Genomic DNA, 115,343 nt, shown 5'->3' on the forward strand with positions numbered 1-115,343 from the left:
TCCGCCACTTATTAAGAAACTCTGTCGGTAACGACAGGGTTTTTTGCTATATACCGCTCCCAGAGAGCCCTTCGGTCTCTAGGTCGCGGCACAGGCTTTGCGCGTTGAGCCCCGTCCGCTCCGCCACTTATACTAAGCCTCAGTCGAAAGACTGGGGCTTTTTTACATCTATAGACTATGTTCGCCTTACAGGCGAATGAGTCCCGCTGGTGCGCCAGCCCGGACTAGGCGTCCCCGCCGCTCCGCCACTTCTTCGAAAGCCCTCACTGGGCGTGCCCGCAAGAAATAGCGGGGCTTTTTTATGTCTGTAATTTTTGATGAATGTTCAGCTTGGTTCTGGGGCATTCGTGGAGGGTGGCGGTGGGAGAGACGATAGAAAAAAGGGTAGCTGGAGCTACCCCTACCGCGAAGGCTTTTGCCTGCGAAATGTAACAGCTATGCTGCTTGTTACCATAGGATTCAACCTAGGGTTTTACTTCCGTCACGGCAGTGTGTGCCAGAAGTAAAGGGAGGATTAAATGTCTAAAAATCCTTTTACCTGTTGAACTACACGTTCTGCGGTATCTTTATCTGCCATTTCAGCAAAGATACGTAGCAAAGGTTCTGTACCAGAGAAGCGTGCAATAACCCAACCACCGTTCTTGAAGTAAACTTTGGCCCCATCTTCGTAGCTGACTTTTTCAATCTCAAAGTCGAACTCTGGTAGCTGTTTATCAACGTAGATCTTGTTGTAAAGTGCTTCTTTCGCGGCTGCTTTAAATTTGCAATCGCCTTCGGCGGTATAGGCATAGCCGTATTTACCGTAGATTTCATCCAATAGTTCAGACAGTTTTTTGCCTGTGACCGAAATCATTTCTACCAATAGGCTTGATGCGAAAACGCCGTCTTTTCCTTTGATGTGGCCACGGATGGTTAAGCCGCCAGAACTTTCGCCACCGATCAGCGAGTCATCAGCCTCCATTTGAGAACTGATATGCTTAAAGCCAACAGGAACCTCGAAACTTTTCTCGCCGTGATCGGCGGCGATCTTGTCAAGGATATGCGTGGTTGCAATATTGCGTACTACTGAGCCTTTCCATCCCTTGTACTCTAAGAGATAGTAATAAAGCAGAATGAGTACTTCGTTTGGATGGATGAAATTGCCCTTCTCATCAATAATGCCCAGACGGTCGGCATCGCCATCAGTACCGATACCGATGTCGTAGCCTTCGTGGGCGACTAAGTGCATTAGGCTGTACAGTGTTGCTGCACTCGGTGACGGCATCAAGCCACCAAAGTCCGGGTTTTTTCCATCGTTGATTACGTCGACTTCACAGCGGCCGTTGATCAATACGGTTTGTAGGGCATTTTTCGCTACGCCGAACATTGGATCGATCAGTACACGAAGATTGGCTTTTTTGATTGCCTCGATATCAATAAAGTTAATGATGGAGTCAACGAAATCATTCATAGGGTTGATAATTTCAATTAACTTGTCATCAATCGCCTGCTCAAAATCGACACTCTTCACCTGCGCCGCATTAAGTACCGAAATTTGCTGTTCGATCTTTTTCGTGATGATCTCATCTGCATCACGGCCGCCTTCAATAAAGATCTTGATACCGTTGTAGTCCGCAGGGTTGTGCGATGCAGTGATACATGCCGAGTAGGCACAGTTCATTTCTTTGGCTTTGAACATCACGATAGGGGTCGGGACGAACTTATCGATAAAGCTTACCCGCACTCCGTTAGCTGCCAACACTTCAGCGAACCAGCAACCCGCCTTATCAGACAAGAAGCGACGGTCATAACCGATAACAAAACCGCGCTCGGCGACTTGTTCATCGTTAATAATATTTGCTAATGCTTGGGCAACGAGACGTACATTGTCCTTGGTAAATTCTTCACCAATAAAGGCGCGCCAGCCTCCGGTTCCAAATTGAATCATTGTGGAACTCCTATTTCTCTCGTAGATAGAAGGGGCGCAAGGGGCGCCCCAAACTGTTTAACCCATTACTACTGTGATGGTGTTAGTTGTGCCTTCTGGTTGAACAGGGACGGTATCACCAATGATCTCACCGTTCAGAGTGATGGATTTGACCCCTTTGCTGACACCATTCGGATTTTCAACCTTGATTTGATAGGTTGCCCCAAGCCATTGGCGAGTTACTTCAAAGCCCGGCCAGTTGGTTGGGATGCATGGGTCGATGGTCAAACCGTCGAAGCCTGTGCGTACACCCAAAATGAAGTTGGTGACGGCGAAGTAGGCCCAGCCGGAAGTACCTGTTAGCCAAGGGTGGTTGGCACGGCCATGATCCTGATGGTCACGACCCATGATGAATTGAACGTATGAGTATGGTTCTGCAATACGTTTTTCTATCATGTCATTTTGGTTGTATGGGTTCAGTGCATCGTAGAACTTCATTGCACGGTCACCACGGCCCAGTTTTGCTTCGGCAACCCATGCCCATGGGTTAGGGTGTGAGAAGATCGCCCCGTTTTCTTTTACGCCTTGGTATACGCGAGTCACGAAGCCGATATCATCATTTGGTGTAGCAAATGATGGAGAGTTCAGGTGTAGGCCGAACTCGGAGAATAGGTTCTCGTCAACGGCATCCATTGCTTTCTCCCCACGCTCCTGAGAGACGGCACCGGAGAGAACAGCTAATGTATTTGACTCAAGGTGGACGCGGCCTTCTTTTTGTTGCGCAGTACCGATCTTGTCACCATTCTTGGTTAGGCCACGGATATACCAACCGCCTTCGTCATCCCATAGGTGTGTTTCGCACGCTTCGCGAACGTTGGCTGCCATGATGGTGTACTTCTCAACGTCTTCTTTCTTGCCGAGGAATTTGGCAAGGTCGATGAACTCCTGCAGAGCCCAGAAGTGGAGGAATGACACCATTGATGATTCGCCACCGCCCAGGTTCAGGCAGTCGTTCCAGTCAGCACGAAGACCTTTACAGATCCCTGTTTGACCGACATATTCCGCAGAGAAGTCCAGCGCTGCTTTCATGTGCTCATAAACGGTTGCGTTGCCGCCATCTGCGTACGGGAATACTTCATCAAAAAAGCCGTGTTCGCCGGTTTCCATGACGTACTTACAGATGGTAGGCACCAGCCATAGGTGATCATCTGAGCAGGTATCCTCGATACCGTGGATCTTGTCTTCATCAGATGGAGTAGGAACAACCGTTGGTGATTTCGATGGTTTAACGTCAGCTTTTTCTGGATCGAACCAATCTGGATCAAAGAGGTGCAGACCGTAACCCGCTTTCACCTGACCGCGTAGCAGGTCAACGATGCGCTTGCGGGTCATCGCTGGGTTAGCATGCGGTACAGAGATCGCGTCTTGCGCTGTGTCGCGATAGCCAAGGCCGGTACGGCCGCCAACTTCGATAAATGAAGCAAAGCGAGACCAAACCACACAGGTTTCTGCTTGGTACAGTGTCCAAGCATTGATCATGGTATCCAGGCCTTCGTTTGGCGATTTTACTTGGAATTTGCCACAACGCTCATCCCAGTGTGCTTTGATGCCAGCGAATGCGTTATCAACTTCAGCAAGATCTTGGTATTTAGCACGCAGACGCTCGCCATTGCCTTTGCCGATACCCAGAATGTAAGCGAAGCGAACTTCTTCACCAGGCTGGATTGTGAACTGCTTGTGCAGTGAACCACAGTGGTTGTAACACGTTTGTGCGGTGTTGAAGCACTTGCCTTGCTCAACTGCCTGAGGGTTTGACTCGTCACGGTATAGACCGAGGAAGCTGTCACGCTGGCCGTCGTATGAGTCAGGATCAAATGTCGATGCTAGGTAGTAGAAGCCTTCGAAATCATTCGTGTTGTAGTACAGATCGTACTCAATAACACCGTCGTTGTATGCCGTACCCGCTGAGTACAGTGACATCTGATGGTTCTGGTTATCTGACTGGATATGGCTGAACGAGAACTCAACGAACGAGAATGCGCTGATAGTACGTGGTTTGTCAGAAGTGTTCTTGATCACAACATCCCAGACTTCAGCATCTTCGCCTTTTGGCACGAACAGCGTTTTAGTTGCTTCGATCCCGTTGTAGTCACACTTGAACTTAGAGTAGGACAAGCCGTGACGAACTTCGTAGCTTGCTTCGTCTAGGCTTTTCGCCACTGGCTGCCATGAGATAGACCAGTAATCACCGGTTTCGTCATCACGCAGGTAGACATAGTGTCCTGGGCGGTCAAATGTCGCATTCGGACGGAATTTGGTGACGCGATTGTATTCTGGTGAGTTGTAGAAAGAATAACCGCCGGCATTGTGCGAAATCACCGTACAGAACTTTTCTGTGCCTAGGTAGTTTGTCCATGGCGCAGGAACATCCGGGCGAGTGATGACATACTCTCTGTTTGCGTTGTCAAAATAACCGTATTTCATTGTTTCAGTCCTTGTTACTAATCGTTGTCTTGCGCATCTTATTCGCAGCGACGGTAGTTGATGCCGACCTTGTCGAGGTACTGCAACTGGCCATTAAGGCGAGCCGAAAACTCCGGCCAGTCACGTTGGTGTGGTGCGGTCCAGCCTAGCTCGGCAACAGCCAGCAGGCGTGGGTAAATCATGTATTCAAAGCGACTTTGGTTGTTGACTAACTCACACCATAGTGCTCCTTGGACGCCTTTGACCTTTTGGTGGGCTGGGTCGTCTGCCGGAAGCTGGCTGAGTGGTTGGTAGTTGTAAACCTGTTCTAGCGGCAATTTACCTGCCCAATCTACGCCGACTTCTTCGGCGGAGTGGCCCTGGGCCATATCAAGGTAGGTAAACTGGGCGGGCTGCATAACAACGTCATAGCCAGCTTGGGCGCAGGTCAACCCTGCCTCTTCGCTTAGCCAAGAGAAGATGACCGTTTCCTTGCTGACCTTGTCACCGTGAGTGGCTTCTTCCCATCCCATCATCCGTTTGCCCTTGCTGGCGAGGTGATTTTCGACAAAGCGCAGCAGGTGCCCCTGTAGCTCTTTGGGATCGTTATAGCCATGCTCATCCATCAGTGACTGGCAGGCAGGGCTGTCAGTCCAGACCCCTTTTGGCACCTCGTCGGCGCCGATATGAACATACGGGGCAGGGAATAGCTCACAGATTTCATCGAGCACTTTGGTCAGGAAGATATAGGTGCCTTTCAGTGCCGGAGACAGGATATTGTCGTTATAGCCTTGGATACTGCGGTAGGCTGAGCGATCTTCTGGGTCGACCAGCAGATCGGGCAGTGACTTGATAGCTGCACGGCAGTGACCCGGAATATCCACCTCCGGGATCACTATCAGCCCTCGGTCTGCGGCATAGGAGATAACCTCACGGATATCTTGCTTGGTGTAGAAACCGCCGTAGCGCTGCCCGATGGTTGTAAATTGGGGCTGGATAGCCTCATTCGGACCACGCCAAGCACCAACCCGGGTCAGTTCAGGATAGGCATCGATCTCTACCCGCCAGCCCTCGTCATCGGTCAGGTGCCAATGGAAAACATTGAACTTGTAACGAGCCAATTGATCGATCAGGAATTTGATTCTCTTGAGTGGATGGAAATGCCGCCCACAGTCAAGCATCATGCCCCGGTGGCCAAAATGCGGCGCATCGGAGACTTCCGCCATCGGGATCCGGTATGCGGCATCGGGCTGATGGCTGGTTTTGGCTGGGATCATCTGAAGCAGTGTTGCTGTTGCATGGCAAAAGCCTGATTCAGAGCTGGCGATCAGCCAGATATCATCCGGTTCAACGAGCAGTTGATAGGCTCCCGGTGCGAGCTTCTCCCTAAATTGGTAGTGGATATTGCCATTTGAACGGGTCGCTATATCGTCATGCAGCAAGCATTCAAGTTCGTTGCTCAGCCAGCGGCTGGCACCGGCCGCCATGATATGGTCGACGGCAATGGCAGCATGCTGGGTGAGTTTGAACTCACCACCAAGTGGTTTGAGGTGTTTCGGCTTAGGAATAATGCAGATCCCCGTTACCTCTTCAAGCGGGGAATTATGACGCTCATGTTCGGGGTGTTGTAAACCAAATGCCGTGATCTCTACCGGAATGGGCTGGATCAATGGTGCATCATGGCTGGTGCTGACAAAGGCATCGATGATCCCGTCATCAAGCAGAGTAAAAGGTGCGGTACCAATATTGAATTCAGTATAAAAGTGGCCGTTAGGCTGCAGAACTTCATCGTTGGCTGATGTGAGAACACAGTAGCTGCCAATCTGCTCAAGCTGTCCCCGTGTCAGGGATTGAGCCTGTATCCAGCGGCCCATCGTAAAGTGCAATGACCAATGAGCCAGTGGTTTATCGGACAAGTTGTGCAGGGTCAGTGCCAAACGGGACTGATTCTGTTGCTGTTCAATAACGACGAAATCAAGACGAAAACTCATAGCCGATCTCACAAAGGGTAGAGGTTATGGTTGCCGCCGGCCATTGCCAGCGCACCATCCATGGCATCGCCTTGAGGGATGGCAATGCATTTCTGTAATGGCGGGATCAGCCATGGCTTGATCCGTTCCGCAATACTGCCCATCAAGCAGATTTGGTCTGCGCCGCGGGCGCGCAGAGCCTTCATCCACATTTCGATGTCCGCAGCCGTTTGGTTCAGTAGCTCGATGGCTAGCCCGTCCCCGAGGGAGGCGTACTCGAATATTTCCGGTGAGAACTTGCCGTAATCACAAGGTCTGGCTGACTTAGACCACTCGACAATCGAATCAATATCGTTGTTGAAGTGCGCAAGGATATAAGCCGCCAGCGGGGTGATAGTGCGGATCCCGTCATGGGCCAGCAATACCTGCTGGATAAGGCGAAGCCCCATAACAGCACCGCCGCCTTGATCGGAAATCGGGAACTCACGGCCGCCGACGATATGCTGTTCGCCCTGATGGAGGAAAATGCCGCATGAGCCGGTGCCGGCTATCAAGATTGCACCGTCTTTGCCGCCCCAGGCCCCGAGGCAAGCGCCATAGGCATCGGTATTGAGAGTGACTTTGGCATAAGGGTGCGGCTGGGCCATAAAGTCGTACCATGCGGACTTCTGCTCGGCACCCGCCAGAGCAAGGCCGACAGACATTGCGGCAAAGCTTGTTTGATCTAGGCCGGCATGGGTTGCGGCAGTGGCAATGGCCTCGTTGATCGATGCCATGGCGATATCGGCGCCAAGGAGAATGTTAGCGCTACCGGTTTTGGCCTCGCCGAGAAACGTGCCGTTGGTGTCAGTGATCCTTGCGCGGCAAGAGGTGCCCCCTCCGTCCACACCGACAAAATAGCGGATAGAGTTAGTCATTGTTTCGCTCCTTGAACTGTAGAGTCACGGCCAGTAGATACCAAGCCGCATGGGGGATCCATTGCTCGCCCCAACGCCAGTTTTGCAAGATATCCTGATGGTGAGGTGCCGGATTGAAGGCGATATCTTGTTCGTTGTCGAATCCCGAGGTGATGCCGTTGCATATCCCGCCGCGGGCATTGGTAAAACCGAGTTCTGGCAGGTAATCAGGGTTATTGCGGCCATGACCGTCAAGCATAGACATATCGAATGGGTTCAGGCCGATAATCCAGTCCAGCAGCTTTTGGCCGTAGGCTTTCAATTCGGGTTTCAGAGGCTTGCAGGCGGTGTTGCCTGCGGCCAGAAATGCCATGCTGGCCAATGATGCAAGGCGGGCGTTTTCCCCTTGCCACCAGTAACCCGTTTCGTTGTTGTGAGGAATGAAGAAAGCCAAGTGTTTTTGGCCATCGACCGCCTTAACGTACTGTCTTGGGTAGCCGAACGGATTACTGACTGCGTTGGTAATATCAAGCTCAAAGGCAACGGCATTGGCAATAACCTCACCGATAGCGTTTTGCTGGTCGTGATCAGGCTCAATGGCTTGGTATTGGATCAGGCTGATCACCGGCAGGCCGGCTTCTGCGGCGTGGAAATATGGCCGGCTGCCATCACTGTTGGCTGCCCAGTAGTGGCTCTGGTTACTGTCGCTCATTTGCCTGTTGCTCAGGCGGCTTGCCCAATGACGGGCCTGTGCAAGGTAATCATGGTTGCTGGTGGCGCGGTAGATCTCGACGGCGGCTAGCAACGCACAATACTCATCAATAATATTCTCGGCCTGATCATCGAGGTACTGGCTATTGTGCTCTACAAGGTGCCAGTAGCCTTTTTCGGCTGCGGCTAGATACGCAGCGGCTTGGTTAGCCGGATAGTCCAAACGCTTGGCTGTTGCGCCTGAAAGGGTTCGGCTGGCCGCAGCGAGGGCGGCAATAGCAATACCACCACCTTGCCGAAAACCGGCTTGGTACTGATTGGATTTGTCGCCGCTTTGGTGGGCGTAGGCACAAATTTCGCGCTGGCTGGTTTGTTTGCTCCACTTATCAAATACCGTCATGTAGAAGAAACCTTGCGGAGATTGCATTCGTAGCAGGAAGTCGGCTCCGAAAAGGGCTTCTTCTAGCAACCGGATACGGCTGAAATCGGCAAATGCCTCTTCATGTTCCAGTATTTCGAAAGACGCAAGCATGTTCCAAACCACCATCGGAATTTGCTGGGGGTTGAAGTAGTTGCTGAATGACAAATGGCTGAGGTACTTACTGACGTCACCGGATGCGTCATACCAGCCACCCCGTGCATCAATGGTAGCGTCTGAGCCGAAAAGCGGTGCTTGTTGGTCGGCTAGATCAAACTTGCCGCCGCAGCGCTGTGATTTGAAATAGTGCAGAACATCGCTGAAAGTGCGATCCATCAACAGTCCATCGGCAACCATAAACGGTGCGGATAAAACGTCACCAACACGGATTTGGTATTCCCCGCACTCGGTGAGTGCGGAGAAATCAACGGTATAAGTGAGACCTGTATGCCATTGGTCGACAGGACCACAGGCCTCAAGAGGCAGCTGCATCACTGGCTGTTGGCTGCGGGCACAGAGTAAATCGGCGTTGTGTGCATCGACAGGTAATGCCGATTGGACAACCGCGTGTTTGTGGCCGAAGCGCTCATAGCCTAGGTGGTTGGTTAACAGCTGCATTTTTCCTCCATTAGTTTTCGTATAGGTAGCAGCGGACAAAGTGATTGTCAGATAGCTGCGTTACGCCAGGTAGTTTCTCGCGGCACTTATCGGAAGCGTGCGTACAACGGCCGGCAAATGGACAGCCTAGGCTCTCTGGTGTCCAGAGAGGGATTTCCCCTTTGTTGCCCTTGAGTTTTTCGTGAATGGATTTTTTCGGATCCGGAACCGCAGAAACCAATAGTTGCGTATATGGGTGCTGAGGATCGTGGATGATCTCTTCAGTATCTCCCCACTCAACCATATGGCCGACGTACATCACCGCCAAGTCTTCGGCGATGTAGCGGGCTGTCGCGATATCGTGGGTGATATACAGCAGCGCCATTTCGCGTTCGAACTTCATCTCTTCCATTAGGTTGAGGACACCGGCACGAATAGACACATCAAGCATTGATGTCGGCTCGTCAGCCAGAACGACCTCTGCACCAACCGCGATGTTGCGAGCCAGGTTGACACGCTGACGCTGTCCACCGGAGAGCTGGTGCGGGTACTTGGCCGCGGTCTCTTTCGGCGGGATCAGGCCAACTTGCTCAAGCAGGCTGTACACACGGTCCTCAAGCTCTTTCTGGTTGCCCTTGCTGACCTTGTTGTGGATCAGCAGCGGGCGAGCGATATGGTGGAAAATGGTGTGGGTTGGGTTCAGCGAGCCGAACGGGTCCTGCCACACCATCTGGATGCCCTGACGGTACTCCATCAGATCCGCTTTCTTCTCGATGGTCGCAATATCACGCCCGCGGTATTCGATATGCCCCGCCGTCGGTGCGTACATCTTGGCGATCATCTTGGCTGTGGTTGACTTGCCTGAGCCTGATTCGCCTACCACGGACAGGCCGCGGCTTTTGTACATTTTGAACGACACGTCGTTGATCGCGCGCATCTTTGATTTTTTCAGCGAGTTGCTGTTTACAGAGAAATCCTTGACCAGGTTTTTCCCTTCGATAATTGGTTGTCCGATTGGCTTGCTCATAGTGCTTCCTATTTCTTATTCCGTCTTAACTGCTCTTGTTGAATAGGTGGCAGTTACTGAAACGTCCTGGCTCAAGTTGACGCAACTGTGTTGCTTGTCTGAAGCAGGCATCATGGGCTTTGCTACAACGGGCCTGGAAGCGACAGCCGGTAGGGACTTCCAGTAGGTTCAGCGGGTTACCAGGGATACCTGTCAAACGTGTTTTCGGGCCAGTTAGAGGCGGGAATGAGCTTCCCAGACCTTCGGTATATGGGTGGAACGGGGTTTCTAGGATCTGCTTGGATGGCGCGACCTCGACCAGTTCACCCGAGTACATGATGCCGATGCGGTCGGAGAACTCGACCATCAGTGACAAGTCATGGGTAATGAACAAGATAGAGAACCCGAATTCCTCTTTCAGGGCGTAGATCTTTTGCAGGATCTCGCGCTGTACCACCACGTCAAGGGCCGTTGTCGGCTCATCCATGATGATCATTTTAGGGTTGAGAGCCAAAGCGATGGCAATTACCAGACGCTGGCGCATACCGCCAGAGAACTGGTGCGGGTAGTCACGCAGGCGATCTGGGTGGATATCGACGATTTCCAGCAGCCCTTGCGCACGGCGGACAGCCTGTTCACGGCTCATGCTGGTGTGGCGCATGATCACGTCGCAGAACTGCTCTTCCATGGTCAGAACTGGGTTGAGGGCATTCATCGCACTCTGGAAGACCATGGAGATCTGGCTCCAGCGGAACGCCGTCATCTGATGCTCGTTGAACTTCAGGATGTCACCGTGACCGTCGAAGATAACCTCGCCACCGGTAATGAACGCTGGCGGCTTATGAAGGCGCATCAGCGAGAAGGCAACAGTTGACTTACCACAACCTGACTCGCCAGCCAGGCCGAAGACTTCCCCTTTACCGATGTCAAAACTTACGTTGTTTACCGCGCGGACATCGCCCGCGTCGGTAATATAGTCAACACACAGGTTGCGGATTGAAATTTGTGGGTTTGTCATTACTTCTCTCCCCCTTGAAGGGCTGGCTGAGGCTCAATCGTTGCCTGAGCTTGTTTCTGGTTTTCTTTGGCCATGTTCTGCCAGCGACGCATGCCTTTGTGCGAGCGAAGCTGTGGGTTGGCGATTTCATCGACGGCAAAGTTAAGCATTGCCAAGCCGATTGCAATGAAGGTTAGGGCCAAACATGGAGCAAGCAGTTCCCACCAAGCGCCGACCAGCATGGATGATGAGGTCTGGACGTTGTAGAGCATGACACCCCAGCTGATGGAGTTCGGGTCACCCAAGCCAAGGAACGACAGGGTGGCTTCGGTCATGATGGCAAGCATGACAGAACCGATGAAGCTTGCGCCGACAATGGAGATTAGGTTCGGCAGGATTTCGACGAAGATAATGCGGACCGAGGACTCGCCCAGTACTTCGGCAGCCTTGACGAACTCTTTTTCACGCAGAGACAGGGTTTGGGCGCGTACAACACGGGCACCCCATGCCCAAGAGGTCATCCCGATCACGATGGCGATGGTGAGCGGGCCCGCCTGGCCGATAAAGGCCGCGATAACGAACAGTAATGGCAGCTGCGGGATAACCAGCATGACGTTCATGGCCGCCGACAGAATGTCATCGACACGACCACCGAAGTAGCCAGCAGAGACTCCGATCACGGTGGCTAGGAAGCAGACCATAAAGCCGGCACCGAAGCCTACGGCAAGTGATGTGCGAGCGCCGTATACCACCTGAGACCATACGTCACGTCCCATGCGGGTTGTTCCCATGACGTGCTCTGCATCTTTTGACATCCGCAAAGTACGTTTGCTGTCAGCGAGGTTGGTGGCAACCCAGCCGTCAGGGTTGCTTTGTGCCGCTTTGACCACGAATGCTGGGTATTCGTGCGGGTTGCCTGTACGTTTGTCCGGTGCGAACTCGGTCAGTAGAGGTGCAAAGATTGCACTCAAAATGAAGATAGCGATGATACCTAGGCCAAACATAGCTTTGGCATTACCTGAGAGTAGCTTGATTAGTCCTTTCATGATTATTTGCCTCCCTTGCGTAGGCGAGGATCCAGAGCAACGATAAGAATGTCAGCCATGAAGTTGAAGAACAGCATGAACATAGTCATGATCAGCAGCTGGCCTTGAAGTACTTGGTAGTCACGGGTATTGATGGCATTGAGCAGCACAGTGCCAAGGCCCGGGTAGTTGAAGATCATTTCGATAATCAGCTGGCCACCGATGGCCATACCAATTGCCATCGACAGGGCGGTAACACTTGGCAGCATCGCGTTACGTGCGGCGTATTTGAAGACGACGCGGTTTTCACTCAGGCCCTTACCTTTGGCCATGGTGATATAGTCTTCGTTTAGCAGGTTGATCATGTTGTTACGCATGTTGATCAGGAAGCCGCCGATCTGGATGATAGTGGCACAGAACAGTGGCAGTACGGCGTGGTAACCAACATCAAGGTAGAAATCCAGACTGGTCCAGTCAGGGGTTGTACCAGGGGTATAGGCATAGGTAGACGGGAACCACTTGGTACCGATAGCAAAGGTATAGAGCACCAGCATAGCGACGACCACCGGTGGAACAGCCTGTACAACCATCATCCCCGGAGAAATGAATGCGTCATATTTGCTGCCGCGTTTCCACGCTGCGAAGACACCAAGGCTCGAGCCGATACAGAATGCTAGGATTACCGCCGTACCGGCAAGAAATAGCGACCAGCCGACCGCGTTGCCCAGTACATCGTTAACCGTTTGCGGGTAGGTCTGAATTGAGATACCAAGATCCCAAGACAAAATCCCTTTCAGGTAAATTAGATACTGTTGGTAAATCGGGCCATCAACAAAGCCCAGCAGCTCTTTCATTGCTGCGATACGTTCTGGGGTCACCTGTACCGATGCATTGGCAAACATCATGGTGACTGGATCCCCTGGCATTGCCCGGGGAATGATAAAGTTAATTGTTACTGCGAACAGCAGCGCAATCCCATAAAAACTAAGCCTGCGTATAAAAAATCCCATAACTCACACCTTAAATTATCCAGTTACTCCAACCAGATTTCAGACACACTCTTCCCTGACCACTGGCCATTGATTCTATCTAAGGGGGGAAGGTTGAAAGGGCGGTGCGCAAGGTGCGCACCGCAAATCGCGAATAATTACGCTTTAGGTTTTAGGTCAAGTACTTGCAGTAGACGCTCTTGGGTATTGGTGATTGGCATTGGACGTCCTTTCGGATTTTTCTCGTTCCACCAACCAGTGAAGCGTGCTGTGTTGTATTGAGATGTGTAAGCACCAGACATTACAGGGATAGTTACTTGGTTCTCTGCAATGATCTTCTGGATGCCGTGAGCGATCTCAAGCTGCTCATCACGGTCTGCTGTCTTGTAGAAGCCATCTAATAGCTTATCTAGCTGCTCGTTCTTCCAGTAGTGTAGGGCGAAACGAGGCATACCTTCGTTAGACATGAAGCGTGAGTGGTACGCGCTATCCCAGTAGGTGTATGGATCTGCACCGTGGAAGTAGTTGGTGTAAGCCACGTCATAAGTCGCGTCAAGCATTGCCTGGTTGTACACTGAGAAGTCAGGTGTGCTGGCTTTCGCCTTGATGCCGACTTCCTGAAGCATTTCAACACTTAGCTGTACTGTGTTGTTGAAGTCTGTCCAACCGTTTGGTGATTGGATAGAAAGCTCGATCTGCTTGCCAGTTGGCGTTTCAACAAAGCCATCGCCGTTGGTGTCTTTGTAGCCAGCTTTCTTCAGAAGCGCTTTGGCGTTTGCAACGTTGTAAGTCATGAATGGCTTGTACTTTTCGTACACGCTGTTGTCAGACCATGAAGCAAATGCCTGGCCTAGACCAGATGCGTAGTCGTTCACTACACCGCCGCCGTAGAATGCGATGTCGATGATAGTTTCACGGTCGATAGCCATAGAGAAGGCGCGACGGAAATCAATATCGTTGATCGCTTCGTGGTTACCCTTGTTAGGCGTGTTGTAGTTCAACATGAATGCCTGAGTACCGCCAGCTGGGTACCAGTACTTGTTGTTAGGGTTCGCTGCTGCGTATGTGCTGTCCACATCAGGAATGAAAGCGTAAGACCAGTCGAACTGTCCGCTTAGTACCTGACCTAGGAATTGGTCGTTACCGCCAACCTGAGGCAGGCGTAGACAGTCAACGTCTAGGTTAGCGTTATCCCAGTAGTTAGGGTTACGGCACTGGGTGTATAGCTGAGGAGTGAACGTGTCGATTTCTGTGAACGGACCAGTACCAACAGGGTTTTCGTTGGTGAAGCGCGTTGGATCTTTCACTTTGCTCCATACGTGTGCAGGAACAACAGCCACTTTAGAAATCAGGTAAGGAACGTTAGAGTTCGCTTCAGTTAGGCTGAAGGTTACTTTGTCGCCCTGTGCCTTCACGCCTTTCAGACGGGCATTGATACCGGTACGGTCAAGCTCTGGGTGTTTCTTAAGAAGGTCGAATGTGAACGCAACGTCTTTCGCAGTGAAAGGCTTACCGTCAGACCACTTCACGCCATCACGAATTTCGAAGGTGACGTTCATTAGGTCATCAGTCATGAAGTAGTTCTTTGCAAGACGCATGACTGGCTCATTGCCTTTCAGCTCGTTGAACACAACCAATGGCTCGAAAATGAAGTCATAGGTAGTGTCTAGCTGAGTTTGTAGGTACGGGTTGAAGTTACGTACAAAGGTTGGGTAGAACTTAGGTACCATTGTCAGCTCAGTGCGATCCGCAGCTGAAGCCACTGGGGCTGTTAACATTGTTGAAGCTGCTGCTACAACGGCTAGCGCTAACTGGGTTTTCTTTATATTGGCAAGCATAGCTGTTCCTTACTCTTTGCTTTTAGTTTCACTTGTTTGGAAAAAGCCCGTCTCAGTATCGACATCAACGGGGTTGCAGACCCTACTTTGTTCAAGCGGTGGAACATTCCCGAACAAATGGCCTTGTAGGCTCTGTGTGCCCTAAGGAGACTCCTGATTGTCAAAACGGTCAATCAGGTTTCTCGTTAAAAACGTTAAATTCTTAGCCGGTACCGTCAAAAACGTAAATTTCGGACTGTGATCTGACTCGAAACTGGCGATCTCCTGTGCTGGATATCACGTTTATAGGTTTGACATTAAAGTCTGTTTCATTTCTTTTTGTAAAATATTTAATTATAAAACAATAACTTAAAATCTTGGTTTGTGGCGAGAATGCAACAAGTGAGTTTTCTATGGTTATTTGCCTGCGGAAAATTTTTGCCTTGGATTTGTTGTGATTGGCTTCTCATAACCTGAAACATTTCAGCGTTATGGCCGTTATCTACGGGGTTTGTCGACAAATCGGTGTGTTTTTGAACACTGTCTAGAGGGGGTAGGAAAGCGATTTTTTCCGTTTTTGGGGTATTAATTTGGGTCGAAAAAAAGCCCGTCAGAGACGGGCTTGAAAGAGAGGGGACATGGGCGCAGAAGTGGGCTTAGCGGCTATTGACTGATGAGCTGCTGAAGCCGCTCTTTGGCCTGATTGAGCTGCTGTTGCGCCGGAGAGGATGCCGGGCAGCGGTCCAAAACAAAATCTACGGTGCTAAGTACGTTACGCCAGCGCGGGGTCTTGGGTAGACTCTCTAAGTGGAGGTACTTATCAAGGGTCCGAGTTTGTAGGGTGCTTCGATCAAGGTACACCCGCCACAGCCCGCTTTCTTCGGCTAGGTCAAACTTTGTTTTTCCGGTGCAGGTTTCCCAGTGCTTGAGGGTTTGCTTCATGACATCAACAACCAGATCGCGCATGGTGTCTTGCTTGCTTTTGCCCCCGTCTCCCAGCTTGTTGGCAATATTTTGAAATTCGTCGCCTAAGTGGCGGAGTTTCTCTAGGTTGCCCTTGTCGCCATTGAAGGCATAGTCGGAAAGGACATCAACGGCATTCTCTAGCACTTCAATCCGGTGGCTGTCAGTTTGGCCTTGGTTGTCGAAGATGAACATCCGTTGTAGGCCAGAGGCTTCCGGCAAGTTGATGACGTCAGTATTGAGCGTTGTGAGCGAGTCGCCAATCCGGAACATCAGTTCGCCGTGGAAATGGTGCAGAGTGTGGATATCCTCCGGCAGGTGGGTAGCCAGAATATCTTCGATATGGTGGCGTTCGATATGTTCGGGTGAGCGATTAAACAGTTTGCCGGCAGCACTGTTCGCATAGCGAATCCTTCCTCCACTCTGGATGCAGATAATAGCTTCGTTGGTGGACTCCAACAGCCCGAGCAGGCGGCTTTGGGTCTCTAGCAGGCCAGCCTCGACAGCCTCGCGGCGGGCAATTTCCTCGGCTAGGCGTTGGTTCTCCCTGCGCTGGATCTCGGTTTGTCCCGCCTTGAGATGGGCGCCGATACGGGCAGTGAGCTCCTCTTTGTTGAATGGCTTGGTGAGATAGTCATTGGCCCCGGATTCGAATCCGCGGATCCGGTCCTGCACCTGGCCAAGGGCCGACAGCATGATGACCGGCAGCTCAGTCATGCTGTAGCGTTGGCGAAGCTGCTCGCAGACTTCATAGCCGGACATATCCGGCATCATGATATCGAGCAGCAACAGGGCTGGTGGGTTTTCCTCGATCATTTTGAGCGCCTGCGGGCCGCTTTCTGCCGTTGCAACGCGGTATCCTTCGAGCCGGAGGAAGTTCTTCAATACCTGCAGGTTCACCGGCTCATCATCGACAACCAGCAATAAATCACCGTCTGGGTTTTCCGGGATATCATCAATATCATTGATTGCAGTTTCGCAGTTTGGAGCCTGAAAATGCTGGTTGCGGCTGTTGAGCTGGCTCTCGGCGATTTCTTGCTTTGAAGCAAGGTTGAGAGTGAAACTGAACGTGGTTCCAATCATTGGTTGACTGCTGACATAAAGCCTTCCCCCCATTAATTCAATGAGTTGTCTGCTTATTGAAAGTCCAAGGCCAGATCCCTGACGGTACTGGGCCGAGTGGGTATTGGCTTGGGTCAGCGGCTCGAAAATATGTTCGAGCTGATCGGGCGGGATCCCCTGTCCGGTATCGACGACCTGAATCCGTAGCTGGTTTTCCAGCATGGTGGCAGACAAAATAATTTTGCCTTCAGAAGTGTATTTGATGGCATTGCCCACCAGATTATAAAGGACTTGTTCCAGGCGCTGTTCATCGCCGGCAATCGGTGGCAGGTCATCAGGGATCTGATTGATAATTCTGACCGGTTTGCTGCCAAGCAGGTGCCCGGACAACTCAAGCACCAGACGGACGGCCGAGGCCACGTCGACGGCTTGTTTTTGTATATCCATGTCGCCGTAGCGCATTTTGTGGTAATCGAGCAGATCGTCCACCAAGTTGGTGAGACGCTGGCCGCTGTTGATCATGATTTCCAGCTGGCGTCGCTGGGAGCGCTGGACGGGGCCATTGGCACCAGCGAGCAGCGACTCTGCGATACCGACCATGCCATGCAAAGGGGTACGGAGTTCATGGGAGGTCGTCGCGAGGAACTCATCTTTGAGCTTGTCAGCAGTTTGCAGCTCATTGTTCTTTTGCTGAATAAGCTGGAGGTTGTGTTCAAGCTTGGTGTTCTGCTCACGGATCAGGATCATTTTTTCCCTGATTGATGATTGCATCCGGGCAAAGCTGATTGCCAGTCGGCCGATTTCATCGCTGCGGTCGGTACTCTCTATTTTCTGATCCATATCTCCGGCCGATACGCGTTCGGCGGCCCAGGTCAGACGCAGCAGAGGGGCTGTGATCGAGTTAGAGAGCCAGTGCGAGGCGATAATCACCAGAATAATTGCCGTTACCATCGCGACGAGGAATATGATTTCCAGCTGGTGGATCCGAGCAAAGGCTTCTTTTTCCGGCAATTCCACAACCAGCGCCCATTCGCTCCCCATGATTTTGACCGGGGAAAAGGCACTCAGTACCGAGATACCGCTGAAGTTGGTAAAACTGCCGACACCGTGGTTGCCCGACAGCGCCTGATCAATACTTTGGCTTGAATAGGTTTTGGGCTCGTTGGCAGTGGCTGGCAGCCGAGAGTGGTGATCTTGGCCGACTAACAGGGTCTGGACTGAGTGGGCCCCATTGCTGGTGGTCCCAAGCAACTCGCTGATGACATGGTTGTCGAGCCGGAAGAAGACATAGCTATGCAGGTACCCCTGCTGAATAATGGGGGCGGCAAACCAAGCGGCAAGATCTTGCTGCCCAGGCTCCGTGCTGAAGTCAGTAAAGACAACTGGGACCTGATCCGGCTCGTTGCTGCTACTTTCGGTTTTGGCCTTGATAGCGGCAAAGGTCTTGCTCAGGGCCGGATAGGGCTGCGTTGCTTGCCCCAGGTTGATACTGAACATCTCGGGGGTGTAAGCGGAATAGACAATATTCCCTTTTAGATCAACTAATAGGATATCACTGAAGTTCGAGCGTTTGAGGTACTCGTCGTAAGCCCAGTTGTAGCGCTTATACATCAGTCGGTAGCGTTCATGACCGACATAGTTGCTGGCGGTCTGGGTCAAGTTGCTCTTGGTCGTCAGTGTTTCGCTGAAATAGCGCGCCCGACCTGTTTTGCTGAGCTGGGCATTGATGTCGCCGAGCTGGTGATATGCCCCTACGAGCCCGTAGAAACGCCCGCCGCTGGCATTGGCGAGTTCCGAGCGGGCAAAGCTTTGTACTTCTGATTCCCGTGCCGTAAAGAAGTCACTGAGCTGTTTTTTCTGATTGTCCAGCAAGGAGGCCAAGTGATTGGTGCTTTGTTGGACCAAGTCGGTGCTGTGCGATCGGAGGAAGAAAAGCGCAGAGAGGATAAGGGGGGTGATACTGAGAACCAGAAAGGCCAACATCAGCGTATGCTGAAGACGTTTGAAGCGAGTAGTATTCTGCATTCCTGTGCCTGAATTACCAGTGAATTTATGGTATTAACTTTTTGATTAATATTGATATCTAGGTGATAGCTTCCAACGCCAAGATTGACGGAATTAACGGAAGGCGCCGGGCCGGAGGAAGCAATATACCCTTATACGGAGTTTTTTTTTGCAGGCAAGGAAGTGATGATTGAAGCGTGTGCCGCCACACAAAATTGACGGATTTAACGGTAGTTTGAGGGTTATTTAACCCAGATGGCCAGGTCGGTCGTAAAACGCCGGTATGAATACCGGCGTCTTGGTTTATTTTTTTGCGGCGTAAATACAGAACTTATTGTTTTTGGCCACAGTGTTGCACTCACCCAGGCTTGCCTCGATCAGCGGCGGGTACTGCAGGAAGCTGTTGGCGACGATAAGCAGTTGGCCTGCATCAGTCAGGTACGCCGGTGACTGGGCGATGAAGTCTTCCGTTGCCGCATAGAAGGTTTTCAGCCCGGCATGGAAAGGCGGGTTGCTGATCAGATAGTCGAACGCTCCGTCAATATTGGCAAAAACGTCGGTCGGACGGAAGTTTGCCTCAAGCTGGTTGGCTCGGAAAGTTTCTTCTGCCGATGCAATCGCCAGAGCACTGATATCGCACAACGTCAGCTCGATATCAGGGTTGTTGGCTTTCATTACCGCACCGATAACGCCGGCACCGCAGCCAAAGTCGAGGACGCGGCCGGATAGAGAAGGTAGGGTCTCGAGTAGCAGCTTGGAGCCTAAATCCAGCTCGCCATGGCTGAATACCCCCGGCAGGGAGCGGATAGTCAGTTCAGTATTCGCGACTTTGATCGGGTAGCTGCGGAACCAGTCTGAGATGGTAAATTCCGCAGGGGCATTGTCACAGCGACCCCAGTAGAAACTGCAGCGGCGGGCTGAGTCATATTTGGTCAAGCTGCCGTAGTCGGCAAACAGTTTTTCTGCACTACGCACACCACTACGGTTTTCCCCGACGATACAGATTTCTGTCCCCGGGCCGAATTTTGCCATCAGCATGGCAAGCAGGTACTCGGCCTCAGCCTTGGCCTTCGGCCAGTACAGCAACACCATGTCGATGTCGGCCTCTTGCTCGAAGCTGGCCCCGAATACGGCGGTTAGTGCCGGGTGCTTGGCAAGATTGAGGTATGAACCGTAATTGGTCGTAAACACAGTTACCGACTGTGCGACCCGAGTCAGCTCGATCGGGAAGGTATCAGACAGCTCTCCGGCAACCAGTACTTTACGGTTGTCAAAGAACTCGATTTGGCGGGCAGCCACTTGGCTTGCAGCGCTGTAGGTCATAACGGCCTCGGGTAGAATCATCGGTCATTTGGGGCGCGAATTGTTCCACAAATCACGCCCTAAGGAAAGCCGGGGGAGTCCCCGGCCAGTGGTAGCCAATCAGTTCTCGTCTTGATGGCGGAGAAAGTCTTGGAATTCCACCTCGTAGAGTTTGAATAGTACCAGTGTCACGGCAAAAATAATTGGGCCGTAGATCAGGCCGATCAGGCCGAAGACATTGAGGCCGCCGATGATCGAGAAGAATATCAGCAGGGTGCTCATGCCCGAGCTGCCCTGCATCAGTAATGGCCGCAGGAAGTTGTCGATAGAACCGACGACTATCGCGCCCCAACCGGCAAGGAACAGCGCCCATTCCCACTGCCCGATAAGCAGTAAGTAAAGGCTCGCAGGTAGCCAGATCAAGGCGGTGCCGACAACCGGGATCAGCGAGGCGAAAGCCATCATCGAGCCCCAGAAAAGCCCCGGGAAGCCTGCCATCCACATGGCGAAACCACCGGCAAAACCTTGGGCAAGTGCGGTCAGAAACGATCCCAGCACCGCTGATTTAGCCACTTTTTCCACTTCGTTGAGGACGGCATCTTCCTGGCTGCGCGATAGCGGCAGGACATGGCGGATTGCCGAGACAATGCTGTCATGATCGCGGAGCAGGAAGAACAGCACAAACAGCATCAGCATGAAGTTGACAACGAAACCTGTGGCATCGCCGAGGAACTTGGCACTGACATTGAGCAACTGGGCGCCGAATTTGGAGGCCATCCCGGCGATCTTCTGCACCATCGCTTGGGTGTCCAGCGGTTCGAAAGGCAGATACTTATCAAGGAATGCCAGCAGCTTGACCACATAAGGGTGGGACAGTACATCGTGTACCCCGCCGTTGGTCAGCCAATCATAGCTGGTGCGCGAGAAGGTCGTGCCCTGATGGAGGATGGAGCTGAATACCACAAGCATCGGGATGACGATGATCACCGTCAGCATGAAGCACGATAGCACCGCAGACATATTCGGGGAGCGGGGCATCAGGCGGTCGATCCGGCAGTGGAGCGGGTGGAACAACAACGAGATGATAAATGCCATCACAATCGGCCCGAGGTAGGGAGCGATAAGTTGGTAACTGGCGTAAGCGGCGAGGCCAAGTGCAAGCATCAGCACCCAATGGCGCGATTCCACTTTAAATGGCTTGGGCACAGCGGTATCCTTCTGAGCGGTTAAAGTTTTTTGTGGTTAAGATTACAACACCCCGGCAAGAAACAGGTAATCAATTCGCTGTATTCCCGGGGATTATTTCTACGGAGGGTGGATGATGGGTTGCTGTGACTGCGGTTGTGATGACAAGAAAAAGCGGCGGATCCCCTTGGCCGTCTGGGTTTTGGTTGCCCTTGCCGCGATGGCCCTGGTCTTCTGGCAAGGTTGATAACAAAAAAAGCCGCTCATTGTGAGCGGCTTTGTCGATTCATGGCCGTGGGCCTTATTTTGCTTCCGCTGCCAGTGCGGCAAAGGCAAACTCGGCAGCCTCAAGGGTTGCTTCGATTTCCTTGTCGCCGTGAGCCAGCGAGGTAAAGCTAGCCTCGTAAGCCGATGGTGCAAGGTAAACGCCCTTTTCAAGCATCAGGTGGAAGAAGCGCTTGAAGCGTTCCACATCACACTTGGCTACGTCGCCGTAGCAGGTCACGCTTTCTTGATCAGTGAAGAAGAAGCCGAACATGCCGCCGACCTGGTGCGTGATCATCGGGATACCGTATTTGTCAGCCAATGACTGGAAGCCTTCGGCAAGACGCTGGGTAATATTGGCCAGACGGGCCTCGTTGCCTTCTTCGGTCAGTACGCTCAGGCAGGCATAACCTGCCGCCATCGCAACTGGGTTGCCCGATAGGGTACCAGCTTGGTAAACCGGGCCGGTCGGTGCGATGTATTCCATCACGTCGCGGCGTCCGCCGAAGGCACCAACAGGCATACCGCCGCCGATGACCTTGCCCAGCGTTGTTAGATCAGGCTTAACGTTGTAGTAAGCCTGCGCACCGCCTTGGGCCACGCGGAAACCGGTCATTACCTCATCGATGATCAGCAGCGCGCCGAACTCGTCACAGATAGTACGCAGACCTTCAAGGAAGCCCGGTACCGGTGGAATGCAGTTCATGTTGCCGGCAACTGGCTCGACGATGATACAGGCAACCTGATCAGGGTTCTCAACGAATGCTTCGCGTACCGAGTCAAGGTCGTTGAATGTGCATGTCAGGGTGTGCTTGGCGAAATCTGCAGGGACACCCGGAGAGCTTGGCTGGCCAAGAGTCAGTGCGCCAGAGCCGGCTTTTACAAGCAGGCAGTCGGCGTGGCCGTGGTAGCAGCCCTCGAACTTGATGATCTTGTCGCGGCCGGTGAAGCCACGGGCCAGACGGATTGCACTCATGGTCGCCTCGGTACCCGAGCTCACCATACGGACCATTTCCATTGACGGAACCAGCTTGGAAACTAGCTCGGCCATGGTGATTTCCATTTCGGTCGGTGCGCCGAAGCTCAGGCCCTGCTGGGCGGCTTTGATAACAGCGTCGCGGATTGCCACGTGGTTGTGACCCAGGATCATCGGGCCCCATGAGCCAACGTAGTCGATGTAGGCTTTGCCGTCAGCATCGAAGATATAGGCGCCGTCAGCACGATCGATAAACAGCGGGCTGCCGCCGACACCGGCGAATGCACGTACAGGCGAGTTAACGCCACCAGGGATCGTTTGTTGCGCTTTGGCAAATAAATCAGCGGATTTGCTCATCGGGGTATCCTGTTATTGACAATGTCCAATGTGAACTTCGGGCATTGTACTAGGGTCTGGCAATGTTTCAAAGTTGCTACGTCCTAGGTGTGACCGTACACGGGGCGCACAAGGATGCAATGCTAGTTTCCAACAATGGTTATATTCATTTTTCTTCACAGGGACTATCCTTTTATCAGATTGCCCTTGTCCAATGATGCCAGCCCAGCAGCTAGCCAGCGGCAGGAGGCAGACTCCATCTAGTCCCGGCTCCGGGAAAACTCTCAAAAATGTGCGGCTAACTCATGACTGATATAAATCAAGGCACTCCTGCGTCTGAACGTTTGCAGCCTAGCGGGCTGGTCAGGCGGTTCCTTTCTCGGGATAAGACCCCTGTTTCGGTACTTTTCCTCTCTGCATTGGTAGGGGTGGGGGCCGGGCTGTTGTCGACCCTGTTCGAGATTTGTGTGCATTGGATTTCCGAACAGCGTACCGAGTGGCTCCGGGCCGAGTTCAGCAGTATGTTGCCGCTGTGGTTGTCCGCTTTTTTGATCAGCGCCTTACTTGCCCTGTTGGGGTATTACCTCGTACACCGTTTTGCGCCAGAAGCTGGTGGTTCAGGGATCCCCGAGATTGAAGGGGCGATGGATGATCTGCGCCCGGTTCGCTGGTGGCGGGTGCTGCCGGTGAAATTTATCGGCGGCCTCGGGGCGCTGGGATCGGGGATGGTACTAGGCCGCGAGGGCCCATCGGTTCAGATGGGCGGCAATATTGGCCGAATGGTGTCAGATATGTTCCGCTTGCGTGACAAGGAAGGCCGCCATGCCCTGCTTGCCTCAGGGGCGGCAGGTGGTCTGGCCGCGGCCTTCAATGCGCCGTTGGCCGGGATTATGTTCGTGGTCGAAGAGATGAGGCCGCAGTTTCGCTATAGCCTGATTTCCATCAAGTGCGTGATGATTTCGGCGGTGACTGCCAATCTTGTATTCCGGAGCCTATCCGGCCAGGAGGCAGTGATCACCATGCCACAGTACGATACGCCAGTGCTGCGCTCGCTGTGGTTGTTCCTGCTGCTCGGTATGGCCTTCGGGGTCTTCGGGGTGGTGTTCAACAAATTGGTCACCCTGACTCAGGATATGTTCGTCAAGATCCACCGCAACAACCGTCGTCGCTATCTGATCACCGGTAGTGTGCTTGGCGGGGTATTTGGCCTGCTGCTCTTGTATTTGCCAGAGCTCACCGGTGGCGGTATCGCCTTGATCCCAAGTGCCACGAATGGCGAGTATGGGGTGGGTCTGTTGTTCTTGCTGTTCGTTGCCCGTGTCGCAACGACCTTGATTTGTTTCGGGTCGGGAGCGCCGGGGGGGATTTTTGCCCCGATGCTGGCCTTGGGAACCCTGTTCGGTACTTTCTTCGGTGCCGTTGCCCAGCATTATTTCCCTGATTTGGGGCTTCAGCCAGGTATGTTTGCCATTGCCGGTATGGGCGCGTTGTTTGCCGCGACGGTAAGGGCGCCGATCACCGGTATCTTGCTGGTGATCGAAATGACCAATAACTACCATTTGATCCTGCCGCTGATTATTACCACTTTGGGGGCAACCATGCTGGCCCAGGTGCTCGGCGGGCAGCCTATTTACTCTCAGTTGTTGCATCGGACGATAGAAAAGGAAAAAATGGCCCACCGAGAGCAGTCGGAGGCGGTCAATACTTGAACGTATTACTCAGGTATTAGATAATCACCGCAATGACCCAACGTATATGAGAGGTTTTTAATGAGCGATGCCAACTTGCCGCTGAATTTTTCCGATGTTGCAGCGAACAAGGTCAAAACGCTGATCGCCGAGGAAGAAAACCCGGATCTGAAACTACGCGTCTATATCACTGGCGGTGGTTGTAGCGGTTTTCAGTACGGTTTTACTTTTGATGAGAAAGTGAATGACGGTGATACCACCATCGAGAAATGCGGTGTGACATTGGTTGTTGACCCAATGAGCCTGCAGTACCTGATCGGCGGTACCGTCGATTACACCGAAGGTCTGGAAGGTTCGCGTTTCTTCGTGAACAACCCTAACGCCACGACTACCTGTGGCTGTGGTGCATCGTTCAGCGTGTAAGTCGTCCCTACCGGCTTGACGATAATACAAAAAAACCGCCCTCGGGCGGTTTTTTTATTGTTGTACGCAAGTCAAATGCCCAACGCTAGCTGCGGTTGTTGATGAGCGGGCTGTTGTCGGCAATCAGCTGGCTGAATTGGTTGAGTTGGGCCAGTCGCTCGTTGGCATACTCAATGAATTTGCGTTTCTCCTGCCCTTTAAGCGAGCGAGCCTGCGGCAGTTTTACTGTACGCGGGTTCTTGTGGACGCCATTAACCAAAAATTCGTAGTGCAGGTGAGGGCCTGTTACCCGTCCGGTTCCACCTAGCGTGCCGATCACCTGTCCCTGTTTCACCCGCTGGCCAGTTTTGACTTTGCGTTTGGTCATATGGAGGTACTTGGTAATGTAGGTCGAGCTGTGGCGGATGAAGACATAGTTGCCGTTGAATTTGTTGTAGGCAGATTTCATTACCACGCCATCACCGGCGGCCCAGATCGGCGTGCCTACCGGGGCGACGTAGTCGGTGCCGCGGTGGGCGCGGACTTTGCCCGTCACAGGGTGGAGGCGGCGAGGGTTGAAGTTCGAGCTGACGTAGCGGAAGTTGATCGGCGAGCGAAGGAAGGCCTTGCGCATTGCACTGCCGAATTGGTCGTAGTACTTGCCATCTTCACTGCGGATGGCAGTGAACGTCTGGCCGAGGTTGGTAAAGGTCGCGGCAATGATATCACCTCGGCCGATGGCCTCGCCTTCAACGAATTGCTCTTCGAAAAGTACAGAGAAACTGTCCCCTTGGCGGATATCAAGGGCGAAGTCGATATCCCAGCCGAAGAGCCCGGCGATCTCCATGATTTGGTTGGCCGTCAGCCCGGCTTTGTCGGCAGCACTCCAGAAGCTACTGGTGATCACCGCTTGGGCGAAATTGAGCTGGGTATCGACCTTCTTCGACTCAACCTTTGAGAAATAGCTGTCAGCAGTCCGGGTGACGACAAGGGTTTCAGTGACGCTCTTGGGTTGGATAAGCTGGATCAGTTCGTTGTTCTCGTCAAAGCCGAAGCGTAGCTTATCGCCCGGGCGCAGGTCGGTGAGCCCCTTGGTTCCCTGATCGGCATTAACCAGACGGTAGAGTGTGCTCGGACTCAAGCCGACTTTGTCAAAAACCACGGCCAGACTTTCGCCTGATTTTATCTTGTGCTCTTTCCAGGTCAGGGACGGGACGAGTGGCGTTTCATTGTTCTCCATTGGCCGCATTGCCAAGGCAGAATGGTCGATATCGAGCGGATAAAGCTTGCCTATTTCAAATTTTCGCTCGGGTTGACTTCGGCTTTCGTTGTTTGGCCAGAGCATCAGCAAAACGATAACCGTACTGAGCGAGGCAATAAGAAGTTGGTGCATCCGTGGCAACCGGCGGAATATCGATATCGGCATGAGTGGTTTTTTTACGATTTCGGAAAAAATAGGACCCCTGTAGTCTAACTGGTTTCAAAAAACATCGCTATTCAAGTAAGATTGAGGATTATGACTTTTTTGCCAATTCTGTGGGAGCAAACAAGAATGGCCAGCATTGAACAAGCATTAGCTGAAATTAAGCGCGGTGTTGATGAGCTGATTCCGGAAGAAGAGCTAATTGCCAAGCTAAAAGAAGACCGTCCACTTCGAATCAAACTGGGCGCGGATCCAACGGCCCCGGATATCCACCTTGGCCACACTGTTATTCTGAACAAGCTACGTACGTTCCAGGAGCTGGGCCACGAAGTCACTTTCCTGATTGGCGATTTTACTGCCATGGTGGGTGATCCAACCGGTAAAAACACAACCCGCCCGCCACTGACGCGTGAGCAGGTTATCGAGAACGCCAAGTCGTACACTGATCAGGTATTCAAGATCCTTGATCCTGAAAAGACCAAGATCGCGTTCAACTCAAGCTGGTTGTCTGAGCTAGGTGCAGAAGGGATGATCCGCTTGGCGGCCAACCAGACTGTTGCCCGTATGCTTGAGCGTGACGATTTCAAAAAGCGTTACAACGAAGGTCGCCCGATTGCGATTCACGAGTTTATGTACCCGCTGCTGCAGGGCTATGACTCAGTGGCAATGCATACAGACGTTGAGCTTGGTGGTACAGACCAGAAGTTCAACCTGCTGATGGGCCGTGAGCTGCAAAAAGCCAATGGCCAGAAGCCTCAGGTTGTTCTGACTATGCCATTGCTTGTTGGTTTGGACGGCGAGAAGAAGATGTCCAAGTCAGCGAACAACTACATTGGTATCTCCGATAGCCCGACTGAAATGTTCGGTAAGATCATGTCGATTTCCGACGATCTGATGTGGAACTACTACGAACTACTGTCTTTCCGCCCATTGGAAGAGATCGAGCAGTTCAAGGCAGATATTGCTGCTGGCAAGAACCCACGTGACGTTAAGATCCTGCTGGCGAAAGAAATCATCGCTCGTTTCCATAGCGAAGCGGATGCCGAAGCTGCTGAGCAAGAGTTCATCAACCGCTTCCAGAAAGGCGCGATGCCTGAAGAGATGCCGGAATTCGAATTCGAAGCCGGTATTGCGATCAGCAACCTGCTAAAAGATGCGGGTCTGGTTAATTCGACGTCTGATGCGCTGCGTATGATCCGCCAAGGTGCTGCAAAGCAAGACGGCGAGAAGATCGAAGACACTAAACTTGTTCCAGCCGCTGGTACCGCAGTGTACCAAGTAGGTAAGCGCAAGTTTGCCCGTGTAACCATCAAGTAATTGATTGGCTACCGCTGAATAAAAAAACCGCCTTACGGCGGTTTTTTTATAGTTGTAGATTAGAGTCAAGAGCGAAGGGCAAAGGTCGGTAGCGACAGGTGCCAACGGATTGCGGCCAGACGGATCACCAAGGTGGTGATGATACCGGCCAGTGTTGCGACTGAGGCTTGCACCCCGACAGTCAGTGCCGTGGTATGGACAATACCGCCGACAATACAGGCCGTGGCATATACCTCGGTTCTTAGCACCATGGGTATTTCACGCGCCAGAACGTCGCGGATCACCCCGCCGCCACAGCCAGTCATTACCCCCATGATCACCGCCACCATCGGCGTTGCCCCGAAACGCAATGCCTTTTCGACACCGATGGCGACGAAGACGGCAAGGCCAATAGCATCGGCAACTGGCAGGATCCACCAAGGCATATGCCGTGGCCGGCGAATCGCCGCCATGCTGATCAGGCAGGTAACGAATATTACCCACAGGTAATTGGTATCGTTGACCCAGAAGACCGGCGTAGCACCCAGAGCCATATCGCGGATGGTACCGCCACCGATAGCCGTCACACTGGCAAGCACGACAACACCGAAAGGATCCATCCGTAAACGCCCAGCTAGAAGGACGCCCGATGCGGCAAAAACGGCTGTGCCGAACATATCAAGAATATAGATTAGCATCACGTTACCTGTTGAAAGCTGATAGGGAAGAAGGCAAACGCGCTGATTGTACGTTTAATGGGCCTTCGCACAACTCGTTGCGATGGCTTTGTGAAGATTCTCACAATGAATTTTTATGGCCTGTCACTGTGTGGCCTCGCGCACCGAGTCGAGGTACTGGCAGACCTCCCTGACGGCATTGATTGTCCTCGGGGTCGGCCGGTTTAGCCAGTCGGAAGTCAGGGTATAGAGGTGTCCGTTAGCCACGGATGGGAGTTCATCCTGCCACTGGTTCCAGCGGTGCGGATCGGCTGTGGCATGGGCGGTGCCGAAGATCACCTCTGGCTGGCGAAGTATCACTTGTTCAACGGAGACCTGCGGGTAGGCGGCTGGGCTTTCCGCGAAGATATTACGGCCGCCACAAAGGGTAAATACCTGGCTCGGCCAGCTGTTGTCGGCCACGGTGATGATTGGGCTGTCGCTCAACTGGTAGAAATAGCCAACCGGGCGCTGGTGGTGGTACTTGGCCCGCATCTCGTTCAGCTGCTGGCGAAATTGGTTGGCGGCACGTTCGGCAATGCTCGGGTCGGCAGCATACTGGCTCAAGTTCTCCAGCGAGGTGGCGATATCGTCAAGGGTCTTAGGGTTGGAGTAATACACCTTGTAGCCTAGTTGTTCCAGCCTCGCCATTTCGCGGCTAGGGTTTCCGCCTTGCCAGGCTAGGATTAAATCCGGCTTGAGGGCGATGATCCGCTCTAGTTTGATCCCTCGGTAGTTGGCTACCCGTTCTAGCTGCTTGGCGGCTTCCGGATAGTCGCTGTAGTCGCTTGCGGCAACCAGTTTGTCGCCGAGGCCAGCGGCATAGGCGAGCTCAGTGGTATGGGGCGAAAGGCTGATGATCCGCTCGGCTGCCGCGAATGATAACGGGCTGGCAAGGAGCAGGAAGAAGCTAAATAGCGTGGTGCGCATTTATACAGTCCCTTGAAATAGTATCAAAAGCAGTGATTGCAGCAGTACCCAGATCAGCAAACGGGTATTGGCGATGCGGTCAATTTGGGCAAGGTGCAGTGCTGCCGGGGCAATTTTTCCACCGATACGTGGCCGTTCGCGTTTGGTTTGGTGATAGATAGCTGGCCCGCCAAGAGAGAGGGATAACTTGTGACCGGTAGCGGCCAGTAACCACCCCGGGCCCGGTAGTAGCCAATTTTCACCTTGGCTGGCAAGCCCGGATAGCGCTGCCTTGCTGTTACGGCCAAGGCAAATCAACACCGCAAAAATGCGGAGCGGGATCAGCTCGAAGACGGCCAGCAGGCGTACCGCGGGCAGTCCGAAATATTGGTAGCCGGGATGTCTTGGTGACCAGGTACGCGCCAAGGTCACGGCAAGGCGGTACATAAGAGCGCCGATACCACCGCTAAGGGCGTACCAGAACAAGACACCGGCAACATGGCGGCCATAGCCAAGCAGCAAGGTTTCAGCGGCGGCTTTGCCCAGCCCAAGCAGGGACAGGCTATCGGTTTGGCGGTTAATGCGCAGTCCGAGTAGCAGGCGGCAAACGGTTTTGTCCTCGCGGTTGAAAGCCTGGATAAACTGTTTGCTGAACGTAGAGGTTTCACGCCAGCCGAGGGCAAGCCAGAGGAGCGTGATGTGAAAGGCCGCTTCGAACCAGACTAGTTGGTAGGCGCAAATTAGCAAAATCAGCGGTGTGAGCCAAACCAGACACCAGGCAAGCAGGCCGGACAGTTGCTGCTGGCGAGGGGAATCATCGGATTTGATGACTTTGGCGGCAATGGCACTGGCTAATTGTTGCCCCACCTGCAAGGGATGCAGATGGGGCGGGATAGGCAACAGCCATTGCAATGCCAGTGCGCCCCACAGCGCGAGCAGGGTCGGGTAGGCTGTTACTAATGCAATGGCGTCACTCATTATGCGTTCAGTAGCTCAACCATTTTGGCAACCATGACAGATGAGCTCTGTGCGGCTAGCGGCAGGAATTCGTCGAAGCTCATTGGTGATTCTTTGTCGGCCACATCAGAAATTGCACGTACAACCACGAAAGGCACGTTGAACTGGTGACAAGCCTGGGCAATCGCCGCCGCTTCCATTTCTACCGCAACTACGCTTGGGAAGTTGTCACGGATGAAGGCTTGCTTTTCTGCTGAGCAGACAAACGCATCACCGGTACAGATCAGGCCGCGAACGGCGTGCATGTCACTGCCAGCAAGAGCTTGCTCGGCAACTGCCATCAATTTGCTGTCAGAAGCAAAAGCCGCTGGCTGCTGGGCCATTTGGCCGATTTCGTAGCCGAATGCGGTTACGTCAGCATCGTGGTAGCGTACTTCGGTTGATACAACAACATCACCGACATTCAGGCTGCTGTCGAAACCGCCGGCAGAGCCTGTGTTCAGTACGACGTCAGGCTGGAAAATTTCAAGCAGAATCGCTGTACCCACCGCCGCGGCGACCTTGCCGATCCCAGATTGCAGCAGTACGACGTCTGCGCCGTTAAGGGTACCGGTATAGAATGTACAACCTGCTTTCTGGTGGGTTTCGCAGTTGGTCAGTTGATCTTTCAGGATGGCAACTTCTTGCTCCATCGCACCGATAATGCCGATTTTCATCAATTGAGTCTCTTGTTAGGTGGATAAAGCCCCCCGAGGAGCGGGGGGCTTGATATGGCGCTAATTGTACCACGGCTAACTGGCCAATTGCCAAGCAGTCGCAAGGTGGCGATGAGGTTCAGAGCCCGAGATAGTCGAGGATCCCGCCTGCGGCGCGACGTCCCTCGTCGATGGCGGTTACCACCAGATCCGAGCCTCTTACGGCATCGCCCCCGGCAAAAATTCTCGGGTTGCTGGTCTGGAAGGCCATGTTGTTTTGACTGTGGGTCATGATCCTCCCTTGTTGATCGAGGTCGACATCGAAGTCGGCCAGCCACGGCATCGCATGGGGCTGGAAGCCAAAGGCCATGATCACCGCATCGGCAGGCAAAACATGCTCGCTGTCCGGCACGGTTTCGGGTCGTCGTCGTCCGGCCGCATCCGGCTCGCCTAGTGCCGTTTTGACCATCCTTACCCCGCAAATATGGCCTTGGGAATTGATCTCAAGGCCAATGGGCTGGAGGTTGAACTTGAAGCTGACGCCTTCCTCTCGGGCATTTTTCACCTCGCGCCTCGAGCCGGGCATATTGGCTTCGTCTCGGCGGTAGGCACAAATCACTTTGCTGGCCCCTTGGCGTATTGAGGTTCGCACGCAGTCCATAGCCGTATCACCACCCCCGAGTACCACCACCTGCTTGCCTTGCATGTCGATGTAGTGGCTGTCTCCCTCCAGCTCCATGACCCGATAGGTATTGGCGACCAAAAACGGCAGGGCATCATAGACGCCGGGCGCGTCTTCGTTGACTAGGCCCGCCCGCATGTTCTTGTAGGTCCCGACACCGAGGAAGACCGCATCGTAGTCGGCGATCAGATCGGCCATCATGATATCCTTGCCGATTTCGGTGTTGAGCCTGAATTCCACCCCCATCTCGGTGAAGACTTTGCGGCGATTGACCATGACCTTCTTTTCAAGTTTGAAGGAGGGGATCCCGAAGGTGAGCAGGCCGCCGATCTCGGGGTAGCGGTCAAAGACCACGGGCTTGACCCCGTTGCGCACCAGTACGTCGGCACAGGCGAGGCCGGCAGGGCCCGCGCCGACGATGGCGACCTTGCGCTCGGTCCATTCCACCTGCGACATGTCAGGCTTCCAGCCCATCTCGAATGCCTTGTCGGTGATGTACTTTTCGATATTGCCGATCGTCACCGCCCCGAAGTCCTCGTTGAGGGTGCAAGAGCCCTCGCAGAGCCGGTCTTGCGGGCAGACCCGGCCGCAGACCTCGGGCAGGGTATTGGTCTGGTGGGACAGTTCGGCGGCTTCGATGATCCGTCCCTCGTTGGCCAGTTTAAGCCATTGGGGAATGTAGTTGTGCACCGGGCATTTCCATTCGCAATAGGGGTTGCCGCAGTCTAGGCAGCGATCGGCTTGGGCCCCGGCCTGCTGCTGGGTAAAGGGTTCGTAGATTTCGACGAACTCGATCTTGCGTACTTTCAGTGGCTTCTTGTGCGGGTCGATCCGGGCCACATCAATAAACTGGTATACGTTCTGGCTCATCGGTCTCCCTCCTATTGTGCTTGAACGCGGAGCTCGGCTGCCGACCGGCTCTGGTGCCCGAGCAAGGTGTTGACGTCGGCGGATTTCGGCTTGGCAAGGTAGAACCGGGGGATCCACTGGTCAAATTCGGCAAGGATTGCCTGGGCGCGGTCGGAGCCGGTCAGTTCCAGATGGCGTTCAAGCAGCCCGCGCAGGTGTTCCTGGTGGATTTTGAGCTTGGACAGCGGCAGGGCCTCGACCAGCTCACTGTTGACCCTGCCGGCAAAGTCTCCGTCCTCGTCGAGGATATAGGCGAATCCCCCTGTCATCCCGGCACCGAAGTTGACCCCGGTTTTGCCAAGAATTGCCACTATGCCCCCGGTCATGTATTCACAGGCGTTGTCCCCCGCGCCTTCGATCACCGCGATGGTGCCTGAGTTACGTACCGCAAAGCGCTCCCCGGCCTTGCCGGCGGCAAACAGTTTGCCGCCGGTAGCGCCGTAGAGGCAGGTATTGCCGATAATCGTCGACTGGTGTGACTTGAAGGCAGAGCCCAGCGGTGGCCGGATGATGATTTGGCCGCCGGTCATCCCCTTGCCGACGTAGTCATTGGCATCGCCGGTCAGGATCAAATTGAGGCCGCCAGCATTCCATACCCCGAATGACTGGCCAGCGGTGCCCGTCAGGTTGAGGGTGATCGGTGCTGAAGCCATTCCCTGATTGCCCCAGCGCTTGGCGATCTCGCCAGATAGGCGGGCACCCACTGAGCGATCAGTGTTGCGAATGGTCTGGTGGATCTCAGCGCCGCAGCGCGAATCAATGGCAGGCAGTGCCAATTCGAGCAAGGAGGCGTTGAGCTCGGCGTTGTCGAATGGGGTGTTGGGCTCGCTGCAATAGAGCGTCTTGCCCGCCAACGGGGTTGGGCTGGCGAGTACTGGTGATAGATCAAGTTTGCTCTGCTTGGCGGTAAAGCCCTCGATGACCTCCAGCAGTTCGGTTCGGCCGATAAGGTCGGTGAGCTGTTCAACCCCGAGCATGGCGAGCAACTCCCTGACTTCTTGGCCGAGGCCGACGAAGTAATTCATGACCTGTTCTGGCAGGCCTTTGAAGAAGTCGCGGCGTAGGGTCTCATCTTGGGTCGCAACGCCGGTCGCACAGTTGTTGAGGTGGCAGATCCGCAGGTACTTACAGCCCAGTGCAACCATCGGGGCGGTGCCGAAGCCGAAGCTCTCTGCGCCGAGAATCGCGGCCTTGACCACATCGAGGCCGGTTTTCAGACCACCGTCGACCTGAAGCCGGATCTTGTGGCGCAGGCCGTTGGCGACTAAGGCCTGTTGGGTCTCGGCCAGCCCGAGTTCCCACGGACTTCCGGCGTACTTGACCGAGGTGAGGGGGCTGGCCCCGGTGCCGCCGTCATAGCCGGATATGGTGATGAGATCGGCATACGCCTTGGCGACGCCGGTAGCGATGGTGCCGACGCCTGGCTCGGAGACCAGCTTTACCGACACCAGCGCCTCGGGATTGACCTGCTTGAGGTCGAAGATAAGCTGGGCTAAATCCTCGATTGAGTAGATATCGTGGTGCGGCGGCGGCGAGATGAGGGTAACGCCGGGAACCGCAAAGCGCAGCTTGGCGATCTCGCTAGTGACCTTGTGGCCTGGCAACTGGCCGCCCTCGCCGGGCTTGGCGCCTTGTGCCACCTTGATTTGGATGACATCGGCATTGACCAAGTAGTGCGGGGTTACCCCGAAGCGGCCCGATGCCACCTGCTTGATCCGCGAATTGCGCTCGCTGTTGAAGCGACGGGGATCTTCGCCGCCCTCACCAGAATTAGAATAGCCGCCGAGGCGGTTCATGGCCGTCGCCAACGCTTCGTGGGCTTCGGGGCTCAATGCCCCGATCGACATTGCGGCCGAATCGAAGCGCTTGTAAAGCCCGGCGGCAGGTTCGACCTGCGCGATGGGAATAGGATCGTCGCTTTTCTTGAGGCGGAGCAGATCACGGATAGCCGCGACCGGGCGGGTATTGACGGTTTGCGCGAAAGCCAGATAGTCCTCGTAGTGCCCGGATTTAACGGCCGTTTGAAGGGTGCCAACGACATCGGGGTTGTAGGCATGGAACTCGCCATCGTGGACGTACTTGAGCAACCCGCCATGTTCGATCGGCTTGCGCTTGAGCCAAGCCCGGCGCGACAGGTTGAACAACTCTTGCTGGAAGTCGGCAAAGCCAGCCCCTTGGATCCGGCTGGCGACGCCGTCAAAGCAGAGATCGACCACCTCGTCGGCGAGACCGACGGCCTCGAACAGCATGGCGCAACGGTAGGAGGCGATGGTCGATATCCCCATCTTGGACATGATCTTGTAGAGCCCTTTGTTGATCCCGTTGCGGAAGTTGAGCATGACCTCGCGGTATGGCTTGGCAATGGCGCCGCTGTCGACCAGTTTGCCGAGGGACTCATAAGCCAGATAAGGGTAGATGGCCGTGGCCCCGAAGCCGAGCAAGACCGCGAATTGGTGCGGGTCACGGGCGGTTGCTGTTTCGACAATGATGTTGGCGTCGCAGCGCAGGTCGGTACTGACTAGGCGCTTTTGGACCGCGCCGACGGCCATTGCCGCCGGGATCGGTAATCTGCCGGCGTTAATACCGCGGTCGGAGAGAACCAGCAGCACGGTCCCTCCGCGTACCAGTCGCTCGGCCTGATCGCAGATCTCGGTAATGGCCTGCGCGAGATCTTTGTCGGCAGGGTTGAAATTGATATCGATAATGCTGTTGCGGTAATGCTGGTCATCCAATTCGAGTAACTGGACCAGATCCGAGTAGAGCAAGACCGGCGAGGAGAAGGCGACCCGGTAGGCATGGCCATCGGTTTCGCAAAATACATTCATCTCGCGACCGATACAGGTGGCCAACGACATCACATGTTTTTCTCGCAGCGGGTCAATCGGCGGGTTGGTGACTTGGGCAAACATCTGGCGGAAATAATCGGTTATAGCCCGCTCGCGGGAGGAAAGTACCGCCATCGGGGCATCGTCCCCCATGGATCCTGTGGCCTCTTGGCCGTTTTCGCCAATGACCCGGAGAACCTGGTCAAGCTCCTCGCGGCTTACCCCGAACAGTTTCTGGTAGGTGGTAAGCTCGCTGTCTTCAAGTGATCGGCTCCCGACTTGTTCATCGCCGAGGTTTTCGAACGGTACCAGTCGCTTAACGTGGCTGTCCATCCACGCCTTGTAAGGATGGCGGCCCATCAGATCGCTGTCGATATCGGTGGAGTGCCATATTTTGCCGAACTTGGTATCGATAACCAGCAACTCCCCGGGTCCGACGCGGCCTTTTTCGGCCACTTCGTCCGGGGCGTAATCCCAGATCCCAATCTCGGAGGCCAGGGTGATTAGCTTGTCCTTGGTGATCACGTAGCGTGCCGGGCGCAGGCCGTTGCGGTCGAGGTTGCAGGCGGCATAGCGGCCGTCGGACATCACTATCCCCGCTGGGCCGTCCCATGGTTCCATGTGCATAGAGTTGAAATCATAGAAGGCCCGCAAGGCCGGATCCATGTCAGGGTGGTTCTGCCACGCAGGAGGAACCAGCATTCTCATCGCCCGGAACAAATCCATCCCGCCGGCCAGAAACAGTTCGAGCATGTTGTCGAGGCTGGAGGAGTCGGATCCGGTTTCGTTGACAAACGGGGCTGCGTTTTGCAAGTCGGGCAACAGCGGTGAGGCAAATTTATAAGAGCGGGCCCTTGCCCATTGGCGGTTGCCTGCAATGGTGTTGATCTCGCCGTTATGGGCAAGATAGCGAAATGGCTGGGCCAGAGGCCAGCGCGGCTGGGTGTTGGTCGAGAAGCGCTGGTGGAACAGGCATATAGACGATTCCAGCCGGATATCACCGAGATCAAGGTAGAAGCGGGGCAGATCGGCGGGCATGCATAGGCCCTTGTAGACGGTGACTTGCGTAGAAAAGCTGCAAATATAGAAGTCAGGATCACCGCTTAGCCGCTTTTCGATCCGGCGGCGGGCAACATACAGCCGCCTGTCGATGTCGCGCGGCTTCCAGCCTGTGGGGGCATTGACAAAGATCTGCTCGATATTGGGCAGGCTATCGTTGGCTATCGGGCCGAGCACCTGCGGGTTGATAGGTACCTCACGCCAACCTGCCAGAGAGAGTGTTTCCCTGCCTAGCTCTTCAAGGATGACGGTTCTTGCCTGCTCGGCTCGGATCGGGTCTTGGCTCAGAAATAGCATTCCCACGGCAAACTCCCGTGAGAGTTTCCAGCCGTTATCTTCGGCTATCCCCCGGTAGAAACTGTCGGGCTTTTTCATCAGCAGGCCGCAGCCGTCGCCGGTCTTGCCGTCGGCGGCGATCCCGCCGCGATGGGTCATCCGGTCAAGGGCGGAGATGGCGGTACGGACAAGGCGGTGGCTGGTTTCCCCTTCGATGTGGGCGATGAGCCCGAAGCCGCAGTTATCTTTGTCCAGCATTGGGTTATACAGTGTCATTGCAACGCTCCCTTGCTCCTGCCTTGCAGGCAGTGATACAGCATGTGTCGACTCTTATCCTGACCGCCTTAAGTGTAACCTTGGTACCGTTTCCCGTTCGTTAATGACTGTGAGCAGGCAGGCTTGGCGGTAGGTATACCTATGCGTCCAGCGATCTTTCAAGTTAACGGCTATTTACAAAAAGGTCAAACGGCTGTGCTTGAGTAAACATTTCCGCAACCTTGCCGGGCTAGGGTAGAATTAATGCGTGACGAGAAAAGTGATGAAGCCGATAGAACGGGATGTCGGTATAAAAAAACCGGCCGAGGCCGGTTTTGGGAGTAGAGAAGCAAGACTTATACGTCAGAGAGCATTAGCGAGCTGGCTTTGGCTTCGAGGTTTGAACCGCCGAGCAGGTAGGTATCAATTTCTCGGGCGCATTCGCGGCCTTCGTTGATACAGCGAACCACTAACGACTGGCCGGTACGCATATCACCGGCGGCAAAGACGCCCGGCTGGTTGGTAGCAAAGCCCTTTGTGGCGACATTGCCGCGATCATCAAGGGCGATATCTAGCTGTGCCAGTACACCGTGGGGCTCTGGATGCAGGAAGCCCATCGCCAGAAAGGCCAGATCACATGGGATGACTCGCTCTGAACCAGCCACTTCGGTAAACGCCGGGCGCTCGCCGGGCTTGGCATCCTGCCATTGGATATCGGCGATGCGCAGGGCCTTGAGGTTGCCCGCCTCATCACCGATGAACTCTTTGGTCAGGATATTCCAATGGCGGTCGCAGCCTTCCTCGTGGGAGGTCGATGTCCGCAGGATCATCGGGTATGACGGCCACGGCTGGTTTACTGGGCGTTTTTCCGGTGGGATCGGAAGGATTTCCACCTGGGTAATGCTGGTTGCCCCGTGGCGGTTGGACGTACCGACGCAGTCAGAGCCGGTATCACCGCCACCGATGACCACCACATGCTTGTCTTTGGCATGGATTTCTTCTGTTTTCAAATCCATATCGTTGGCGCGGCGGTTATTCTGGGCCAGGAACTCCATCGCGAAGTGAACCCCCTTGAGCTCGCGCCCCGGGATGGGGAGGTCGCGCGGTACGGTTGAGCCGCCGGTGAGCAGGACGACATCAAAGTCTTGGCGCAACTGGCGGGCATTGATATTGACCCCGACATGGGCGTTGACTTCAAACTTGATCCCGGCTTCGGCCATCAGGTTGATTTTGCGGTCGATGATATCCATACCCAGTTTGAAATCGGGGATCCCGAAGCGCAGCAGACCGCCGACTTTCTCATCGCGCTCAAATACCGTCACGCAGTGGCCGGCGCTGTTGAGTTGCTCGGCTGCCGCAAGGCCTGCGGGCCCTGAGCCGATGATCGCTACCGTCTTGCCGGATCGGGTGCGTGGGGTTTTGGGTTTGGCATACCCTTCACGGTATGCCGTTTCGACAATGGTCTTCTCGATGTTGCAGATGGTGATAGGGTCTTGGTTAATACCCAGCACGCATCCGCTCTCACACGGCGCCGGGCAAACTCGCCCAGTGAACTCCGGGAAGTTGTTGGTCGAGCTCAGGATATTCCACGCTTCTTCCCAGCTGTCGCGAAACACCGCATCGTTGAACTCAGGGATGATATTGCCGATCGGGCAGGCGTTGTGGCAGAACGGCACACCGCAGTCCATGCAGCGCGCAGACTGCTGGTTGATCTTGTCACCAAACTCCGTATTGAGAACAAACTCCTTGTTGTCCGCGATACGAACGCTCGGGTCTTTCTTGCTTGGCAGCTCGCGGCCAAACTCCAAAAATCCAGTAGGCTTACCCATTGATGGCCTCCAACTCTTCCTTGTTCAGTGCTTCGGCTTTGCGTTTGGCCAGTACGGCCTTGTAGTCCCTTGGCATGACTTTGGCGATTTTCGCCAAGTTGCCCTCGAAGTTGTCGAGGAACATCTTGGCAACCGTACTGCCAGTGTAGGCAAGGTGCTTGGTCAGCATGTCGTGCAGCAATGCTTTGTCTTCCTCTTCCAGCGGATCGAGGTCAACCAGTTCAGGATTGAGCTTGGTGGCGAAATCGTCGAACTGATCCCAGACGTAGGCCACACCACCGCTCATGCCTGCGGCGAAGTTGCGGCCGGTCTGGCCGAGGATCACGGCAATGCCGCCGGTCATGTACTCACAGCCGTGGTCTCCAACACCTTCTACGACGACGCGGGCACCGGAGTTTCGCACGCAGAAGCGCTCGCCAGCCATCCCTCGGATGTAGGAGTCACCCGATGTCGCACCGTAGAAGCAGACGTTGCCGACCACGATGTTGTCTTCCGGCACGATGTCAGACTTGGCATCCGGGTAGAGTACCAAAGTCCCCCCAGACAGCCCTTTGCCCCAGTAGTCGTTGGCATCGCCTTCGACCTCGAATTTCACGCCCTTGGCGAGGAAAGCGCCGAAGCTCTGGCCGGCTGAACCGTAGAACTTGACGTTCATCGGCTGGGGCAGACCGCCGTCTTTGTAAATCTTGGAGATTTCATTGGACAGCATTGTGCCGGTACTGCGGTCGGTATTGATGATGCCGAACTCGGCGTCGACCTGCTTGCCCTCGTAAAGGGCTGGCGCGGCGGCCTCGATCAGCTTGCGGTCAAGCACCGCCTCCAAGCCATGCTCTTGCTCGCGCTGGTTATAGATGCCGTCTTCGGCACGGGCCGGCTCGCTGAACAGTACCGGGCTCAGGTCGAGATTCTGGTATTTCCAGTGGCCGATGCCATCGCGGATCTTCAGTTTGTGGGATTGGCCGACCATCTCATCGATCGTGCTAAAGCCCAGTTCGGCCATGATTTCACGCAGGCCGTTGGCCATGTACTGGAAGAAGGTCACCACATCTTCCACTCGGCCGTCGAATCGCTCGCGCAGGGTCTTGTTCTGGGTGGCGATCCCCACCGGGCAGGTGTTCTTGTGGCACTTGCGCATCATGATACAGCCTTCGACCACCAGGGCGGCGGTGGCCACGCCCCATTCCTCGGCACCGAGCAAGGTGGCAACAGCAAGGTCGCGAGGGGTCTTCATCTGGCCGTCGGTCTGGACCACGATCCGGTTGCGCAAGCCGTTTTTGAGCAGGGTCTGGTGGGTTTCGGCAAGGCCGAGCTCCCACGGCAGGCCGGTATGGCGGATAGAAGACATCGGTGATGCCCCGGTGCCGCCGTCGAAGCCGGCAATGAGTACCACATCGGCCTTGGCTTTGGCGACGCCCGATGCAATGGTGCCGACGCCTGCCTCTGAAACCAGCTTGACGTTGACCCGCGCCTTGCGGTTGGCGTTCTTGAGATCGTAGATAAGCTGGGCCAAATCCTCGATGGAGTAGATATCATGGTGTGGCGGCGGCGAAATCAGGCCGACCCCCGGGGTAGAGTGGCGGGTTGCGCCAATCCAGTCATCGACCTTGTCACCCGGCAGCTGGCCGCCTTCGCCCGGCTTGGCGCCTTGGGCCATCTTGATCTGGATTTCGTCCGAATTGGTCAGGTAGTAGGAGGTCACACCGAAGCGGCCCGAGGCTACCTGCTTGATCGCCGAACGCTCCCAGTCGCCATTGGCTTTCTTTTCGAAACGGGCTGGGTCTTCGCCGCCCTCGCCTGAGTTCGACTTGGCCCCGATGCGGTTCATGGCAACGGCCAGTGTTGAGTGGGCCTCGTAGGATATCGAGCCGAAGCTCATTGCACCGGTGGCAAAGCGTGCCAGAATGCTTTCGATAGGCTCGACCTCTTCCAGCGGGATAGAGCCGGCTGGGTTTTTGACGAATTCAAGCTGGCTGCGAAGCGTTGCTGCATCATCGCCCTGCTCGTCAACGGCCTTGGCATATTGCAGGAACTGGGCATAGTCCTTGTTGCGGGTTGACTGCTGCAGCAAAGAGATGGTCTCAGGGTTGAACAGGTGCTTTTCGCCGCGCTGTTTCCACTGGTAGACCCCGCCGACGTCGAGCATCTGGATTGGCACTTCGCGGGTCGGGTAGCCGAAGCGGTGGCGGACCAACACTTCCTTGGCGATATCATCGATGGTCAGGCCCTCGATACGCGAGACGGTGCCGGTGAAGTACTTGTCGACCACACTCTTGCTGATCCCGAGCGCTTCGAAAATCTGAGCGCCGTGGTAGGACTGCAAGGTCGAGATCCCCATCTTGGAGAAGATCTTGAGCAGGCCGCCGTTGACCCCTTTGCGGTAGTTGTTGAACAGGGTTTCGGTCGGGATTTCCGGATCGAGCTTGCGCTTGCGCTGCAGGTCAACCAGCGTTTCGGTAACCAGATACGGGTTGACGGCATTGGCTCCATAGCCGACCAAAGTCGCAAAATGGTGGGTTTCGCGCGCATCGCCGGTCTCGACCACGATATCGCACTTGGCGCGGAGACCCTTGCGGATCAGGTGGTGGTGAACCGCACCGACAGCGAGCATCGCCGGAATAGCGGCGTGGTTGGAGTTCACTGCGCGGTCAGTCAAAATGATGATCGAATAGCCGTCGTTGACCGCATCTTCGGAGTACTGGCAGATCCGCTTGAGGGCGCGCTCGAGCTTGCCCGGCTCGCCGCTGGCACGAAATACGATATCGAGAGTCTTCGCCTGAAGGTGCTCGTTGTCGATTGCGCGCAGCTTCTCCAGCTCGGCATTGCTCAGTACCGGTGATTCCAGCTCGACCTTCTGGCAGTGCTGGGGGCTTTCGCTAAGCAGGTTTTGGTCTTTGCCCAGATAGGTATTGAGCGACATCACCATGCGCTCGCGAATTGGATCGATCGGCGGGTTGGTGACTTGGGCAAAGAGCTGTTTGAAGTAGTTAGATAGGTGCTGGGACTGGTGGGACAGTACGGCCAGCGGCCAGTCGGCACCCATAGCACTGAGCGGCTCATAGCCAGTTTTTGCCAGTGGTACCAGAATTTCATTGACCTCTTCCGAGCTGATGCCGAATGCCTGCTGGTGATGCAAAAGGCGCTCAGGGGTCGGCTGGTGGTGCATGTTGTCGGCTTCCGGCAGCCCTTTGAGGGTCAGCAGGTTTTCCAGTACCCATTGTTCGTAGGGCTGGGCCGAGGCAATCGTGTCTTTGACTTCTTCGTCGGAAATGATCCGGCCCTGTTCGAGATCGGCAACGAAAATCCGCCCCGGCTGCAGGCGGCCGCGGTAGTGGATGTTTTCAGGTTCAATTTCAATGACCCCGGATTCGGAGGCCATGATCAGGAAGTCGTCCTTGGTGACGGTATAGCGCGATGGGCGCAGGCCGTTACGGTCAAGGGTGGCACCGACCTGAACCCCATCGGTGAAGCAGACCGAGGCCGGGCCGTCCCACGGTTCCATCATGTTGGCGTGGTATTGGTAAAATGCCCGGCGCTTGGGATCCATCCCTTTATTTTCCTGCCATGCTTCGGGGATCAGCATCATCAGGGCATGGGGCAGGCTACGGCCGGAAAGTACCAGCAGTTCCAGCGCCATGTCGAAGTTGGAGGAGTCCGAGCTGCCTTCCTGGCAGATCGGCAGCAGCATGTCGATTTCCTGCTGGCTGAATAGGTCCGATTCGAGGATCGCCTCGCGTGCCTTCATCCAGTTGAGGTTGCCGCGCACGGTGTTGATCTCGCCGTTGTGGGCGATATAGCGGAAAGGCTGGGCCAGACGCCATTTCGGGAAAGTGTTGGTCGAAAAACGGGAATGAACCAGCGCCAGCGCGGTGACCATCGATGGGTTCTGGAGGTCGAGGAAGTATTGAGGAACCTGCTCGGTGGTGAGCTGTCCTTTGTAGACAAGGGTCTTGTATGACAGCGAGTTGATGTAGAAGTCATCACCGATGTTGGACACGCTCTCGAGGCACACCCTTACCGTGTAGTTTCGCAATACGTACAGTTTGCGCTCGAGGGTGGCAGGATCAAGGCTCGGACCGCCGGTAATAAAGACATGCTCGAACTGGGGCTCGGTGCTTAGCGGGTCGTCGCCGATCATTGAGTTGTCGACAGGTAGCACCCGGTAGCCCAACACCTCGAGGTCGAGGCGCTTGGCATTGCGTTCGAGGATATCGCGGCATTGTTGGCGCTTGTATTCATCTTTAGGGAACAGTACGACCCCGATACCGTAGCGGTCAAACGCCGGTAGGCGGATCCCCAGCTTGACGGACTCTTCCAACAGGAATTCATGGGGTTTTTGTAGCAGGATCCCCGCACCGTCACCGCTGCATGGATCGCAGCCTTGGCCACCACGGTGCTCCATTCGTGCAAGCATATCAAGGGCTTGAGTGACGATTTGGTGGGATTTGCGGTTCTTCAGATGGGCGACAAAGCCGATACCGCAGGCATCGTGCTCCATTTCAGGCACATAAAGTCCCTGAGCATTCAGCTCTTGATCTGTCATAGATACTTCCTTCCAGTTTCAACAGGCACCGCTCCAGATGCCTGAGTTATCCCTAATTTTGATTGTTTCCCGCAGACCTTAGATGGACTCCTGTCCGGTTCTTGCGGGTGGTTTGCTGTGGGATGATGTTATCTTGCGTAGCAAACTAAACTCTGTAGCACTGTTGCTCTGGTATGCAAAAGCACTGCATTTTTGATGGGAAGCGACATTAAAATCTGTAGAAAACAGAAATATAGTCACATTTATTGCTCATAAATTGCACACAGCTGTAACTATCCTACAATTTTGATTTATCAATTACCAACAAAAATTCGCGCCAACCGCCAACTCCTTGGCAAATGAATGAATTTCTAGGCGGGTAGATTGAGTAATAATTCGAGAATGATTTGCATTATGCATATCGTGCTTAAATAAACTTGTTTTTGGTGTGGTTATACTGTCGATAGGTAAAAACGGAGCGTTATTGGTTGTTGTTGCAAATTTTCATTGTGCTCCCTGTCGCCGGAGCGGGAGATGGGGTATATGCTGGCTTTTTGTTCTGGCACAACGTTTGACCCAATATTCGGTGATAACCTGCACCGTTTTTTTCTTCCGTAGAATCAACCGAGGTGATCCGATGCAATTGCATGAACTTGTCAATACCTTTGGCCAGGACTTGCAGCGCCGCTATGGCGAGAAGGTACATAAGCTGACCCTACATGGGGGATTTAGCTGCCCGAACCGTGACGGAACAATTGGCCGGGGCGGGTGTACGTTTTGCAATGTCGCCTCTTTTGCCGATGAGCAAGCCCAGTTCAAGCCGATTACCGAGCAGTTGTCCCTGCGCGCCGGTGAAGTGAATCGCGCCAAGCGCTACCTCGCGTATTTTCAAGCCTACACCAGTACTTATGCCGAGGTTCAGACTCTAAAGGCGATGTACGAAGAAGCACTGGAAGCGGCTGATATCGTTGGCCTGTGTGTCGGTACCCGCCCTGACTGCGTGCCGGATGAGGTGCTGGAACTTCTGGCCGGCTACCACGAGCAAGGGTATGAAATTTGGCTCGAATTAGGGCTTCAGACCGCCAATGACAAGACCTTAAAGCGGGTTAACCGTGGCCATGACTTTGCTTGTTACGAGGCTATCACCAAGCGAGCCCGTGCGCTTGGGCTTAAGGTGTGCGCCCATTTGATTGTGGGGCTGCCAGGGGATACTCGTGAAGATAACCTTGATACGATCCGCAAGGTGGTCGATGCCGGTGTCGATGGGATCAAGCTGCACCCTTTGCATATTGTCGAAGGCAGTATCATGGGATTATCGTGGAAAGCGGGCCGCTTGGCCGAGCTGACCTTGGAGCAGTACACTGAGATCGCCTCGGAGATGATTCGCCTGACGCCGCCAGAAGTGGTTTTCCATCGCGTGTCGGCAAGCGCCCGCAAGCCAACATTGTTGGCACCGGAATGGTGCGAGAACCGTTGGCTGGCGATGACAGAAATCGGCCGAAACCTCGATGCGTCTGGTGGACAGGGCTCCGGGGTGGGAGAGCCATTTGTCTATCTGCCGCCGCAGGCCGTTAGTATGGCTAGCAAGTAAAGGATTTAGCATCAGTTAAGGATTAAACATTACGTAGTCTTTTGGTAGATTACAGTGAATAACTCTTAATAGATGTTGAATTATGCCAGCTCTCCATCAAGGCAAGTTAGGGCAGTGTGAGACCGAAGCCGCCTCCCCCAGAGCACCTAACTCATGGGGAGGACGGTTGAAAGGTGCGTTGCCGGCTGTTTTTCCTTCCGCTCCTTTTTTGGGGGCCGTTCTGGTGATCGCGCCGCCGTCAGCGCTGGCGGCGGCAGATGACCGATATCCATTACTGATGCCTCTATTCTTATTGTTGTTCAGTGTATTGTGCGGGGTGACGGCCGCGCTGCTGTTTACTGCATTTCGTCCCCGCACGTTTCGTTATCTTCACGCATTGCTGAGCACCATGCCGGTTGCGGTTGCTTTGGTACGCAAGCGTGATGGCTATCTTGTCTACGGCAACAAACCCTGCCGTGATCTGCTCGGGGTGCGCCGTCTTCACGGTCGTTATCTGATGCCCGACACCCTCAGTGCCGTGATGGTGCATGACTACCTGCGCCCCTTTGCTGATCAGGCTTTTTTCGATGATTCAGGTGTTGAATTGCCAGTCGCCAATGGCCAGCAACTTAACCTTCGGATTAGTGGCCGGGTGATCACCTATCTGTGGTCCCCGTGCTGGCTGCTTTATATTACCCCTGATCTCAGTTCGACAGATTCCCATCAGCAGTTCGAGAAAGAGCAACGTACTTTCCAGCAGGTACTCAACTCCTTGTCGGAGCTGGTCTGTTTCCAGAATAATAGTGGTGAGCTGATCGGAACCAATAAGGCGTTTGACCGTTTCTGGCGGGGGCGGCTCGAGGAAGGGATTGCCTGTGCTACCGAAGGGAATGCCCGCACCAAGGCTGCTAACCATAGCTGGACCGTCACGCCAGAGGGGTCGAGTTGCCTGCTCGAAATTAACCGCAATTTGCTACTGGGCGATAATGGCGAAGTTATCGGCAGTCTTAGCATCAGCCATGATGTGACCGAATGGCACGAGATGCAGGATGTGTTGCGCAGCGAAATCGAAAAGCGCGAGATAACCGAACAGGAATTGGCCCAGCGTAATAACCTGCTTGATACGATTTTGCATGCCAGCCGTGATCCGATTGGCTTGTATAACGAGCATGGGATCTATGTCGGTTGCAATGAGGCGTTTGCCCGCACGTTGGGCCATACCACGGAAACCTTGCTGGGCAAAGCGGTGCGGGATGTTTTGGAGCCCGAGCGGTTCGCCGAAGTCTGGAAGATCGACCTTAAGGTGATGGAGGAGGGGATCAGTGTTACGACGGATGACTGCGTGACTCTGACTGACGGCAGCATGGTGTGGTTTGAGGTGCTCAAGTCCCCTTATCGGGATCCGACCGATGGGACTTTGGGGGTATTGATGATGGCCCGTGATGTGACCGAGCGGCGTCTGGCCGAGCAACAGCTTGCCGATGCCATTATGGAGCTTCAGGAACTCAGCTTCGTTGACAGCCTGACCAAGGTTGCCAACCGCCGCAGCTTTGACGAGCAACTGCGCAAGCTGTGGTACAGCCATATCCGCGAGCAGCAGCCGCTGACCCTGATCCTGTGTGATATTGACTATTTTAAGGCGTTCAATGACAACTACGGCCATCAGCAAGGGGATTTTGCCCTGCGTGAAGTGGCCAAGGTTTTGCTCAGTGTCATTAAGCGCGAGACTGATGAAGTCGCCCGCTATGGTGGCGAGGAATTTGCGTTCCTACTGCCCAATACCAACCTCAATGGCGGCAAAGTCGTGGCGGAGGCCATCCACAAGGCACTGGCCGAAAAAGGTCTGACTCATATGTATTCCGAGGTATCGAACTCGTTGACAGTCAGCTTGGGCGTCGCAACGATCATACCGCAACCTAACCAAGATTACGGCGAGTTGGTCGAAATGGCCGACATCGCCCTTTATCAGGCCAAGGGGGCGGGGCGCAATTGCACCATGACGATGACCGACTCGCAGTGTGATGACGGGAGAGCCTGAGGGGCCAGAGAAAAGAACAGACAAAGCCTGCATCTGCAGGCTTTGTCTGTTAAGGCCTCCACATAGTCGCCATCTTGTGCCCAAACACCACTTGGGATATCGCGAATGGCCTATTATGATGGGAATAGCTGTGGTGTATTGGATGGAAGAATGAAGCAAATCAAAGTTCTAGCTCAGTTTTACGTGGACCTGCTGGTCAAGTTGGGGCTGGTAAGGTTCAGCATGCTGCTGGCTCTTGCCCTGGTGGCTCTGGCCGTCGTGGTGCAGATAGGCGTTACCTTGGTACTGCAAGGGGAAGTGGACAACCTTGATATCGTGCGATCGGTTTTTTTCGGGTTGTTGATTACGCCGTGGGCGGTGTATTTCCTGTCGGTGGTCGTGGATCAGCTAGAAGAGTCCCGCCAGCGTTTGTCTAAGTTGGTCACCAAGCTCGAAGAGATGCGCTCACGCGATATGCAGCTTAACAAGCAGCTTCAAGACAATATTGCCCAGCTCAATCAGGAAATAGAGGAGCGGAAGAAGGCCGAGGTTGCCCGCGAGGAGGCGATGGAGGATCTCGAGAACGAGGTCTACCAACGTGAGAATGCCCAGTTGGAACTGGCCGAGCAGAGTGCCTTGCTGAAATCTTTCCTCGATGCCTCGCCGGACTTGATCTACTACCGTAACGAACAAGGCCAGTTTTCCGGCTGTAATCGCGCGATGGAAGAGCTGACTGACCGTAGTGAAAAAGAGTTGGTTGGACTGACCCCGTGGGATGTCTACAGCGAGGAGATCGCCAGCAAGATCGCCGAGACTGATCAGAAGGTCTACATTGAAAGCCAGTCCATCACCTATGAACAGTGGCTGGAGTATCCCGATGGCCGCAAGGCTATTTTTGAATTACGCAAAGTCCCTTTTTATAGCCGTGATGGCCGTCGACTAGGGCTGATGGGGTTTGGTCGCGATATCACCGAGCGCAAGCAGTACCAAGACGCGCAAGAGAAAGCCAGTCGCGACAAGACCGCTTTTATTTCCACGGTCAGCCATGAGCTTCGCACCCCGCTGAACGGGATTGTCGGGCTTAGCCGGATGTTGCTTGAGAGTAAACTCGATGAGCAGCAGCGCGGCTATATGCGTACGATCCATGTCAGCGCCATTACCTTGGGCAATATATTCAACGATATTATCGATATGGATAAAGCGGATCGTCGCCGTCTCGAGCTATTGCCTAAGCCGCTAGATTTCCAAGAATTTGTGGCGGAGATGGAGAATATATCCGGATTGATGGCCGAGCAGAAAGGGTTGCGTTTTGACCTTGAGCGTCTGACGGCCTTGCCGCGCTGCATCGAGGCTGATGGGACCAGGCTGCGCCAAGTGTTGTGGAATCTGATCAGCAATGCGACCAAATTTACCAAAGATGGCGGAGTGGTGATGTCGGTCAGCTGCGATATCGAGCAGGAGTTGGCTCATATCACCTTTGAGGTTGAGGATAGCGGAATAGGGATCCCCCATGACGAACTCGACAACATCTTTTCCATGTACTACCAAGTGACCGACGAGAGCGACAACCTGCATGCGGTCGGGACCGGTATCGGCCTTGCCGTTTCTCGTCAGTTGGTTCAAATGATGGGTGGTGACATTTCTGTCGACTCGGAGCTTGGGGCCGGCAGTACGTTTACCGTGACCTTTTCAGCGCCGCTGGTGGAGCAAAGCGTTGAGGAGGAGATTATGCCGGCACTGCCTCAATTGGGGCTCAGTATTTTCATGGTTGAGGATATCGAACTCAATATCACCGTTGCCAAGGCCTTGCTGGAAAGCCTTGGCCATGAGGTGACCATTGCGATGCGTGGTGACGAGGCGTTGGCGATGTTCGATCCTGATGCCTATGACTTGGTGTTGCTTGATATTCAATTGCCGGACATGAGCGGGTTTGATATTGCTGCGGCACTGAGGGATAAATACGACGATCTGCCCGCCTTGGTTGCCCTGACCGCCAATGTGATAAAGGACAAAGGGGAGTATCTGGCCAAGGGAATGGATGATGCGATAAGCAAGCCGCTTAGCGTCAAGGCGATCAGTGAGGTTATAGAGCGGCTGGTGCTGACCTGCCCGCTCGATGATGACGAGCCGGATGCGATCGAATCAGCGGTTGATATACCTGTGCTCAGTGATGATACGGTCAGCACCCTGCTGGATCTGGAGATGCTGGGGTCATATGTCGAGATAGTCGGTACTCAGCCGGTTTACGATAGTATTGCGATGTTCGAGGAGAAGATGCCCGAGTATATCGCTATCCTTGATTCCAATATGACGGCCAAGGATCAGGACGGTATCAAGTTCGAGGCTCACAAAATCAAGGGGGCGGCGGGCTCGATAGGCCTCAAGCATATTCAGCAGATTGCGCAGATGGCTCAGTCACCGGAACTGCCTGCTTGGTGGGAAAATATCAATGACTGGGTCGATGAAATCAAAGACGGCTACCACAATGATTTGCAAGTACTGAAAGATTGGTTAGCCCAGCAGGAGAAAGGATAATGGATAAGTCGAAGCGGGCAGCTGCACTGCTGTCAATGGTACTGTTGGCGGGCTGCGGCCCAGATGATCCCGGAAAGGAGGCACAAGGCCAGCAGGGCGACGTGGCGAAGCCGGTAGAATCGGTGCAACCGACGACCTTGCCGGCTGAGCTGGATCTCTGGCAATCACCGTCGGAAATCACCCTTGCAGACACGGTTATTCATCTTGGCTCGGCATTGTGGCTGAATTCGATGCCGGTGATTGGCGATGATGGCAGTACGCCTGCTAATAAGTTGTTTGCCTCGGTCCGGTTGCTACCGGCTGAAAAGCAGGCTTTCCCCGATGGTGTGGATATCTTGCAGGTACTGATAGCCCAAGACGATGAGCAGTGGCTAGCCAAGCAGGATCTGGACGTTCGCCGTGACGGTGAACGGGGGATCGAGGTTGCGCTTCGCGGGGGGCCGGAGTGGATTCCCGGGAGCAAAGCGGATATTGCCTTGACGTTGCTCTACAAGGGCAAGGAATACGTGCTGGTGGAAAAGGGTATTGTGATCGAGCAGGTTTACTGACCCTTGTGAATGATTGGCTGATAAAGAAAAGGCTCCCGTATAGGAGCCTTTTGCTATGGGGTCATAAGTCAACCGCGCAAGCGCGCAGTGTTGCTTATTCTTCTTCCAGATCACCGCAGAAGCGGTAGCCTTCACCGTGGATAGTCGCGATGATTTCTGGCGTATCGGCAACTGACTCGAAGTGCTTGCGGATACGGCGGATTGTTACGTCAACAGTACGGTCATGAGGCTTAAGCTCACGGCCTGTCATTTTCTTCAACAATTCGGCACGAGTTTGGATCTTGCCTGGGTTCTCGCAGAAGTGCAGCAGGGCACGGAACTCTGAACGAGGCAGCTTGAACTGGTCACCGCTTGGGCTTACCAGAGAACGGCTGTTGATTTCCAGTGACCAGCCATTGAACTCGTAACGCTCAACGAGACGCTTGTCTTCAGCTGGTACGCCTTGGTTCATCGCTCGGCTCAGTAGGTTACGAGCACGGATAGTCAGTTCGCGAGGGTTGAATGGCTTGGTGATGTAGTCATCAGCACCGATTTCAAGACCAAGGATTTTGTCGACTTCGTTGTCGCGGCCGGTCAAAAACATCAGTGCCATGTCACCTTGCTCACGAAGCTCACGCGCTAGCAGCAGACCATTTTTACCCGGAAGGTTGATATCCATGATCACAAGGTGAACTGGGTGGTCAGAAAGCATCTGGTGCATTTCGGCACCGTCGTTGGCTTCGAATACCGTGTAGCCTTCTGCCTCAAAGATGCTTTTTAGCGTGTTACGTGTTACGTGCTCGTCTTCTACAATTAGAATGTGAGGGGTTTGCATTGGCAGTACCTAAAAGTTTTAAAACGGAATCTGGTTAAAAAACAGAATAGTTAAATTCTATATATAAAATTCACATACAGGCAAAAACTGGGGGAAAACGTGTGTTAGACCCGTGTTGCTGTCTGTTTGGTACGCCGTCCATTTATCCAGCAAAGTAACGGATCGCAGTTTCTTGCTGAAAATAGCCCGAAATTAAGGGGCATTGGCTTCAATTTCCGTAGGATGGCGATGATTGTATTCACTTAACAGCTCTCTAACAATATATGTATTTTGTTTCAGAGCTGCTTTCGGGCATTTTCTTGATTTATGTCAAATGCTATGAACTGCATTACGACTCACGAGATTGTTTAACATTCGCTACAAAAAAACACCTCGCCGAAGGGACGGCTCCATGTATGTGTGAAAAACTCTCGCTTTGGTGTAGCTACTGCTCGAGTATTTTTAAGATAACACAACACCCTGTTTACCCTTGCTTTGCAATTCTAACAGCATTCAATCCGAGAAGCACCGTAATTAGTAACAAAGAGAACCGGTTGCGGCACAGTCAATTGACTAAAGAGTTACGCCGATCGGGTTTTTCTTTTGAGTCAGTAGTGACCTGTTCACCTGATGGTCGTTGGGCTGAACAAGGTGTGATGGTGGCGATGGATAAATCAGAGGCCTGCCGAGTAGCGGCTCGCTGGGAGCAGAATGCGATTTATTGGGTGGAAAATGGCGAGCTGTTTTTGGTACCGGTACTGCTTGCTGGATTCGAACAACAAAGTTTGGGTGATTGGCGTGGTTTTCTCTACACTTAATACCAAATAAAGAGGCCGCAATGAACCCACACGGAGGGCGCTATGAACCAGAAAAAGGAACTACTGGCACTGGATATCACCCCCGATTTATGTGACCACTATGAGCAGGAGGTACGCTGGCTGCCGTTGTCGATGCAGGATTATGGTGGCCGGAGCGTGTTCTATGGGCAGGTAGTGACGCTACGTTGCTTCGAAGACAATAGCTTAGTTAGGGATATCCTCGCGGCACCGGGAAAGGGCAAAGTACTTTTTATCGATGGGCATGGTTCGTGCCACAGGGCTTTGCTCGGGGATCAGTTGGCCCTTCTGGCTCTGGATAATGGCTGGGAGGGGATTGTGATCAACGGCGCAGCGCGTGATGTCGCGACATTGGGCTCCTTGGATATCGGCGTTAAGGCATTGGGGGTTTGCCCGATCAAGACGGTGAAGCGCCAGACTGGCGAGGAAAATGTCACCCTGACAGTGACCGATACCTTGGTGTACCCCGGCGATATGATTTATGCCGACAGAAACGGAATATTGTTTAGTAAAACGGCATTGGATTTGTCAGTTATTGCGTGAATCAGAAATGAACAAAGCCATCTATGCAAGACAACAAGCCACCGATAGCGGTGGCTTGTTATATGGGTTGGCGGACAGGTTCAGAACTTAAAGCCAATCCCGAGTTGGTAAATCTGTTCGAGTGATTCGTAGTCCATCGTCGCATGGAGGTTGATGCGCTCGGTCACTTCGTATTGGCTGGACACCTCGACCCCTAGCACGGTTTCTTCGTCCTGTTTTTCCGATTTTACGGCACTTTTAAGGCTTAACTTGGGCGTGAAGTTGTATTTTACGCCAGATAGCATGCCTCGGGTCGCCGAATGGGCGTCATTGCCTGTTTTCAGTCGGGTACTGAGGTATAACTCGGTATTTTCCGTTAGCGAATAGGCATAGCCACTGTCAATTTGCCACAGGTCATATTGCTCGGCACCTTTGGATTGGGATGACAGAAACCATCCGGATGAGGCTGTGTTGTCGCCGAGCGAGAGCCAGTCATTCTCTGCTGCAGTTGTAGGAAGCGCCACTACCAGCAGGGCAATTGTGATAAGCAATGTGCGCATTGATCACCTTCCCTGTTTATCATTATTTATTTGTCTTGCTTCTAGCAAAATAATACTAGGTCAATTTGCTTAAAAAAGACACAGTCAATGACTAAGGTTGAGATCTACTATCATGTTTTTCTGATCCGTAGGCCGTCGTGGGGTGATCAAGTGGCAGCACATGTTGAGTAACACTGGATTTGTGTGTAAGTAATTGACGATCAAGCCTAAGTTTACTTTTGTAAGGGTAGACATCCTCAAAGAGGCCTTGTTGGATATTGGCCTGAAGTTGTTGCCAGTAGAGAGGATCGAACAGATCGCGGTGGAGCTCCTCGAACAAAGTCTTGAGTTTGGGGTTGATCAGCAAAAAAGTCCTAAATTCTTCGGGGAAAACATCGTTGGGGCCAACGCTGTACCAAGGCTCTGCTGCCAGCTCATCCTCTGGGTAGCGGGGAGGCGGAATGCGGCGGAAGTTCATTTCAGTCATGTAACTGATCTCGTCGTAATCATAGAAGACGACGCGTTTGTGGCGGGTAACGCCGAAGTTTTTGAACAGCATATCACCGGGGAAAATATTGGCTGCTGCCAACTGTTTGATCGCCTTGCCGTATTCGTCGACGGCGTGGCGAAGATCGGCATCGCTGGCCTGCTCGATATACAGGTTGAAGGGGATCATCCGCCGCTCGGTATAGAGGTGCTTGATGATGATCTGGGTATCGGTCACGATCAGCTGCGACGGTGCGACAGCCTGAAGCTCGTCGAGCAGCTCTTCACTGAAACGGTGGCGGTCGAAGGCAAAATTGCGGTACTCCTGGGTATCGGCCATCCGGCCGACTCGGTCGTGTTCTTTGACCAGCCGGTATTTCTCCTTGACGACGCTATGGCTGATATCTTTCTGCGGGGCAAACTTATCTTTGATGATTTTGAATACCACGTCGTAGGACGGCAGGGTAAACACTGACATTACCATCCCTTTGATCCCCGGTGCGAGGATAAACTGATCGTCCGATTGTTCCATATGAGCAAGGAATTCGCGGTACAGCTCGGTTTTGCCGTGTTTCTGGCAGCCGATGGCCGTGTACAGTTCGGCTTTGGTTTTATTGGGGAGCAGCTCGGCGAGAAAACGGACCAAGGCCGCTGGGGCCGGCGCATATACCATGAAATAGGAGCGGGCAAACCCAAACAGGATGCTGACATCATCCACATCGGTGAGGCAGGCATCGATATACAGTTGATGCTGGCTATTGGTCAGAACCGGTAGCACGAGTGGAAAATGTCGATCGCCAAGGCGGATCCGCCCGACAAGGTAGGCAGCCTTGTTGCGGTAAAACGGCTCGCGGATCATTTCTATCATTGGCGGGCCTGAGGTCGATATTTCAGCAACAGGTGCAGTCAGCCGTTCGATCAGCTGGGCGATGTCCCGGCTTCGGTCTTCCCACGGTAGGGTAAACGGGCTGTCGTCGAGCACCCGGCCAAGCAGGCTCTCTAGCCCAGAGCCGGTATTGTAGAGCCGGGTCAGTGCTGTGGGGTAAGAGGGGATACGGCCTTCTTGCGAGCTGTGGACGAAAAGCTTGTCGCGGTTGATATGGCGGTGCTCGAAGATCCGGCAATAGACGGAATTGAAGAAGCTCTCAGCGATTTCATAGCGGGGATAGTCGAGCAGCAGATCCTCATAGGCGTGCTTAACTCCCATTAGGAATCGGTGGTTGGCATAGCGTTTGCCAAGCATAATCTGGATTTGGCTGGTGACAAGCCCGACATGATGGTCGTAGAAGCTGATCCGGCTTTTCAGGGCTCGCTGTACGGCTGGCCAATTTTGGTTTTCAAACCGTTCCTGGGCACCGGCCGTGACATCTAGAAAGCGGCCATACATAGCATCAAAGCCTTGTAAGATAGTATGGGCGACGAGTTGTTCCATTGCAGCTTCTGTCATAGGGGCTCCCTCCGCATCTAACCATAGCCTAGTTTTTACGGAACAACCGAGAAAGCGAGTGGTTGTTTCCTCCCACCATACTGTGCCGATGGCCATTAGGGGCTGCAATCTAATTTGGGTTGGAAGGGTATATTTTCACACCGGTAAAACTCAAAAAATAATCAGCTTCGAGGAAATTGATTGTTGACTCGCCAATGCGAATGCGGTATTCGTTAATTAATAGATATTTAGGGCAACGAATTAGAGTCGCTATGTATAACAACAGCATCAGCCTAGTTACCACAACCACCATTATTACCGGCACGATTGCTGGGGTGGGCTGATGCGCGTAAGAATTGCAGAAAAGAGCCCACACCCAATCCGGTGTGGGTTTTTTTTTGACTGGATATTTGCCTGACAGGCACAGGATTAAGTAATGGGAGTAGGGAATGCGAGTATTAAAGTTTGGTGGTTCATCATTGTCAGATGCTGACCGTTTTTTGCGGGCGGCGGATATTATTGCCAATAATGCGCAGCAGGAAGAAACCGCCGTGGTGTTATCAGCCCCTGGCAAGGTGACCAATAAGCTGGTGGCCGTCATCGAAAGTACGATTGCCCACGGTGAGGCCGAGTTGCAGTTGCGTGATTTGGAAACAGTTTTCAATGAGTTGTTTGCCGGTCTGAAAGTGTTGGTACCGGCGTTTGACAAATTGGCGTTGGATGCCAAGCTGGCCAGTTCACTTGGTCAGCTCAAGCAGTATGTTCATGGCATCAGTTTGTTGGGGCTATGTCCGGACAACGTCTATGCCAAGATCATCAGCAAGGGTGAGCGGCTGTCAATTGCGGCGATGCAGGCCCTGCTTGAAGCCAAGGGACAACCAGCCAGCTTGATTGATCCGGTTGCTTATCTGCAGGCAAGCGGTGACTACCTCGAAGCCCATGTTGATATTGAGGCATCGACAGACAACTTCCGCCGCCAGCCATTGCCCGAGGGACATGTCAATATCATGCCGGGATTCACAGCCGGTAACGAGAAGGGCGAGTTGGTGACTCTGGGCCGCAATGGTTCGGACTATTCGGCGGCCGTACTGGCAGCCTGCCTCCGTGCGGATTGTTGCGAGATCTGGACTGATGTCGACGGGGTCTACAGTTGTGATCCTCGGTTGGTTCCGGATGCGCGCTTGCTTAAATCCCTCAGCTACCAAGAGGCGATGGAGCTGTCTTATTTTGGTGCATCTGTTCTTCACCCGAAAACCATTGCCCCTATTGCCCAATTCCATATTCCTTGCCTGATCAAAAACAGTTTCAATCCTCAGGGGGCCGGTTCGCTGATTGGCCTCGATACCGGCGAAGACAAGCTGGATATCAAGGGGATCACCACCCTCAAGGATCTGACCATGGTCAATGTGTCCGGCCCCGGGATGAAGGGTATGGTCGGGATGGCCGCAAGGGTCTTCAGCGCCATGTCTGCCGCCGGGGTGTCGATTGTGCTGATCACCCAGTCGTCGTCGGAGTACAGTATCAGCTTCTGTATCGAGAGTGAGGACAAGCCCGCGGCGAATAAAGCGCTGCAGAACCATTTCGAACTCGAGCTCAAAGACGGCCTGCTTGAACCGGTAGAGTTTATCGACAATCTTGCCATTGTCACCTTGGTCGGTGATGGGATGCGGACCTCACGAGGTGTGGCCTCACGCTTTTTCACCTCTTTGGCAGAGGTCGACGTCAATATCGTGGCAATCGCCCAGGGTTCTTCAGAGCGGGCTATTTCGGCGGTGATCCCGGATGAGAAAATCTCAGAGTCGGTCAAGGCCTGCCATGAGAACCTGTTCAACAGCCAGCATGTCTTGGATGTGTTTGTCATCGGTGTCGGCGGTGTCGGCGGGGAGCTGGTCGATCAAATTGGCCGCCAACAGGCCAAGCTGGCTGAGAGCGGTATCGCAATTCGGGTATGCGGCTTGGCTAATAGCAAGGGCATGTTGCTCGATGGCCGCGGGGTGTCGCTGGAAAACTGGCGTGACAGCATGGGGCAGGTCAGCGAGCCGCTCAGTCTTGCCCGGATGATCCAGTTGGTTAAGCGCAACCATATTATCAACCCGGTTGTTATCGATTGTACTTCGGATCAGGGCATTGCCGAGCAGTATGTTGATTTCCTTGCTGCCGGTTTCCATGTGATCACCCCGAACAAAAAAGCCAATACCGCCAGCATGGCTTACTACCAGCAGCTGCGTCAGGCTGCGCGCTCGACCCGTCGCAAGTTTATGTACGACACCACGGTAGGCGCTGGCCTGCCGGTGATCGAAAACCTTCAGAATCTATTGGCTGCCGGTGATGAGCTGGAGCGTTTTTCCGGGATCCTGTCAGGATCGCTATCTTATATTTTCGGCAAGCTCGATGAGGGTATGAGCTTTAGCGAGGCGACAACGGTCGCACGCAACAATGGCTTTACTGAGCCGGACCCGCGCGATGATCTGTCGGGCATGGATGTTGCGCGCAAGTTGCTGATTTTGGCTCGCGAAGCAGGCTTGTCGCTGGAACTCGATGAGGTAGACGTTGAACAAGCCCTGCCGCCGGAGTTCGATGCCAGCGGTAGCGTAGATGACTTTATGGCCAACCTGCCAGCAGCCGATGCGTACTTTGCTGGTCTGGCCGAGGAGGCCGCCGAGCAGGGCAAGGTACTGCGTTATATCGGGGAAATCAATGATGGCCGCTGTACAGTGAAAATCGCGGCGGTGAATCCGGACGACCCTATGTTCAAGATCAAAGACGGGGAAAATGCGTTGGCTTTCTATAGCCGTTACTACCAGCCTATCCCGTTGGTGCTGCGTGGCTACGGGGCGGGTACCGAAGTTACTGCTGCCGGGGTGTTTGCTGATTTGATGCGTACGCTGGGTTGGAAATTGGGAGTATAAGATGAGTGTAGTGGTTTATGCGCCAGCGTCGATTGGCAACGTTAGCGTTGGGTTTGATGTGCTGGGGGCCGCAGTTTCCCCGATAGACGGGACTTTGCTGGGTGATCGGGTTGAAGTAAAGGCTGGCGAGCAACCTTTTAGTCTGCGTTGCGTTGGCCGTTTTGTCGACAAGTTGCCGCAGCAGGCCGAGGAGAACATCGTGTACCGCTGCTGGCAGGTTTTTGTCCGTGAGCTGGACAAACTCGGCCTTGCCCCCAAGCCGTTGGCGATGACCCTTGAAAAGAATATGCCGATAGGCTCTGGGTTGGGCTCAAGTGCCTGCTCGATTGTGGCGGCATTGGATGCCCTAAATCAGTTCCATGGCTCGCCGTTGGACGAGACCGCGTTGCTTGCCCTGATGGGGGAGATGGAGGCGGAGATCTCCGGTAGCCTCCACTATGACAATGTGGCTCCGTGCTATCTCGGTGGCTTGCAGTTCATGGTTGAGGAGATGGGGATCATCAGCCAATCAGTGCCGTGCTTCGATGGTTGGTATTGGGTCATGGCCTATCCGGGGATCAAGGTGCCGACTGCCGAGGCGCGGGCAATCTTGCCAGCCCAGTACCGCCGTCAGGATGTGATTGCCCATGGCCGCTACCTCGGGGGATTTATCCATGCCTGCCATAGTCGCCAGCCAGAGCTTGCAGCAAAAATGATCAAAGATGTGGTCGCTGAGCCATATCGCGAACGCTTATTACCAGGATTCGGCGATGCGCGGCAGTATGCGCTGGATGCAGGGGCGCTGGCCAGCGGGATATCTGGCTCGGGGCCGACGATGTTTAGTGTCTGCGATGATTTGGACGTGGCCAAGCGTATTGCACGATGGCTGCAAGATCATTATGTTCAGAATGATGAAGGATTTGTTCATGTCTGTCGTTTGGATGGACAGGGCTCGAGAGTAACAGGAAGTGAACTGTAACCATGAAGTTATATAACCTAAAAGATCACCAGCAACAGGTTTCGTTTGGCCAGGCCGTCCGCCAGGGGTTGGGCCGCAATCAGGGACTCTTTTTCCCGGCAGAACTGCCGTTTTTCGAGGATGTCGACAGCCTGCTTGAGCAGGACTTTGTTACCCGTAGCACAGCCATTTTGTCCGCCTTCATCGGGGATGAACTCGCTCAGGAAACGGTAGCCCAAATGGTTGGCAATGCGTTTCAGTTTCCGGCTCCTATCGCAACGGTCAAAGAGGGGATCTATGCCCTTGAGCTGTTCCACGGCCCGACATTGGCTTTCAAGGATTTCGGCGGTCGCTTCATGGCCCAGTCACTGGCTGCCGTCTCCGAGAGTGATGGTAAGATCACGATTCTGACGGCAACCTCGGGGGATACCGGCGCGGCTGTCGCCCATGCTTTCTACGGTATGGATAACATCAAGGTGGTTATCCTCTACCCGAAAGGCAAGATCAGCCCATTGCAGGAGAAATTGTTTTGCACATTGGGCAAGAACATCACCACGGTTGCCGTCAACGGCACATTCGATGACTGCCAGGCGCTGGTTAAGCAGGCATTTGATGACGCCGAATTGCGCGAAGAAGTGGGCTTGAACTCTGCCAACTCGATTAATATCAGCCGTTTAATGGCGCAGATCTGCTATTACTTCGAGGCAGTATCCCAGATGCCAAAGGCGCAGCGTGAGTCGCTGGTTGTATCCGTGCCAAGCGGTAACTTCGGCAACTTGACGGCCGGCTTGCTGGCTAAGGCCATCGGCCTGCCGGTTAAGCGATTTATTGCCGCGACCAATGTTAATGATACGGTGCCGCGCTATTTGCAAACGGGCGAGTGGTCGCCAGCCCCAACCGTGGCGACCCTGTCTAATGCCATGGATGTGAGCCAGCCAAACAACTGGCCACGGATCGAAGAGCTTTGTCAGGAAAAGGGCTGGGGGCTCGATACTCTGGGCTATGGTGCGGTTACCGATGAACAGACGGCAGAAACCCTGCGCGAGATGGAACAGGATGGGTATCTGTGCGAGCCGCACGGTGCGATTGCCTATCGTTTGTTGAGTGAGCAACTGGGCGAGGGCGAAACGGGATTGTTCTTGTGTACAGCGCATCCTGCCAAGTTCAAGGAAGTGGTCGATGATATTCTGGGCTGTGATATTGCGCTGCCGGGGCCGTTAGCCAAGCACAATGCGCTGCCGCTGTTGTCGCTTGAGCGTGACAATGATTTCGACCAGCTCAAAGCTGTATTACGAGATGTGCAATAACCATATTTTATATATGGAGAATAAAAAAGGAGCCAAACGGCTCCTTTTTTATTGGGTATGAGGTGCAGTAGGGATTAGGCCGCTTGTTCTTCGCCTTTTACCGCCGTTTCCGGAGTGTCTTCATCGGCAAATTTTTCCACCCACATCGCTAATGCGCCATCACCGGTGATGTTGCAAGCGGTACCGAACCCGTCTTGGGCAAGGTGCAGGGCAATTTGCAGGCCGATCATCGCTTCGGTGAAGCCCATCATGGAGCCGAGCAGGCCGACGGCGGCCATGACGGCACCGCCAGGGGCGCCGGGAGCGGCGACCATTGTGATGCCCAGCATGGCGATGAACGGCAGGGCGTCAAGCATCATTGGAACCGGTTTGCCGGAAATGAGCATGACGGCGACACACACCGTGGTGATACTGATCGCGGAACCGGACATGTGAATGTTGGCACACAGCGGCACAACGAAGTTGGCAATGGGCTTCTTAACCCCATTTTCCAGTGTTTGGCGCAGAGTTACTGGCAGGCTTGCCGCCGACGACATGGTGCCCAGTGCCGTGACGTAGGCCGGCATCATGGTTTTCAGCAAGGTTAGCGGTGATCGGCCGGTCAGAGCCCCTGTGCTGATAAATTGCAGACTCAGCCATAGCCAGTGCAGCAGGACAATCAGTACCAGTACCAGGGTAAAGGTTTTCAGGGTCGAAAAGACGGTGCCTTTCACTGTCATGTCGGCGAAGACGCCGGCAATGTAGAACGGTAGCGACGGTACCATGATTTTGGCAAGGAACAGCTCGATAATGTTCCGACCCTCATCGCTGATCTGGCGCAGTTGCTGGCTGTTGGTTGCCGAAATGCCCAAGCCGAAAATGAACGCGACAGCAAGAGCTGACATGACTCCCATGACAGGCGGGACTTGCAGGTCAATCAGCGGTGATAGAACACGTACCGCCTCGCTGACATTACCGTTGTTATGGAGCATGGAGGGCAGGGTTTGGCTGGCAACGAAGTAGGCCATGGCCCCCGCGCCCATGGTTGAGACGTAGCTGAGGCCGACAGTTTTGCCGAGCAGCTTGCCAGAGTTTTTCGGTAGGTTGGCGATGCCACTGGTTACGAAAAACAAAATCAGCAAAGGAATAGTAAAGTTGATCAGCTGGCTGATCAGGGCTTTCATCGTAATTAGGATTTGCACCAGAAAGTCAGGGGCAAACAACCCAACACCGATGCCGGTTACGATACCCGCAAGAAGTTTGAGAATCAGTTTCATCGCCATAAGTCCTATTTAGGAGTAATCCATCATAAAGCGGCGGTGTTTTATCATTAATGGCGGTGTGATGCCAAAAAAGCTGCAAATAATGTGCTACTGAGTTGCAAATTAGTTGCTACTTGGCGAAAAAGCATACGATTTGTTTGGGGTAATCTAACGATAGCCCCGAGGCGTATGGTTAATGGCTTGTGGGGGGCGTCGGTGCTTGAGGCTCGCCTTGGCACCATTTGGGCCAAGGCGAGCAGTGGATTGCTGGCGAGGTGTTACTGCTCTGCTTGTTCGGTCGCTGGGAGCTTTTCGCGATGGGCGAACTTGTCGACCCATAATGAAATTGCGCCGTCACCGGTGATGTTGCAAGCCGTGCCGAAGCTGTCTTGTGCCATATAAAGGGCAATCATCAGGGCAAGCTCGGACTCGCCGAAGCCCAACATAGAGGCCATCAGCCCTAGCGCTGCCATGACAGCCCCGCCTGGCGCGCCCGGAGCGGCAATCATGGTCACACCCAACATCATGATGAAGGGCATCATCTCAAACAGCGACGGGATCGCAATATGTTGGCTTAGTGCCATGACAGCGGTCGAGCAGGTAACCAGGGTAATGGTCGAGCCTGATAGGTGGATGGTGGCACACAGCGGGATGGTGAAGTTGGCGATGGATTCGTCGACCCCGTTGAGTTTGGTTTGGCGCAGGGTGACAGGAATCGTCGCTGCCGAAGACATGGTACCGACGGCGGTCAGGTAGGCGGGCATCATGTTCTTGATCAGTTTGACCGGCGAGTGGCCGAGAGCCAGTCCGGTAACCGTATATTGAATACAGATCCATACCCAGTGCATGAAGATAGCCAGCGCCAATACCAAGCCGAAGGTCTTCAGGGTTGAGAATACGGTGCCTTCGGCAGCCATTTGGGCAAACACCCCGGCAATATAGAAAGGTAGCAGTGGAATAATCACGTTCGACAGTAGCAAGTCGATGATCCGGCGGCCATCTTCAGCCAGTGCCTTGAGCGATTTGCTGTTGGTCACACTGATGCCAAGCCCGAACAGGAAGGCCGTGGCAAGGGCGGTCATCACCCCGAACATAGGTGGGATTTCCAGAGAGATAAAGCTAGTTAGCTTATTGGCACTCTCGGTGGCCGCTGCTGCGGGTTCTGAAATACCGGCAATCACCGTGCTGGCAACAATAAACGCGAGGCTACCGGCGAGCAGGGTCGAGCCATAGGACAGGATCACGGTTTTGCCTAGCAATGAGCCAGAGTTCTTAGGCAGACTGGCGATGCCGCTGGTGATGTAAAAAAGGATGATGAGCGGGATAGTGAACCCAATGAGCTGGCCACCGAGCTCTTTGATTGTGAGTAAGGTACGAATGATGGGATCTGGGGCAAAAAAGCCAAGGAGGATACCGATCAATATACCTGCGACGAGCTTGAGTATTAACTTCATGAACTGGCTCCAAATTGTTGTTATTAGATACTTCCATATAGCGTAATTGCCCAGCGGTATTGCAGCAGGTGGTGGGCAACGGAGCCAATATACGCCTGAAAGCATATATCTGCCTATTTTTTGTTCGAAACTGAGAGGTATATATCTGCCTTTGCCATGCTTGTTGATGAGAATGTGAGCAAGGCGAAATAATGCTTTTTATGGCGGGGGGACTTTTGATAGGTATAAAAAAACGGCATCTAAAATGCCGTTTTTTGTATCACTGAAGCCTAAGGGGGAATTATAGGCTGTTAGTGAAGGTACGAGCGATAACGTCACGCTGCTGCTCTGTAGTCAGAGAGTTGAAGCGTACAGCGTAGCCAGATACACGGATAGTTAGCTGTGGGTATTTTTCTGGGTGCTTAGCAGCATCTTCCAGAGTCTCACGCTTAAGAACGTTAACGTTCAGGTGCTGACCACCTTCAATCTTTGCAGGTGCTTCGATTGGCAGTTCGCGGTACTCGATGTCGCCAAGTTCTGCAGTTGCAACAACTTGGTCAGCTTCGTAGCCAGCAGCTGCTGCAACACAACGTGCTTCGTTCTTCTCGCCGTCTAGCAACCAGATTGAGTTTAGTAGGTTGTCGTTTGCTGCTTTAGTGATCTGAATACCTGTAATCATGACTTTCTCCTTTAAGGATGTCGTTAATTTTTTCGATTTTTTTGTCGAGCTGCGTATTATATATCTCGAATGAGCCTATTGTGTATTGATGTAGATCAAATTACAACAAAAAACCTTAAATTGTTTAGGGCTGTTTTCTTGAGCTAAGTCAACTAACCATCACATTTCGTGGCTGTTAACTATTATTTTATCGTTTAAAAAATTTTTGAATGGATCATTTGTTGTAAAATTACAACATTTATCGGGTGATTTATTCGGTGATGACCACGGAAACTGCGTGTTGGTCGAGCCAAAAATGTAGTAAAAACTGTTGGTAATTACCGTACAAGAGAAGAAGTGAAAGTATGAAATTATTAGGCGCACATGTGTCTGCTGCGGGAGGGGTTCATAATGCCCCGGACAATGCTCGTCAGATAGGGGCGAATGCATTTGCCTTGTTTACCAAAAACCAGCGTCAGTGGGTGGCCAAGCCTCTGACAGAAGATGTTATTGCCGCTTTTAAGGCGCGCTGCCACTTTTATGGCTTCGGGCCTGAAGCGATTTTGCCGCATGACTCCTACTTGATAAATCTCGGTGCGCCAGAGGCGGACAAGTTGGAAAAATCCCGTGCTGCCTTTATTGATGAGATGGCGCGCTGCCAGCAGTTGGGACTGACATTGCTGAACTTTCACCCTGGTAGCCACCTGAAGAAAATCAGTGAGGCGGATTGCCTATCGTTGATTGCCGAATCGATTAACATGGCCCATGCTGCGGTGCCGGATGTTGTGGCGGTGATTGAGAATACGGCCGGTCAAGGAAGCAATCTTGGCTGGCGCTTCGAACATTTGGCCAGCATTATCGAGCAGGTTGAGGATAAGTCGCGGGTCGGGGTATGTATCGATACCTGTCATACGTTTGCTGCTGGCTATGATTTGCGGGGCGAAACCGCGACAGATAAAACGTTTGCCGAGTTCGATCAGATTGTAGGGATGAACTACCTGCGCGGCATGCACCTCAATGACTCTAAAGGGGGGCTGGGCAGCCATCTCGATCGTCACCATAGCCTCGGGGAAGGCGAAATTGGCTGGGACTGTTTCCGCTATCTGATGCAAGACAGCCGGTTTGACAATATTCCGCTGGTGCTGGAAACCATTAACCCTGATCTATGGCAGCAGGAAATTGCCACCCTGCGTGCTTTTGCTAATGGCTCCGTTGCCCAGTTATAGGGCAATAATTTCCCATCTGAGGGAGGGAATCATGGCGGTAGACCGATAAATAACGATTAAATTAATTAAAATCAAGCGCTTGCTGCTTTGGCACTGTTTTTTCATGGTGTGGGTGGGGACCATGAACATGGCATTCGCCAAGGAGGAGAGCATGAATACAGAAATGTTGATATTTAATTATGGGTTGGCCCGCCTGCCACAGCCCTACCGTTATAATCAGGGCCGGGGCCATTGGCGTCATCCTGCCGGTACGAGGGTTCGCCGTTAGGTTCTAGCGAGAAAATGAAAGCGCCTTCGGGCGCTTTTTTGTGGCGAGCCTGAGTGGGTGCCATCTGGATGGGGCTTGGGTATACTTTCGGTTTTACCCTATTGGAGCTTTTTGATGAGCCAACCTTTGACGTGGCAGGCGGTGATTGATGTTGAACGCCGACAGGATTACTTCCAGTCTATTGAGCAATTCGTGGCAGCCGAGCGCGAAGCGGGCAAGGTGATTTACCCGTCGGCTGGCGATGTGTTCAGTGCTTTTGATTCTACACCGCTTGATAAAGTGAAAGTGGTTATTCTGGGCCAGGATCCCTACCACGGCCCAGGCCAGGCTCATGGCTTGAGCTTTTCGGTCCGGCCCGGTGTGAAGACGCCGCCTTCGTTGGCCAATATGTACAAGGAGCTGGCTGTTGATATCGAAGGATTCTCGATCCCCAATCACGGTTATCTCCAGCAATGGGCCGAACAAGGGGTGCTGTTGCTCAATACGGTGCTGACAGTCGAACAGGGTAAGGCGCATTCTCATGCCAAAATTGGCTGGGAGCAGTTTACAGATAGGATCATCGAGGTGATTGACCAGCAATGCGAAGGGGTTATCTTCTTGTTGTGGGGCGCTCATGCCCAGAAGAAAGGAAAAAAAATCGACCAGAGCCGGCATCACGTCCTGCATTCCGCCCACCCGTCACCGCTCTCCGCTTATAGGGGCTTCTTTGGCTGCAAGCATTTCTCTCAGGTAAATATGTTGCTTGAGCAGATGAATAAATCCTCAATTGATTGGACGCTAGAGAATATCGCTTAAATAGCGGGCTCGCATGAATTGTGAGCTGATTGTTCGTTTGGTAATCAGGATCAATGCAGCATTGCCCCTTTGCTTTTACACTTTCTTTATAAGGAAGCGTTTTGGGAGGGAGTGTAATGATGTTGGATATTATTCATGCGGAGCATGGCAATATCGTCAGGCTGCTGGGGATTTTGCAGCACAAGCTGAAATTGATCCGTAACGGTGACGAGGTCGACTATAGCCTGCTCCGAGATATTGTCGAGTATTTGCAAAGCCATGCCGAACAGTGCCACCATCCTAAAGAGGATGTTCTGTACCACTATTATCAGGCCCACTACGCCGATGATAATGGCGCGTTGGCCAGCCTCGAGCAGGAGCACCAACAGTTAGCCGTATTGACTCATGAGTTTGCCGAGCTGGTTGACATGATCCTGATGGATGCGGTGATCCCGCTGGATATCTTCGCCGATAAGCTCAACGCTTTTGTTGATCGCCAGCGAGCCCATCTGGAATTTGAGGAATGCCAGATATTTCCAATGATACAAGCCCACTTTACCTCTGCTGACTGGCAGGCCGTTGCCAATGAGTACCAAGAGTGCGGGAGTGACCCGTTATTTGGCAACGAGGTAGCATTGCGTTATCGGAATCTGGCAGAGCGCCTGAGAGAGAGTGCCTAGATCAGGAAGTGAGCGGAACGCAGAATAAGGACAAAGAGTCGGCATGTGCCGACTCTTTTGGTATGGGGTGATTAAAAATCAATATCCTCGTTGGTCAAATCCCTGAATATATCAATATCTGCGAGTTCACGGCGTAGACGTTGCCTGTCCTTTAGCGCTTCGATTTCTCGCCATTTGCGTTTTACGGGTTTCTTGCGCGAGCTCCTAGGTTGGATATCGGTATCAAAAATATCATCGAATGCATAACTGTCCATAAAGCACCTCATCCTTAAAGGTTTAAAACCAGGTTGCCTCAAAAAAACGGGCTGTTGGGGGTGATCCCGCGCATTATCCGTTGGGCGAGATAAGCGCGAAAGGCTTTGCTATTCATGCGCTTACTTTCCTTGGTGCCGGCATGCCGTAAATACTCCTAACCCTACCTTTTGAGGTAACGTGGACATAACGTTAAATATCACAGGTAGGGTTAGAATAAAATTGAACTGTTTCTCATTTGTTGCCAAGGTATGAATGTTTCATGTGCGTATGTTCACAAAATCGAGCTGGCTGGCCGTGAAGTGGTTATTCGGTAGGGGAGAATAGAGGGGGACAGATGAGTCAAGGACGCGGTTTTTATAAGCATCTGGCTGATCCTACGAGGCCTATATGGGATATTTGTGAGCTGTGTCTTGATTTTTGTGGGTTAAGTTTGCATGATCGTCTGCCATCTGCAGCGCAACTCATGGTTACCGGGAAGCAATAGGTTTGATAGAGACCATCCGGAATTAACATAACATCAACAATGTCGCTGTATTGGTAGCGGGAGCTACTGTCATTTACCACATATTAAAACTAAGGTTGTAGTAATTACTCTGTTGCTGTGGCGTTTTTGCCGGCGCGGTAAGTACTGCTTTTTCTGATTGTCGGGTGGCCGCAGTCAGAATTTCGGTTCATTTTTTGAGGGGTAGACGTGTCAAGCCAGATTAATTTTTTGAACGATCTGTTATGGGGCTCTGTGCTGATCTACGTGTTGATCGGCGTCGGCGTGTTCTTCACCTGTCGCTTGGGCTTCATCCAGTTTCGCCATTTTGGCCACATGTTCAGTGTGATGAAAAACAGCCGCAAATCTGACAGTGCCGGGATCTCATCTTTTCAGGCGTTGTGTACCAGCCTGGCCGCGCGTGTCGGAACTGGTAACATGGCCGGTGTTGCCGTTGCACTGACGCTCGGTGGTCCGGGTGCCATTTTCTGGATGTGGCTGATTGCCATGCTGGGTATGGCGACGGCATTTGCAGAAAGCGCCCTTGCACAGTTGTACAAGACTCGCGATGACGAGGGCAACTACCGTGGTGGCCCTGCCTACTATATGGAAAAAGGCTTGGGCATGCGCTGGATGGGGGTTGTGTTCTCCATCTTCCTGATCATTGCCTTTGGGTTGGTATTCAACTCGGTACAGGCGAATTCCATCACGCAGGCGATGAATGTTGCCTTTGGCTGGAACCCTTTGTACGTGGGTATCGCATTGGTATTGATGACCGGCACGATTATCTTCGGAGGTCTGCGCGCCGTTGCCCGTACCGCTGAGATCCTGGTGCCAGCAATGGCCCTGTGCTATTTGCTGCTGGCCCTGTTCATTGTGTTTACGAATCTGGAAAAACTGCCAGATGTTATCGGTATGATCTTCCGCAGTGCGTTTGGCTTGGAAGAGGCCGCGTCTGGTGCTTTGGGCTACACCATTGCCCAAGGCATGATCAATGGCCTGAAACGCGGCTTGTTCTCGAACGAGGCCGGTATGGGCTCCGCGCCGAACGCGGCAGCGTCAGCGACACCTTATCCGCCACACCCTGCATCACAGGGTTATGTTCAGATGCTAGGCGTGTTCATGGATACGATTGTTATCTGCTCGGCGACAGTGGCGATTATCCTGATGTCGGGTGAATACGTGCCGCATGGCGAGGTGACGGGTATTGAGCTGACCCAGCGTGCGCTGAGTGCGCAGGTTGGCGGTTGGGGTGAAGTATTTATCGCTATTGCGATTTTCTTCTTCGCTTTTACCTCGCTGGTGGCGAACTATTCATATGCCGAGACTAACTTGTTGTTCTTGGAGCACAACCACAAAGCAGGCCTGAATGTATTTCGCCTCGTTGTGCTGGGTATGGTGATGTTTGGTGCCTTGGCGGATCTGCCGACGGTGTGGGCGATGGCGGATGTCTCCATGGGAATGATGGCGCTGATCAACCTGATTGCGATTGTGCTGTTATCAGGTACGGTGGTGAAGCTGGCGAAGGATTACAACAAGCAACTCTCGCAGGGCAAAGTGCCGACGTTTGACAGCAATGATTACCCGGAGCTTCATGCCCAGCTTGAAGAAGGGATCTGGGATCGTTCCGAGCAGTCGGACAACCGTTGATCATCGACGTTTCCGATGGCAATAATAGAAAAAGACCACGCTCACGAGCGTGGTTTTTTTTTGCTGGCCTGTTACCATTTTGGCAAAGCATAAGTTTGCCAAAAGGAATGTTCAGATGTTGATTGTGGTTTCCCCTGCCAAAACCCTTGATTACGAATCGCCGCTGGCGACACAGGAATATACTCAGCCTGAGCTGGTCGAGCATTCGGCCGAGCTGATCGATGTCTGCCGCGAGTTGACCCCGGTGGATATTGCTAGCCTGATGAAGGTTAGCGACAAGATTGCCGGTCTCAACGCTGCGCGCTTTGCCGAGTGGCAGACAACCTTTACTCCGGACAATGCCCGTCAGGCGATCTTGGCGTTCAAAGGTGATGTGTATACCGGTCTGGCAGCCGAAACGCTGGACAGTGACGGGTTTGCGTATGCCCAGCAGCACCTGCGGATGCTATCCGGCCTGTACGGCTTGCTCAAGCCGCTGGATCTGATGCAGCCTTACCGGTTGGAGATGGGCACCAAACTGGCTAACCCACGCGGTAGCAACCTCTATCAGTTCTGGGGCGATATTATTACCGATAAGCTCAACGAGGCCCTGGTTGCTCAGGGGGACGATATTCTGATTAACCTGGCATCCAACGAATACTTCAAGTCGGTCAAGCCCAAGAAACTGGCCGGTTCGGTGATCACACCTGTCTTCAAGGATTGCAAGAACGGCACCTACAAGGTGATTAGTTTCTATGCCAAGAAAGCGCGTGGCATGATGGCCCGTTATATCATCGATAACCGTATTTCTTCGGTTGAGGCCCTGAAGGCATTTGATACGGCAGGGTATTATTTTGTACCGGCGGAGTCGACGGCAACAGAGTTGGTGTTCAAGCGCGAAGAGCAGGCTTGATAGCATCGAAGTGATATTGACGAGATAAAAAACGGGCTGGATAAACCAGCCCGTTTCGTTTTCGATTGTTGTCCGAGTACCGGGTTAGTGCCGGTATTGCAGATTACTTCTTGGCTTTTTTCTTGCCAGCCGCTTTCTTTTTCGGATCTTTTTTCTTTTTCTTCTTCACGGTGCTGGCTTTTTTGTGTTGTGGACGCAGGCCCTCAACAAAGCGCTCTGGCACCTCTTCTTTCTGGTAGCGGCCAACACGCTCTAGCATTGACTGGTCATGGGCCTCAACCAGTGACACCGCGATGCCTTTCTTGCCGGCACGGGCGGTACGACCGATACGGTGCAGGTAAGTATCGGCAGAACGTGGCATATCGAAGTTGATGACATGGCTGACATCCGGCAGGTCGATACCACGGGCGGCAACGTCGGTAGCCAGCATGACATTGACGACGCCTTCGCGGAAGCGGCGGATAGTATTGTTGCGGGAGGCCTGGGCCATCTCACCCTGTAGCCAGCAGCAGGCAATCTTCATGGCTGCAAGTTGGTCACGCAGGGTAGCCAGACGCTCACGGGTCTTGACGAAGATAATCGTACGTTCGGCTTCGCCCAGAATATTTTCCAGCAATGCCAGTTTATGTTCCATGGTGTCGCAACGGTGGTAGTACTGCTGGATCTTCTTGCGCTCGCGGCGAGGCGGCTCGGCGTTAACTTCTACCGGCTCGTTGAGGATGGTGCTGGAGAAATCGCGTACGCCTTTGCCTTCGAGCGTTGCAGAGAACAACAAGCTCTGGCGGCGCCAGCGACATTCTTTGTTGATACGCTCGACGATTTTGCCAAAGCCCATGTCCAGCATGCGGTCAGCTTCATCAAGGATCAGGCATTCGATCGCGCGGCAGTCGAAGCGCTCGCTCTCGATGTATTCCATCAGGCGGCCCGGCGTGGCCACGACGATATCCTGGGTTTTACCCAGTAGCTCGGCGTGCTCGTCATAGGAGATCCCGCCGGTGATGGTGAAGACCTTCTGGTTGGTGTATTTGGTCAGGGCACGGGCTTGGTCGGCAACCTGGATGGCCAGTTCGCGGGTCGGCGTCAGTACCAATACGCGGGCAGGCCCCGGCTTCTTGCGCGGGAAATCCTGCAGGTGCTGGATCATCGGCAGAAGAAACGCAGCTGTCTTTCCGGTACCGGTAGGAGCTGATGCCAGTACATCGCGGCCATCCAGTGCGTGCGGGATCGCTTCGGACTGAACCACTGTCGGGCGCTCGTAACCAATTTCTTCAATGGCTTGAAGCAGCTCGCTATCTAATTCTAATTCGGAAAAGTCTCTCACCTGTCATTTCTCCTCGGAACTCAGGGATGATCTTGCCGGCGAGGGAAATGACCTGTCACCGGTGTCGGGCAAATTGCATAAGGGGCGGCATTATAGAGATTATTGTCGCAACGATCACCGATAAAAGCACAAAAACTTCTTGGAATTGGCCATAGCTGCCAGTCGTTGCCTGCTCATGTTTGGCCCCAGAGCGTGAGAACACGGGGTATTCGGCTTACATTTTCAGGTAGAAATCCCGGGTCAGGGCGGTAAATGCTGCCGAGTAATGGCCGTGTTCGTGGATAACCAGCTGTTCGTGGCGTGTCGCGGTCTGAACGGGAGTCAGAGCGATGAGCAGCCGACTGACGGGTTTGCTGGCAGAAGTGCGAACGTCGCAGCGGCGCTGGCAATATAGCCCAGTTTGCTCTGCCTGCTGGAGCAGTTGCTCGCCCTCGTAAGTGGGCAGGATCAGGCTGGCGATGCCGTCGTCTGCCAACAGGAAGCGGAGTGCTTCCAGCAGCTCGATGTGCGGTAGGCTATCGGTGTGGCGGGCGGTTGCGCGTGCTTGGCAGTTCGCCTGTTCGCCGCTGTTGAAGTAGGGCGGGTTGCAAATGACGGAGGTCACAGTCCCTTGTTCCTGCGTCTTGGCCCATTGGCGAATATCTTGCTGGGTCAGGGATAGTGCGTCTGGCCATGGGGAATGCTGGAAGTTTTGCAGGGCAGCCTCGGCAGCTGCGGGATCGATCTCCACGGCGGTAATCAGGTTGCCTTGGGTGTGTGTGCGCTGGGCGGCCATCAAGGCCAGCAGGCCACTGCCTGTGCCGATATCGACGATGAGTCCTTTACGTGAAAGGTCAGCCCAAGCGCCCAGCAGTACTCCGTCGGTACTGACCGGCATGCCGCAGCCATGATCGTTGACGTGAAATTGCTTGAATGAAAACCCTTTAGCCATGGTTACTGTGACCTGTACTGTTTGTGACGGCAAAATTATATCAGTTCATTGCTGATAGATACTCAAGAACCTTCAAGTCAGAGGCTACATGGGAATAGTCATATCCTCTCTTATCATTGGTGGTTAATTGTTATGATGAGTGTTTTTGATTTTGTTTATTTTGAGTTATTCAGATGTTGATTCTGTTTTTGATCTTTTTTATAAATGAGATTTGTTGGATTTAAATTCTGATATTTAATTTTAATTTGGTTGTATATTTCAGTTTTTTCATTGTGTATCCAAAGATTATGGTGTTTTTCACTGCGGGGTTGCGCATTGGCTGCTTTTTGTTCATTATGCTGTGAGTAAGGTCACATTCAGCTTTAAGTTTTTTGTGGCGAGAAAAACAACAAAACAAAAATTACGCAAGCAAACATTTCATCAATATCAGAGTGGAAGGTGCAGTTTGAAAAAGACACTCAAGTTTAGCGATATCATGGCAGTAGGTTTTATGACCTTTGCCTTCTTCTTGGGCGCAGGCAACATCATATTCCCGCCGCAGGCTGGTTTGGCTGCTGGTGAGCATATGCTTCCTGCGATGTTTGGTTTTCTGTCTACGGCCGTTGGCCTGCCGCTGATTGCGATTATTGCTGTCGCGATTGCGGGTGGTGGCTGGAAAGGCTTGACCCGTGACTTGCCACCTGCCGTGGCAACCCTGATGGCTGTGCTGATCTTCATTATTATTGGTCCCGCTTTTGCAGCACCGCGTACAGGTCTTGTGGCTTACGAAATGGCAGTGAAGCCGTTCATTGCAGATGCTGGGCAGATGAGCCTGACTGTTTTCTCTGTGGTGTTCTTCGCCGTTGCGCTGTTCTTTGCCTGGTCTCGCGGCAAGCTGATTGACTTGATCGGTAAGTTCCTGACTCCTGCACTGTTTGCGGTACTGGCTATTCTAGCGGTGGCTGTCTTTATTAACCCGCAGGGTGATATTCTGGCGGCCCAGGGCGACTATGTGGACATGGCTTTCACCAAGGGTTTCCTTGAGGGCTATAACACCATGGATACCTTCGCCGCGTTGATGTTCGGCATGTTGATTGTCGATGTGATCCGCAGCAAGGGCATCACGGATGAGAAGGCGACATGCACCTACCTTATCTACGCAGGCCTGATTGCGGCAGCGGGATTGGCATTTGTATACATCTCACTGTTCTACCTGGGTGCAACAAGCTCGGCGGTGGCAGCCGGTGCTGATAACGGTGGTGCAATTCTGGCGGCATATGTATCGGCTCTGTTCGGCCCGGTTGGTCAGATCATCCTGTCGGCTATCGTACTGCTGGCATGTTTGACTACGGCGGTTGGCCTGATCAGTGCGTGTTCTGACTACTTCAGCTCGTTGACCAAGCTGTCTTACGAGAAGTGGGCGATTATCCTGGCTGTAGTGTGCGCCGTGGTTGCCAACGTAGGTCTGAGCCAGTTGATTTCTCTGTCCATCCCGGTACTGTTTGCCCTGTATCCGGTAGCGGTGGCGCTGGTTGCGTTGACATTTGTTCGCCGCTGGTTGCCAAACCCTCGTATGGCTTACCGTGTGGTACTGTCAGTGTCGTTGCTGTTCAGCCTGATTGATGCGGGCAAGTTTATCGGTATCGATATGAGTGTGTTGAAGTTCCTGCCGCTGTTTGACTACGGTATGGCATGGGCATTGCCGACGGCATTGGCAATGGTGGTGACTCGCTTCATTGGCTCGGTACAATCAGTACAGGACAAAACCCAAACGGCATAATGCCACTGTGGTGACAGTCAAAAAAACGGGATGCTTTGCATCCCGTTTTTTTTGTTTTGCTGTTACAGGCTGTCGCTGTACTCGGTGAGGATCTGCTCACACCAGGAGGTGATTCGTTCGTCACTCAGCTCATACTGGCTGTCTTCGTCCAGCGCCAGGCCGACGAAGAACTGGCCGTCATCGGTAAGTGCCTTGGAGGCTTCGAACTGGTAGCCTTCATTGGGCCAGTAGCCGACGAACTGGGCTCCGGTCGGTAGTAGCTTGTCGTGGAGCATCCCCATCGCATCAAGGAACCACTCGGTGTAGCCTTCCTGATCGCCAAGGCCGAATAGGGCGATGGTTTTGCCGGTCAGCGATAGGCCGTCGAGTTGTTCCCAAACCGCTTCCCAGTCCTCTTGTAATTCGCCGAAGTCCCAGGTCGAAATCCCCAGGATCAGCATGTCGTACTGGTTCATGGCGGAGATGTCCGCTTCTTTGATGTTGTGCAGGTCGATCATTTCTTCACCGATGCAGTTGCGGATTTTCTCCGCTGCCATTTCGGTATAGCAGGTGGTCGAGCCGTAGAATAAGCCAATCTTCATGCTGCGTGTCCAACTTGATACAAATGAGAATGAGGCGATTTTACCTAGCTTGGCGTCAGTTGCCTAATATTGTGTCCTTGAGCCATAAAATTACGCTTGCGATGGAATCCCAGTTACATTCTTTTGTGGATCGACTAACATATAACCACTGTTTATTTATCCATGTGTTATCGCGGCGGCCGCGGTGGCGCAGTCAGGAATCTGCTGAGGTAGAAGTGGAAAACGACGAAGTGATCATTGAGCGCTTTCTCGATGCAATGTGGATGGAACGTGGGCTCTCGGACAATACCCTGTCTTCTTACCGTAATGATCTCAAGAAATTGGTGGGTTGGATTGGTGAGCAGGGCTTGAGCCTCGAGCGGGTTTCGGCCGATGAGCTGCAGCGTTACCAGCAGTGGCTGTTCGATGCTGATTTCAAGCAAACGTCGCGAGCGCGCATGGCGTCGGCGATCCGCCGCCTGTTTCAGTACTTGCACCGTGAGAAGGTGCGCGACGATGATCCGAGTGCGATGCTGGTCAGCCCCAAGCTGCCAAAGCGCTTGCCCAAGGACATTACCGAGGCACAGGTCGATGCCCTGCTGGAGGCCCCGAACACCGACGATCCGATAGAGTTGCGCGACAAGGCGATGCTCGAACTGCTTTATGCGACAGGGCTACGTGTGACGGAACTTGTCAGTTTGACGATGGAGAATATCAGCTTGCGCCAAGGCGTTGTCCGGGTAACGGGTAAGGGCGACAAGGAGCGGCTGGTGCCGATGGGCGAGAGCGCCGTTGATTGGATCGAGCAGTTTCTGGCCCATGGCAGGCCACAGCTGCTTGGCGAGAAAAGCTCCGATGTGGTCTTCCCGAGCAAGCGGGCCAAGCAGATGACCCGGCAGACATTTTGGCATCGGATTAAGCATTATGCCGTCTTGGCCGATATTGATACCGATACCCTGTCGCCACACGTCATGCGCCATGCGTTTGCCACCCATTTGCTAAATTATGGCGCAGACTTGCGGGTCGTCCAGATGTTGCTGGGGCACAGTGACTTGTCGACGACCCAAATCTATACTCATGTCGCAACTGAGCGACTTAAGCAGTTGCACCAGACGCACCATCCGCGGGCTTGAGTGTATAATTACTCCGCGATGGGTGATATCCCCAGGTGTTTTGAGGAGCCGGGGTGTTCTGAGCCGATATGTATTGATCGAATTGACCAATAAATTGGTCTGCATTGAAATTATTTTTGCGATCAGGGGTCATATACCACGCAGGCGCATCATTGACGACTGGCGTCGGCCTTAGCCCTGTATGGTTTTTAATTGTTTACATTTTAAGGAAAATCTAATGCACTTCTTTGGCCGTACGTTACTAGCCACCACGGTTGCCCTGGCTGCTTGCTCAGCTTATGCCAAGCCGGATGAGGCCGCAATCACGACCAAACTGAGCGGCCTTGGCCTGACGCCAGAGTCTATCAGCGCTTCTCCACTGTCTGGTCTGAACGAAGTCGTGACTGAACGCGGTATCCTTTATGTTTCTGATGACGGTAGCTACTTCCTGGCAGGCCATTTGTTCCAGAATGACGGTGCACAGCCTGTCAACCTGACCGAGCAGAAGATGGCCAAGATCAACAAGGAAAAACTCCAGGGTTTGGAAGGCGAGATGATTGTCTACCCGGCCAAGGATCAGAAATACGTGGTGACGGTCTTTACCGACACTAGCTGTGGCTACTGCCGCAAGCTGCATAACGAGATGCAGGCCTACAACGATGCCGGTATTACGATCCGCTACCTTGCCTTCCCGCGTGGCGGCGAGCGTTCTGGTAACTTCAAGGAAATGAGCGCCATTTGGGGGGCTAAGAACCCGGCTCAGGCAATGAATGATGCCAAGAACGGCAAGCTCAACATGGAAGGTGCCAAGTTGCGCGAAGATATGGTGCGCAAGCACTATCAGTTGGGCGTCGCGATGGGGGTGTCGGGTACACCGGCCATGATTCTGGAAGACGGCACTATGCTGCCGGGCTACCAGCCAGCCAATATGCTGCGCCAGTTGCTAGACAGCCGCAGCAAGCAAAGCTAAGAACGCTATCCCACAGGCCCGGACTTTTCCGGGCCTGTTTGTTTCTGTTTTGTCCCTGTCCCTAGGGGTATACTTGCCTCTATATATAGTCAAGAGCCTTCCTTTTTATCTCGCTGCTTGTGGTTTGGCCCGTAGGGTTCTTCGCTATATAACAATGAAAGAGTTGCCTGATGATTGAAATTAAACGTCGCCCAGAGGCCGACACGAGTCAGTTTAGTGATGCGATCCCTCCTTTGTTGCAACGTATTTATGCCAGCCGTGGGATCCATTCGGACAGTGAACTGGAGCGTGGTGCTCGAGGTCTGCTTGGTTACAACCAGTTATACGGTATTGTCCCGGCAGTGGCTCTGCTCAAGCAGGCACTGGCCGAGCAGCAGCGGATTATCGTGGTGGGGGATTTCGATGCCGACGGGGCGACCAGCTCGGCGTTGTCGGTGCTAGCATTGCGTATGCTTGGCAGCCGCAATGTGGATTACTTGGTGCCGAACCGTTTTGATGACGGCTATGGCCTTAGCCCTGAAGTGGTCGAGCAGGCCGCGGCACGCGGTGCCGAGATGATCATGACGGTTGATAATGGGGTTTCTTCCATCGCCGGGGTAGCGGCCGCCAAGGCCAAGGGGATGCAGGTTTTGGTCACCGACCACCACCTGCCGGGCGACACCCTGCCTGAGGCTGATGCCATCGTCAATCCGAACTTGAATGAATGCGGTTTTCCTTCCAAGGCGCTGTGCGGGGTCGGGGTGGCCTTTTACCTGATGCTGGCCCTGCGGGCATCGCTGCGCGAGGACAACTGGTTCGCCGAGCAGGGGCTGGCAGAGCCGAACCTAGCCGAATTGCTGGACTTGGTGGCTCTGGGGACCGTTGCCGATGTGGTTGCGCTGGATGGCAACAACCGTATTTTGGTGCATCAGGGGTTGCAGCGGATCCGCGCCGGGAAATGCCGCCCGGGGATCAGGGCGCTGATTGAAGTGGCCAACCGTGAGCCATCGCGCCTTGTCGCCAGCGATCTCGGGTTTGCGCTGGGGCCGCGGATCAATGCCGCGGGCCGTCTGGACGATATGTCGTTCGGGGTCGAGTTGCTATTGTGTGACAATATTCAGGCCGCGCGCCGGATGGCGACGGAACTGGATGCCCTCAACCAGACCCGCAAGGAAATCGAGCAGGGGATGAAAGAGGAGGCGCTGGCGATTTGCGAGCGGCTCAAGTTCAACCAGAAAGACATGCCCTATGGTCTGGCCCTGTACCAGCGTGATTGGCACCAAGGGGTCATAGGCATCTTGGCTTCGCGGATCAAAGAGCTTTACCACCGTCCGGTGATCGCGTTTGCCGATGCGGGTAATGGCGAGATCAAGGGGTCGTGCCGATCGATTCCCGGCCTCCATATGCGTGATGTGCTCGATCTGATTGATACCCAGAACCCGGGGATGATCCTCAAGTTCGGCGGCCACGCGATGGCGGCGGGTCTGACAATCCCTGAGTCCAAGCTTGAGGCGTTCAGCCGGGCGTTTGATCAGGCGGTGCGCAATGAGCTGGACGAGGCGGCCCTCAAGGGGGTCTTGCTGACCGACGGCGAGCTGCTGCCGCAGGAGTTGAATTTGCAGACGGCAGAGGTTCTGCGGGCTGGTGGCCCATGGGGGCAGCAGTTCCCCGAGCCGCAGTTTGACGGCCGTTTTCGTCTGCTTCACCAGAAACTGGTCGGCGGCAAACACCTTAAGATGATGCTCGAGCCACTGGCTGGTGGCAGCGTGATTGATGCGATTGCTTTTAATGTGGACTTGCGCCAGTGGCCGGATGCTTCGGTCCAGCAGGTTGAGCTGGTCTATCGCCTTGATGTCAATGAATTCCGCGGCAACTGCAGTGCTCAGTTGTTGGTCGAGCACCTCTCTGCGCTCTGATTCTTAACCTGCTAGCGGCCGTCACATCGGCGGCCGCTTATCGTCCGCCTCGCCCGGTGGTTCCTAAAATAATCACGGTTTCCCTTTCTCTGCCTCTGTATATTCTATCAACAATTCGATAGAATCCTTCGGTTATGTCCATTTCGGCTATGAAGAGTGGCAATGTTCGAGATTAATCCTATTAAAAACCGACTTGAGGATGTATCAGCGCGTACTGACATCCTTAGGGGGTACCTTTGACTATGATGCTAAGAAAGAGCGTCTAGAAGAGGTTAACGCAGAATTAGAGCAACCAGATGTATGGAACGAGCCAGAGCGTGCACAGGCGCTGGGCAAAGAGCGTGCATCACTGGAAGCGGTTGTAGAGACTATTGACCAGCTAGACCAGGGCGTTGAAGACGTTGAAGGTCTGCTTGAGTTGGCGGTTGAAGAAGAAGACCAAGAGACATTTGACGAGATCGAACCTGAACTGGCTGAGCTTGAAGCGAAGCTGGCACAGCTAGAGTTCCGCCGTATGTTCTCTGGTGATCATGACGCGTCAGACTGTTACATCGACCTGCAGGCAGGTTCTGGTGGTACGGAAGCACAGGACTGGACATCGATGATGCTGCGCATGTACCTGCGCTGGGCCGATGCCAAGGGCTTCAAAACAGAAGTGATTGAAGTGTCTGAAGGTGATGTTGCCGGTCTGAAATCGGCGACAGTGCGTATCAGCGGTGAGTATGCTTACGGCTGGCTGCGTACGGAAACCGGTGTTCACCGTCTAGTTCGTAAGTCACCATTTGATTCCGGTGGTCGTCGTCACACATCGTTTGCTTCTGCCTTTATTTATCCTGAAGTTGATGACAATATTGCTATTGATATCAACCCAGCTGATCTGCGTATCGATGTATATCGTGCATCGGGTGCCGGCGGTCAGCACGTAAACACCACCGAATCGGCCGTACGTATCACCCACGTACCGACCAACACCGTGGTTCAGTGCCAGAACGACCGTTCTCAGCATAAAAACAAAGATCAGGCGATGAAGCAGCTTAAAGCGAAGCTGTTCGAGCTTGAAATGCAAAAGCAAAATGCTGAGAAACAAGCAAACGAAGACTCTAAGTCAGACATTGGCTGGGGTAGTCAGATCCGTTCGTATGTACTGGATGACTCTCGCATCAAAGACTTGCGTACAGGAATTGAGAACCGTAACACCCAAGCGGTGTTAGACGGCGACCTAGATCGATTTATTGAAGCCAGCCTGAAGTCAGGTCTGTAACCGATTCCGGTTAGAACATTTAAGGGTTAACCCATGACTGATCAATTACTAGATGAGAATAAGCTAATTGCTGAGCGTCGCGCGAAATTGGATATGATCCGCGAGAACTGCAAGGCAAACGGCCACCCGAATGATTTCCGTCGCGATAGCCTAGCGGCAGATCTTCAGGCGAAATTCGGCGAGCTAAGCAAAGAAGAGCTTGAAGAAGCCGGTCAGGTTGTTGCAATCGCCGGCCGTATCATGGCTAAACGTGGTCCATTCCTGGCGATTCAGGACGTGTCTGGCCGTATTCAGGCTTACGCGGATAAGAACGTTCAGAAAGAGCTGAAAGAGAAGTACTCAGGTCTGGATATCGGTGACATCATCGGTATTAAAGGTGCGCTGCATAAGTCTGGTAAAGGCGACCTGTACGTGAACATGGATCAGTACGAGCTACTGACCAAGGCACTACGTCCGCTTCCAGAGAAATTCCACGGTCTGACTGACCAGGAAATGCGTTATCGCCAGCGTTATGTTGATTTGATTGTCAACGACGACTCTCGCAATGCGTTCAAAGTACGTTCAAAGCTGATTTCTGCTATTCGCCGTTACATGGAATCAAAAGGTTTCATGGAAGTGGAAACGCCAATGATGCAGGTGATCCCGGGTGGTGCGTCTGCACGTCCGTTTATCACTCACCACAACGCGTTGGATCAGGAAATGTTCTTGCGTATCGCGCCTGAGCTATACCTGAAGCGTCTGGTTGTTGGTGGCTTCGAGCGTGTATTCGAAATCAACCGTAACTTCCGTAACGAAGGTCTGTCTCCACGTCACAACCCAGAATTCACCATGATTGAATTCTACATGGCGTACGCGGATTACAACGACCTGATGGATCTGACTGAAGACATGCTGAGCGCAGTTGCCCTAGAGGTACTGGGCAGCACTTCTATGCCTTACGGTGAGCACACGGTTGAATTCGGTGGCAAGTATGCGCGTATGAGCATGCTAGACGCGATCAAGCACTACAACCCAGATCACGCAGACATCCAGGCACTGACTTACGAGTTGGTGGCAGATCGCGAGCACATGGCAAACATTGCACGCAGCCTGGACATCTACGTAGAGAAGTTCTGGACATGTGGCCAGCTTCTGGAAGAGATCTTCGGTGAAACTGCTGAGCCTCAGCTAATGCAGCCAACGTTCATTACAGAATACCCAGCAGACATCTCTCCGCTGGCACGTCGTAACGATGATAACCCGTTCATCACCGATCGTTTTGAATTCTTCATCGGTGGCCGCGAAGTGGCAAACGGCTTCTCTGAGCTTAACGACGCGCAGGATCAGGACCAGCGCTTCAAGGCACAGGTGAACGCGAAAGATGCTGGCGATGATGAAGCGATGTACTACGATGGCGACTACATCACCGCTCTTGAGCACGGCCTGCCGCCAACAGCTGGCCAGGGTATCGGTATCGACCGTCTGGCAATGCTGTTTACAAACTCGCACACTATCCGTGATGTGATTTTGTTCCCGGCAATGCGCCCGCAGAACAACGCTTAATTGATGTTGTGATGGAAAAACCACTCTTCGGAGTGGTTTTTTTTTGCCTCAAATATCGTTGTCGCCAATCACTTTTACCTGAAAATAGAGTGAGGAAGTTCACAGAGATTGAAACGAAAAATAGTGCCAACGGGCGCTTTTTATGTTTTTTGGCCAAAATTTTTGGGAGGCAAGCCTGTAAGCTATAATTTTAATAGTAAACGAGTTGCATTTATCGGTTGAGGCAAATTATGATCCGGCAAGATGAATTTAGGCTTTGTCATATACCTAAGTTGTCACAGGCCGCAAGGCTTCGTGTGAGTTGTGTCAGCCTCTCCTTTGTGTCGTGTTATGACACGGAGCGATTATGTGTACCAGTGATGAAATCTGGAAAGATGCCAGGTAGAAGCGGTACACATTTTTGCGGCAACGAGCCTCTAGAGGCAACGTGGGTATAAAGGATTGATTTATTGCCTGGTTGGACGATAGGAAGCTGCCAGCAGGGAAGGGTTTGGGAATGAATAAGCAGAAAATACCGGTATTGGGAACCTTGGTGGTGCTTGGGGGCAATGATACGCCTTGGCTTGCCGTTCTTGAGAAGGCTGGCTGGCTATGCCACCGTTGCTATGATTTGAGGGCAGCTGAAACCTTGCTGCTCGATGTCGGTCCGTGTATTGGCGTTGTTGACCTGACCCGGGATAATTTTAGCTTGCAGGCTGTCGCGGGGATCACCCACCGTAACAAGCAGGTACGCTGGCTGGCTTTGGTCCGGGAAGATCAGCTCAAGCGGGAGGCCGTTTGCCAGTTTATCGTTAGCTTCTGTATTGATTACTTCACTTCACCTGTACCTGAAAACCAACTTCTTAAAACCATTGGCCACCAACTGGGGATGCTGCAGCTTGAACGTCAGGTTTGGCCTCAGCTAGGCCAATTCGGTCAGCAGGGGTTACAAGGTGGCAGTCCTGCCATGAATCGTTTGCGCCATCAGGTAAAACGTATTGCGATGACGGACATGCCGGTGTTGATCCACGGTGAGATTGGTACCGGCAAGGAATTGGTTGCCAGGGCGGTTCATCAAGCATCGACCCGGGCCAAAGGAGCCTTTGTCGCAGTAGGTTGCGAGGCGCTGACGGAAGAGTGGCTCGTGGCTGATAGGGCTGATAGTCCGGCCCGGAGCTGTATCGAGGCCGCTCAGGGGGGAGTGGTATACCTTGATGAGGTAACGGCATTAGCGCCGGAGCGTCAGCTGGAGTTGGTGAAATGGCTCAAGGAAGAGAGGTTTATTCATGCCGACAGCAGTCAGCCAAAGTCGGATATTAGGGTGATTGCCGCGACCCGCTACAGTGCCGAAGAGTTGCTTGAGGGAGCGCTTATCCATGATGATCTGTATTTTCAGCTTAATATATTGAACCTTCAAGTACCGGCGCTGCGCGAGCGCGACGAGGATATTGTCCTGCTGGCGGAATACCTGCTGCTGAAACTTGCTCGCCAGTACAACAGCCCCGCCAAGCAGTTGTCGGCGGGGGCCAAGCGAATGCTCTCTGGCTACAGCTGGCCGGGTAATATTCGTGAGTTGATCAGCCAGCTTAAGCGGGCAATATTGCTGGTGGATGGCAAGGAACTCGATGCAGAACATTTTGACCTGCCCCGATTGGTCGATGATCGCCAGAGCCTAAAGCAAATCAGGGAGGATTCAGAGCGAGGAGCACTGCTGGCCGTGCTCGAAAACAACAAGGGGCAGATTTCTGCGGCCGCCCGGGAGCTGGGAGTATCGCGCGCCACCATGTACCGCTTGCTCAATAAGCATGATCTGGTGCCGCCGCCGCGCAATTTCCGTCAGGGCTGACGTGGGGCGATACGAGCCAGAGTGCAGATAATAATCATGGGGCAATAGCCGCAGCGTGCGGTGCCAAAGCATAAAATCGCGTTATTGCATATTATGCAACTAATGGCTTGAATTGTTGTCCTAGCCCGATAGAATAGCCATATATTTCACATCAATATAACTTATTACCGGAGGAGCTTACTATGCGAGAACTAACCATCCAGCGTACCAGTTCGTTCGGTGATGGGTGTCAAACCCCTAACCACTAACAGCATCCGCTGTGTAAATGGGCCGCGGATCATTGTCGCGGCAAGTTAAGTCTTTACTTATGTAGTCAGCCTGAATCGGCAGCATTCGCGTCCCGTAAATTTAACCTTTTAATTTATGGAGAGCATAACTATGCGCCAGTCAGTCTATTTACGTCTTGCGGTTTTTTTCGTTCAACTGGACCTTCAGCGTGAGGATGCCCAATGGCGGCATATCCATCGTCGTGTCCGCGTTCAACTGCCTCACCTGTCCGCCCACATTATGCGGGACGTAGGGATCGATGCCGATGAGCGTATTGCCAATCATCTGCTGCAAACTCCGGCCGGCCGTCAGGTGCAGCACTTGAGACAGCGATCCCGGCTGCGATCGATAACGTAATGCCAGCCCTGCCAATTTCGGTTGGCAGGGCCAGACGCCGGGTAATTCCTTGTAACACTTACCAATGCTTTGCGACGATTCCACACTGGTCTGAGGTAGGGCATATTCGATAAAGTGGTAAGGTATCAACAAAGGGGATTGCCTGAGTTGGTTGAGCTAATGTTTTTGGCCCCCGTTCCCACGGGGGCTTTTTTTGTTTGGATCAACAAGGTGTTGTGGTTAGTCCATTATGGACAAGGGTTGGAGAATTGCACACCGACGGCCTGTAGATCAGCCAGAACTTCCTCGTTCAGGTGCAGGTCGATACTGGCGATATTGGCATCAAGCTGCGACAGGTTGGTGGCACCGATGATATTGCTGGCGACGAACGGGCGTTGGTTGACAAAGGCCAGTGCCATTTGGGCCGGGTCAAGGCCGTGTTTGCGGGCAACCTCAATATAGGCTTCGGTGGCCGCAATGCCTTGCGGGGTGAAGTATCGCGAGAAGCGTTCGAACAAGGTGCAACGCGCTCCGTCTGGGCGGGCACCGCCAAGGTATTTTCCGCTTAGGGTGCCGAATGCCAGCGGAGAGTAGGCTAGCAGTTCGACGCCCTCGTAGTGGCTGATTTCCGACAGGCCAACTTCGAAGCTGCGGTTGAGCAGATTGTAGGGGTTCTGGATGGTGACCACACGCGGTAGGTTATGTTTTTCGGCAAGGCGTAGAAACGACATCACCCCCCATGGCGTCTCGTTGGATAGGCCTACGTAGCGGATCTTGCCAGCGCGGACAAGCTCGGCCAGGGCCTCGAGGCTATCGCTGATTGTCACGCCGCTGTTGTCGTCTTTATAGGGGTAATTGAGCTGGCCGAAGCAGTTGGTTTCCCGCTGCGGCCAATGGATTTGGTACAGGTCGATATAGTCCGTTTGCAGGCGTTCTAGGCTGGCATCGACGGCATCGTGGATATTGCGCCAGTCAAGAGCCATATTGTCCCTGATATAGGGAACATTGCGCGGGCCGGCGACTTTGGTGGCCAGAACGATCTTGTCCCGAAGGCCGGTTTTTTTCAGCCAGTTGCCAATGTAGCGCTCGGTGAGGCCTTGGCTGTCATATTTCGGGGGAACCGGGTACATTTCGGCGGTATCGATGAAGTTGATGCCGTGCTCAATGGCAAAATCAAGCTGGCTGTGGGCTTCCTTCTCGTTATTCTGCTCGCCAAACGTCATGGTACCGAGGCAGATTTTGCTAACCTCGAGGGTCGAATTGGGGATTTTGTGGTATTTCATCAGCCCTCCTTGGAGCGTGTTGTTGTATACCTAAGCTACCTTATTCCTAAGCTACCTTATCCCCAAGTTACCTCAAGATGCGCGTTTCGGCGACAATGTATTTGCCTGAGCGGGAGGCTAGTTGCCCAATAACGACTTATCGACAATAGTTATGAGATGGTGAGCCGGGCATCCAACAGCAGGAGGCATGATGAAGCTGTCTCAACTCAAACACTGGACTCAGTCCAGCCGTGGCGAATTGCCGCACTGTATCCTCACGAGCTACGCAGGGTGCGGTGACTACCTTATGGAAGTGGAGTACAAGCACCATCTCGAGCCATTGAAAACCGAGCAGGGTGAGATGATGACTTTCCAGACGATCGAGCAAGCCGGCGAGCTGCTCAGGCCGCTCGGGATAACCTCGGTGACGCTGCGAATGACCGATCCTTACGATGAATTCGGACCGGCCGGGTTGGAGTCCCGTTGTCAGCAGGATATGACCGTGCACCTGTAGAGGGGCGTTAGAGAATAAAGTAACGCTCTAGCAAGGCGGCAGTGAAATGGGTCTTGAGGTAAAAGCCCCGAGGCAAGGTCTTGATGGGTTGGCCGTTGGCACCGTACGCTTCGGTCAGGGCTCGGCTGTTTGCCGCCTTCGGACGTAACTGCAGAACCTCGCCGTGACGGGCCGTAATTTGTTCGACCTGGCCGAGGACAATCATGTCCATCAACTCTTCCCAGTCCCGGCGGAGCTGCTGCTCTTCTTCTTCTGACGGGCTCCATAATAGCGGGGAGCCAACGTGGCGATCTGGCAGCGGGATATCCCGCTCACCCTCCACAGGAACCCACAGAACTCTGGCGAGTTTGTGGCGGATGTGGCTTTTTTCCCAGCTCAGCCCATGCAACCCGATAAGGGGGGCCACACAGACAAAGGTCGTCTCGAGAGGTTTGCCGTTGTAGCCAATCGGGATGGTTTTCAGCTCAATCCCGAGGTTGTCAAAATCGGGTACCGGTTTGCTACCTGCTGAGGCGCCGAGGTGCCATTCCAGCAATTGGCCAACCCATCCCTTGTCGCGGCGTAGATCCATCGGGACGGAAATGCCTGCCTGTACAGCCAGTTCGCCGAGAGTCTGCCCGGCCAGGTTACATGCCCGCTCGAGGAGTGCGTGTTCAGAGGTCGGGGGGGAGGGTTGCATATCGTGGTACCTATTGTTGTCGAGGTGATGATCCTAGCATAGGCGCAGGGGGAAAACCGAGGACAAATGGGGCGTAGTGCAGTGATGGCAGGAGACGATCCTGCCCGAGGATCTTATCACGGCGTTGGAAATCAACTTATCCACAGTAAGACATGATATTTTTTAATTCCTGCCATTAACTGTGGATTTAAACAGGGGTTGGTTGCAATTTTGAACGCTGTGCTGCGGTTTATTTATCCGGTGTTGATGATTTTATGTGGATAAAACCTAATCTGGTCGATCTTTAACCGATCTGGATTTTGCATACAAACTGGTATCTGTTGGTATTTTGTTTCCGAAAGGATCTCTCGTTCAAGTTGTTGATTTGATGGTGTTTTGTTTTTGTTTTTGAATGCTTTTATTGTTGTTTTATATAATAATCACATTCCAAAGATCCTTGGATTTACCGCTTCTTCACAATTCTATCCACAGAAATCGTGTATAAATGTGGTCTAGGTCTCATTGGGTTGTTTATAAAATAACCAGCAGATAAAAGTTATCCAAAAACTGAGGCTTTGGTAGGAAAATAGGGGGATAAATTCGATTGTTAGTTTACCCGTTGCGGCGACTGTGAAAAAATCACTATTAATAGAGATTTATATTGAGGTCGTCCAGTGATTGATGGCGATGGATACCGCCCGAATGTGGGGATAGTGATCTGCAATAGCCATGGTCAAGTATTCTGGGCTCGGCGGTACGGACAGCATTCCTGGCAGTTTCCACAAGGTGGTATTGACGAAGGGGAAACCCCTGAGCAGGCCATGTACCGGGAACTGTATGAGGAAGTGGGATTAACGAAGAAAGACGTGCGGATTCTGGCATCAAGCCGGCACTGGCTTCGTTATAAGCTTCCTAAGCGTCTGGTGCGCTGGGATTCAAAGCCTGTTTGTATTGGTCAAAAGCAAAAATGGTTTTTGCTGAGTTTGGAATGCGATGAATCCAAGGTAAATATGCAGCGTGGTTCGATTCCGGAGTTCGATGGCTGGCGCTGGGTCAGTTATTGGTATCCGGTTCGACAGGTTGTATCGTTCAAGCGGGATGTTTACCGCCGAGCATTGAAAGAATTCGCAGCGATGGCAATGCCCTTCAAGGAGCGCAAAGAACGTAGAAAGCAGCGCCGGGGCAAACGCAGTTAACCCAGTTTGATGTGGAGTTAGGCAAAAGATGCTGACGCAGCTAAGAGAAATCGTTGAGAAGGTGGCCAGTGCGCCGAGCCTGCTTGATGCACTGGAACAGTTGGTGGTCAGCACTTGCCATGCCATGAAAACGGAGTGTTGTTCGGTCTATATCGCAGATTACCAGCGTCAGCGTTATACCCTGATGGCGACGAAGGGGCTCAGAAAGCCCCATCGTCATGTCGGTCTTGCCTTTGGCGAAGGGCTGGTCGGGCAGGTGGCTGCCAAGGCCGAGCCCATCAACGTCGCTGACGCCCGTCAGCACCCTCATTTCAAGCTCCTTCCCGGCATTGGGGAGGAGTCTTTCCGCTCTTTCTTCGGTACCCCGATCATTCATCAGCGACAGGTGCTGGGGGTATTGGTGATCCAGCAGCGCGAGCAGCGCGAGTTCGACGAGAGCGAAGAATCCTTTATGGTGACGCTGGCAGCCCAGCTGGCAGTATTACTGGCTCATGCCAAAGCGCAGGGGATGTGGCCTGATCAGCATCGCGGGTTGCGTCTGGTCGGTTCGGCCGCCTCCAGTGGTGTTGCGGTTGCAACGGCATGGTGGGATGACAATCAGCCGCGGCTGGAGCTAGTGTGTCCGGCATCGTGTATCGATCGCGAGGCGGAGCAGGAGCGGCTCAGTATTGCCATTGAAATGGCCAGTGCCGAGTTCCGTCGTCTGCGCAAGCGATTCGACAGTGAGCTGCATAAGGAAACGCTCGCTATTTTTGACTTATTCAGTCACCTGCTCAATGATCCCATGTTGCGCAAGGACTTGTTTGGCAAGGTTTCGGCGGGCGCACAGGCGGAATGGGCCGTTAGGCAGGTTGTTGAAACCTACTCGGCACAGTTTGCCAATATGAAGGACGATTACCTCAAAGAGCGCGCTCAGGATATTCGTGAGCTGGGCCAGCGCTTATTGTTCTTCCTCAATAATGAAACGGTCGACGAGCATCAATGGGATGAACCGGTTGTCTTGCTGACCCGCGAGCTCACCGCTGGGATTCTGGCCAGTATCCCCCGGGAGAAACTGGCCGCCGTGGTATCTCAGGAAGGGGCGGCGAACTCCCATGCTGCGATTTTGTCTCGGGCACTTGGGATCCCGGCGATTATGGGGGTCGATTTCGTTCCCGATAAGATCCATGACTGCAAGGTCGTGGTGGACGGCTACCGCGGCGAACTGTTGGTCAACCCGCCCCGTCATGTTATGGCGGAATACAAGCGCTTGGTGCGCGAAGAGCTGGAGCTGGCCAAGGTCGTCGAGGAAGACGTTGAGAAATGTGCCGTGACCCGAAATGGCGAGCGGGTGCATATCTTCCTCAATGCCGGGCTCAGTGCCGACACCAGTATTGCGGTTAACCGTGGCGTGGACGGGGTGGGCCTGTACCGTACCGAAGTGCCCTTCTTGTTGCAGCGTAGCTTCCCCTCTGAAGAAGAGCAGACCCAGCAGTACCGCGCGATTTTAGATACCTATCAGGGCAAGCCGGTGGTGATGCGCACGCTCGATATCGGTGGTGACAAGCCGCTGCCCTATCTGACCATCGAGGAGGATAACCCGTTCCTCGGCTGGCGGGGGATCCGTTTCACCCTTGATCACCCTGAGATATTTCTGATCCAGGTCCGGGCGATGCTTCGGGCCAGCATCGGCATCGACAATATGGATATCCTGTTGCCGATGATTTCCGGCATTGCCGAGCTTGATGAATCACTAGCACTTATCGAGCGGGCCTACATCGAAGTGGCCAAGGCGGCCGAGGCGCAGGGGCTGACTCTGCGCAGGCCGCGGGTCGGGATCATGATCGAAGTGCCCTCGATGCTTTACCAGCTATCGGGCTTGACGTCGCGGGTCGATTTCATTTCGGTCGGCAGCAATGATTTAACTCAGTATTTATTGGCTGTAGACCGGAACAATTCTCGGGTGGCCGGTGTCTACGATGCGTTGCACCCTGCGGTGATCCACGCCCTCAAGTATATTGTCGACACCAGCAAGCATATCGGTTTGCCGGTTAGCTTGTGCGGTGAGTTGGCCGGTGATCCGGTCGGGGCTTTGCTGCTGGTCGGGATGGGGTACCGCTCGCTCAGTATGAATACCCGTAACGTGGCCAAAATTAAATATATGCTTAGGCATGTCTCCATTGAGGAAATGGAGCAGCTGGTGGATTATGCCCTCACTGCGACGTTTGCCGATGAAATCCGGGCCAAGGCAACGGCCTTTGTTGACAGCCACGGTTTAGGTGGCTTTATCCGTGCAGGGAAATAATCTCGATGAGTGATGCGCTATCGGCCTTCTGGCTGTTGGTTGTCAGCTATAGCCCAGAACTATGGGTCTTTGGCGTGTGTTTGGTGCTTGGCGGCTGTGTTGGCATTCTGGCCGGGCTGTTGGGGATCGGCGGTGGGCTTCTGGTGGTGCCTGCATTGGTCTGGCTCTTGCCCCATGCCGGTATTCATGGTGATATGGCGATGCACATCGCGTTGGCGACCTCGCTGGCCAGTATCGTGCTGACTTCCGGGGCATCGGCCAGAAACCATTACCGGTTGGGTAATGTCGATCTGGGCGTAGTCAGGGCGCTTGCGCCCGGTGTCGTGGTTGGCGGTCTGGGTGGCAGCGTAGTGGCCGAGCTGGTGCCCAGCCATGTCCTGCCACGTATTTTTGCCGTCATCGTGTTGGTGTTGGCGCTGCAGATGATGCTGTCGATGCGTGTCACCAGTAATCGCCCGTTGCCGGGAAGCAGCCGAGTTTTCGGCGCCGGTAGCATGATCGGCATGGTATCGAGCTTGGCCGGAATTGGTGGAGGCTCGTTAACTGTGCCATATTTGAGCTGGCACGGGGTTGAGATGCGCCGTGCCATAGGCTGCGCGTCCATGGCTGGGGCACTGATAGCCGTTGCCGGGATGACGGGGTTCATTGCCGCCGGGGTCGGGGAGGAAAATTTACCTCGTCTGAGCCTTGGCTATGTATACTTGCCGGCCTGGCTCGGGGTGATATCCACCTCAATGTATGCCACCCGGTTTGGTGCAGCATGGGTCAGCCAGCTGCCAACGCTGGTACTGAAGAAAATTTTTGCAGTATTCTTGCTGTTTGTCTGCGTGAAGATGTTCATGGGGTAAGCCCGTAACCTTCCGAAAAGGTAGAGATATAATTTAATGAGCCAAGGTTTTTTGACGTTTCCGAATATCGATCCGGTGATTTTTGAGATCGGTCCGCTGTCAATCCGCTGGTACGGTATGATGTACCTGCTCGGTTTTGTGTTCGCCATGTGGCTGGCCAACCGCCGTGCCGACAAGCCGGGCAGTGGCTGGACCCGCGATCAGGTCAGCGATCTGCTGTTTGCCGGTTTCCTCGGGGTGGTCGTCGGCGGCCGTATTGGCTATGTGCTGTTCTACAACTTCCAATTGTTCCTGGATAACCCGCTCTACTTGTTCCAGGTATGGACTGGCGGGATGTCGTTCCACGGCGGCCTGCTGGGTGTGATCACCGCAATGATCTGGTATGCCTACAAAAACAACCGCACTTTCTTCAATGTGGCGGATTTCATCGCCCCTTTGGTGCCGTTTGGGTTGGGCGTTGGCCGTCTTGGCAACTTCATCAACGGCGAGCTGTGGGGACGCGTGACCGATGTGCCGTGGGCGATGGTCTTCCCGACAGGTGGCCCGTTGCCACGCCATCCGTCACAGCTGTATGAGTTCTTCCTTGAAGGCGTTGTCCTGCTGATCATCCTCAACATATTCATCCGCAAGCCTCGCCCTGCCGGTGCGGTGTCTGGCTTGTTCCTGTTTGGTTACGGCAGCTTCCGCTTTATTGTCGAGTACTTCCGCCAGCCGGATGCCCAGCTTGGCCTGTTCGGCGGCTGGATCAGCATGGGTCAGATCCTGTCATTACCGATGGTGATTGCCGGTGCCCTGATTATGCTGTGGGCTTACAAGTGCCAGCCTAAGGGCAAGACGGCGTAAGTTTGTAGAAATATCTAGACTGAAAAAGCAGCCATCCGGCTGCTTTTTTTGTTTTGGGCGGTTTATTCGGTAGAATCAGCCACAATTGTAATTTAGCAGTATGAAGGTCAGCAGGACATGAAACAGTATCTAGCGCTATGCCAGCGCATTGTCGACGAAGGGGTATGGGTTGAGAACGAGCGGACTGGCAAGCGTTGCCTGACCGTTATCAACGCTGACTTGAACTATGACGTGGCCAACAACCAGTTTCCGCTGATCACTACCCGCAAGAGCTTTTGGAAAGCAGCCATTGCCGAGCTACTGGGCTACATCCGCGGCTATGACAATGCCGCCGATTTTCGCGCACTGGGCACCAAGACCTGGGATATGAATGCCAACGACAACGCTGCTTGGCTAGCCAACCCGCACCGCAAGGGTGAGGATGACATGGGCCGAGTATACGGCGTACAGGGCCGTGGCTGGAAAAAGCCTGACGGTACGACGATCGATCAGCTGCGCAAGATTGTTGATGACCTAAGCCGGGGGATTGATGATCGCGGTGAGATCCTGACATTCTACAACCCGGGCGAGTTCGATATGGGCTGCCTGCGACCTTGTATGCACACCCACACGTTTTCCCTGTTGGGCGATACCTTGCACCTAACCAGCTACCAGCGTTCGTGCGATGTGCCGCTGGGGCTTAATTTCAATCAAATTCAAGTGTTCACGTTATTGGCATTGGTCGCGCAGATCACCGGCCACAAGGCGGGCCAGGCCCACCATAAAATCGTCAACGCCCATATCTATGAAGATCAGCTGGCACTGATGCGTGATGTCCAGCTCAAGCGCGAGCCGTTCCCGTCGCCGCAGTTGAAGATTAACCCTGACATCAAGTCGCTGGAAGATCTTGAGACATGGGTCACAATGGATGACTTTGAGGTGGTGGGTTACCAGCACCACGACCCAATCAAGTATCCTTTTTCTGTATAAAAATGTTAACGGGGGTAACGTATCGTTGCCCTTGACACACTTTTGGGTGTGGTAGAGGCATAAAAAAACCCCGCATGGCGGGGTTTTTTTGTGGCTTGAATCAGCGGTTAGGCTGTCAGTGCCAAGATAGAGCCAGGAATAACCAGGAATACTAGGGCAATGTAAGCACCAACGGCAGTCTTGCTCTTTGTACCTAGGTCACCTAGGAAGAATGCACCCTTCAGAGGCAGTTCACGTAGGAACGGCGTACCGAAGATAAGCAGTGTAGCCAGGACGTTGAACGCAAGGTGTACCAGTGCAATCTGCAGGGCGAATACCGCGAACTCACCGGTTACCGCTGTTGCAGCCAGCAGGGCTGTGATACAGGTACCGATATTAGCGCCCAGAGTGAACGGGTAAACATCACGTACTTTCAGAACACCAGTACCAACTAGCGGAACCATCAGGCTGGTTGTCGTAGAAGAAGACTGAACCAAGATAGTTACCAGAGTACCTGACGCAATACCGTGCATTGGGCCGCGGCCGATAGCGTTTTGCAGGATTTCACGAGCACGGCCAACCATCAGGCCACGCATCAGTTTGCCCATTGCAGTGATTGACACGAAAATCAGGCCGATACCGATAGCGATCATCAATGCGCCACCCATGGTACCCATGTCTGCCAGCGGAGCCTTGATAAGGTTAACGCCAGGCGAAGTCAGGGCTTTCATGAAATCCATGCCTTTCATGCTTAGGTCGCCAGTGTGCATTAGCGGCGACACCAACCATGCAGAGATTTTGTCTAGTAGACCAAACATCATTTCCAGCGGCAGGAAGATAGCAACAGCCAGTAGGTTGAAGAAATCGTGAACGGTCGCACTGGCGAACGCACGGCGGAATTCTTCATTACAACGAGCATGACCTAGGCTAACTAGCGTGTTTGTCAGGGTTGTACCGATGTTAGCACCCATTACCATTGGAATAGCGGTTTCAACTGGCAGACCGCCAGCAACTAGACCTACGATGATAGAGGTTACTGTACTTGATGACTGGATTAGCGATGTCGCTACCAGACCGATCATCAGGCCAGCAATTGGGTGCGAAGCAAATTCAAATAGCGTTTTAGCTTGTTCACCAACAGCAAGTTTGAAGCCGCCGCTTACAACAGATACGGCAACAAGTAGAACATACAGCATGAACGCCAGGTTTGCCCAGCGGACCAAGCGCATAGAGCTGCTAACTGGTTGTTCAGCAGTAGTGGCTTGGATAGTCATAATCATTTCTCCGTGACAGGAATATGTCGTTTGGGTTTCATGTGTTTGAAATCTGGTGGCGATGGTAGAGATCGAATATTTCAGAAATATGACACTTGCTGTCACAAAGTGATTTTGCGCTCACTAAATGAACAACTTTGAAATTATGAAGTGTAATGATATCTTTGCTTTGTGATTAAGCTCTTGATTTTAATTGCTTTTATCTTATGTGGTCGATTGGCGGAATAAATGAGATTTTTCGCTGCTATTTAAGGTGTTTTTGTTTTTTTTATGCTGAGGGAGGGCGAATTTGTTAGTGAATATGGCGCTTATTTAACGCTAAAAACTAACACTGCGTATATTGCTCACTATAAAGGCCAAATGCTCGGAAATTTCGAGGTGTTTATTCCGAACAAACGATTTAACACTTTGTCGCTGTGACGGATAAACTAAATTTACATTTTTGGGTGTGATATTTGTTTCATGCAAAGGAGATCCGGTCGATGACCGATGCTATTCGTAAGTTTTTGAAATTGGAGTCCGCAGGCGGGATTCTCCTGATTATTGCGGCGGCGGTTGCCATGATGACGGCCAACTCGCCCCTTGCTGATATGTACAACGATACGCTGCACATGAAAGTAGCGGGACTGTCGATTTCTCACTGGATCAACGACGGTCTGATGGCGATCTTCTTCTTGTTGATCGGTCTTGAAGTAAAGCGCGAGTTGATTGAAGGTGCACTCAATACCAAAGAGAAGGCGATCTTCCCGGCTATTGCTGCGGTAGGTGGCATGATTGCACCGGCCCTGGTGTATGCCGCATTTAACTTTGCCGATCCGATGGCAATCAAAGGCTGGGCGATCCCCGCTGCCACGGATATTGCGTTTGCGCTCGGGATTATGGCGCTACTTGGCAACCGTGTACCGGTTAGCTTGAAGGTATTCCTATTGGCGCTGGCGATCATCGATGACCTTGGTGTAATCGTGATTATCGCCTTGTTCTACAGCAGTGATCTGTCAACGTTGGCACTGGCCGTGGCGTTTGCCTCGACAGCGGCGCTGTTTGTCATGAATGCCAAGAATGTCACTAAGCTGTCATGGTACCTGCTGGTGGGCGCAGTGCTGTGGGTCAGCGTGCTCAAGTCAGGTGTTCATGCGACGCTGGCTGGCGTGGTACTGGGCTTTGCGATTCCGCTGACGGGCAAAGATGGGCGTTCCGACGACCATTCGCCGCTTAAGCATTTGGAGCACGCACTGCACCCTTATGTCGCATACTTGATTCTGCCATTGTTCGCGTTTGCCAATGCGGGTATCTCACTGGCGGGTGTATCGCTGGCCGGTCTGACCGCCATGCTGCCGCTGGGTATTGCCTTCGGTCTGCTGGTTGGTAAACCACTGGGTATTTTCACGGCCAGCTATCTGGCAGTGAAGACGGGCTTGGCCAAGATGCCTGAAGGTATCGGCTTTAAGCACATCTTCGCGGTGTCTGTTCTGTGTGGTATTGGCTTTACTATGTCGATCTTTATCTCGTCGCTGGCCTTTGTCGGCGCACCAGAGGACTTTAGCACCTATTCTCGTCTGGGGATTTTGCTAGGCTCGACAATTTCTGCGCTGCTTGGTTACGCGATGCTGAGTCGTTCTCTGCCAAAAACGGAGGTATAACATGAAATACGCTCTACTATTTGCTGCTACTTTAGTATCGGGCGCTGCACTGGCAGGTACCCCGAATTATGACAGCTGTTCACAGAACAGCGACACGGATGTCTGCCAAGCGTACCTTGCGGGCTTGAACCATGGAAAGGCACAACAGGATACTGTCATGGCTGAGACGGAGAGTAAGTTCCGCTCTCGTGCTCTAGAGCAAAGGGTTGGAGAGCGTACTCGTAAAACCGCTGCGTTTGATAAGACAATTGACCCAATGACGAAGTGATCCTGCTGTTTGTGTAATCAGCCATGAACAGTTAGTGGATTCTAGTTGAAGCGCCCAGATGCTCAGCGTAAGCTGACATCTGGGTTTTGTTTTTTTTGGCGGGTGATGAATGCCCGCCGTTCTATGATGGCAGCTAATCATGTCTCACCTTAATTACAACCACTTGTATTACTTTTGGATGGTATGCAAGCAGGGCTCGGTGACCAAGGCGGCGGATGCTTTGTTTTTGGCACCCCAAACGGTCACCGGCCAGATCCGCGCACTGGAAGAGCGCCTTAAGGGTAAGCTGACCAAACGGGTCGGCCGTAACATCGAACCGACTGAGCTCGGGCAGCTGGTATTTAAGTATGCCGATAAGATGTTCGACCTGAGCTACGAGATGCTCGATATCGTCAACTACACCCAGCGAGAGAACTTGCTGCTCGAGGTCGGGGTGGCAGATGCATTGTCCAAGCGCCTGGTCAGCAAGGTGTTGATGGAGGCGCTGCCGGAAGACGAGCGTATTCACCTGCGTTGCTACGAATCAACGCATGAGATGCTGCTGGAGCAGCTGTCCCAGCACAAGCTGGATATGATTTTGTCTGATTGCCCGGTTGATTCCGCCCAGAGCCCAGGTCTGTACAGCAAGAAACTGGGCGAGTCGAGTATGAGCTTTTTCTGCTCGGATCCCATTAAGCCCCTGTCGTTTCCTGCCTGTATCGAAGACTACAAGCTGTTGATCCCGGGGAGGCGCACGGCGATGGGGCGTAAACTTCACCACTGGTTTGACAGGCTGGGTATCACTCCGAATATTCTCGGAGAGTTCGATGACGCCGCCTTGATGAAGGCATTTGGCTTGTACCAGAAGTCAATGTTCGTGGCTCCGTCGATTTATGCCGCCGAGTTGGAAGACAGCAAACACAATATCCGAGAGGTCAAACGGGTACGGGAGATTCGCGAAGAATACTACGTGATTTTTGCCGAGCGGATGATAATGCATCCGGCCGTTAAGCGGATTTGCGAGGCAGATTTTAGGAAGTTGTTTAAATAATGTTGCGCCGATTTGTTTGTTTGCTTTAATTCTAACCGGTTATGGCTAGAAAAGGCCGCCTGATTTAAGTACATTAGCATTAACTTAATTTAACGGGTGGTTCGGTATGGAATTACAGCAGATGGAGCAGAATGCACCGAAGGCGGTCGCCCTGCTCAAAGCGATGGCAAACGAGCGGCGCCTGTATATTCTGTGCTACCTGCTTGAGCAGGAAATGTCGGTCGGGATGATGAGCGAGCGGCTGGGCCTGAGTCAGTCGGCATTGTCGCAGCACCTTGCTTGGTTGCGGCGTGACGGGCTAGTGGATACCCGTAAGGAAGCACAGACGGTGTACTATCGGCTCAAGAGCGACGAGGTACGAGCCATGATCCAGCTACTGCATAAAATGTATTGCGGTGCCTAGCGCCTAGCATAGATGAATAGCAATCGTAGCTGCTGAGCAATAACTTACTGTGATTGGTATAACCTGTTGTTGCAGGTATAAAAAAACCGGCTGGCGCCGGTTTTTTTTAATAAATCAAAAACTCAAATTAAAGAGCTTTGATTTTAGCAGCTAGACGAGCTTTGTGACGTGCAGCTTTGTTCTTGTGAACCAGGCCTTTAGAAGCCATGCGGTCCATAACAGGTTGCATTTCAGCGAAAGCTTGAGTAGCAGCTTCTTTGTTGCCAGCTTCAATAGCAGCAATAACTTTCTTGAAGAAAGTACGCATCATAGAGCGACGGCTAGCATTGTGCTTACGACGTTTCTCTGAAGTGATAGCGCGCTTCTTAGCAGATTTGATGTTTGCCAAGGGTATAACTCCAAAACTTGGTACGGTGACAATTTAAGGCCGAGGACTATGCCTGTTAGACCGAAGAATGTCAAATGATTTGTGCAAATAACCGCCTAACCAATTGAATTGGCACTGGCGGATTATCACGGTTAATATGGCGGCAGATTTTACCAGCATTTGAACTCAGAAGTCACCTTCTGAGACCATCTTTATGAGGTTTTTTTTGTGAGCAAGCGTCTATTGCGTTCCGGACTGATAGTCAGCACCATGACATTGGTCTCTCGGGTGCTAGGTTTGGTGCGGGATGTGGTGGTGGCAAACCTGATGGGAGCGGGGGCAGCAGCCGACGTTTTCTTCTTCGCCAACAAGATCCCAAACTTTCTGCGCCGTCTGTTTGCCGAGGGGGCATTCTCTCAAGCATTTGTCCCGGTGTTGACCGAGTACCATGCTGCAGGCGATATGGACAAGACCCGCCAGCTGATTGCCAGAGCTTCGGGTACCCTTGGGGTGATCGTCACCGTGGTGACCCTGTTCGGGGTGCTGGGTTCCGGTGCAGTTACCGCATTGTTCGGCTTTGGCTGGTTCCTCGACTGGCTCAATGACGGGCCGTCGGCGGAAAAATTCGAGCTGGCGAGTCTGTTGCTCAAGATTACCTTCCCGTATTTGTGGTTCATTACTTTTGTTGCTTTGTCCGGGGCCATCCTCAATACCTTGGGTAAGTTTGCGATCTCCTCGTTTACCCCGGTTTTCCTCAATGTGGCGATCATCGGCTGTGCGGCCTTTGTCTCCCCGCATTTGGCCCAGCCGGAAATAGGATTGGCTATCGGGGTGTTCCTTGGCGGCTTTATCCAATTTATGTTCCAGATACCGTTTCTGTATAAAGAGGGGCTGCTGGTCAAGCCGCAGTGGGGATGGAGCGATCCCGGCGTGGTGAAGATCCGCAAGTTGATGCTGCCGGCTTTGTTCGGTGTCTCGGTGAGCCAGATCAACCTGCTGCTTGATACCTTTATTGCCAGTTTCCTGATGACCGGCTCGATCAGCTGGCTTTATTACTCGGATCGTCTGCTGGAGTTCCCGCTCGGCCTGTTCGGCATTGCCATTGCTACCGTGATCTTGCCTGCACTGTCGCGCAAGCACGTGGACAAGTCTGCGGAGCAATTTGCCCAGACCATGGACTGGGGCGTGCGTATGGTGCTGCTGCTGGGTATCCCGGCCATGTTGGGGATGATCGTGCTGGCCAAGCCGATGCTGATGGTATTGTTCATGCGTGGCGAGTTTGGCGTCCATGATGTCAATCAGGCATCGATGTCGCTGTGGGCGTTGTCAGCTGGCCTGCTCAACTTCATGCTGATCAAGGTACTGGCACCGGGTTACTACGCCCGTCAGGATACCAAGACCCCAGTGAAGATCGGGATCATCGCGATGGTCAGCAATATGGCATTTAACGCCATGCTGGCCCCGTTTTTCGGTTATGTGGGTCTTGCGATGGCCACGGCGTTGTCGGCGCTGGTTAATGCCGGTCTGCTATACCGCGGCCTGCACCGCGGCAACGTGTACCGAGTCAGCCGTGAAACCGGTTTTTTCGTCTTGCGTCTTGCGTTTGCTGGCGCGGCGATGGTCGGGATGCTTTTGTGGCTGTCGCCGGCAATGGCGCAGTGGATCGACTGGTCGTTGGTTCACCGTGCTGGTTGGCTGGCGGCTCTTATCGGTGTGGGCGTCGTTTCTTATGTCGCCGTGGTGCTGCTGCTGGGCGTTCGTCCGCGCCACCTGCGAGCGGCGGGTTGATCCTCCCGGGGCGATACTCGGGGTTTGGACGGCGCGGGCAGTTGACCCGCGCTGATAAAATACCCGCAAAAACAGCCTGAATATGATTGAAATTGGTATGATGGCTGGAGAGTAGTATATAATCCGGCAGTTTTTCACATTGCGAAAATGAATTTGGCGCATGGAATTGATCCGAGGAATACATAATATCCAACCCAAGCATCACGGTTGTGTGCTGACGATTGGGAATTTTGATGGGGTTCACCTAGGCCACCAGGCCGTGCTGCGCAAGGTAATTGCCACCGCGCAGTCGCTGGGATTGCCGTCGACGGTGATGAGCTTCGAGCCTCAGCCTCAGGAACTGTTTGCAGGGGATAATGCCCCGGCGCGCCTGAGCCGCTTCCGCGACAAATACCTGCAATTGCGGGAAGTTGGTCTGGAGCGTTTTTTCTGTGTGAATTTTAACCACCGTTTTGCTAACTTATCAGCGGAAGATTTTGTCCGCCGCTTGTTGGTTGAGCAATTGGGTGTTAAGTTTCTGGTTGTTGGCGACGATTTTCGCTTCGGTAAAGGCCGCAGCGGAGATTTTGCATACCTGCAAGCAGCCAGCAAGAAATACGGCTTCACTGTCGTCAGCACGCAGAGTTTCTGCGTGTCGGAGCAACGTGTCAGCAGTACCGCCATCCGCCAAGCCTTGGCGAACGATGATTTGGAGCTGGCTGAGTCCATGCTAGGGCGTCCATTCAGTATCAGTGGGCGCGTCTCTCATGGGCGGAAATTGGGACGGACTATCGGTTTTCCAACCGCCAATGTCCCGCTCAAGCGCCGGGTCTCCCCGGTGTCCGGCGTTTATGCCGTCGACGTTTACGGTGTCGCAGCCACGCCGCTTCCCGGTGTGGCAAATGTTGGCCGACGGCCAACGGTCAATGGGGTTCGCCGTCAGTTGGAGGTGCACCTATTTGATTTTCAGTCTTCGCTTTACGGAGCGCAGATTGACGTCGTGCTGCGGCACAAGCTGCGCGACGAGGTAAAGTTTGAATCATTTGATGCCTTGAAAGCACAAATTGAGCGTGATGCCCATTCAGCCCGGGTGTGGCTGTCTGAGCGTAGTAATGTCCAACTTCGTCCAAGTAACGGAATCGAGAATCAATGAGCGACTACAAAGATACCCTGAACCTGCCTGAAACAGGGTTTCCGATGCGAGGCAACCTAGCTCAGCGTGAGCCTGCAATGCTTAAGCGTTGGTATGATGAAGACCTTTACGGTGAGATCCGTAAAGCCAAGAAGGGTAAGAAATCCTTCGTACTACACGATGGCCCTCCATACGCCAACGGCGATATTCACATTGGTCACGCGCTAAACAAGATTCTTAAAGACATTATTATTAAGTCCAAGACTCTGTCTGGTTTTGATGCCCCGTACGTTCCAGGTTGGGACTGCCACGGTCTGCCAATCGAACTGATGGTGGAAAAGAAAGTCGGCAAGCCAGGCCACAAGGTGACAGCCGCTGAGTTCCGCGAGAAGTGCCGTGAATACGCTGCTGGTCAAGTTGAAGGCCAAAAAGAGAGCTTCATTCGTCTGGGTGTACTGGGTGAGTGGGACAAGCCGTACCGCACGATGGACTTCGATACCGAAGCCAACATCATTCGCGCGCTGGGCAAGATCGCCGATCAGGGCCACCTGCTAAAAGGCTTCAAGCCTGTTCACTGGTGTACTGACTGTGGTTCTGCACTGGCTGAAGCAGAAGTGGAATACAAAGACAAAGTATCCCCGTCTATCGACGTACGCTTCAAGGCGGCTGACGAAGCTGCATTGCTGGCTAAATTTGCCATGACCGAAGGCCACGAAGGCCAGGGTGACGTGTCTATCGTTATCTGGACCACAACGCCTTGGACACTGCCTGCCAACCGTGCGGTATGTCTGCGTGACGATCTAGAATACGTTCTTATCCAAGTTGAAGCTTCTCCTGAAAACGGACAACAGCCTGAGCGTATCATCGTTGCCGCTGAGCTGGCCAAAGACGTGATGGACCGTGCCGGTATCGAGCACTTCCACAACCTTGGCTTCGCCAAAGGTGCCGATCTTGAACTGATGCAATTCCAGCACCCGTTCTACGATTTCACCGTTCCTGCGATCCTAGGCGATCACGTAACGACGGATTCGGGTACTGGTGTCGTACACACTGCACCTGGCCACGGTCAGGAAGACTTTGCGGTTGGTCAGAAATACAACCTAGAAGTGGCTAACCCAGTCGGCTCTAACGGCGTATACCTACCTGACACGGAGCTATTTGCCGGTCAGCACGTATTCAAAGCCAACGACGCGGTAGTCGAGACACTGAAAGAACACGGTGCCCTGCTGCACCACCACGCTTACGAGCACAGCTACCCACACTGCTGGCGCCACAAGACGCCAATCATCTTCCGCGCGACCCCTCAGTGGTTCGTGTCGATGGATCAGGCGGGTCTGCGTGCCAAGGCACTTTCTGAAATCAAGGGCGTTCAGTGGATGCCTGAGTGGGGCCAGAGCCGTATCGAAGGTATGGTTGAAGGCCGTCCAGAATGGTGTATCTCCCGTCAGCGTACCTGGGGTGTGCCAATTGCCCTGTTCGTCCACAAAGAGACGCAGGAACTGCACCCTAACTCAGCCGAGCTGATCGAGAAAGTCGCCAAGCTGGTTGAAGAAAAAGGTATTCAGGCGTGGTGGGATCTGGAAATTGCCGACATCATGGGCGAAGCCGATGCCGCGAACTACGAGAAAGTGCTAGATACACTGGACGTATGGTTCGATTCAGGCGTGACCCACTTCTCTGTGGTTGATAGCCGCGAAGAGTTCAACGGCGCAAGCGCTGATCTTTACCTAGAAGGTTCTGACCAGCACCGCGGTTGGTTCCAGTCATCGCTGATCTCATCGGTTGCGATGAAGGGCGTGGCTCCATACAAGCAAGTATTGACTCACGGCTTCGTGGTTGACGGCCAGGGCCGCAAGATGTCGAAATCTATCGGCAACGTAGTGGCACCGAAAGACGTAACCAACAAGCTGGGTGCGGACATCTTGCGCCTGTGGGTTGCATCGACTGACTACACCGGTGAAGTTGCGGTTTCTGATGAAATCCTTAAGCGCTCTGCCGATGCATACCGTCGTATCCGTAACACAGCGCGTTTCTTCCTGGCTAACATCAGCGGTTTCAACCCAGAAACTGACTGTGTACCGGCAGAAGAAATGGTGGCACTGGATCGCTGGGCGGTTGGCCGTGCAATGGCTGCGCAGGAAGAGATCATCCAAGCTTACAACGACTACAACCTGCACGCGGTAACCCAGCGTCTGATGCAGTTCTGTTCAGTTGAGATGGGCTCGTTCTACCTTGACGTGATCAAGGACCGTCAGTACACAGCGAAGCGCGGCGGCCATGCTCAGCGCAGCTGTCAGACAGCTCTGTACTACATCGTAGAAGCACTGGTTCGCTGGATGGCGCCGATCATGTCGTTCACTGCAGATGAAATCTGGAACGAAATGCCAGGTCAGCGCGACAAGTTCGTATTTACCGGCGAGTGGTTCGATGGCCTGTTCGGTCTGGCCGAAGGTGAAGCACTGAACAACGAATTCTGGGCTGAAATCCAGAAAGTGCGTGGTGGCGTTAACAAGTTGCTTGAAGCGGCGCGTAACGAGAAAACCATCGGTGGTGCACTACAGGCAGAGATCACGCTGTACGCCAACGAAGCATTGGCTGCCAAGCTGAATATGCTGGAAGATGAGCTACGCTTTGTATTGTTGACCTCAAAAGCCGAAGTGGTTGTTGCTGAAGCCCAGCCTGAAGGTGCGCACAGCACTGACGTTGAAGGTCTGTACGTTGCAGTTAAAGCCTCTGATGCCAAGAAGTGTGACCGTTGCTGGCACCATGTTGCCGATGTTGGCACGATTGCGGGTCATGAAGAAATCTGTGGCCGTTGTGCAAGCAACATCGACGGCGAAGGTGAAGAGCGTAAGTTTGCCTAATGAGTAAGTTATCGCCTGAAAATGGGCTACCGCTTAAACAATCAGGAGTCCGCTGGCTTTGGCTGGCGGTACTGGTGTTCATCGTAGATATTGCCAGTAAGTTTCTGGTTATGAATACGATGGAATACGGTTGGCCAAACCGAATCGAAATCCTGCCATTTTTCAATTTGCTGTATGTCCACAATTACGGGGCAGCCTTTAGCTTTTTGAGTGATGCGGGCGGTTGGCAGCGTTGGCTGTTTACGGCGATTGCTCTCGGGGTATGTGGTCTGCTGACCTTCTGGATGCGCCGCCTGCCGGCGACCAGCAAGTTGGCCAATATTTCATACGCGCTGATCATTGGCGGTGCGCTGGGCAACTTGTTTGACCGGCTGTACCACGGCTTCGTGGTCGACTTTCTTGATTTCTATATCGGAAAGAACCATTGGCCGGCGTTCAATATTGCCGACATGGCGATTTGTATCGGTGCCGGACTGATCATACTTGAGGGCTTCTTGTCCGATCGCGACAAGCAAACCGTGAAGCATTGATCGGCCTATTGCCGAGACCGCATACCTGATAACCCTAAGCGCTGTCCGTTGATACGGGCGGCGCTTTGTTGTTAAATGGCAGTAACAAAACCCAGTATAAAAAGGATCCCTACATGCCGGTGATAACGGAAAACAGTGAAGTTCTCATGCATTTTGCCATTAAGCTGGAAGATGGCACCGTGGCTGATTCTACCCAGACCGCGGGTAAGCCGGCAAAATTCCGGATGGGAGACGGTAGCCTGACAGCTAATTTCGAACAATGCCTGCTGGGTTTGTCCTGTGGCCAGAAGTCGGCTTTCGAGCTGGCTCCCGAGGATGCCTTTGGTTTGCCTAACCCTGACAATATCCATCATCTAGACCGGGCTAAGTTCGGTGCCGATGTGCCCGCTGAAGTCGGAACCATTATTGCCTTTGCTGGACCCGATGGTCAGGATATTCCCGGGATCATTACCGATGTACTGGGGGACTCCGTGACGGTAGACTTTAATCACCCCCTTGCCGGGCAGCGTGTGACTTTTGAAGTTGAAGTCGTTGCCATTGAAAACTAAGAGCTGTAGCAATGAAAATCTTACTCGCTAACCCGCGTGGTTTCTGTGCCGGTGTCGACCGTGCGATCAGTATTGTTGAGCGTGCGCTGGAGCTGTACCAGCCGCCGATTTATGTTCGCCATGAAGTGGTTCACAACCGTTTTGTGGTTGAGGGGCTGAAGCAGCGCGGTGCGATCTTCGTCGAAGAGCTTTGCGAAGTGCCTGATGATAGTATCGTCATCTTTTCGGCCCACGGGGTATCTCAAACTGTACGTAGTGAAGCCAAAGCCCGTAAGCTGACGGTGTTTGACGCGACCTGTCCGCTGGTGACTAAGGTGCATATGGAAGTTGCCCGTGCAAGTCGCCGTGATATGGAAGTGGTTCTGATTGGCCATGCCGGGCACCCGGAGGTGGAAGGCACTATGGGGCAGTATGCCAGCGAGGCGGGCGGCATGTATTTGGTCGAGAAGCCAAGTGATGTGGCCACGTTGCCAGTGAAAGATCCGGCCAACCTGCACTATGTCAGCCAGACGACCTTGTCGGTGGACGAAACGGCAGATGTGATCACCATGCTGCGCGAGGTGTTTCCTGAGATCCAGGGGCCGCGCAAGGATGATATCTGCTATGCCACCCAGAACCGTCAGGATGCGGTGCGCGAAATGGCCGCCGAGGTCGATGTGATGATAGTGGTCGGCTCGAAAAACTCATCCAACTCCAACCGCCTGCGTGAACTGGCGAACAAGCTGGGTACGCCGGGCTACCTGACCGATGCCCCGGAGGATCTGGAAGCTGCATGGTTCGATGGCAAGGCCAAGATCGGCGTGACTGCCGGCGCATCGGCTCCCGAGGAGCTGGTTAACCAAATCATCGAGCGAATCCAGTCACTGACCGGTGCCGAAGTCGAGGAGTTGACCGGCCGCGAGGAAAATATGTTCTTCGAAGTACCGCGTGAGTTGCAGGTGAAGAATCTCTGATTCGCAGAATGAATTTCCAACCCCGGCAATGGCCGGGGTTTTTTTATTTATCCCAACAGGCTACATTGGTCGGGTATTGATTTAGAAAGTTAACCAAGGGAGAAAACGCAATGGTGAGAATTGCGATTGCTGGTGCTGCAGGACGCATGGGCCGCCAGCTATTGAAGGCCACACATGTTTCAGAGCAGGCAACATTGGGGGCTGCGACCGAGCGTCCGGAGTCCACGCTGGTTGGTGCCGATGCCGGCGAGTTGGCGGGTGTGGGCCCATTGTCTGTGGCGATCGTTGACGACCTTGCCAAGGCGATTGATGACTTTGATGTGTTGATCGACTTTACCGCGCCGGCTGCCACCTTGTCTAACCTTGAGGTTTGTCGCCAGCACGGCAAGAAAATTGTCATTGGTACAACCGGATTTACCGAGCAAGAGCGTGCGGTAATTGATGCGGCAGCGGAAACGATGCAGATAGTAATGGCGCCAAACTACAGTGTGGGTGTCAACTTGGTGTTCAAGCTGCTTGAAAAGGCGGCCAAGGTAATGGGCGATTACTGCGATATCGAAATTATCGAGGCTCACCACCGTCATAAGGTCGATGCGCCGTCTGGCACGGCAATCGGTATGGGTGAGGCCATTGCCGGAGCGATGGGCAACAAGTTGAGCGATGTTGCGGTTTATGCCCGTGAGGGGATCACCGGGGAGCGCAGCCGTGACGAGATCGGGTTTGCTACGATTCGGGCTGGCGACATCGTCGGTGAGCACACAGCCATGTTTGCCGATATTGGCGAGCGGGTCGAAATTACCCACAAGGCTACCGACCGGATGACGTTTGCCAACGGGGCTGTCAGGGCGGCGGTGTGGCTCAATGACAAGCCTGCCGGGTTCTATACCATGCACGATGTGCTTGGGCTCGACGAGTTATAATTTGGAAAAACCGGCCGAATGGCCGGTTTTTTTATGCCTTGAAGCCTCGAAAATGTATTTGGCGAGTATGCTTGTCATAATTTGTTGCAGTATTCTTCGCTGGAATAGGGGGTGTTCAACGTCAATGCTTAATGCGTACCCTTTGCATAAAACATTATTTTTCACATGGATTTTCTGGGGCTTGGTTTACTGGTATTGATAGTACATAAAATCACCGTTAAGGGGTGGTGTTTTGCTGTGTTTTATCACTATTGGTTTTTAGATTGGCAAAATGTCATGATAAGTTGTGAATTTAATGGCTTTTTGATGAGGAAGTTTGTTTGTGATTGATTATCCAGTTTAGGCAAACGATTAAATTTTCTTGTTCAGCTAAACCTTGCTTTTTGCAGGGTGTTTGCTGTTGTTTTTGGTGTCTTTGTGGTGTTTTGGTGTGTTATTGCCTGTAAATAAAATTAATTTTACGTGATTTCTTGACAGGTAAAGCATGCGTCTCTAGAATGCGCGCAATTTGTCAAAAATATGCTTGACTAGGTTTTTGACATTGTATGGAATGGGTAAGTGCAAGTTTATCTGTTTTGATTGCATTATTATTATACTTGGAGGTTGTCTTGAGCAAATCAGCGCTGTTAGTCCTGGAAGATGGGACAGTGTTCCGCGGCGTGTCCATTGGGGCAGATGGGTCGGCCGTTGGTGAAGTTGTTTTCAATACCTCGATGACGGGGTATCAAGAAATTCTCACCGATCCCTCGTACTCCCAACAGATTGTCACTCTTACTTATCCCCATATTGGCAACACCGGCACCAATGCCGAAGACGAAGAATCCTCCTCAATCCATGCCCAAGGCTTGGTAATCCGCGACCTCCCCCTCATTGCTTCTAACTTCCGTAATCAACAATCCCTTTCCGATTACCTCAAATCCCAGAATATCGTCGGCATCGCTGACATCGATACCCGCAAGCTCACGCGTCTGCTGCGTGAAAAAGGTGCCCAGAACGGCTGCATCATGGCGGGCGATAATCTGGATGAGGCGCTGGCGCTGGACAAGGCGAAAGACTTCCCGGGTTTGAAAGGGATGGATCTGGCAAAAGAAGTGACCACGGCCGAGCAATACCAGTGGAAACAGGGATCATGGACGCTGGAAGGCGGCCTGCCAGAAGCTCTGGATGACAGCGAACTGCCATACCATGTCGTGGCCTATGATTTCGGTGCCAAGCGCAATATCCTGCGCATGTTGGTTGACCGCGGCTGCCGTCTGACAGTAGTTCCAGCCCAGACGTCTGCCGAGGATGTACTGGCGCTTAATCCGGACGGTATCTTCCTATCAAATGGTCCTGGTGATCCGGAACCATGTACCTATGCCATTGAAGCTACCAAGGTATTTTTGGATAAGGGCCTACCGATTTTCGGTATCTGCCTTGGCCACCAAATCTTGGCGTTGGCCTCAGGTGCTCAGACCGTCAAAATGAAGTTTGGTCACCACGGTGCCAACCATCCGGTAAAAGACCTCGAGCGCGGCGTTGTGATGATCACCTCCCAGAACCACGGCTTTGCCGCTGATGAAGGCACGTTGCCTGAAAACCTGCGCGCAACCCACAAGTCGTTGTTTGACGGCTCGCTGCAGGGAATCCATCGTACCGACAAACCGGCCTTCAGCTTCCAGGGACACCCTGAAGCTAGCCCGGGCCCGCACGATGCCGCCCCGCTATTTGATCACTTTATCGAACTAATTAAAAAGCACAGCGCCTAAGCCGGAGTAGTAAGCAATGCCAAAACGTACTGACATCAAAAGTATTCTAATTTTGGGTGCAGGCCCGATCGTTATCGGCCAGGCGTGTGAGTTTGACTACTCGGGCGCACAGGCGTGTAAGGCCCTGCGTGAAGAGGGTTACCGCGTTATTCTGGTTAACTCCAACCCTGCTACCATCATGACCGACCCGGAGATGGCCGACGCGACCTACATCGAGCCGATTCATTGGGAAGTGGTACGCAAGATCATTGAAAAAGAACGTCCGGATGCGGTTCTGCCGACCATGGGTGGCCAGACGGCACTGAACTGCGCATTAGATCTGGAGCGTCACGGCGTACTGGCTGAGTTCGGTGTTGAGATGATCGGCGCGACGGCCGATGCCATTGATAAAGCCGAGGACCGTTCGCGTTTTGACAAGGCAATGAAGTCTATTGGCCTGGCGTGTCCGCGTGCCGATACCGCCAAAACGATGGAAGAGGCGTACCAAGTCCTCGATATGGTCGGCTTCCCATGTATTATCCGCCCATCGTTCACAATGGGTGGCACCGGTGGCGGTATTGCCTACAACAAAGAAGAATTCGAGGAAATCTGCCGTCGAGGCTTGGATCTGTCGCCAACCAACGAGCTGCTTATCGACGAATCGTTGATCGGCTGGAAAGAATACGAGATGGAAGTGGTTCGTGATAAGAACGACAACTGCATCATCGTGTGTGCGATTGAAAACTTCGACCCGATGGGTATCCATACCGGCGACTCTATCACCGTCGCCCCTGCCCAGACACTGACCGACAAAGAATACCAGTTGATGCGCAACGCCTCGTTGGCGGTGCTGCGCGAGATCGGTGTGGAGACGGGCGGCTCGAACGTACAGTTCGGTATCAACCCGAAAGATGGCCGCATGGTAATCATCGAGATGAACCCGCGCGTATCCCGCTCTTCGGCACTAGCCTCAAAAGCGACTGGCTTCCCGATTGCCAAAGTGGCGGCGAAACTGGCGGTGGGCTTTACCCTTGATGAGCTGATGAACGACATCACTGGCGGCGCAACGCCAGCATCGTTCGAGCCGACCATCGACTACGTCGTCACCAAGATCCCTCGCTTCAACTTCGAGAAGTTTGCTGGTGCCAATGACCGTCTGACGACCCAGATGAAGTCAGTGGGCGAGGTGATGGCGATTGGCCGTAACCAGCAGGAATCACTGCAAAAAGCTCTGCGCGGTCTGGAAGTTGGTGTGAATGGCTTCGACGAGATGGTTGACTTGGATGCGCCGGATGCGCTGACCAAGATCCGCCATGAGCTTAAAGACGCGGGTGCTGAGCGTATCTGGTATATCGCTGATGCCTTCCGTGCCGGTATGTCTGTGGATGGCGTGTTCAAGCTGACCAATATCGACCGCTGGTTCCTGGTGCAGATTGAAGAGCTGGTCAAGCTTGAAAACGATGTGAGAGAAGGGGGCTTCGCAGGCCTGAATGCCGATGTACTGCGCAAGCTAAAGCGCAAGGGCTTTGCCGATGCGCGCCTGGCCAAACTGCTTGGTGTGGCAGAAAGCGAGATCCGCCGTCTGCGCGACCAGTTCGATATTCACCCGGTCTACAAGCGCGTTGATACCTGTGCGGCAGAGTTTTCATCAGATACGGCATACATGTACTCGTCTTACGATGAGGAGTGTGAAGCGAACCCAACCGACAAAGACAAGATCATGGTATTGGGCGGTGGCCCGAACCGTATCGGTCAGGGTATCGAGTTCGACTACTGCTGTGTGCATGCCTCGCTGGCATTGCGCGAAGACGGCTACGAGACCATCATGGTCAACTGTAACCCGGAAACTGTATCGACAGATTACGATACCTCTGATCGCCTGTACTTCGAGCCGGTCACGCTGGAAGACGTACTGTCTATCGTTCGTGTCGAGAAGCCGAAGGGCGTGATTGTCCAGTACGGTGGCCAGACGCCGCTGAAACTTGCCCGCGCCCTTGAAGCGGCCGGTGTGCCGATTATCGGTACCAGCCCGGATGCTATCGACCGTGCCGAAGACCGCGAACGTTTCCAAGCTGCCGTTGAGCGCCTTGGCCTCAAGCAGCCGGAGAACGCCACGGTGACAGCGATTGAGCAGGCCGTAGATAAAGCCCGTGACATCGGTTACCCATTGGTGGTTCGCCCGTCTTACGTGTTGGGCGGCCGCGCGATGGAAATCGTCTACGACGAGCAGGATTTGCGCCGTTACTTCAACGAGGCGGTCAGCGTCTCGAACGAGTCCCCGGTACTGCTTGACCGTTTCCTTGATGACGCGACCGAAGTGGACGTCGATGCAATTTGTGACGGCGAACGCGTGGTTATTGGCGGTATCATGGAGCACATCGAGCAGGCGGGTGTTCACTCGGGTGACTCGGCGTGCTCGCTGCCGGCTTACACTCTGAGTCAGTCTATCCAAGACGAAATGCGCCAGCAGGTCGAGAAACTGGCCTTCGAGCTGGGTGTGCGCGGCTTGATGAATACCCAGTTTGCGGTCAAGGACGGCGAGGTCTACCTGATTGAGGTGAACCCGCGCGCAGCGCGTACGGTACCGTTTGTCTCCAAGGCCATCGGTGCGCCGCTGGCGAAGATTGCGGCCCGTGTCATGGTTGGCCAGACGCTGGAACAACAAGGCTTTACCCAGGAAATTATCCCGCCGTACTACTCGGTGAAAGAAGTGGTGCTGCCGTTCAATAAGTTCCCGGGTGTAGACCCGCTGCTTGGCCCTGAAATGCGCTCGACCGGTGAGGTTATGGGTGTGGGTGACACTTTCGCCGAGGCGTTTGCCAAGGCCGAATTGGGTTGCGGCAAGATCAAACAGGCCAAGGGACGCGCACTGCTGTCTGTGCGAGGCAACGACAAGCAGCGCGTGGTCGACTTGGCATCGAAACTGATCAAGCTGGGCTACGAACTGGATGCGACCCACGGTACCGCGGTTGTGCTGGGCGAAGCGGGTATTAACCCTCGCTTGGTCAACAAGGTCCATGAAGGCCGTCCGCATATCCTCGACCGTATCAAGAACAACGAGTATACCTATATTGTCAACACGGCTGAAGGTCGTCAGGCAATTGAAGACTCGAAGGTACTGCGCCGTGGAGCATTGGCAGAGAAGGTGAACTACACCACGACGCTCAATGCCGCCTTCGCAACGTGCATGGCATGGACTGCGGATGACCGCAACAAGGTCACCTCGGTACAAGAGCTGCATGCTCGCTTGAACAACGCGTAGTCGTTGCCAGTGGCATAACAGAAACGGCCTGCAAGTATGCAGGCCGTTTTTTTACCTGTGAGTAAATGGCTGTGAGTAAACGGCTCCCGTATCAGAATGTGAGGGGCGTAATATTTTGTTCCATCTTGGCACTGCTTTGCCTTGCGCTGCTATCTGAAGCGCGTACAATTGGCCGCGTCGCATAAGCGATAACTTTTCTGGAGACATTAATGAACGATACCGACCATCCCCCGAGTATGAAGGTGGAAAATCAACCCCGCTAACGGTATCGGTCGTTTTTCTTCCGAACCGTACGAGGTTCGGATTAGTTTGTCCCCCCCTGTTCCCGCGCTGCAATGCCGCGTGGATATAGCATTCTTGACATGCTCTTCCTTGGTTTTCCTACCATTTTTTCTCAACATGGGTGTTACCTGCTTCACTGAGTGACAGGCTGTGTGCTGCCGTGCATTTGCGGCGGGCGGAGCACATTCGTGACGCATTCCGGTGCCATCCTGGTGGTCGTTACCCATGCTTGCTTGATCGCAGGCATTGCCAATCGGGAGATTCGCCATGGCGGTAATGAACTATGCAGCAGCTGCTGCAATGACAAAGAATGAAACATTGGCCAAGAATGACATCCTGGCCGCAAGAAACGCGTTTTTGAAATACGATTTGGCCGAACAGGCTGCGCTACTGGTCAAGATGCCGCTGTCGGAGGCGATTGCGATCCTGCATGAAATTCCGTTGCGCCATGTCCAGACCTTGCTTGATCGCTTGGATGAAATGGACGAGGAGGTGTGCATGCGCCATCTCGCCAACGGGCTGGGCTTGATCTGCTCGGAAGCAGAGCCGGCGGGGCACTATTTGAAAAACAGTGTCTTTAGCCATGTGCGTGAGCGCATCGGCTGGATTGTCGGTCTTGCCCTGCTCGGCATCGTTTCGGGGCTGATTATCTCGCACTACGAAGACACCCTGAGCCAATTGGTGTTGCTGGCTATTTACATGCCGGTGATCGCGGCGGCGGGTGGTAACACCGGTTCGCAGGCGGCTACCTTGGTGGTTAGGGCACTGGCAATGGAGGAGATCCACTGCCGGGACTGGGCCAAGGTACTGTGGAAGGAGTTCCGGGTTGCACTGATCATGGCAGCGGTCTTGGCAACCGTGATTGTCGGACGGGTGATGCTGTTCAGTGATAGCACCGTTTTGCCGGTGGGGATGGCGTTGTCTGACATCGCGTTTGCGATCGGTATCGCGATATCGCTGCAGGTGGTGCTGTCGACGGCGGTCGGCGGGGTTTTGCCGCTGATTGCCCGGGCCTGCAAGCTCGACCCGGCAGTACTGGTCAGCCCGGTACTGGCCTCGGTGGTCGATATCTCCGGGATGATCATTTACTTCAAGACGGTCAATACCTTGCTCGGGCTCTCCTAGTTGTAGCCAAGCAAACAAACGGCCAGTCGCGGTTTCGCGGCTGGCCGTTTTGCGTTATGGGAAGACGTGACTCGCAGTTAGTAGTTACTATACAGCTGGCGGTAGAGATCCTGCTCGAAACTCTCGATGGCAGGTGCGCTTTTCGGGGCATCGTCTGATGTTGCCAGCGGGTGGTAGTTGGTCACCATCTGGACGAACAGCAACTCGCGGCCCGAGCTCGTTGTTATACGGCCAGCCAAATTGTAAGTGCCGTACAGTGAACCGCTTTTTGCGTGAATTTTCCCCTTGAGTGGCTGGTGGCGGATACTCTGGCGGTAGAGTAGGGTGCCGCTCTGGCCACTGACCGGGAACGTCTTGCTAAGGGCAAGCGTCTTGTCATGGCGATAGAGGTAAGTGAGGACGGCCATCATTTGTTCGGCGGTCAGGCGGTTGTTGCGAGACAGGCCTGATCCGTCAGCCAGTACGGCATGGGCGAGGTCAATGCCGGTCTTGTTCTTGATAATGGCCTTTATGGCTTCGGTCCCGTTGGCGAATGTACCGGGTTGCTCGAAGTAACGCTGGCCCAAGGTTTTGGCCAAGTTGTCGGCAATCAGGTTGTCGGACTCTTTCACCATGGTATCGAGCAGTTTACTGAGCGGTGCAGAGCGGTGGGTCGCAATGATCTTGCCGTTCGCATTGTCGTCGCGGCGGACATTGCCGCTAAAGCGAATGTTGCGGCGCTTGAGCTCCTGCTTGATCACCGCAGCGATGTACTGCTCGGTGTCTTGTACGGCGAAATTGAGCGGCAGGGGCTGTTTGCGCTGGGCAAGGCAGCCGCCCAGCTGGTATTGGTTGCCCGGGCCTGTGGTCAGCTCGAGATCGCAGTGGCGTGTTTTTTGTTCTTCTTTGCTGACAATAATCGCATTGGTTGAGACGGCGATCGGCTGGTGGGCCGGAATATGGACACGGGTTAGCTCGCCGGTTGCTTTGTTGCTGTATAGCGCGCCCTGTACACAGTTGTGATCCAGGCTCATGCTGCTTGCCGGGGCACTGTAGCAGACACCGAGAATATCCCACGGCCAGCCGGGAGCCTGCTCATGGCCGGAGAACTGGCTGCCATTGAGCAGAATATCGCCTTTTATCCCCTGTTTTTTGAGTTTCCCCAACAGTGCAGAGAGCTGCTCTCGGCTGAGGGTAGGATCCCCGCCAAAGCGGATCACGATGTCATCGCCTTGCTTTTCTAGGGTGGTGGCAAAGCGAAATTCAGGGCCTAGATAGAGCCTTGCAGCAAGTGCGGTGATCATCTTCTGGGTACTGGCAGGGGGCTGGAGTTTGTTCTGCCTTTGTTGGTAGAGGGTCTCGCCGCTGTTGGCGTCGGTGACCAGCAGCGCGACGTCATGGCCGTCAGGCAGTAGGCTGTAGTCGGGGTGGATAGATAGCGGTTGGCTATACGCTGCCGTGGCAAGCATGGCACAGCAGGCAATGAAGAGGTTACGCAGCATATCGGGTTACCGGTGGAGGATAATGCCGCTAAGTGTATATGAAAGTGATAATGGGATAAAACAACGCCGGCTCAAAGGCCGGCGCTGTCAGGCAGTGTGAGACGCTAATCGAAAAAGTGATTAGAAGTCGTAGCGTGCACCTAGTACGAATTCGTCAGATGCAGCTGCTTTGCCCACTTTGTCGCTGTCTAGCATGTTGAACTTGTAAGACGCGTAAGTACGGAAGTTGCTGTTGAAGTAATGTGTTGCATCAATCGCGATAGCGTCGTTCAGGTCAACATTGTTAGAGCGATCTTCGCGGTAGTTGTATGTTGAAGTGAACACTGTCTTGTCCCAAGTGTACGCTGCTGCTAGTTCGTAGCCGCGCTGCTTGTCAGAGTTCGCTACTGTGTGGCGAGCATCTTGGTATAGACCTGCTACATAGAAATCACCGTAGGTGTATGAGATCGCACCGAAAGCTTGTTTCTGTGCATCTTCGTCACCTACGATTTTCTGTTCGCCGTAACCTGCACCGAATGATAGACCCATGTCCATGGTGTAGATTGTACCTACTGAGTAACCATCGTCGTAATCAGTGGTTGATTCAGTAACGATACCGCCTAGGCCAGTAGAAGTTGTAGTATCAGAGTTGCCTTCGAAAACGTAGTTCGCTTTGAAAGTCAGGTTGTTGCCGCCTAGGTCGAATGAACCGGTGTAAGCAAGGTTGTTACCAGTACGGTCGCCTGCAGCAATCTTGTTACCCGCTTCGTTACCGTGGTAAGCCATGATATCAGTGAAGTCGGTTAGCATGCCCAGAGAGCCGTCTGCCTTACCGTAAACAACTTGGCCGTAAGTACCGCCCATACCTGCAAACATGTAACGGTTGTCTAGGTTACCGTCGCTGTTTGACGTACCTTCGTTGGTGTATTCGCCTTCCCAGAAACCAATACCGTATAGTGAGTCAGTGATATCTGTCTTACCTGCTACGTTGATACGTACACGAGTCTTGTCAGTAACTTTAGTGCTACCTTCGTCGTTATCAGCAACAACACCACGAGCTTCAAAACGACCGCCAACAGCCAGGCTAGATGTTTCGTCTGAGTAAACTTCCGCAGCATTAGCTAGAGAAGAGATAGAGGCCGCTGCTACTGCTAGAGCAATCAGTTTCTTGTTCATTGTCGAATCCTTTTGGAATTTTTTTGATGTATGCATGTCTGTGCTAAATGCATGGTGTTCTTTTTACTGGTTTCTGATGGCCGAGAGTTAGTAAAAAGATCTTAAAAATCGCCATTAGGAATATAAATTTGGATGAGTAACTTTATTTAGATCAATTAAAACAGTGCCTTATCGGCATGAGTAAAAGTTCATTGTTAGAGTGTGTTTTTTGTTTTTTTTTGCTTTTGTTTAGCTATTTTGTGGTGATTAAAATTGTCACAAGTTACTGATTTGTGAGGTTAGGCACATTATTTGTAGTGTCTTTGTGCCAATGGAATAATTTTAATTTGTTGAGTTGTGACCGAGAAGGAGCAAGAAGTGGCGGCATTCTCGGTAAAGGTAAGAATGCTGGGTGATCTCTTGGCTATCTTTGTTTAGAATGAAATTGTTTTCGATTAACTAACCGTTCGCCAGTTCGGCAATAATGCCGGGCCGGCTTCGTTTTGCCTTTTATAGCTGTGGCTATACAGGCGTAGAGGTAAATATAAGCATGGATAAGATTCCAATGACAGTGCGCGGCGAGAAGCTGCTGCGTGAAGCACTGGAAGTATTGATGAAACGTCGTCCGCTGATTTCTCAGGCCATTGCCGAAGCTCGTGAGCTAGGCGACCTAAAAGAAAACGCGGAATACCACGCTGCACGTGAAGAGCAGGGTATTTGTGAAGCTCAGATCCGTGATATCGAATACAAGTTGTCGATGTCGCAGGTGATCGATGTCACCAAGATGCAAAACACTGGTAAGGTGATTTTCGGTACGACGGTAACCTTGATTGACGTGGATACGGATGAGGAAGTGACTTACCAAATCGTGGGTGATGATGAAGCAGACATCAAAGCCGGTCGTATTTCGGTGAACTCTCCGATTGCTCGTGGTTTGATCGGCAAGATGCAGGACGACGAAGTGTCAATCACTACACCGGGTGGCAAGCGTGAG

At 53.3% G+C, this 115,343-nt stretch carries 85 protein-coding genes, 1 pseudogene and 1 other annotated feature (1 of these 87 running past the window's edge); of the genes and pseudogenes, 45 read left to right on the plus strand and 41 right to left on the minus strand.

All coding sequences use genetic code 11. The features are described from left to right. Positions 1 to 514: 514 nt before the first annotated feature. From ABT56_RS14530 to hemL, 14 genes are all read right to left on the minus strand, one after another. The gene (locus tag ABT56_RS14530) at positions 515 to 1,927 is read right to left on the minus strand and encodes a phosphoglucomutase/phosphomannomutase family protein (RefSeq protein WP_047879620.1); all 1,413 of its coding nucleotides are present in this window, start codon (positions 1,925 to 1,927) and stop codon (positions 515 to 517) included. Between the two features lie 57 nt (positions 1,928 to 1,984). After that, entirely contained in the window at positions 1,985 to 4,390 is a 2,406-nt protein-coding gene (locus ABT56_RS14535) for a glycoside hydrolase family 94 protein (RefSeq protein WP_047879621.1), read from the minus strand. A gap of 38 nt (positions 4,391 to 4,428) precedes the next feature. Next, positions 4,429 to 6,360, minus strand: coding sequence for a beta-N-acetylhexosaminidase (locus ABT56_RS14540; RefSeq protein WP_047879622.1), 1,932 nt, complete (start codon positions 6,358 to 6,360; stop codon positions 4,429 to 4,431). Positions 6,361 to 6,368: 8 nt separating this feature from the next. Further along, complete coding sequence (locus ABT56_RS14545; RefSeq protein ID WP_047879623.1) at positions 6,369 to 7,256, minus strand: glucosamine kinase nucleotide-binding domain-containing protein; 888 nt, start codon at positions 7,254 to 7,256, stop codon at positions 6,369 to 6,371. Then, entirely contained in the window at positions 7,249 to 8,982 is a 1,734-nt protein-coding gene (locus ABT56_RS14550) for a glycoside hydrolase family 9 protein (protein ID WP_047879624.1), read from the minus strand. Before ABT56_RS14550 ends, ABT56_RS14545 begins: the two co-directional genes overlap by 8 nt. 10 nt (positions 8,983 to 8,992) lie before the next feature. Then, positions 8,993 to 9,988 (minus strand): ABC transporter ATP-binding protein, encoded by a 996-nt coding sequence (locus tag ABT56_RS14555; RefSeq protein WP_047879625.1) that lies wholly within the window; start codon positions 9,986 to 9,988, stop codon positions 8,993 to 8,995. 25 nt (positions 9,989 to 10,013) lie between these two features. Continuing rightward, positions 10,014 to 10,985 carry an ABC transporter ATP-binding protein gene (locus ABT56_RS14560; protein WP_047879626.1) on the minus strand — a complete coding sequence of 324 codons (972 nt, stop codon included), beginning with the start codon at positions 10,983 to 10,985 and terminating at the stop codon, positions 10,014 to 10,016. Next, a complete protein-coding gene (locus ABT56_RS14565) occupies positions 10,985 to 12,010 on the minus strand; it encodes an ABC transporter permease (RefSeq protein WP_047879627.1) in 1,026 nt (341 codons plus the stop codon). The genes ABT56_RS14560 and ABT56_RS14565 overlap by 1 nt, the downstream gene beginning before the upstream one ends. A gap of 2 nt (positions 12,011 to 12,012) precedes the next feature. After that, complete coding sequence (locus ABT56_RS14570; RefSeq protein WP_047879628.1) at positions 12,013 to 12,999, minus strand: ABC transporter permease; 987 nt, start codon at positions 12,997 to 12,999, stop codon at positions 12,013 to 12,015. Between the two features lie 137 nt (positions 13,000 to 13,136). Next, a complete protein-coding gene (locus ABT56_RS14575; RefSeq protein ID WP_047879629.1) occupies positions 13,137 to 14,816 on the minus strand; it encodes an ABC transporter substrate-binding protein in 1,680 nt (559 codons plus the stop codon). 642 nt (positions 14,817 to 15,458) lie between these two features. Continuing rightward, a complete protein-coding gene (locus ABT56_RS14580; protein WP_047879630.1) occupies positions 15,459 to 18,845 on the minus strand; it encodes a hybrid sensor histidine kinase/response regulator in 3,387 nt (1,128 codons plus the stop codon). Between the two features lie 282 nt (positions 18,846 to 19,127). Beyond that, complete coding sequence (gene rsmC, locus ABT56_RS14585) at positions 19,128 to 20,147, minus strand: 16S rRNA (guanine(1207)-N(2))-methyltransferase RsmC (protein WP_047879757.1); 1,020 nt, start codon at positions 20,145 to 20,147, stop codon at positions 19,128 to 19,130. A gap of 99 nt (positions 20,148 to 20,246) precedes the next feature. Continuing rightward, entirely contained in the window at positions 20,247 to 21,332 is a 1,086-nt protein-coding gene (locus tag ABT56_RS14590; protein ID WP_047879631.1) for an AI-2E family transporter, read from the minus strand. A gap of 280 nt (positions 21,333 to 21,612) precedes the next feature. Further along, positions 21,613 to 22,908 (minus strand): glutamate-1-semialdehyde 2,1-aminomutase, encoded by a 1,296-nt coding sequence (hemL, locus tag ABT56_RS14595; RefSeq protein ID WP_047879632.1) that lies wholly within the window; start codon positions 22,906 to 22,908, stop codon positions 21,613 to 21,615. A gap of 284 nt (positions 22,909 to 23,192) precedes the next feature. Between hemL and clcA the strand changes: the two genes are divergently transcribed. Further along, positions 23,193 to 24,596: a H(+)/Cl(-) exchange transporter ClcA gene (clcA, locus tag ABT56_RS14600; RefSeq protein WP_047879633.1), complete on the plus strand. Its 1,404-nt coding sequence runs from the start codon at positions 23,193 to 23,195 to the stop codon at positions 24,594 to 24,596. Between the two features lie 60 nt (positions 24,597 to 24,656). Further along, complete coding sequence (erpA, locus tag ABT56_RS14605; protein ID WP_047879634.1) at positions 24,657 to 24,998, plus strand: iron-sulfur cluster insertion protein ErpA; 342 nt, start codon at positions 24,657 to 24,659, stop codon at positions 24,996 to 24,998. 85 nt (positions 24,999 to 25,083) lie between these two features. Here erpA and ABT56_RS14610 read toward each other — a convergent pair whose 3' ends face one another. Continuing rightward, complete coding sequence (locus ABT56_RS14610) at positions 25,084 to 26,403, minus strand: peptidoglycan DD-metalloendopeptidase family protein (protein WP_047879635.1); 1,320 nt, start codon at positions 26,401 to 26,403, stop codon at positions 25,084 to 25,086. A 126-nt stretch (positions 26,404 to 26,529) separates the two neighbouring features. On the opposite strand from ABT56_RS14610, the gene tyrS reads away from it, so the two are divergent. Next, positions 26,530 to 27,717 carry a tyrosine--tRNA ligase gene (gene tyrS / locus ABT56_RS14615; protein ID WP_047879636.1) on the plus strand — a complete coding sequence of 396 codons (1,188 nt, stop codon included), beginning with the start codon at positions 26,530 to 26,532 and terminating at the stop codon, positions 27,715 to 27,717. A gap of 65 nt (positions 27,718 to 27,782) precedes the next feature. On the opposite strand, the gene ABT56_RS14620 is transcribed toward tyrS, so the two are convergent. The 8 genes from ABT56_RS14620 to gltB (ABT56_RS14655) all read right to left on the minus strand — a co-directional run bounded on the left by ABT56_RS14620 (position 27,783) and on the right by gltB (ABT56_RS14655) (position 43,348). After that, positions 27,783 to 28,394: a TRIC cation channel family protein gene (locus ABT56_RS14620; protein WP_047879637.1), complete on the minus strand. Its 612-nt coding sequence runs from the start codon at positions 28,392 to 28,394 to the stop codon at positions 27,783 to 27,785. Positions 28,395 to 28,517: 123 nt separating this feature from the next. After that, positions 28,518 to 29,342, minus strand: coding sequence for a vitamin B12 ABC transporter substrate-binding protein BtuF (gene btuF, locus ABT56_RS14625; protein ID WP_047879638.1), 825 nt, complete (start codon positions 29,340 to 29,342; stop codon positions 28,518 to 28,520). Then, the gene (locus ABT56_RS14630) at positions 29,343 to 30,299 is read right to left on the minus strand and encodes a cobalamin biosynthesis family protein (RefSeq protein WP_047879639.1); all 957 of its coding nucleotides are present in this window, start codon (positions 30,297 to 30,299) and stop codon (positions 29,343 to 29,345) included. It lies immediately after the preceding gene. After that, positions 30,299 to 30,994 (minus strand): 5'-methylthioadenosine/S-adenosylhomocysteine nucleosidase, encoded by a 696-nt coding sequence (mtnN, locus tag ABT56_RS14635; protein WP_047879640.1) that lies wholly within the window; start codon positions 30,992 to 30,994, stop codon positions 30,299 to 30,301. Before mtnN ends, ABT56_RS14630 begins: the two co-directional genes overlap by 1 nt. A 118-nt stretch (positions 30,995 to 31,112) precedes the next feature. Further along, entirely contained in the window at positions 31,113 to 32,525 is a 1,413-nt protein-coding gene (locus ABT56_RS14640) for an FAD-dependent oxidoreductase (protein WP_047879641.1), read from the minus strand. A gap of 11 nt (positions 32,526 to 32,536) precedes the next feature. Beyond that, on the minus strand, positions 32,537 to 37,000 hold the full coding sequence (gene gltB, locus ABT56_RS14645; protein WP_047879642.1) for a glutamate synthase large subunit: 4,464 nt from the start codon (positions 36,998 to 37,000) through the stop codon (positions 32,537 to 32,539). A 335-nt stretch (positions 37,001 to 37,335) separates the two neighbouring features. Then, positions 37,336 to 38,808 (minus strand): glutamate synthase subunit beta, encoded by a 1,473-nt coding sequence (locus tag ABT56_RS14650; RefSeq protein WP_047879643.1) that lies wholly within the window; start codon positions 38,806 to 38,808, stop codon positions 37,336 to 37,338. After that, positions 38,801 to 43,348, minus strand: a complete 4,548-nt coding sequence (gene gltB, locus ABT56_RS14655) for a glutamate synthase large subunit (RefSeq protein ID WP_047879644.1) — start codon at positions 43,346 to 43,348, stop codon at positions 38,801 to 38,803. The genes ABT56_RS14650 and gltB (ABT56_RS14655) overlap by 8 nt, the downstream gene beginning before the upstream one ends. A 616-nt stretch (positions 43,349 to 43,964) precedes the next feature. On the opposite strand from gltB (ABT56_RS14655), the gene mnmL reads away from it, so the two are divergent. From mnmL to ABT56_RS14675, 4 genes are all read left to right on the plus strand, one after another. After that, complete coding sequence (gene mnmL / locus ABT56_RS14660) at positions 43,965 to 44,918, plus strand: tRNA modification radical SAM protein MnmL/YtqA (RefSeq protein WP_047879645.1); 954 nt, start codon at positions 43,965 to 43,967, stop codon at positions 44,916 to 44,918. A gap of 82 nt (positions 44,919 to 45,000) precedes the next feature. Further along, positions 45,001 to 46,935 carry a diguanylate cyclase gene (locus ABT56_RS14665; protein ID WP_084722302.1) on the plus strand — a complete coding sequence of 645 codons (1,935 nt, stop codon included), beginning with the start codon at positions 45,001 to 45,003 and terminating at the stop codon, positions 46,933 to 46,935. Between the two features lie 150 nt (positions 46,936 to 47,085). Beyond that, entirely contained in the window at positions 47,086 to 49,449 is a 2,364-nt protein-coding gene (arcB, locus tag ABT56_RS14670; protein ID WP_047879646.1) for an aerobic respiration two-component sensor histidine kinase ArcB, read from the plus strand. Beyond that, the gene (locus ABT56_RS14675; protein WP_047879647.1) at positions 49,449 to 49,997 is read left to right on the plus strand and encodes a hypothetical protein; all 549 of its coding nucleotides are present in this window, start codon (positions 49,449 to 49,451) and stop codon (positions 49,995 to 49,997) included. Before arcB ends, ABT56_RS14675 begins: the two co-directional genes overlap by 1 nt. A 94-nt stretch (positions 49,998 to 50,091) precedes the next feature. On the opposite strand, the gene arcA is transcribed toward ABT56_RS14675, so the two are convergent. Then, positions 50,092 to 50,811, minus strand: coding sequence for a two-component system response regulator ArcA (gene arcA, locus ABT56_RS14680; RefSeq protein WP_047879648.1), 720 nt, complete (start codon positions 50,809 to 50,811; stop codon positions 50,092 to 50,094). A gap of 395 nt (positions 50,812 to 51,206) precedes the next feature. Here arcA and ABT56_RS23640 point away from each other — a divergent pair, with 395 nt between their 5' ends. Further along, positions 51,207 to 51,608 carry a DUF3293 domain-containing protein gene (locus ABT56_RS23640; protein ID WP_169753928.1) on the plus strand — a complete coding sequence of 134 codons (402 nt, stop codon included), beginning with the start codon at positions 51,207 to 51,209 and terminating at the stop codon, positions 51,606 to 51,608. Positions 51,609 to 51,650: 42 nt separating this feature from the next. Further along, positions 51,651 to 52,169 carry a putative 4-hydroxy-4-methyl-2-oxoglutarate aldolase gene (locus ABT56_RS14690; RefSeq protein ID WP_047879649.1) on the plus strand — a complete coding sequence of 173 codons (519 nt, stop codon included), beginning with the start codon at positions 51,651 to 51,653 and terminating at the stop codon, positions 52,167 to 52,169. A gap of 80 nt (positions 52,170 to 52,249) precedes the next feature. Here ABT56_RS14690 and ABT56_RS14695 read toward each other — a convergent pair whose 3' ends face one another. Next, positions 52,250 to 52,708, minus strand: a complete 459-nt coding sequence (locus tag ABT56_RS14695) for a hypothetical protein (protein WP_047879650.1) — start codon at positions 52,706 to 52,708, stop codon at positions 52,250 to 52,252. Positions 52,709 to 52,913: 205 nt separating this feature from the next. Beyond that, positions 52,914 to 54,620 (minus strand): annotated as a pseudogene (gene aceK, locus ABT56_RS14700) (bifunctional isocitrate dehydrogenase kinase/phosphatase); the annotation flags it as partial. A gap of 264 nt (positions 54,621 to 54,884) precedes the next feature. Next, positions 54,885 to 55,000 (plus strand) — a sequence feature (Thr leader region). Between the two features lie 48 nt (positions 55,001 to 55,048). Here aceK and thrA point away from each other — a divergent pair. The 3 genes from thrA to thrC are packed head-to-tail and all read left to right on the plus strand — an operon-like array spanning position 55,049 to position 59,752. Continuing rightward, positions 55,049 to 57,508, plus strand: coding sequence for a bifunctional aspartate kinase/homoserine dehydrogenase I (thrA, locus tag ABT56_RS14705; RefSeq protein WP_047879651.1), 2,460 nt, complete (start codon positions 55,049 to 55,051; stop codon positions 57,506 to 57,508). Position 57,509: 1 nt separating this feature from the next. Further along, on the plus strand, positions 57,510 to 58,466 hold the full coding sequence (thrB, locus tag ABT56_RS14710; protein ID WP_047879652.1) for a homoserine kinase: 957 nt from the start codon (positions 57,510 to 57,512) through the stop codon (positions 58,464 to 58,466). A 2-nt stretch (positions 58,467 to 58,468) separates the two neighbouring features. Continuing rightward, positions 58,469 to 59,752 (plus strand): threonine synthase, encoded by a 1,284-nt coding sequence (gene thrC / locus ABT56_RS14715; RefSeq protein WP_047879653.1) that lies wholly within the window; start codon positions 58,469 to 58,471, stop codon positions 59,750 to 59,752. Between the two features lie 74 nt (positions 59,753 to 59,826). Here thrC and ABT56_RS14720 read toward each other — a convergent pair whose 3' ends face one another. The 3 genes from ABT56_RS14720 to grcA form a co-directional block, all read right to left on the minus strand. Beyond that, on the minus strand, positions 59,827 to 61,008 hold the full coding sequence (locus tag ABT56_RS14720) for a dicarboxylate/amino acid:cation symporter (protein ID WP_047879761.1): 1,182 nt from the start codon (positions 61,006 to 61,008) through the stop codon (positions 59,827 to 59,829). Positions 61,009 to 61,271: 263 nt separating this feature from the next. After that, positions 61,272 to 62,447 (minus strand): dicarboxylate/amino acid:cation symporter, encoded by a 1,176-nt coding sequence (locus ABT56_RS14725; protein WP_047879654.1) that lies wholly within the window; start codon positions 62,445 to 62,447, stop codon positions 61,272 to 61,274. Between the two features lie 280 nt (positions 62,448 to 62,727). After that, the gene (gene grcA, locus ABT56_RS14730; protein WP_047879655.1) at positions 62,728 to 63,105 is read right to left on the minus strand and encodes an autonomous glycyl radical cofactor GrcA; all 378 of its coding nucleotides are present in this window, start codon (positions 63,103 to 63,105) and stop codon (positions 62,728 to 62,730) included. Positions 63,106 to 63,449: 344 nt separating this feature from the next. Between grcA and nfo the strand changes: the two genes are divergently transcribed. The 3 genes from nfo (at position 63,450) to ABT56_RS14745 (ending at position 66,032) form a co-directional block, all read left to right on the plus strand. Then, positions 63,450 to 64,310 carry a deoxyribonuclease IV gene (gene nfo, locus ABT56_RS14735; RefSeq protein WP_047879656.1) on the plus strand — a complete coding sequence of 287 codons (861 nt, stop codon included), beginning with the start codon at positions 63,450 to 63,452 and terminating at the stop codon, positions 64,308 to 64,310. A 382-nt stretch (positions 64,311 to 64,692) separates the two neighbouring features. Further along, positions 64,693 to 65,373 carry a uracil-DNA glycosylase gene (ung, locus tag ABT56_RS14740; RefSeq protein WP_047879657.1) on the plus strand — a complete coding sequence of 227 codons (681 nt, stop codon included), beginning with the start codon at positions 64,693 to 64,695 and terminating at the stop codon, positions 65,371 to 65,373. A 116-nt stretch (positions 65,374 to 65,489) separates the two neighbouring features. After that, complete coding sequence (locus ABT56_RS14745; RefSeq protein ID WP_047879658.1) at positions 65,490 to 66,032, plus strand: hemerythrin domain-containing protein; 543 nt, start codon at positions 65,490 to 65,492, stop codon at positions 66,030 to 66,032. Positions 66,033 to 66,103: 71 nt separating this feature from the next. Here ABT56_RS14745 and ABT56_RS14750 read toward each other — a convergent pair whose 3' ends face one another. Further along, positions 66,104 to 66,286, minus strand: coding sequence for a DUF3545 family protein (locus ABT56_RS14750; protein WP_047879659.1), 183 nt, complete (start codon positions 66,284 to 66,286; stop codon positions 66,104 to 66,106). Positions 66,287 to 66,978: 692 nt separating this feature from the next. Here ABT56_RS14750 and ABT56_RS14755 point away from each other — a divergent pair. Together ABT56_RS14755 and yaaA are read left to right on the plus strand one after the other, a co-directional pair. Then, entirely contained in the window at positions 66,979 to 68,418 is a 1,440-nt protein-coding gene (locus tag ABT56_RS14755; protein ID WP_047879660.1) for an alanine/glycine:cation symporter family protein, read from the plus strand. 115 nt (positions 68,419 to 68,533) lie between these two features. Next, complete coding sequence (gene yaaA, locus ABT56_RS14760; protein ID WP_047879661.1) at positions 68,534 to 69,310, plus strand: peroxide stress protein YaaA; 777 nt, start codon at positions 68,534 to 68,536, stop codon at positions 69,308 to 69,310. A gap of 103 nt (positions 69,311 to 69,413) precedes the next feature. Here yaaA and srmB read toward each other — a convergent pair whose 3' ends face one another. After that, positions 69,414 to 70,631: an ATP-dependent RNA helicase SrmB gene (gene srmB, locus ABT56_RS14765; RefSeq protein ID WP_047879662.1), complete on the minus strand. Its 1,218-nt coding sequence runs from the start codon at positions 70,629 to 70,631 to the stop codon at positions 69,414 to 69,416. Between the two features lie 214 nt (positions 70,632 to 70,845). Next, positions 70,846 to 71,562: a tRNA1(Val) (adenine(37)-N6)-methyltransferase gene (locus ABT56_RS14770; RefSeq protein ID WP_047879663.1), complete on the minus strand. Its 717-nt coding sequence runs from the start codon at positions 71,560 to 71,562 to the stop codon at positions 70,846 to 70,848. Positions 71,563 to 72,007: 445 nt separating this feature from the next. Here ABT56_RS14770 and brnQ point away from each other — a divergent pair, with 445 nt between their 5' ends. Beyond that, the gene (gene brnQ / locus ABT56_RS14775; RefSeq protein ID WP_205626090.1) at positions 72,008 to 73,321 is read left to right on the plus strand and encodes a branched-chain amino acid transport system II carrier protein; all 1,314 of its coding nucleotides are present in this window, start codon (positions 72,008 to 72,010) and stop codon (positions 73,319 to 73,321) included. Positions 73,322 to 73,383: 62 nt separating this feature from the next. On the opposite strand, the gene fldB is transcribed toward brnQ, so the two are convergent. Further along, complete coding sequence (gene fldB, locus ABT56_RS14780; RefSeq protein ID WP_047879664.1) at positions 73,384 to 73,902, minus strand: flavodoxin FldB; 519 nt, start codon at positions 73,900 to 73,902, stop codon at positions 73,384 to 73,386. A 257-nt stretch (positions 73,903 to 74,159) separates the two neighbouring features. Here fldB and xerD point away from each other — a divergent pair, with 257 nt between their 5' ends. The 6 genes from xerD to ABT56_RS14810 all read left to right on the plus strand — a co-directional run bounded on the left by xerD (position 74,160) and on the right by ABT56_RS14810 (position 82,486). After that, positions 74,160 to 75,014: a site-specific tyrosine recombinase XerD gene (gene xerD / locus ABT56_RS14785; protein ID WP_240478326.1), complete on the plus strand. Its 855-nt coding sequence runs from the start codon at positions 74,160 to 74,162 to the stop codon at positions 75,012 to 75,014. A 217-nt stretch (positions 75,015 to 75,231) separates the two neighbouring features. Next, positions 75,232 to 75,963, plus strand: coding sequence for a bifunctional protein-disulfide isomerase/oxidoreductase DsbC (gene dsbC / locus ABT56_RS14790; RefSeq protein ID WP_047879666.1), 732 nt, complete (start codon positions 75,232 to 75,234; stop codon positions 75,961 to 75,963). Between the two features lie 170 nt (positions 75,964 to 76,133). Further along, positions 76,134 to 77,858: a single-stranded-DNA-specific exonuclease RecJ gene (recJ, locus tag ABT56_RS14795; protein ID WP_047879667.1), complete on the plus strand. Its 1,725-nt coding sequence runs from the start codon at positions 76,134 to 76,136 to the stop codon at positions 77,856 to 77,858. Positions 77,859 to 78,020: 162 nt separating this feature from the next. Beyond that, positions 78,021 to 79,119 (plus strand): peptide chain release factor 2 gene (gene prfB, locus ABT56_RS14800; protein ID WP_157037864.1). Its coding sequence is split into 2 segments (ribosomal slippage): positions 78,021 to 78,095 and positions 78,097 to 79,119, totalling 1,098 coding nucleotides; the frame shifts between segments, so codons are not numbered across the junction. 33 nt (positions 79,120 to 79,152) lie between these two features. Then, the gene (gene lysS, locus ABT56_RS14805; RefSeq protein WP_047879668.1) at positions 79,153 to 80,661 is read left to right on the plus strand and encodes a lysine--tRNA ligase; all 1,509 of its coding nucleotides are present in this window, start codon (positions 79,153 to 79,155) and stop codon (positions 80,659 to 80,661) included. 496 nt (positions 80,662 to 81,157) lie between these two features. Beyond that, a complete protein-coding gene (locus ABT56_RS14810) occupies positions 81,158 to 82,486 on the plus strand; it encodes a sigma-54-dependent transcriptional regulator (protein ID WP_157037865.1) in 1,329 nt (442 codons plus the stop codon). 396 nt (positions 82,487 to 82,882) lie between these two features. On the opposite strand, the gene ABT56_RS23990 is transcribed toward ABT56_RS14810, so the two are convergent. Further along, positions 82,883 to 83,194, minus strand: a complete 312-nt coding sequence (locus ABT56_RS23990; RefSeq protein WP_157037866.1) for a C15 family peptidase — start codon at positions 83,192 to 83,194, stop codon at positions 82,883 to 82,885. A gap of 143 nt (positions 83,195 to 83,337) precedes the next feature. Further along, the gene (locus ABT56_RS14820) at positions 83,338 to 84,372 is read right to left on the minus strand and encodes an NADP(H)-dependent aldo-keto reductase (protein ID WP_047879670.1); all 1,035 of its coding nucleotides are present in this window, start codon (positions 84,370 to 84,372) and stop codon (positions 83,338 to 83,340) included. 190 nt (positions 84,373 to 84,562) lie between these two features. On the opposite strand from ABT56_RS14820, the gene ABT56_RS14825 reads away from it, so the two are divergent. Next, a complete protein-coding gene (locus ABT56_RS14825) occupies positions 84,563 to 84,865 on the plus strand; it encodes a DUF6482 family protein (RefSeq protein ID WP_047879671.1) in 303 nt (100 codons plus the stop codon). 7 nt (positions 84,866 to 84,872) lie between these two features. Here the strand turns inward: ABT56_RS14825 and mutH are convergent, their stop codons facing one another. Next, entirely contained in the window at positions 84,873 to 85,544 is a 672-nt protein-coding gene (gene mutH / locus ABT56_RS14830) for a DNA mismatch repair endonuclease MutH (RefSeq protein ID WP_047879672.1), read from the minus strand. Positions 85,545 to 86,197: 653 nt separating this feature from the next. Here mutH and rppH point away from each other — a divergent pair. The 5 genes from rppH to ABT56_RS14855 all read left to right on the plus strand — a co-directional run bounded on the left by rppH (position 86,198) and on the right by ABT56_RS14855 (position 91,663). After that, complete coding sequence (gene rppH / locus ABT56_RS14835; protein WP_047879673.1) at positions 86,198 to 86,719, plus strand: RNA pyrophosphohydrolase; 522 nt, start codon at positions 86,198 to 86,200, stop codon at positions 86,717 to 86,719. A gap of 28 nt (positions 86,720 to 86,747) precedes the next feature. Then, positions 86,748 to 89,003 (plus strand): phosphoenolpyruvate--protein phosphotransferase, encoded by a 2,256-nt coding sequence (gene ptsP, locus ABT56_RS14840; RefSeq protein ID WP_047879674.1) that lies wholly within the window; start codon positions 86,748 to 86,750, stop codon positions 89,001 to 89,003. Positions 89,004 to 89,008: 5 nt separating this feature from the next. Then, positions 89,009 to 89,851 carry a sulfite exporter TauE/SafE family protein gene (locus ABT56_RS14845; RefSeq protein ID WP_047879675.1) on the plus strand — a complete coding sequence of 281 codons (843 nt, stop codon included), beginning with the start codon at positions 89,009 to 89,011 and terminating at the stop codon, positions 89,849 to 89,851. Between the two features lie 36 nt (positions 89,852 to 89,887). Further along, positions 89,888 to 90,694, plus strand: coding sequence for a prolipoprotein diacylglyceryl transferase (gene lgt, locus ABT56_RS14850; protein ID WP_047879676.1), 807 nt, complete (start codon positions 89,888 to 89,890; stop codon positions 90,692 to 90,694). A 117-nt stretch (positions 90,695 to 90,811) separates the two neighbouring features. After that, entirely contained in the window at positions 90,812 to 91,663 is an 852-nt protein-coding gene (locus ABT56_RS14855; RefSeq protein WP_047879677.1) for a thymidylate synthase, read from the plus strand. A gap of 107 nt (positions 91,664 to 91,770) precedes the next feature. Here the strand turns inward: ABT56_RS14855 and ABT56_RS14860 are convergent, their stop codons facing one another. Beyond that, complete coding sequence (locus ABT56_RS14860; RefSeq protein WP_047879678.1) at positions 91,771 to 92,916, minus strand: Na/Pi symporter; 1,146 nt, start codon at positions 92,914 to 92,916, stop codon at positions 91,771 to 91,773. A 482-nt stretch (positions 92,917 to 93,398) separates the two neighbouring features. On the opposite strand from ABT56_RS14860, the gene nhaA reads away from it, so the two are divergent. From nhaA to ABT56_RS14880, 4 genes are all read left to right on the plus strand, one after another. Continuing rightward, positions 93,399 to 94,556 (plus strand): Na+/H+ antiporter NhaA, encoded by a 1,158-nt coding sequence (gene nhaA, locus ABT56_RS14865; protein WP_047879679.1) that lies wholly within the window; start codon positions 93,399 to 93,401, stop codon positions 94,554 to 94,556. Position 94,557: 1 nt separating this feature from the next. Then, positions 94,558 to 94,824 (plus strand): hypothetical protein, encoded by a 267-nt coding sequence (locus ABT56_RS14870; protein ID WP_047879680.1) that lies wholly within the window; start codon positions 94,558 to 94,560, stop codon positions 94,822 to 94,824. Between the two features lie 139 nt (positions 94,825 to 94,963). Continuing rightward, complete coding sequence (gene nhaR / locus ABT56_RS14875) at positions 94,964 to 95,854, plus strand: transcriptional activator NhaR (RefSeq protein WP_047879681.1); 891 nt, start codon at positions 94,964 to 94,966, stop codon at positions 95,852 to 95,854. Between the two features lie 106 nt (positions 95,855 to 95,960). Continuing rightward, entirely contained in the window at positions 95,961 to 96,257 is a 297-nt protein-coding gene (locus ABT56_RS14880; RefSeq protein ID WP_047879682.1) for an ArsR/SmtB family transcription factor, read from the plus strand. Between the two features lie 127 nt (positions 96,258 to 96,384). On the opposite strand, the gene rpsT is transcribed toward ABT56_RS14880, so the two are convergent. Next, a complete protein-coding gene (gene rpsT / locus ABT56_RS14885; RefSeq protein WP_047879683.1) occupies positions 96,385 to 96,645 on the minus strand; it encodes a 30S ribosomal protein S20 in 261 nt (86 codons plus the stop codon). Positions 96,646 to 96,852: 207 nt separating this feature from the next. On the opposite strand from rpsT, the gene murJ reads away from it, so the two are divergent. The 9 genes from murJ to carB all read left to right on the plus strand — a co-directional run bounded on the left by murJ (position 96,853) and on the right by carB (position 110,327). Continuing rightward, on the plus strand, positions 96,853 to 98,412 hold the full coding sequence (murJ, locus tag ABT56_RS14890; RefSeq protein ID WP_047879684.1) for a murein biosynthesis integral membrane protein MurJ: 1,560 nt from the start codon (positions 96,853 to 96,855) through the stop codon (positions 98,410 to 98,412). A gap of 160 nt (positions 98,413 to 98,572) precedes the next feature. Then, positions 98,573 to 99,544: a bifunctional riboflavin kinase/FAD synthetase gene (gene ribF / locus ABT56_RS14895; protein WP_047879685.1), complete on the plus strand. Its 972-nt coding sequence runs from the start codon at positions 98,573 to 98,575 to the stop codon at positions 99,542 to 99,544. After that, a complete protein-coding gene (gene ileS / locus ABT56_RS14900) occupies positions 99,541 to 102,387 on the plus strand; it encodes an isoleucine--tRNA ligase (RefSeq protein ID WP_047879686.1) in 2,847 nt (948 codons plus the stop codon). Before ribF ends, ileS begins: the two co-directional genes overlap by 4 nt. Next, complete coding sequence (gene lspA / locus ABT56_RS14905; RefSeq protein WP_047879687.1) at positions 102,387 to 102,917, plus strand: signal peptidase II; 531 nt, start codon at positions 102,387 to 102,389, stop codon at positions 102,915 to 102,917. Before ileS ends, lspA begins: the two co-directional genes overlap by 1 nt. A gap of 113 nt (positions 102,918 to 103,030) precedes the next feature. Beyond that, positions 103,031 to 103,465 (plus strand): FKBP-type peptidyl-prolyl cis-trans isomerase, encoded by a 435-nt coding sequence (gene fkpB / locus ABT56_RS14910; RefSeq protein ID WP_047879688.1) that lies wholly within the window; start codon positions 103,031 to 103,033, stop codon positions 103,463 to 103,465. An 11-nt stretch (positions 103,466 to 103,476) separates the two neighbouring features. Next, entirely contained in the window at positions 103,477 to 104,418 is a 942-nt protein-coding gene (gene ispH, locus ABT56_RS14915) for a 4-hydroxy-3-methylbut-2-enyl diphosphate reductase (protein WP_047879689.1), read from the plus strand. A 110-nt stretch (positions 104,419 to 104,528) separates the two neighbouring features. Further along, positions 104,529 to 105,338, plus strand: coding sequence for a 4-hydroxy-tetrahydrodipicolinate reductase (dapB, locus tag ABT56_RS14920; RefSeq protein WP_047879690.1), 810 nt, complete (start codon positions 104,529 to 104,531; stop codon positions 105,336 to 105,338). Positions 105,339 to 105,946: 608 nt separating this feature from the next. After that, positions 105,947 to 107,086: a glutamine-hydrolyzing carbamoyl-phosphate synthase small subunit gene (gene carA / locus ABT56_RS14925; protein ID WP_047879765.1), complete on the plus strand. Its 1,140-nt coding sequence runs from the start codon at positions 105,947 to 105,949 to the stop codon at positions 107,084 to 107,086. A gap of 16 nt (positions 107,087 to 107,102) precedes the next feature. Then, the gene (gene carB / locus ABT56_RS14930; protein WP_047879691.1) at positions 107,103 to 110,327 is read left to right on the plus strand and encodes a carbamoyl-phosphate synthase large subunit; all 3,225 of its coding nucleotides are present in this window, start codon (positions 107,103 to 107,105) and stop codon (positions 110,325 to 110,327) included. A gap of 206 nt (positions 110,328 to 110,533) precedes the next feature. Here carB and ABT56_RS23995 read toward each other — a convergent pair whose 3' ends face one another. After that, complete coding sequence (locus ABT56_RS23995; protein WP_157037867.1) at positions 110,534 to 110,728, minus strand: hypothetical protein; 195 nt, start codon at positions 110,726 to 110,728, stop codon at positions 110,534 to 110,536. A 148-nt stretch (positions 110,729 to 110,876) separates the two neighbouring features. Here ABT56_RS23995 and ABT56_RS14940 point away from each other — a divergent pair, with 148 nt between their 5' ends. Continuing rightward, the gene (locus ABT56_RS14940; RefSeq protein ID WP_047879693.1) at positions 110,877 to 111,734 is read left to right on the plus strand and encodes a magnesium transporter; all 858 of its coding nucleotides are present in this window, start codon (positions 110,877 to 110,879) and stop codon (positions 111,732 to 111,734) included. A 77-nt stretch (positions 111,735 to 111,811) separates the two neighbouring features. On the opposite strand, the gene dacB is transcribed toward ABT56_RS14940, so the two are convergent. Then, a complete protein-coding gene (dacB, locus tag ABT56_RS14945; protein ID WP_047879694.1) occupies positions 111,812 to 113,215 on the minus strand; it encodes a serine-type D-Ala-D-Ala carboxypeptidase in 1,404 nt (467 codons plus the stop codon). A 120-nt stretch (positions 113,216 to 113,335) separates the two neighbouring features. Further along, entirely contained in the window at positions 113,336 to 114,370 is a 1,035-nt protein-coding gene (locus tag ABT56_RS14950) for a porin (protein ID WP_047879695.1), read from the minus strand. A gap of 529 nt (positions 114,371 to 114,899) precedes the next feature. On the opposite strand from ABT56_RS14950, the gene greA reads away from it, so the two are divergent. Further along, positions 114,900 to 115,343: the 5' portion of a transcription elongation factor GreA gene (gene greA, locus ABT56_RS14955; protein WP_047879696.1), read on the plus strand. The gene runs 30 nt beyond the window's last position; 444 of the gene's 474 nt are visible here — the first part of the coding sequence; it begins with the start codon at positions 114,900 to 114,902; its stop codon lies off the right edge, out of view.

The organism is Photobacterium aquae (assembly GCF_001029445.1).
In the GTDB taxonomy this organism is placed as follows: Bacteria; Pseudomonadota; Gammaproteobacteria; order Enterobacterales; family Vibrionaceae; genus Photobacterium; species Photobacterium aquae.

Excerpts from the sequence above, each read along its gene's own strand:
- ABT56_RS14675 (WP_047879647.1), top strand. The coding sequence starts at position 49,449 with ATGGATAAGTCGAAGCGGGCAGCTGCACTGCTGTCAATGGTACTGTTG.
- yaaA (WP_047879661.1), top strand. The coding sequence starts at position 68,534 with ATGTTGATTGTGGTTTCCCCTGCCAAAACCCTTGATTACGAATCGCCG.
- ABT56_RS14725 (WP_047879654.1), bottom strand. The coding sequence starts at position 62,447 with ATGAAGTTAATACTCAAGCTCGTCGCAGGTATATTGATCGGTATCCTC.
- carB (WP_047879691.1), top strand. The coding sequence starts at position 107,103 with ATGCCAAAACGTACTGACATCAAAAGTATTCTAATTTTGGGTGCAGGC.
- ABT56_RS14870 (WP_047879680.1), top strand. The coding sequence starts at position 94,558 with ATGAAATACGCTCTACTATTTGCTGCTACTTTAGTATCGGGCGCTGCA.
- dacB (WP_047879694.1), bottom strand. The coding sequence starts at position 113,215 with ATGCTGCGTAACCTCTTCATTGCCTGCTGTGCCATGCTTGCCACGGCA.
- tyrS (WP_047879636.1), top strand. The coding sequence starts at position 26,530 with ATGGCCAGCATTGAACAAGCATTAGCTGAAATTAAGCGCGGTGTTGAT.
- ABT56_RS14720 (WP_047879761.1), bottom strand. The coding sequence starts at position 61,008 with ATGAAACTGATTCTCAAACTTCTTGCGGGTATCGTAACCGGCATCGGT.
- fkpB (WP_047879688.1), top strand. The coding sequence starts at position 103,031 with ATGCCGGTGATAACGGAAAACAGTGAAGTTCTCATGCATTTTGCCATT.
- mtnN (WP_047879640.1), bottom strand. The coding sequence starts at position 30,994 with ATGAAAATCGGCATTATCGGTGCGATGGAGCAAGAAGTTGCCATCCTG.
- ABT56_RS14570 (WP_047879628.1), bottom strand. The coding sequence starts at position 12,999 with ATGGGATTTTTTATACGCAGGCTTAGTTTTTATGGGATTGCGCTGCTG.
- ABT56_RS14555 (WP_047879625.1), bottom strand. The coding sequence starts at position 9,988 with ATGAGCAAGCCAATCGGACAACCAATTATCGAAGGGAAAAACCTGGTC.
- ABT56_RS14610 (WP_047879635.1), bottom strand. The coding sequence starts at position 26,403 with ATGCCGATATCGATATTCCGCCGGTTGCCACGGATGCACCAACTTCTT.
- ABT56_RS14940 (WP_047879693.1), top strand. The coding sequence starts at position 110,877 with ATGGCGGTAATGAACTATGCAGCAGCTGCTGCAATGACAAAGAATGAA.
- ung (WP_047879657.1), top strand. The coding sequence starts at position 64,693 with ATGAGCCAACCTTTGACGTGGCAGGCGGTGATTGATGTTGAACGCCGA.
- nfo (WP_047879656.1), top strand. The coding sequence starts at position 63,450 with ATGAAATTATTAGGCGCACATGTGTCTGCTGCGGGAGGGGTTCATAAT.
- lysS (WP_047879668.1), top strand. The coding sequence starts at position 79,153 with ATGACTGATCAATTACTAGATGAGAATAAGCTAATTGCTGAGCGTCGC.
- ABT56_RS23995 (WP_157037867.1), bottom strand. The coding sequence starts at position 110,728 with ATGTTGAGAAAAAATGGTAGGAAAACCAAGGAAGAGCATGTCAAGAAT.
- ABT56_RS14650 (WP_047879643.1), bottom strand. The coding sequence starts at position 38,808 with ATGGGTAAGCCTACTGGATTTTTGGAGTTTGGCCGCGAGCTGCCAAGC.
- ABT56_RS14950 (WP_047879695.1), bottom strand. The coding sequence starts at position 114,370 with ATGAACAAGAAACTGATTGCTCTAGCAGTAGCAGCGGCCTCTATCTCT.
- ABT56_RS14580 (WP_047879630.1), bottom strand. The coding sequence starts at position 18,845 with ATGCAGAATACTACTCGCTTCAAACGTCTTCAGCATACGCTGATGTTG.
- ABT56_RS14565 (WP_047879627.1), bottom strand. The coding sequence starts at position 12,010 with ATGAAAGGACTAATCAAGCTACTCTCAGGTAATGCCAAAGCTATGTTT.
- ABT56_RS14845 (WP_047879675.1), top strand. The coding sequence starts at position 89,009 with ATGAGTGATGCGCTATCGGCCTTCTGGCTGTTGGTTGTCAGCTATAGC.
- ABT56_RS14535 (WP_047879621.1), bottom strand. The coding sequence starts at position 4,390 with ATGAAATACGGTTATTTTGACAACGCAAACAGAGAGTATGTCATCACT.
- ABT56_RS14750 (WP_047879659.1), bottom strand. The coding sequence starts at position 66,286 with ATGGACAGTTATGCATTCGATGATATTTTTGATACCGATATCCAACCT.
- ABT56_RS14690 (WP_047879649.1), top strand. The coding sequence starts at position 51,651 with ATGAACCAGAAAAAGGAACTACTGGCACTGGATATCACCCCCGATTTA.
- ABT56_RS14820 (WP_047879670.1), bottom strand. The coding sequence starts at position 84,372 with ATGAAATACCACAAAATCCCCAATTCGACCCTCGAGGTTAGCAAAATC.
- ABT56_RS14620 (WP_047879637.1), bottom strand. The coding sequence starts at position 28,394 with ATGCTAATCTATATTCTTGATATGTTCGGCACAGCCGTTTTTGCCGCA.
- ABT56_RS14545 (WP_047879623.1), bottom strand. The coding sequence starts at position 7,256 with ATGACTAACTCTATCCGCTATTTTGTCGGTGTGGACGGAGGGGGCACC.
- ABT56_RS23640 (WP_169753928.1), top strand. The coding sequence starts at position 51,207 with ATGTGTGAAAAACTCTCGCTTTGGTGTAGCTACTGCTCGAGTATTTTT.
- lspA (WP_047879687.1), top strand. The coding sequence starts at position 102,387 with ATGAGTAAGTTATCGCCTGAAAATGGGCTACCGCTTAAACAATCAGGA.
- thrA (WP_047879651.1), top strand. The coding sequence starts at position 55,049 with ATGCGAGTATTAAAGTTTGGTGGTTCATCATTGTCAGATGCTGACCGT.
- thrB (WP_047879652.1), top strand. The coding sequence starts at position 57,510 with ATGAGTGTAGTGGTTTATGCGCCAGCGTCGATTGGCAACGTTAGCGTT.
- lgt (WP_047879676.1), top strand. The coding sequence starts at position 89,888 with ATGAGCCAAGGTTTTTTGACGTTTCCGAATATCGATCCGGTGATTTTT.
- ABT56_RS14665 (WP_084722302.1), top strand. The coding sequence starts at position 45,001 with ATGCCAGCTCTCCATCAAGGCAAGTTAGGGCAGTGTGAGACCGAAGCC.
- fldB (WP_047879664.1), bottom strand. The coding sequence starts at position 73,902 with ATGAAGATTGGCTTATTCTACGGCTCGACCACCTGCTATACCGAAATG.
- ABT56_RS14530 (WP_047879620.1), bottom strand. The coding sequence starts at position 1,927 with ATGATTCAATTTGGAACCGGAGGCTGGCGCGCCTTTATTGGTGAAGAA.
- xerD (WP_240478326.1), top strand. The coding sequence starts at position 74,160 with ATGTGGATGGAACGTGGGCTCTCGGACAATACCCTGTCTTCTTACCGT.
- nhaA (WP_047879679.1), top strand. The coding sequence starts at position 93,399 with ATGACCGATGCTATTCGTAAGTTTTTGAAATTGGAGTCCGCAGGCGGG.
- ribF (WP_047879685.1), top strand. The coding sequence starts at position 98,573 with ATGGAATTGATCCGAGGAATACATAATATCCAACCCAAGCATCACGGT.
- ABT56_RS14560 (WP_047879626.1), bottom strand. The coding sequence starts at position 10,985 with ATGACAAACCCACAAATTTCAATCCGCAACCTGTGTGTTGACTATATT.
- ispH (WP_047879689.1), top strand. The coding sequence starts at position 103,477 with ATGAAAATCTTACTCGCTAACCCGCGTGGTTTCTGTGCCGGTGTCGAC.
- dapB (WP_047879690.1), top strand. The coding sequence starts at position 104,529 with ATGGTGAGAATTGCGATTGCTGGTGCTGCAGGACGCATGGGCCGCCAG.
- ABT56_RS14540 (WP_047879622.1), bottom strand. The coding sequence starts at position 6,360 with ATGAGTTTTCGTCTTGATTTCGTCGTTATTGAACAGCAACAGAATCAG.
- mnmL (WP_047879645.1), top strand. The coding sequence starts at position 43,965 with ATGCAATTGCATGAACTTGTCAATACCTTTGGCCAGGACTTGCAGCGC.
- ABT56_RS14695 (WP_047879650.1), bottom strand. The coding sequence starts at position 52,708 with ATGCGCACATTGCTTATCACAATTGCCCTGCTGGTAGTGGCGCTTCCT.
- recJ (WP_047879667.1), top strand. The coding sequence starts at position 76,134 with ATGATTGAAATTAAACGTCGCCCAGAGGCCGACACGAGTCAGTTTAGT.
- ileS (WP_047879686.1), top strand. The coding sequence starts at position 99,541 with ATGAGCGACTACAAAGATACCCTGAACCTGCCTGAAACAGGGTTTCCG.
- ABT56_RS14860 (WP_047879678.1), bottom strand. The coding sequence starts at position 92,916 with ATGACTATCCAAGCCACTACTGCTGAACAACCAGTTAGCAGCTCTATG.
- ABT56_RS14810 (WP_157037865.1), top strand. The coding sequence starts at position 81,158 with ATGAATAAGCAGAAAATACCGGTATTGGGAACCTTGGTGGTGCTTGGG.
- ABT56_RS14550 (WP_047879624.1), bottom strand. The coding sequence starts at position 8,982 with ATGCAGCTGTTAACCAACCACCTAGGCTATGAGCGCTTCGGCCACAAA.
- ABT56_RS14825 (WP_047879671.1), top strand. The coding sequence starts at position 84,563 with ATGAAGCTGTCTCAACTCAAACACTGGACTCAGTCCAGCCGTGGCGAA.
- gltB (WP_047879642.1), bottom strand. The coding sequence starts at position 37,000 with ATGACACTGTATAACCCAATGCTGGACAAAGATAACTGCGGCTTCGGG.
- ABT56_RS14880 (WP_047879682.1), top strand. The coding sequence starts at position 95,961 with ATGGAATTACAGCAGATGGAGCAGAATGCACCGAAGGCGGTCGCCCTG.
- clcA (WP_047879633.1), top strand. The coding sequence starts at position 23,193 with ATGACTGATATAAATCAAGGCACTCCTGCGTCTGAACGTTTGCAGCCT.
- btuF (WP_047879638.1), bottom strand. The coding sequence starts at position 29,342 with ATGCGCACCACGCTATTTAGCTTCTTCCTGCTCCTTGCCAGCCCGTTA.
- nhaR (WP_047879681.1), top strand. The coding sequence starts at position 94,964 with ATGTCTCACCTTAATTACAACCACTTGTATTACTTTTGGATGGTATGC.
- thrC (WP_047879653.1), top strand. The coding sequence starts at position 58,469 with ATGAAGTTATATAACCTAAAAGATCACCAGCAACAGGTTTCGTTTGGC.
- dsbC (WP_047879666.1), top strand. The coding sequence starts at position 75,232 with ATGCACTTCTTTGGCCGTACGTTACTAGCCACCACGGTTGCCCTGGCT.
- ptsP (WP_047879674.1), top strand. The coding sequence starts at position 86,748 with ATGCTGACGCAGCTAAGAGAAATCGTTGAGAAGGTGGCCAGTGCGCCG.
- erpA (WP_047879634.1), top strand. The coding sequence starts at position 24,657 with ATGAGCGATGCCAACTTGCCGCTGAATTTTTCCGATGTTGCAGCGAAC.
- rsmC (WP_047879757.1), bottom strand. The coding sequence starts at position 20,147 with ATGACCTACAGCGCTGCAAGCCAAGTGGCTGCCCGCCAAATCGAGTTC.
- ABT56_RS14640 (WP_047879641.1), bottom strand. The coding sequence starts at position 32,525 with ATGAGCCAGAACGTATACCAGTTTATTGATGTGGCCCGGATCGACCCG.
- mutH (WP_047879672.1), bottom strand. The coding sequence starts at position 85,544 with ATGCAACCCTCCCCCCCGACCTCTGAACACGCACTCCTCGAGCGGGCA.
- ABT56_RS14855 (WP_047879677.1), top strand. The coding sequence starts at position 90,812 with ATGAAACAGTATCTAGCGCTATGCCAGCGCATTGTCGACGAAGGGGTA.
- arcA (WP_047879648.1), bottom strand. The coding sequence starts at position 50,811 with ATGCAAACCCCTCACATTCTAATTGTAGAAGACGAGCACGTAACACGT.
- ABT56_RS14630 (WP_047879639.1), bottom strand. The coding sequence starts at position 30,299 with ATGAGTGACGCCATTGCATTAGTAACAGCCTACCCGACCCTGCTCGCG.
- gltB (WP_047879644.1), bottom strand. The coding sequence starts at position 43,348 with ATGACAGATCAAGAGCTGAATGCTCAGGGACTTTATGTGCCTGAAATG.
- grcA (WP_047879655.1), bottom strand. The coding sequence starts at position 63,105 with ATGATTACAGGTATTCAGATCACTAAAGCAGCAAACGACAACCTACTA.
- hemL (WP_047879632.1), bottom strand. The coding sequence starts at position 22,908 with ATGAGCAAATCCGCTGATTTATTTGCCAAAGCGCAACAAACGATCCCT.
- ABT56_RS14770 (WP_047879663.1), bottom strand. The coding sequence starts at position 71,562 with ATGGCTAAAGGGTTTTCATTCAAGCAATTTCACGTCAACGATCATGGC.
- ABT56_RS14745 (WP_047879658.1), top strand. The coding sequence starts at position 65,490 with ATGATGTTGGATATTATTCATGCGGAGCATGGCAATATCGTCAGGCTG.
- arcB (WP_047879646.1), top strand. The coding sequence starts at position 47,086 with ATGAAGCAAATCAAAGTTCTAGCTCAGTTTTACGTGGACCTGCTGGTC.
- ABT56_RS14575 (WP_047879629.1), bottom strand. The coding sequence starts at position 14,816 with ATGCTTGCCAATATAAAGAAAACCCAGTTAGCGCTAGCCGTTGTAGCA.